The sequence below is a fragment of the Gordonia sihwensis genome, from assembly GCF_029632925.1.
Lineage (GTDB): Bacteria > Actinomycetota > Actinomycetes > Mycobacteriales > Mycobacteriaceae > Gordonia > Gordonia sihwensis.
The window spans coordinates 3,022,124-3,131,943 of record NZ_CP121248.1 but is presented as its reverse complement, the minus strand read 5'-3'; the positions used below and the strand labels follow the sequence as shown (position 1 = coordinate 3,131,943).

Genomic DNA, 109,820 nt, shown 5'->3' with positions numbered 1-109,820 from the left:
AGGCGGCGGAGCTGGTGACCCTCGACGAGTTGCCGGGAGGCGGGGTCGGCGACGTTCCGATGCCGCCGATCGGCCGGTGGATGATCGAGCACGGGCGCAGCTACTCGCGGTTCTCGCAGGCCGAAGTGTTGGCGCTGCCGCGCACCGCCGCGTTCGAGGATCTGACCGCGGCGCTCGGCGCGGTCGTCGACCATCACGACATGCTGCGTGCCCGTCTGGTGGACGCCGACGGCGTCACCTCGCTGCACGTGGCGGAGGCCGGGTCGGTCGATCCGTCCGGCATCCTGACGCAGGTGCGGTACTCGGGAGAGTTCACCGCCGCGGCGTCCGCCGCACTCGAGGCGGCCGGCACCCGGCTCGATCCATGGGCCGGCCGGATGGTCCAGGCCGTGTGGCTGGTCGGCGACGACGCCGACGGGCTCGGCCACCTGCTCGTGGTGGTCCACCACCTCGCGGTCGACGGGGTGTCGTGGCCCATCCTGGCCGCCGACCTCACGGTGGCCTGGGGGCGCATCGCGAGCGGAGAACCGGTGCAGTTGCCCGAGGTGGGAACCTCCTTCCGGCGCTGGATGCACGGACTCGCCGACCTCGCCTCGACCGACGATGCGGCCGATCGCGCCCACTTCTGGGAGTCGGTGCTCGAGGGCCCCGACCCGGATCTGGGCTCGCGCCCGCTCGACCCGGCGCTCGACCTCGTCGAGACCGTGGAGGAGTTCCGCGTGGTGGTTCCCGACGACGTCACCGACGCCGTTCTGAACCGGGTGCCCGAGGCCTTCCACGGATCGGTGGACGATTCACTGCTGACGGCGCTGGCCCTGGCGCTGGTCGCCTGGCGAGCCGAACGCGGTGTCGACGAGTCGACGGCACTGGTGACGCTGGAGGGCCACGGCCGCGAGGAGCAATTGCTCCCCGGCGCGGACCTGTCGCGGACCGTGGGCTGGTTCACCTCGCAGTATCCGGTCCGGCTCGACGTCTCCGGCATCGACCTGGACGACGCCTTCGCCGCGGGACCCGAGCTGGGTCGGGCGGTGAAGGCGGTCAAGGAGCAGTTGGCCGCCGTACCCGATCGAGGCGTCGACTACGGTCTGCTGCGCAGGATGAACCCGGAGACGGCGGCACGTCTGTCCACGCTGCGCACACCGCAGATCGGGTTCAACTACCTCGGACGGCGCGCCGGCGAGACACCGCAGGCAGCCGAGCAGCGGGGCGAGGCCGTGAATCTCGGCGGCACGCGCAACCCCGACATGGTGGTGCCTGCGCTGCTCGACGTGAACGCGGTCGCGGTCGGTTCGTCGCTGACGGCCGACTGGGCGTACGCCGGTGGCGTCCTGACCCGCGACGAGGTGGCGCGCCTGGCCGATCTGTGGGTGGCGGCGCTGACGGCTCTCGCGCGGCACACCGACCGGGCCGACGCGGGTGGGCACACCCCGTCGGACTTCGACCTGGTGTCGGTGAGCCAGCGTCAGATCGACGCCTGGGAGAGCGCCTACGGCGGCGTCGACGACGTGTGGTCGCTGTCGCCGCTGCAGGAGGGTCTCGTCTACCAGTCGCAGATCGCGACCGACGACGAGGACTTCTACCAGGTCCAGATGGTGCTGAAGCTCGGTGGCCGGGTGGACGCCGACCGGCTCCGCGCTGCGGGGCAGGCGATCCTGGACCGCTACCCGAACCTGCGCGTGGCCTTCAGCTACGACGCGGGTGTCGCGGCGCAGGTGGTGCTCGACGGAGTGGAACTGCCCTTCCGATCGGTGTCGATGACGCAGGTGCCCGAAGCCGAACGGGATGAGGCGCTGCGGCGTCTGCTCGACGACGACCGGCGGAGCGGATTCGATCTGTCCCGGCCGCCGATGCTGCGCTTCACCCTCGTCGAGATGGCCGACGGCGATCACCGGCTGGCGGTCCTGGTCCATCACGCACTGGTCGACGGCTGGTCGACGCCGCTGTTCCTGCGGGAGCTGTTCGTGCTCTACGCGACGCACGGCGACGCGACCCACCTGCCGCCCGCGCGGTCGTACCGGGACTTCCTGGTGTGGCTCTCGAAGCAGGACCGCGCACAGTCGCTGTCGGTGTGGCGGGACGTCCTCGACGGCGTCGACGAGCCGACCCTGGTGGTCGGCGACGCGGTCGACCACGGATCGTCGTCCCGTGAGCTCGCGGTGACGCTGGACGCCGAACTGTCGCAGCGACTCAACGCCCTGGGCCGCGACCGCGGGTTCACGATGAACACCGTGGTGCAGGCGGGATGGGCACTCGTGGTGTCGGCGCTGACCGGACGCGACGACGTCGTCTTCGGCGCCACCGTCTCGGGACGGCCACCGCAGCTCGACGGCGTCGAGGAGATGATCGGCCTGTTCATCAACACTCTGCCGGTGCGGGTTCGCATCCGCGGCGGGGAGCGGCTCGAGGATCTGCTCGCACGCATCCAGACCGAACAGACCGATCTGCTCGACCATCACTACGTCGGCATGCCGGAGATTCAGGCGATCGCCGGGCCGGGCGCCGGGTTCGACACCCTCGCGGTGTTCGAGTCGTACCCCGACGTCGAGGCGGGCGAGGGCGGCGACATCGACGGAATGACGGTGGAGGGTCTGACGGGCACCGACACGGTCCACTATCCGCTGGCGCTGGCCGCGGAATACACGGACTCGCTGGTGCTGCGGCTCAAGTACCTCGACGGCGCCTTCTCGCCGGAGCGGGCACAGGGCGTGATGGACGTCCTGGTGGGGGCGATCACCGCGTTCGCCGAGCAGCAGACGGCGCGAGTGGTGGAGCTGGACCTGATGGACCCGGCGCAGCGCGCCGCCCTGGTGCCGGCGACCGGACGCGCGGCCTACCCGTACGCGTCGATGGCGGACATGTTCGCCGCCGCCGCGGCGGTCGACCCGGACGCGCTCGCCGTCGTCGCGCGGGAGCGCTCGGTCACGTACCGCGAACTCGACGAGTACTCCAACCGGCTGGCCCGCGAACTGATCGCACGCGGCGTCGGTACCGAGGACGTCGTGGCGATCGCGATCGGCCGCTCGGTGGAGTCGGTGGCCGCGGTGTGGGCCGTCGTCAAGTCGGGCGCGGCGTACCTGCCGGTGGACCCGAACTATCCGACCGACCGCATCGAGCACATGCTCACCGACTCCGGATCGGTCCTCGGGCTCACCGTGACCGCGCATCGGGGCGGCCCGAGCGGCGGACTGGAGTGGATCGTCCTCGACGATCCCGCGCACCACGCGCAGATCCAGGGCCGGCCGGCCGGTCCGGTCACCGACGAGGTGCGACTGCGGCCGATCCGGCCGGAGACCGCCGCGTACATGATCTACACGTCCGGGTCGACGGGTATGCCGAAGGGCGTCGTGGTGGTCCATCGGGACGTGGCCGGATCGGCGCAGGACGCGCGGGTGCGGATGGCGATCGCTCCGGGCGACCGGATGCTGCACGTCATCTCGCCGAGCTTCGACGGTTCGGTGGGCGAGTACCTGATCGCGTTCGGCGCGGCCGCGACAATGGTCGTCGCCCCGCCGGAGGTGTTCGGCGGAGCCGAACTCGCCGACCTCCTGCGCGCCGAGCGGGTGACCCACCTGCTGATGACTCCGGGTGCGCTGGCCTCGGTGAACCCGGCCGGACTCGACGATCTCCGCGTCGTCGCGGTGGGCGGCGAGGCGTGCCCGCCGGAGCTGGTGGAGCGCTGGGCGCCGGGACGCCTGTTCGTCAACGTGTACGGCCCCACCGAGGCGCTGGTCTGGTCCAACTGGATCGCCGTGGAGGCCGGGCAGCGAGTCACGATCGGTGCGCCGCGTGCCGGTTTCGGGGCAGTGGTGCTCGACGCGAACCTGCGGCCGGTGGCCGCGGGCGTGGTCGGCGAGCTGTACCTGATGGGGCCGGGTCTGGCGCGCGGCTATCACCGGCGCCCGAGTCTGACCGCCGAGCGGTTCGTGCCGAATCCGTTCGGAGAGCCGGGTGACCGCATGTACCGCACCGGCGACGTGGTCCGTTGGATTCCGGGCGGCGAGCTGAGCGGAGACGAGTGGGTGCTCGACTACGTCGGGCGGTCCGACTTCCAGGTCAAGATCCGAGGGTTCCGCATCGAGCTCGGCGAGATCGAGTCCGCGCTGAGCGCGCACCCGAGCGTCGACTTCGCACACGTCATCGGCGTTCCCGGACCGGGCGGACAGACCGTGCTGGCCGCCTACGTCCTGCCCGTGGAGGGGGCGGCGGTGGATCCCGACGCCCTGTCCGAGTTCGTCGCCCGCACGCTGCCCGCGTACATGGTTCCGGCGGCGGTGGTCGCGATCGATCACGTGCCGCTGACCGGTGCGGGCAAGATCGACCGGAAGGCTCTGCCGGTGCCGGAGTTCGCCGAACGTGCGCCGTACGTCCCGCCGTCCACGGACGAGGAGCGGATGCTGGTGGACGCGTTCGAGCGGGTGCTGGGCACCACCGACGTCGGAATCGACGACGGCTTCTTCGATCTGGGCGGTCATTCGTTGCTCGCGACCAGGCTCGTCGGCCTGATCAGCGACGAACTCGGCGTGCGGGTGCCGATGCAGTGGATGTTCGCCGATGCGACACCGCGCCGGATCGCCGAACGGCTCTCGGAGCTCGGCGCCGAGGACACCGGTGACGATCTGCAGGTGCTGCTCCCGCTCCGGACCGAGGGCCGGGCCGCCCCGCTGTTCTGCGTCCATCCGTTCATCGGCCTGTCGTGGTCGTACGGCGGGCTGACCGGATACCTCCCCGACCGTCCGGTGTACGGCATCCAGTCGCCGGTGCTCTCCGGCGGTGAGATGCCGCAGACCGTGGAAGAGGTGGCGGCGCTGTACCTGGCGAAGATCCGCGAGGTGCAGCCGGAGGGTCCGTACCACCTGCTCGGCTGGTCGCTCGGCGGTGTCATCGCGCACGCGATGGCCGTCGCACTGCGGGCCGACGGTCAGCAGGTGGCGACCCTGGCGATGCTCGACAGTCACCTGTCGCTGTCGGAGGTCGGTGAGGCAGCCGCCGCGGACAACATGGGCGAGGTGCTCGCCGGACTCGGCTTCGATTCGTCGATGCTCGCCGGACTCGAGGGTGTCAGCACCGAGCGGTTGTTCGAACTGCTTCCGCAGATGCCGGGCCTGCCGCCCTCATTGGTCGGCAAGGACCTGCGGGCGATGCTGCCGGACACCGATCTGGTGGCGCGGCAGATCGAGTCGTACCGCCCGCAGCTCTTCGACGGCCGGGTGGACTACTTCGCGGCGCGTCAGGGCCGGCTGCGGCGGGACGATCCGAGCGAGGACTGGACCGATGCGGCCGAGGCGATCGTGGTCTTCGACGTGGACGCGAGCCACAACGACATGACCACACCGCACGCGCTGGCACAGATCGGGCCCATCCTGGCACGGCTGCTGGAGGGACGCCCGTGAGACGAGTCGGCCGGGGATCGTGACCCGATCCCCGGCGGCGCCGCTCGGATTCAGACGCGGGCGGTGTCGCTCGGGTCGTCGCTTCGGAAGATCCGGCGGAACGACATCGTCCCGGTCTTCGCGTCGTACGCGCGGGTCGGCAGCCAGGTGAACAGGTGCAGGACCCGGTTGTTCAGCACCTGCAGGCGGCTCTTGCGGGCTTCGCCGTGCAGCCCGTGGATGCGGTAGGTCTCCGGCAACTGCCGCATGTACCGGCCGTAGGAGCGCGGGCTGCTGCGGAAACGGCGTGCCGAGCTGTCGGCGGCCATGCCGACGATGAAGGCGATCCGATAGCCGGCCTCCCGGCAGCACAGCGACAGATCCAAGTCCTCGTACACGTCCGGGCGGTCGGAGACGGCGTCCCGGATCGTGGGCCACACCGCGGTGCGCAGAACGCTGTTGCCGCCGGTGGCCATGTGCAGACCGACGATTCCGCGCGGGTCGTCGGACTTGGCCCGCACCCGCGCGATGAGCCGCTGATTCGACTTCTCGAAGGTCTTCTTGAACGGAGAGTCGAACGGGGTGAGGGGGCCGGTGGCGAGCACCACGTCGTCGGGCATGTCGGCGAAGAACTCCCGGATGGAGCGGGCCCAGCCGGGGTGCGGAACCGTGTCGGCGTCCAGGCGCGCCGTCAGTTCACTCGTCGAGGCCTCGAATCCGGCGTTGCGCGCGAATATCAGTCCGGGGCGGGTCTCGCTGACCAGACGGATCCGCGGCTCCCGCGCGCTGAACTCGCTGACGATCTCGGCGGTGCGGTCGGTCGAATCGTTGTCGACCACGATGATCTCGTTGAGGTCCTCGATCTGTTCGCAGAGACGGGTCAGCGTCTGCGCGATCGAATCCTCCTCGTTGAGCGCCGGAACCATGACGGAGAGAGTTGGGTGAGTCACAGAGCCGAACCCTACCGCCCAATGCGGACAGTTCGGAGTTTGTCGGCGGACAGATCTGGGTGTGTCGGCGTTTCAGATGAATCTGCGATCAGATCCGTCGAATCGGACGCGCTACCCGCCCCAAGTCGTGTGTGATCTATATCGCAGACTCAACGCTCGCGATGTGGATCGGAAGCTGTAACAGAATGATCGGGGTCGGCCGATAGTCCGTTCAGCTGACAGATTGAAGGCGCCGCTCTTCAACGCCCGTGCCGTGGTACGCGTTGAGCCAGCGGATGGCCGAAGAGACGATGCGAAGGTCCTCATGGGGCCCGACGGTGCGGAGGCGATAGGGGAGAAGGTTCATGAGCGCGGCGAACAGCGCGGCGTTCGCCGAGTGGTCGGAGTAACCGCCGGCCTCGAGGCGGCAAGCGATCTCGTCCGCGAGTTCGGCATAGGTGACCGGCTTGCCCGCGAGGCGGACGGCGACGAGCCGCGGCATCGTGATGCTGCGGTCTTCGATGCGTTCGAGCAGATCGCTACTCATGGTGATCACCTGTACTTCTCTAGCTGCCGCTGTGGTCGTGCGTTTGAATGAGTATGTCCTGCTGACAACGGTCCGCGATAGGGGTTAGTTCCCAGAACTGCTCGCGATCGGTCCGAACGTATGTGCAGGCGGTGCGGTTTGCCGCTGTTTTTGCAGGTGAGCGCGGTGCTGCGGGGCCTCTGTGGCCAAAGTTGCAATTGTTTAACAAAGCACATCGCAGCGCGCGCCCGGCATGTTTTTGCGGAATCGGCCGCCGGGCTGCGATTATCGTCAGGTGTGACCGGTTGACTGGCCGGAGGATGAGGCCCGCCGGGCTCTGCTGTGTGGGCCGCCGCACCGGACTGCGGCGGCCGGAAGGAATGAGTGATGACCAACCCGTTCGACGATGAAGACGGCCGGTTCTACGTTCTGGTGAACGCGGAGAACCAGCATTCGCTGTGGCCGACGTTCGCGGACATCCCGGCCGGCTGGACCAAGGTGTTCGGCGAGGACAGTCGAGAAGCGTGCCTGGAGTACGTGGAGAAGAACTGGACCGACTTGCGCCCGCAGAGTCTGATCGACGCGATGGAAGCAGACCAGAAGAACGCCTGACCGGCCCGTTCGGGCGACGTTTCACGCTTGGGGAAACCGCGGTCTCGCCGGGTCGGGAGAGGGAGCGATGCCGGCTAGTCGATCGGTGCCGTCGGTGTCGGCGCGGATGCAGGCGACCGGCACCACCGTATTCGGCTTCACCTATCTCGGGATCTTCTTCCTCGCGCCCAGCGATCTCGACCGCTACTTCGCGCTCACCGGCCACTGGTGGCGGTGGCTGGGCATCGCCGTCGTCCTGGCTTCCGCGCTCGCCGTCGTCGCCGTCGGGGTCACCCGCCGGATCGATCGGCTCGAACCGGTGGCCGTCGGCTGTGCCCTCGCCTTCCTGGCGCTGATCGCCGCCTGGTTCGCCGGGTGGGACGGGCACGTGGGCCAGGTTCCGGCGAACGGGTTCGATCACGGCATCGTCTTCATCCCCCAGATCGCGAGCTGCCTGCTGGTGTTGTGCGGCAGGCTCGGCTTCGCGGTCGCGAACCTCGTGGTCGCCGGCGGGCTCAGCCTTCTCGTCGCCTCGATCGCCTCGGGGGGCGTGGCCTGGGTGGACCTCGCCGCGGGACTGTGGGTTCTGGCCCTCGCCGGAATCTATCTGGGAATCTGCTGGGCGGTGATGAGCGCAGCGCACCGGTTCGACGAACAGCGGCAGGAGGCGGCCGCGCGAGCCGTGGCACTGCTGCGGAGCAACGTCCGCGACGCCGAACGGCGCCGGATCGACGCGATGGTGCACGACCGCCTCATCGCGCTCCTGACGGCTCTGCGACCCGGGCCGCTGTCCGTGGGCTTTCGGCAGAACATCTCGGGTGTGCTCGACGAACTCGCGAACTGGTCGACCGAGGTGGAGCCGGGCGCGGAGCGGATCCGGGCGACCGAGTTCCTGCAGCGACTGCGTCTGTCCGTCGACGATCTCGGTTCCGGGGTCGAGGTGGAAGCCGTGGTCTCCGCTCCGCCGGGCACCGAGTTCCCGGCCGCGGCGGCCGACACCGTGATCGAAGCGGTCGGGGAAGCGGTACGCAACTTCCATCGGCACGCCGGCCCCGAGGCGTCCGGCGCCGTGCTCTGCGGCGTGGGGCCCGACCGGATCAGCGCGGTGGTCGTGGACGACGGAGTCGGATTCGACCCGGAGGCGATTCCTGCGCACCGCATCGGGGTGGCCCTCGGGATTCTGGAACGGATGCGCCAGCTCGACGGCGGCACCAGCCGGGTGGTCAGTGCTCCGGGCGCCGGAACTCGAGTGGAACTCGGCTGGGCCGATCCGGGCGCTGACCGGTGAGCGCCGCTGTGGAGCCCAGGAGAACGATCACCGAACCTGCGGTGCGTCGTGCGCCGATGGTGGTGGTGTTGGCCGGATACCTCGTTGCGCTGGGCATTCTGATGGCGGTCCGCGGTGCGGTGGAACCGCGGGGCTTCGCGTACTGGGTCGGCGCCGGCTGCGGGCTGGCGCTCTACACCGCGGCTTTCGCGGTGACGCTCTCTCCGCCCCCGGGGCGATTCGGCCGTCGCCCGGCACTGGTGGCCATCGGTCTGACACTGGTGGCGCAGGCGGTGGTGTGGGTGGCCGTCGCGGCCGACGGTGTCACCGACGCCCGCGCATACCTGCCGATGTTCGTCACGGCCTTCGTGGTGGAGACACTGCTGGTGTTCCGCAGCCGGGCCGTGATCGCCTGGGTGGGTGCACTGAGCGGCATCGCCCTCGGTCTGGTGCTCGGCGCGGTCACCGGCGCGACCCACTGGTGGAGCACCGTCCAGACCACGACGGCGGTGCTCCTCGCCGCAGCCACGGCGGCCACGGCGATGCTGTCTCCGCTGTTCCGGGAACTCGACGCGCTGGCCGCCAGACACGAGCGCGCCTCCGACGAGGAGGGCGCGGGGAAGGCTGCGCTCCTGGCGCGTGAGGAGCGGATCGCGCGAATCGACGGGAGGGTGCGTCCGCTGCTGGAGAACGTGCTCGACGCCGATCGGGTCACCGGAGCCGACGTCCGGACCGCACGGCTGATCGAGGCCCTCCTGCGCGACGGCATCCGAGCGCCGTCATTCGACACCTCCGAGGTCCGCAGGGCGGTGTGGCGCGCGAGAGACCGCGGCGTGTCGGTGACCCTGCTCGACGACGGTGGCCTGAGCGAGGTGGCCGTCGACGACGCCGCAGTGATCCTGGCGCAGGCCTCGACGGTCCTGTGCGCCGATCTCGACGCATTGTCCGAAGGCGAGGTGGTGGCCCGCGTGGCGCCGCCCGGCCGCTGCCCGGTGGCATCGGTGACGGTGGCGCACGGCGGCACTCGGCGGCGGGTCGAGTTCAGCGGCGGCCGCACCCGGGTGGTGGAGTCGTGAACGAACTCCGGATGCGGCGCGGCGCCGCGGTCTGCATGGCGATCACGTCGCTGTTCGTGCCGACCCTGATGCTCGCGTACTACGACCAGGTGGTGGTCCTGGTGGAGGCGTGGTGGCTCCCGGTCAGCATCTCGCTCGTCGGCGGATCGGCGATGGCCCTGCTCCTTGACGCGTCGTTCGGGAACGGGCGCCGCGTAGGTCCGCTCTCCCTGCTCCTCGGCGTCGCCAATGCGGCCGCCGTGGTGCTGTGGCTCGTCGCGTGGAAGGGCGGTGCGGCGCCGTCGACGTACGGGTCGCCGCCGATCTGGCCCGCCAACACCGTGGTCCTGCCCGCCGTGGTGATGGCGACGGTGTACCGGCCCCGGGTGACGGTGACGTATACGGCATTCGTGCTGATCCTGCTCGCGACCGCGCAGCAGTACGTGAAGCAGGGGCAACTCGGCACCATCGGCTATGCGAACTCGTTGCTGACCGCCACACTGGTCGGTGTGTTCCTCACGGTGGAGTACTCGATGATGCGTGCGCTGCGCGAGACCGATGCGCGCCGGGACCGAATCCTGGCGGCGAGTGCGAATGCCGCGAGTCGAGCCGCCCGTACGGCTGAGCGAGAGCGGCTCGACGCGGTGGTGCGCGACGGAGTGGTCGCGATGCTCAGACTGGTGTCGGAGAACCCGGTCGACGCCGAGACGAGGAGGGAGGCGGCCACGGCTCTCGCCGACCTCGACGGCCGTTCGGCCCCCTACCGGCCGCCCCTGCACGTCTCGGCTCGCGAGTCGGTCCTCCGGCTGCGAGAGGCGGTGAACGCGATCGGCGACGACACGATGATCGACCTCCGGGTCGACGATCCGGAGATCGAGTACCCGCACGTGCTCGTCGAGTCACTCGTCGACGCGGCCGCCGAAGCGGTCGCCAACGCGGTCACCCATGCCGGGCCGGGATCCTCGCACGCACTCGTCGGTGTCTTCGACGCACACCTCATCCGTCTCCGGATCGTCGACGACGGCGTCGGCTTCGATCCGGACCGCGTGCCGCCCGACCGTGCGGGCATCGAACTCGGAATCCTCCGCCGCATGCGCGAACAGCCCGGCGGCGGCGCCTGGATCGATTCCTCGGCGTCCGACGGAACGATGGTGTCGCTGGAATGGCGCAGGCCGTGACCGCGACGGTCCGCCGCGCTCCGCACCCGTCCGGCGATGCGCGGCCCGGCCGGGGACCGGAGACCATGGCGGAGATGCTCGGTCTCGGCCGCCCCGGACTGCGGGTGGCCGTGGGAGCGGTGATGGTCGCGTACGTGGTGGTGGAACTGTTCCTGCCACGGCTCGACCTCAGCTTCGCACAGCTCACTGCGATGGTCGTCGGATCGATCGGTCTGGCCGCATCGTTGTGTCTGGCGACCTGCGGTGTGGACGACCCGCTGTCGCGGCCGGCGGCGATCGTCGTGGTCTGTCTCGGCGCGGCCTCGGGCGCGGTGGTGTGGTGGTCGATTCCGGTGGGACCGGCCAACTGGGTGCGCCCCAGCGCGCCGATGATCGCGTACGCGGTCGCGATGTGTCTGCTGATCGTGCGCGGCCGGGCGAGGTGGGCGTGGTTGGGGTTCGTGCTGGTGATCGGACTGTCGTGGGTGGCGGTGGCGGCGTGGGGCTGGCGTCCGGGCACGGCGGTCCCGGTGGCGCTGCGCATGCTCGCGGCGATGGTGCCGGCCTCGCTGATGATGCTCTACGTCCGGCCGCTGCTGGCGTTCGCCCGCGTGCTCGACCGCCGCGAGGTCGCGGCCGTCCAAGCGAGCGCCGCCCACGAGGCGACGCTGATTCAGCGGCGCGCGCAGCTCGACGCCCTCAACGAGGAGGTCCGGCCCTTTCTGGAACGACTCTCCGTCGGTGACGGGTTCTCGCCCGGCGAGGTGATGCGGGCGCGACTGGTGGAGGCCGAGCTGAGGGATGAGGTCCGCGGCCGAGGCTGGATGTCGCAGCCGGTGCGGGACGCCGCGGCTGCGGCGCGGGAGCGCGGTGTCGATGTCCGGCTGTTCGACGACCGGCGGGTCGACGCGCGGGGCGGGGTCGCCGACGGCCCCCTCCACGCCGAACTCGTCGCGGTGCTCACCCGGGCGCGGCGGGGCGGGGTGACCGCCCGTCTGCTTCCCGCCGGCCGGGACGTGGTGGCGTCCATCGGCGAATCCGACGGCACCCGTACGCGGCGGCGCGTGTGCGCGGTCTCGACCGCCGGTGAACTGGCCTGGAGAGACGACACCGGCGGCGCATCCTCGGACTGAGGAGCGCCGCCGGTGCGGAGACTGAGTCGAGATCCCCGGTCAGTGCTTGGGCATCATCGAGGTCAGCGTGGTGACCGAGGCGCCGGCCAGCTTCCACTGTCCGTCCTGCTTCACCATCGCGAGCTGGATGTCGACCGGTGCCGGAGCGTGCGGCGACTTGACGGCGGTCACGGCCACCGCCTTGTTCTCACCGTCGGCCTTGACCGACTTCACGGTGTAGGCGTCGGGGGTGTAGCCGGCCGGACCGGAGGCCTTGGCGAAGGCGTTGAGCGCCTCGGCCGACCCGGGAGTCGAGGTGTCGACCACCTTGGAGAGGTCGTCGATCGAGGTGTTGCCGTCGACCGCGGTCCGGATGATCTCCTGTGCCTTGGCGTTGTCGAGGCCTTCGACACCGGCCATGGCGCTCGATTCGACGCTCGCCGACTGCGAAGCGGAGGCGGTGCTCGCGGTGTCGTCGTCGGAGTTCGAGCATGCCGCCAGCAGTGCGGTGGTGGCGGCGACGGCCGCGAGCGCGGCGGCGGGGCGACGGAGGTTTCGGATGGCGGTCATGGCTCTCCTAGTGGTCAGACGGGATTATTTAGGCAAGCCTAACAGCAGATGTCGCCGTCAGGGTGCCGGGGTGAGCACGGTCGCATCGTCGAAGGTCATCGACAGGTCGGCCACCGACGACGCCATCAGCGCGCGCCGGGACAGATCCAGGCGCCGCAGTTCGTCCGCGATCGGGTGGTCGCCCAGTGTCAGGCGCGCGCCACCCAGTCGGGTCCTGGTTCCCGAGGTGGAGGTCAGACGCCACGGGGTCCGGCGCGCGACGCCGTCGAGTTGCGAATACGCCTGCAGAACGGTGTCGCGCGCGCTGTCGGGAACCGGGACGCCACGGCTCACGGTGAGGTCGGCGATGAGCCTGCCCTCCTGGCTGACGCGTCCGTGCTTCACCGCCGAGTCGTGGTCGACCTCGAAATCGGCGAGGATCTTCGGGAAGCCCCAGATCCCGCGGCCGGCCGCCAGAGTGAACTCGCCGTCCACCGGCAGATCGTGGATCAACGCATGGGCGTCGGCCGACGCCAGGGATCGCATCGCGGACAGCGTCGAGGCCTGCCGCCCGGGCGGCTGCATGAGGAAGCAGACGCCGAACTCGTTGTACGGCCCGAGGTCGCCGTCCCGGTAGTCGACGAAGACGAGCATGCACAGTGCTCGTCCGCGGCGCACCTGCAACGGTGCCAGGTCCAGGTCGCCGCGGCGGCGGACGGCGGCGCGCACGGCTTCGGTGTCGGCGGTGAACCCGGCGACGAAGCAGCGTGCCGACCGGATCCGTACGGGCATCTCGACGTCGACGCCCAGAACGTCGTGAACTCGCATGTCAGTCATCTGTCTCACGCTACGTCGTGAGTCTGGCGTTGCGGGTGAGTTCCCTGGTGAAGGAGATGGCGCATGTCACGGACTTTGGTCCCCCGAACGAAGGAACACCGAGATTTTGTCGGAGGCGTTCGATACTTTGAAGACGTCCGAGATGTTCGTATCGGACAGGGGATGGGGAGATGACGAAGCACATGGACGACGACGGCGGTCCGGGGACGCCCGAGTCCGGGATCGTTCGCGTCGGGATGGTCGACGACCACCAGTCGCCGGTATGGGGGATCGAAAGGATTCTGGAGCGTCAGGACGACCTCGAACTCGTCGGCTCCGCACCCACCGTGGCCGAGCTCCTGGACAAGGCGACGGATCTCGACGTCGTGATCCTCGACCTGCGTCTCAATGACGGAACCACCCCGCGGGAGAACGTCAGCACGCTCGCCGACCACGGCATCGTGACGGTCGTCTACACCTCCGGTGAGCATCCGGACCTGCTTCGCTCGGCTGCGCGCGCGGGGACGCTCGCGGTGGTTCTCAAGTCCGCCTCCGAGGAGGAGATCCTCGCCGCGATCCGCGCCGCGGCCGGCGGCGAGGAAGTGCTGACCACCGAGTGGGCGGCCGCCATCGACGGTGACCCGAACCTCGATGCCGTCGACCTGAGTCCGCAGCTGCAACGAGTGCTGACGCTGTACGCGTCCGGCGGGACGTCGGTCAGCGTCGGACAGGAGTTGGGTGTCACACCGGACACGGTCAACGAGTACCTGAAGCGGATCCGGCAGAAGTACGCCGATGCGGGCCGTCCCACGCGCACCAAACTCGACCTGTTCAAACGTGCGGTCGAAGACGGCTGGCTCCCGATGCCGCTCCGGGACTCCTGAGGGGCCTTCTCCGCTGCTCACATGCCGTGCGTCACAGCGCGCGGAACGCCCGAAGATGTCCCTATTTCTGGGTCTACCGGGGCGGCGACGCCGTTCGTAACGTTGATTGTGAGCCTGGGCGATTCCTGTTCAGGTGCCAACCACAGCCGGTCGGGGATTTGACAGGAGGATCGCCTGTGAGCGTTGCCGAACTCGAGGTCGGAATCAACGATGGGCGGGTGCCCCGCATGACGGCGCCGGTGGTCGATGCAGCAGTACTGCCGCATCTGGTCGTCGCACCTCCGTCGCGACCCGCACTGTCGACACGTGAGGTCGAAGTGCTCCTCGCGTGGATGGCGGCGGAGTCGAAAGAGGACGCCGCGAACAAACTCTTCATCTCTCAGTCGACCGTGAGCACGCATATTTCGCGGATTCGTGCCAAGTACGCGGCCGTCGGCCGCCCGGCACCGACGAAAGCGCACCTTCTCGCTCGCGCATTGCAGGACGGGTATACGACACTAGAGGAGTGGTGACCCGGACTTTCATCAGAAGTCGCCGCCCGCTGTCCGGATCTCCGGACGGCGGGCGGCGACATTCGATGGGAACGGTTCTCGGCGGCGACCCCCAGCGTGACCGCGTCCGAACCTCCCTGGCCAGGTTCGTCGGAATCGGCTATCTCATCTACGCGGTGATCGCGCTGCCGCAGATGGCGTCTGAAGCCGATGGACGGCTGCCGCAGTGGTACCCGGTGGCCGCCGCCCTGCTCGCCTTCGGCCCGGGCTTCGCACTGTTGGCGGCCTCGCTGGTGAGAGCCTGGCATCGCGGCATCGCGGCCCTTGCACTCTCGTGCGCGATCGGCCTGTTCGCCGCGGCGGTGCTGTGGCTGGCGCTGTGCCGCGCCGAGACACAGAGCCCGGCGTTCTGGATCCTCGACTTCGCCGGCCTGGTGGGCATGGCAGCGGTCCTGGTGCGGCCGGTCCGCGAGGCGATCGCGCTGCTGGCCGTCGCCAAGCTTCTGGGTGCGATGGTCGCGGTCTGGTACGTCACCGGCGCCGATGTGTGGTCGGCGGTGGAGGAGGCGCTCTTCGGGATCGTGTTCACGTCGGTGTGTGTTCTGTTGGCCCATCGGGTGCTGCGGCTCGGCGCGGAACTCGACGAGTCCCGATCGAAAGCCGAATCGGCAGTCGCTCAGGGAGTGGCAGAGGTGGAGGCGGCGCGGGTCGACGCCCTCATTCACGACTATGTGCTCTCGACCTTCGTCGCGGTGGCGGCCGACCGGGACGACCCACGAGTGGCCGACCAGGCCGCCGGTGCACTCGAGGCGCTGGACCGGCTGGCCGATGAGGCGGGAACGCCCGACGACGTGGGCGCCAGGGAGGCGGTGGCCCGGCTGCGGGCGGTGATCGCGCGGATCGACGGCGATCTGCCGGTGACGGTCGAGATCGACGACCACGCGATCGCCTGTCCCGACACGGTGATCTCGGCGTTGGCCGAGGCAGCCGCCGAGGCCGTGCGTAACAGCGTCGTCCACGCCGGCGCCGCGGCTGCGACGGCGGTGTTCATCGGAATCGGGCCCGACCTGATCCAGATCGTGGTGACCGACGACGGGGTGGGCTTCGATCCCGAATCGGTGTCGGCGGACCGCCTCGGGCTGGCGCTGAGCATCCGCCATCGCGTCGGCGTGCTCCGCGGTGGAGAGGCCGTCGTCGTCAGCAGGCCGGGACAGGGCTGCACTGTCCGTCTGCGCTGGTCACCGGCGGCGGTGAGCGTCGGATGACCGCGCCGGATCGGGTTGCGGCAGACCGCGCCGCCCAGCAGGGGAGTGCCGACGTCGCGACCGTGCTCGGTCTGCGGAGCCGGGGCGCGGCGCTGGTGGTGGCCTGTGCTTGGACGGCGTTCGCCGCACTCGGTCTGAGCAGCGGCGACGTGCGGGCGCCGGCCGCGTATGTCGGCGGGTTCGTGATCCTGGGCGTCGGCTGGGTCGCCGGACTGCGCTCGCCGTCCGACCCGATGCGGCCGTGGCACGCGGTCGGCGTGGCGGCGTCCGGCGTGGCCGCGTCCGGGCTGTCCGTCTGGGCGGCCGAGGTGAGCGACCGTGCGGCAGTCTTGTCACTCGGCGGCGCCGTGGCATTGACGTCGCTGGTCCTCGCGGTGCGCGGGCAGATCGCGATCGCGTGGGCGGGCGGACTCCTGGGCGTGCTCGCCACGGCCGTGGCGGCCCAGGCTCGCGACATCGACTTCGTGACGGCGGCGCAGATCGCGGTGCCCGGGAACATCGGGATACTGGCAGCGGCCACCTTCTTCGCGATGATCATCCGGCCACGCGTCCGGCAGATCAGCGCCATGCGCAGGCTGCGAGAACGGGGCCTGCGAGAACGGGGCCTGGGGGAACGGGGCGGGGCGGACGGGGAGCCCCTGGCGGTCCGCGGCGACCGCATCCGACAGTTGCAGGACCGGGTGCGGCCGCTGCTCGAGCGCATCGCCTCGGGTGAACCGCTGACCGACCGGGAAGTGGCGATGTGTCTGCTCGTGGAGGCCGGCTTGCGCGACCGCATCCGGGCTCCGGGGCTCGATGTCCCCGAACTGGCCGAGGCCGCGTGGCAGGCGCGAGCACGCGGCGTCCGCGTGCTGCTGCTGGACGACCGGAAGGCAGCGCCGGTCCTCGACAGCACCGTGCTGCACGACGTCCGGCAGGCCGCCGTCGGGGTGCTGACGGGGGCGCGCGCCGGCGCGCAGGTCACGGTGCGGCTCCTGCCCGAGCGGCGAGACCGGTACGCCACGATCGCCGTCGCCGAGGACGGTTCCGCCCGCAGGATCGACTTTCCACCGGAGCCCGCCGAAGGCGGACGGCCGGCACGGTGAGCACTCGCAGGCGAGGTTTCCCCAGGTCCCGGCGCTGAACTGATTTGGCTGCAGCAGGGGGATCGGCCTACACTAGAGCGGTTGCCTGCGGCGTGTGCGCCGCGAGTCGAGCCGCGAACCCACTGCGGCGTCCTCCGGAATCCGGGGAACGCCCAGGCAGGCGCGGGTTTCGATGGTGACAGACCGTGTGCGTCGGGTCGGAAATCCGGCGGACATAAGTATCCAGGTCAAGGAGACTACGCAGTGATTCAGCAGGAATCGCGGCTGCGCGTGGCCGACAACACCGGTGCGAAGGAGATCCTCTGCATCCGTGTTCTCGGTGGATCGTCGCGGCGCTACGCCGGCGTGGGTGACGTCATCGTCGCCACCGTCAAGGACGCCATCCCCGGCGGAAACATCAAGAAGGGTGAGGTCGTCAAGGCCGTCATCGTGCGCACCGTCAAGGAGCGCCGTCGCCCGGACGGCTCGTACATCAAGTTCGATGAGAACGCGGCCGTCATCCTCAAGAACGAGAGCGACCCGCGCGGTACCCGCATCTTCGGCCCGGTCGGCCGCGAGCTGCGTGACAAGCGCTTCATGAAGATCGTTTCGCTCGCACCGGAGGTGATCTGACCCATGAAGATCCATAAGGGTGACACCGTCATCGTCATCGCGGGCAAGGACAAGGGCGCCAAGGGCAAGGTCATCGAGGCCTACCCGAAGCGCGAGCGCGTGCTCGTCGAGGGCGTCAACCGCATCAAGAAGCACACCAGCGCCTCGGCGAACGAGCGCGGTGCGGAGTCCGGCGGCATCGTGACGCAGGAGGCTCCGATTCACGTCTCGAACGTGATGATCGTCGACGCCGACGGCAACCCGACCCGCGTCGGTTACCGCCGCGACGAGGAGACCGGCAAGAACGTCCGCATCTCCCGCAAGACCGGGAAGGACATCTGATATGACCACTTCTGAGAAGGTCCAGCCTCGCCTGAAGCTCAAGTACCGCGAGGAGATCAAGGGCAAGCTGAACGAAGAGTTCAACTACGCCAACGTCATGCAGATCCCCGGCGTCGTCAAGGTCGTCGTGAACATGGGTGTCGGCGACGCCGCCCGTGACGCCAAGCTGATCAACGGTGCCGTCGCCGACCTGGCGCTCATCACCGGTCAGGCTCCGGAGATCCGCCGCGCCCGCAAGTCCATCGCGCAGTTCAAGCTGCGTGAGGGCATGCCGATCGGTGCGCGCGTCACCCTCCGCGGCGACCGCATGTGGGAGTTCCTCGATCGCCTCGTGTCGATCGCCCTCCCGCGTATCCGCGACTTCCGCGGTCTGAGCGACCGCCAGTTCGACGGCAACGGCAACTACACCTTCGGCCTCAACGAGCAGTCGATGTTCCACGAGATCAACATCGACTCGATCGACCGGCCGCGTGGCATGGACATCACGGTCGTCACCTCGGCCACCACGGACGACGAAGGCCGTGCGCTGCTTCGCGCTCTGGGCTTCCCGTTCAAGAGCAACGACGCAGCCGCGAACTGAGATAGGGACAACTGAGATGGCAAAGAAGGCTCTGGTCAACAAGGCCAACAAGAAGCCCAAGTTCGCAGTCCGGGGTTACACCCGCTGCAACAAGTGCGGACGCCCGCACTCGGTGTACCGCAAGTTCGGCCTGTGCCGCGTCTGCTTCCGCGACATGGCGCACGCCGGCGAGCTGCCGGGTGTGCAGAAGTCCAGCTGGTGACTTCCCGCCGATAGGCATGTGACGAGGACCCGTCTCCTTCAAGGAGGCGGGTCCTCGTCCGTTCTGCGGCGCGGCCGAGGGTGAATGTCCGCTGCCGTGCCCGCGCGAGTGGCAGGATTCGACGCATGTGCTTCAGCGCGACTGCGAGTTTCGTGGGCGCCGGTGTGATCACCGCGGTGGGCGCCACCACCCTGTGCCTGGTCCGGGATGTGCGGCAGCTGCCCTTCGCGGCGCTGCCGTTGCTCTTCGGGGTGCATCAGGCGCTGGAGGGATGGACTTGGCTGGCGCTCGGCGACCGCAGCGAGGCGCTGAACTCCGGCGCAGGCGTGCACATGTGGGTGATGTTCGCGTGGGCCGTGCTGCCTGCCTACATCCCGTGGGCCGTGTGGCTGATGAATCGGAGCCACACCGGCGCCGGTTGCAGACGGTTCCGCTGGGAGTCGGCGCGGTGCTCGCGGTGTACATGCTGTATCTCGCGATCCAGCCCGGTATCAGCGTCGCGGTGGTCGACGGCAACCTCGACTACCGGCTCGGCGTCCCGTTCAGTGCTGCCTGGCTGGCCGTTCCCTATGTGTTCGCCACCTGCGTCGCGCCGATGTCGAGCTCGCACCGCTACGTCGTCGCGATGGGAGCGGGCAATCTCGTCGCGATGAGCGTCGCCGCGGTGATGAACGCCGCGGGATACGCCTCGATCTGGTGCACCTTCGCCGCATTCCTCAGCTTGATCGTGTTCGCACACTTCGCGGTGGAACAGCGGAACCGCACGCTCGCCGCGTAGCGTCCAGACACCGATGGCCCCACCGTGTTCGGCGAGGCCATCGGGTTCGGGACGGGATGCGGCGCATCCGTGGTTCACAGGGTCCGGCGGATGTCGGATGAGTCCGATCTCGCAGCCGGTCCGGTCAGGTGCACTGACAGCGTACGGCGCGTCGGCTCCGACCGCAGGCTAATGCGATTCGGACGTGGTGCGCTTGCGCCCGGCGAGCAGGTACACGGTCGGCAGGAGCCCCGCGGAGTTCACTCCGCCGAGCACCACGGTCCAGACCAGTTTCGGGCCGTTGACCTGGTTCTTGTCGCGTGACCGCAGATCGCGGATCGCCCAGACGCGCAGGCCCGCGTCGACCGCGGCCATCGAGATGATCCCCGCACGTGCGGCGGGTGAGAGTTCGGCCCACTTCTTCCTCATGTCTCCAGTCTGCCAGGCTCCGCGGACCCGCGGAGCCGGCGACGGGGATTCCGCTGCTCACCAGGCGCGGTGCCTGCGCTAGATTCACCTCGGGCTGATCGGGCCTCGGACGCCTCACGCGTCTGCCGCATGCAGGTCGAAGACGGACTCGGAGGTGGTCGATGTCGGTGTGGCTGTCCTCGAACCTCGACAACGCCGCGTCGCTGGTCCACCACGGCGGCGAACTGGCGGGGATCGTGGCCTTCGCGGCGTCCGGTGCGCTGCTGTCCGTGCGGCGCGACCTCGACGTCGTGGGCATCGTGCTGCTGGCCGCGGCGACCGCGCTCGGCGGAGGCATCATCCGCGACGTGATCATCGGGAAGACGCCTCCGACGGCCTTCACCGACCTGCGTCTGGTGGCAGTGGCCGTCGCGACCGCGCTCGTGATCTTCGTGTGGCACCCGCCGGCCCGGCTGACCCGATGGCCGCTGGAGGTGGCCGATGCGGTGGGTCTCGGCCTGTTCGCGGTCACCGGCACCGTGACCGCCTACGAGCACGGGCTCAGCGCGCCCAGCGCGGCGATGCTCGGTCTGACGACGGCGATCGGCGGCGGCATCATCCGGGACGTGCTCTCCGGATCGGTGCCCGCGGTGCTGCGGTCCAACGAGCATCTCTACGCGATTCCGTCGCTGGTCGGCGCGGCGGTGACGGCGCTGCTGCTGCACCTCGGCGTCTATCGGCCGTGGGTGGGGTTGCTGTGCGCGGCGCTGGTGACCGTGGTCCGTCTGGCGTCGCTGCGCTACGGCTGGCACGGTCCGCGCCCCTGGTACACCAAGACGGCGCGGCGGGACGATCGATGAGCACCGGAATGAAACGGCCGTGCGGTTCACGCCGCGGCACCGGACGTGGCACGCTCGAAGGTGTGGATTCCAAGCAGAAGCGCGCGACGGTGATCACCGTCTCCGACCGGTCGTTCGCCGGCGAACGCGAGGACGTCTCCGGTCCGCTGGCGGCCGATCTCCTCGGGGAGGCGGGCTGGAGCGCCGAGGTGATCGTCGTCCCCGACGATCGCGACGCGATCTCGAGTGTGATCGTCGAAGTGGTGGAGGCCGGTTCGGGTCTGGTCGTCACGACCGGCGGCACCGGCGTCTCGCCCCGCGATGTGACGCCCGAGGCCACGGCACCGCTGCTGACGCGTGAACTGCCCGGCGTGGCAGAGGAGATCCGGCGGGTCGGCATCGCGGCGCTGCCGCACGCGATGCTCTCCAGGGGCGTCGCGGGCATGCGGCGCGGTTCCCTCGTGGTGAATCTGGCGGGGTCGACCGGCGCGGTGCGCGACGGTGTCCCCGTGATCGTGCAGATCGCCGAGCACGCCGTCGCTCAGGCCGCCGGAGGCGATCACCGATGATCGTCCTCGCCCGGATCAGTGACGTCGACCTCGACGTCGCGGCCCATGTGAACGCCGTAGCGGCACCGGATGCGGGCGCCACCGCGCTGTTCGTGGGGACGGTGCGCGACAACGATCCCGACGCGCGCGGGCAGGTAGTGGAACTGGAGTACAGCGCTCACCCCGACAGCGAGCGCATCCTGCGCGAGATCGCGGAGCGCGTCGACCGACCCGGAGTGCGGATCGCGGTCAGCCACCGGGTCGGCCGGCTGCCGGTCGGCGGCGTCGCGATCGTCGCCGCGGTCTCGTCGGTGCATCGCGGTGACGCCTTCGACCTCGATCGCGATCTGGTGGAGACGGTGAAGGCCGAACTGCCGATGTGGAAGAAGCAGATAGAGAGCGACGGCTCGCACACGTGGGTCGGCTTGGGCCGGGTCGCGACATGACCGGCCGCGAACTCGTCGATCGATTCGGCCGCGTGCACCGAGATCTCCGGATCTCCCTGACCGACCGGTGCAACCTCCGGTGCACCTACTGCATGCCCGCCGAGGGCGTGCCGTGGATCCCGCGTCCCGAACTGCTGACCACCGACGAGATCATCCGTCTGGCGTCGGTCTTCGCGTCGCTGGGGATCGTCGAGGTACGGCTGACCGGGGGCGAGCCGCTGCTGCGACCCGACCTGGCGGACGTGGTGCACCGGCTCTCGGCGATCGAGGGCGCGGACGGACCGCTGCGCGTCTCCATCACCACCAACGGGATCGGACTGGACACGCGGGCTCGGGAACTGGCCGATGCGGGTCTGGAGAGGTTCAACATCAGCCTCGACACGCTGCGTGCGGACCGGTTCGCGACGCTGACCCGCCGGGACCGGCTCGACGACGTGCTCCGCGGAGTCGCCGCGGCACAGGCCACCGGCCTCACACCGCTCAAGATCAACACCGTCGCGATGCACGGCGTCAACGACGACGAGCTGACCGACCTCGTCCGTTTCGCGCGCGAGCACGGCGCTCAATTGCGATTCATCGAGCAGATGCCGCTCGATGCCGGGCACACCTGGTCGAGGGCGCAGATGGTCACCGGTGACGACATCCTCGCGGCCCTGTCGGCGGAGTTCGCCCTCAGCGCGTGCGACGACCGCGGCTCGAATCCGGCACAGCTGTACACGGTCGACGGCGGGCCCACCACCGTCGGGGTCATCGCCTCGGTGACCGCGCCGTTCTGCGGTTCATGCGACCGGGTGCGACTCACCGCCGACGGACAGCTCCGGAACTGCCTGTTCGCACGCGGTGAATCGGATCTGCGCGCGCTGCTGCGTTCCGGGGCACCGGACGAACGGATCGAGTCGGCCATCCGCGAGTCGGTGACCGCGAAGCTCGCCGGACACGGCATCGACGATCCCGGCTTCCTGCAACCCGACCGTCCGATGTCCGCGATCGGCGGGTGAGCCGGAGCCGGTGCCGTCAGCCGCCGGCGAAGGGCGGCAGGATGTCCACGGTGGCGTCGGCCGCCGCGACCGTCTCGTCGGTGGCGCGGACCCCGTCCACCAGGATCGAACAGCAGCTCAGCACTCGCTCGAACTCGGGGCCCAGTTCTCCGGACAGCCGAGCCTTCAAGTCGTCGACCGCCGCGGAACCGTCAGCGGTCTGCTCCGAACGGCCCGCGGCCTCCGCGGCTCCCGCGAAGTAACGGATGATCATTCGGCCGATCTCTTCTCCACCAGTTCGTGCACCCGTGCGGCCGCATCCTCTGCCGACATGCCGTTCGCGACGGCGAGGCCGATCAGATAGGTCGTGATGGGGCCGGCCGGGCGCAGGATCGAGTGAGCGACATCGCGGGTCACATCCAGCAGCAGCGCGGTGGGCACCTCGGCCTCATTCAGACCCAGGGCCGGGGCGAGTTCCTGCGCCCAGCGGTCCAGTCCGGGGGGATAGGCGGTCACGATTCGTCCTCCGTATCGACGGTTCGGGTGGTCAACCGATAATCGCGCACGTCGTCCCAGGTGTCGAGGTCGATCGCGGCGCCAGCTCGGTCGACCACCGTGCGCAGCGACAGCCCCGCGGTCAGCGCCCGCATCGACGCGTCGCGCGCACTGGTCAGCGCGGCGACCGCCCGGCGAAGCGACTCCGTCCGGTACCGTCCCGCCAGCCACTGGATCCGGCCGTCGGCGTCTTCCAGGACCACCGCGTCGTCCACGGCGGCGAGAGCGACGTCCCGGAGTTGCGCGACCACCGCCTCGGCGCGGGGCAGGTCGCAGGCGAGCAGCCACACCTCGGCGCTGTCGCCGACGGCCCCGAGTGCCGCGGCCAGTCCGGCCACCGGACCGCCGAACGGGGGATCCTCCCGGATCACCTGCACACCCGGCCGGCCCACGCTCTGCGGTCCGACCGCGATCACCGGGTCGGCGCCGGCGAGTGCGTCGTACACGGCGTCGATCAGCGTGCGCCCGCCGACGTCGATACTCGCCTTGTCGGCACCGCCCATGCGGGCGGCACGACCTCCGGCGAGCACGATGGCCGCGGTCATCGCACCCAGTCGCCGCTCTTGCCGCCGGTCTTGCGCACCAGCCGGACGTTCTCGATCTCGACCGATTTGTCGAGGCCCTTCACCATGTCGACGAGCGCCAGCGCGGCGACGCTGACGGCGGTGAGCGCCTCCATCTCCACCCCCGTGCGATCGGCGGTGCGGACCGTCGCAGAGACGGTGACGCCGTCGTCGACGATCGTGAGGTCGACGGCCGCGCCGTGCACGCCGATCACATGGGCCAGCGGCAGCAGTTCCGGAGTGCGTTTGGCGGCCGAGATGCCCGCGATGCGCGCCACCGCCAGCACATCGCCCTTAGGGACCGCGCCGTCGCGGAGGGTGGCGACGATCTGCGGCGAGCACCGGACGAAGCCCTGCGCGGTCGCACTGCGGACCGTCGGATTCTTCTCGGTCACGTCGACCATGCGTGCCTGGCCCGCATCGTCCAGGTGGGTGAAGGGGCCGCCGCTCATGACAGCACCATCACGGTGACGGGATCTCCCTCGAATATCTCCACCACGTCCGCGGGCACGATCGCCAGCGCGGAGGCGTCGGCGAGCGAGGACACCAGGTGTGAGCCACTGCCGCCGCGGGAGGCCGGCCGGACGGTCTGTGCGTCGGCCACCGCGGGAAGGATCTGGACCCGGTCGGCGCGGCTGCGCCAGCCCGTCGCGGCGCGCCGGACCACGCGCGGGCGATCGAGGTCGGTGTGCCCGGCCATCTTCCGCAGGGCCGGCCGCACGAACATCTCGAACGACACCGCGACGCTGACCGGGTTGCCGGGCAGGCAGAACACCGGGATCCCGGTGCGTTCAGCGCTCGGGCCGCGCACCCCGAGCAGCCCGAAGCCCTGCGGTTTGCCGGGCTGCATCGCCACGGTGGTGAACTCGATGCCGCCCACCCCGTTCAGGACCGCTTTGACCACGTCGAACGCGCCGACGCTGGCGCCGCCGGTGAGGACGACCGCGTCCACGTCCGGATCAGCGAGAGTCCGCCGGAGGGCTTCCTCGTCGTCCTCGACAGTCGCAGTCCAGGCCACTTCGGCGCCCGCCTCCGCCACCGCGGCCGACAGCAGCGCGGAGTTGGATTCCGGGATCTGCCCGCGGCGGGGCGTCTGCGAGGGTTCGACGAGTTCGGTTCCGGTCGAGATCACCGCGACCCGGGGCCGGCGGTAGGCCAGGACCCGGTCGTGTCCGGCCGACGCGATCGCCGACACCTGCCACGGGCCGAGAACCGTGCCCGCCGAAACGGCGACGGCGCCCGCCGGTGCGTCCTCGCCGGATCGCCGGATGTGGGCGTGCGGTTTCGGTTCCACCGTGACGGTCACGCTGTCCGGAGGCGTCGCCAGGATCTCGGTGCCGAGATCCGTGTGCTCCAGGGGGACGATCGCGTCGGCGTCGGTGGGAACCGGCGCGCCGGTCATGATCCGGACGGCTTCTCCGGCGCCGATCGGCGGGTCGTCCGGACTGCCCGCGGGAACGTCGGCTACCACCTTCAGCGTCGCGCCCACCGCTGCGTCGACGCGCCGGACGGCGTAACCGTCCATCGCGGAGTTGTCGAACAGCGGGACCGGCCACCGGTTGGTGACGTCCTCGGCGAGGACGAGCCCGGCCGCACTGTGAATGGAGAGGATGGTCGCGGGCAGGCGCGACACGGTTGTCTGAATCCGGGAGCGGTGCTCGTCGACGGTGATCACTCGGGACTCCGGTCCGCACGCAAAGGCATGGCCTCAGCCTATCGGCTCGGGATCGGTCGGGTGCGCAGCCCGGGAGCGCAGGCGCCGGTCGCGGTCGGCGGAGGGCCCGGGCGATCGCGAGTCCTCAGATGCGCAGCGCAAGGCGAGCGAGCTGCCGCAGATGCGTATAGATTCAGTCGTTATGACCGTGTTTCGGATTCGGGAAGCCGCGGACCTCCTCGGCGTCAGCGACGACACCCTCCGCAGATGGATCGAACAGGGCCGGATCGCATCGGGGACCGACGACTCGGGCCGCGCGACTGTCGACGGTGCCGACCTCGCAGGCTTTCTCGCCTCCGCGGAATCGGGGCGCCACGATCCGGTGACGCGCGGCACCAGCGCTCGGAACCGCTTCGTCGGGATCGTCACACATGTTCAGTCCGACCCGGTGATGAGCCAGGTGGAGATGCGCAGCGGCCCGCACCGGGTGGTGTCGCTGATGTCGACCGAGGCGGTGAGGGAACTCGGATTGGAAGTGGGCTCCCTTGCGACCGCGACGGTCAAAGCGACGGCGGTGGTCGTGGAGACCCCGTCGGGACGGAGTGCCGTCTGATGAAGAAGTTCGTGGCCGCAGTGCTCGGACTGATGCTGCTGGTAGCCGGATGCAGCAGTCAGGAGCAGGCGTCGGCCGGTGCCTCGGCGCCGATCAGGATCTTCGCCGCGGCCTCGCTGCAGGGATCGTTCGACGAACTGGCCAAGTCCTTCACCGCGGCGCACCCAGAGTACTCGGTGGCGCCGATCGTGTACGACGGCTCGCAGGCCCTCGCGACCCAGATCGTGGAGGGCGCCGACGTCGACGTCATCGCCTTCGCGGACCAGTCGAGTCTCACGCCGGTCACCGACGCCGGTGTCACCGACGCGGGCACCGTCTTCGCGACCAATACGATGCAGATCGCCGTCGCGCCGGGCAACCCGAAGCACGTCACGAGCCTGGCCGACCTGACGAAGCCCGGCGTCACCGGCGTGCTCTGCGCTCCGGAGGTGCCCTGTGGCAAGGCCTCGCGCAAGCTGCTCGCCGCCGCGCACGTCGACGTCTCGCCGGTCAGCGAGGAGACCAACGTGACCTCGGTGGTCAACCGCGTCGAGGCGGGCGAGGCCGACGCCGGTCTGGTCTACAAGACCGATGTGGCCGCCTCGAACGGCAAGCTGATCGGCATCACTCCCGCCGACGTTCAGGTCGCGGTCAACCGTTACCCGATCGCGGTGTCGAAGAAGGCTCCGTCGCCGGCGGCCGCCGCTGCCTTCACCGCCTACGTCCTCTCGCCCGCAGGACAGAAGATCCTGGCGAAGTACGGTTTCGGCGCGCCGTGACCGGTTCCCGGCCCGAGGCCGCCACGTCGCCACCGAGGCCCCGGTGATGCTGCCGAAGGCGCTGTACGTGCCCGCGTTGGTCGCGCTGGCTCTGTTGGTCGCGCCCATCGTCGGGTTGATCTCGCGGGTGCGGTGGGAGACGCTCGGCGCCGACCTCTTCTCGTCGGCATCGCTGACGGCACTGTGGCTGTCGCTGGTCACCGCGGCCTGTGCGACCGCCGCGTGCGCTGTGATCGGCACCCCGCTGGCCGTGGTGATCGCCCGCGCGCCGCAGCGCTGGGCGTCGGTGCTGCGAGCGACGGTCCTGATCCCCCTGGTGCTGCCGCCGATGGTCGGCGGACTGGCGCTGCTGTCGTTGCTGGGCCGGTCGGGGCTGGTCGGCAAGCCGGTGTTCGAGGCGACGGGCTACAGCCTGCCGTACACGACTGCCGCGGTGGTGGTGGCGCAGACGTTCGTCGCCATGCCGTTCTACGTCATCGCGGTCGAGGGTGCGCTGCGAACCGCAGGCGACGGCTACGAGCAGATCGCCTCGACCCTCGGAGCCGGCCGTTGGCGCGTGCTGTCGCGGATCACGCTTCCGCTCGTGCTGCCGGGTCTGGCCGCCGGTGCGGCGCTCGCCTTCGCACGCGCGCTCGGCGAGTTCGGGGCGACGGCACTCTTCGCGGGGAACTCTCCGGGCGTCACCCGGACCATGCCCCTGGCCATCTACACCGCCTTCAACGGGGTGGGCGTCACGCAGGATTCGGCGGTCGCGCTCTCGTTGCTGTTGCTGGTGAGTACCGCGGTGATCGTGCTCGGGCTGCGGTCGTGGCGAACGGACGCGGTCCGGTGAGCGGGCAGCCGCTCACCGCGCGCATCGAGATCCGCCGAGCGCAGTTCACCGTCTCGGCCGCGTTCGAGGTGCCGGGCGGGGAGTGCCTGGCGGTATTGGGTCCGAACGGTGCGGGCAAGTCGACGCTCCTGGGCGCGCTGGCGGGTCTCATCCGGCCGACCGCGGGCGAGATCCGCCTGGGTGGACGAGTCCTCGACGGCCGCGTCCACGTCCCGCCCGAGCAGCGCAGAGTGACCTTGCTCGAGCAGAAGCCCCGGCTCTTCCCGCACCTGTCGGTCGTCGACAATCTGGCCTTCGGGCCGCGTGCCCAGGGCCGATCCCGGCGGCAGGCGCGCGCGATCGCGGAGGGCTGGCTCGGTCGGATCGGTCTGCCCGATGCGGGCGGGTGGAAGCCGCATCGCCTCTCGGGCGGCCAGCAGCAGCGGGTCGCGATCGCCCGCGCGCTCGCCGCCGAACCCGAGGTGCTGCTGCTCGATGAGCCCTTCGCCGCGCTCGATGCGGCCAGCGCTCCGCAGATCCGGCGGATGCTCTCCGACGAGCTCGCGCGCACGGCGACCACCAGCGTCCTGGTGACACACGAGTTGGCGGACGCGTGGCAGTGGGCGAGCCGGTGTCTGGTGATCGAGTCGGGCACCGTCGTCGAGGAGACGACGCCGGCGCAGATGGCCGCGGCGCCGGCTCATCCGTTCAGCGCAGCCCTGGCGGGATACGCGGTGGTGCACGGCGTCTGGAGTGAGGGCGCCCTGGTGACCGGGGACGATGTGCTGCCGGCGGTCGCGGTCGAGGACGTCGCGGAGGGGGCCCGGGCGTTCGGGATCGTGGTTCCGCACGAGGTCACGGTGTCCCGGACGTCGGGCGCGGTCCGGAGCCGGGTGCGTTCGGTGTCGGTGCACGCGGGCCGGGTACTCGTCGAGAGCGACGGCGGTCTGGTGGCGCAGACTCCGGTGGGTGTGGTGCCGCCGGGTGTCGGAGAACAGGCGTGGTTCACCCCGACCGGGATGCGGGTTCGGCGCTTGCGCACGCCCGATGAGATTTCGGCTCCCGGACGGGGCTGTGAGCCCCGTCCGGGAGCCGAAATCTCCGCCGGCCCGCCGAGGTCAGCGCAGGGCGACGGTCAGCAGGACCGCTGAGTCGTCGTCGGCGACCAGGCCGTGCCGGGTCGGGGGAATATCGGTGAGGGCGCCGGCGCCCCCTTCCCAGTCGCCGTCCTCGCACGTCAACCGAACGCGGCCATGGAGGACCTGGAGGGTCGCCTCGCCGGGACTCTCGTGGTCGGACAGTTCGGCGCCGGCGCGGAGCGCGATCACGGTGTGCCGCAGCCGGTGGTCGCTGTGACCGCGCACCGTGCGTCCGGCGCGGCCGGAGTGCGCTTCGCGCGCCTCGGCCAGGAGTTCCTCGACCACTTCGGGTAACGACACCGCGCTCATGCCGACGCCTCCGCCCGCTCACGTTCGGCCTCACTCTTCGGGATGCCGAAGACGGTGAACAGACACGCCGCCGCCGCGAAGGCCACCAGGAGCCCGAGGCCGATCGTGTACGAGTGCTCCACCGCGTTGTAGGTCGCGCCCATCACCAGCGGCGGGAAGAAGCCGCCGAGGCCACCCGCCGCACCGACCAGGCCGGTGACCGCGCCCACGCGTGCGGGCGGTGAGGCCAGCGACACCCAGGCGAAGACCGAACCCGATCCCATGCCCATCATCATCGCCATCAGGATGAAGTCGACCGCGGCCAGCCCGCTGCCGAGGTCGGGCTTGGTCATCATCCACACGGCCAGCACTGCGGCGCCGCCGCACGAGATCGCGGTGATGATCCGCGGCCCGAACTTGTCGGAGAGTGCACCGCCGACCGGTCGCATCACCACCGCTGCGATGGCGAATCCGGCGGTGCGGGCGCCGGCCGACTTCAGGTCGGTGATGTCGTAGACGTCGTTCAAGTACGTCGGCAGGTAGGTGGAGAAGGCGACGAATCCGCCGAACGCCGCCGCATACAGGAAGGACATCTGCCAGGTGATCGGCAGCTTGAGAGCGCCGACGAGCTTCGGCACCGCCGACTCGGTGTTCGGCTCCCACGCCGGGGCCTCACGCATGAACATCCAGCAGGCCACCGCGACCACCACCAGCGCCACCGCGATGATGATGTGCGTGGGGAAGTAGCCGAACCATTCGCGGAACCGCGGCGTGAAGAACGCCGAGAGCGCCGTCCCGCCCATCCCGGCGCCGAAGACGCCGGTCGCGAAACCGCGGCGACTGGGTTCGTACCAGCTGTTCAGGAACGGGATGCCGACGGCGAAGGTGGTGCCCGCGATGCCGAGGAAGAAGCCGATCACCAGCAACATCGGGTACGACTTCAGCTCACCGGCCACCGCCACCAGAATCACGAAGGGCGCCGAGATCAGCAGCAGCGCGGTGAACATGATGCGGCCGCCGTAGCGGGGCGTCAGCACGCCGACGACGATCCGGCCGAGGGAGCCGACGAGGATCGGCACCGCGACGAGCACGGACTTCTGCGTGGAGTCGAGATCGAGTTCGTTCGGTCCGGCGTAGAACACGCCCAGCGGAGCGATCAGGTTCCAGGCCCAGAAGCTGATCGCGAAGGCGACGGTGGCGAGAACGAGATTGCGGGTCTGGGCCGATTTGTCGATTGTCACGGGCGCGGTCATTCAGTCACGGTCCTTCACACCGATGGGAGCCCAGCCGCGGCGGCTCGGCGCGTTGCCCGGGGCCGGGCGCGTGTCCTTGCTGCGGTAGACGATGTACGGGCGGAACAGGTAGTGGATGGGAGCGGTGAAGATGTGGACCAGCCGCGTGAACGGCACCAGCATGAACATGACCATGCCGATCACGACGTGGATGTGGAAGCGCAGTGGGGCCGCCTCCATCGAGGAGATGTCGGGCTGGAAGTAGAAGACCGAGCGGAACCACGGGGAGACGGTCTCGCGGTAGTTCACGCCCTCGCCGTGGGGATCGATCATGCCGACAAGGGTGATGTAGCTGCCCGCGATCAGCGCCGCGACCAGGACCGCGTACATCAGCTTGTCGTTGCGCGTCGTCGCCATGAAGACCGGCCCGGTGGTGCGCCTGCGATAGATGAGGATGCCCACGCCGAGCAGGGTCGCGGCGGCGGCGATGATGCCGCCGACCGCCGCCACCCAGTGGTACATCGTCTCGGTGATCCCGACCGCGTCGGTCCACGACTGCGGGATCACCAGACCGATGGCGTGGCCAGCGATCACCGCGAGGATCCCGTAGTGGAACAGCGGCGAACCGAACCGCAGCAGCCGGGACTCGTAGAGCTCCGACGAGCGGGTGGTCCAGCCGAACTTGTCGTACCGGTACCGCCAGATGGTTCCGCCGATCACGCTGATCAGCGCGATGTACGGTAGGACGCCCCACAGAAAGATGTTCATCGGTATGCCTCTTCGCCGGAGTCGGTGAAACCGTTGCGGGTGAAATCGTCGATGGTGAACAGGGGAAGCAGTCGCGCGTCGTACGGCTCGAGGCCGACGGTCTCGACGGCGCGCTCGGGACCGGCCATCGCGAGTGCGGATGCACGGTCGGGCGGCGACTGTCCGGGCAGTGTCGCGCACACCGCCGCCAGAACGTCCGCGTACGGGGAGCCGACGTCGACCAGCGACAGGCGGATCAGTTCGAGGGACGGACGGTTCTCGGTCAGGACCTGAACGCCGCGTTCGGGGTCCGCGAGCGCCGCGAACTCCAGGACCACCGGCAGGTGGTCGGGCAGTTCGCCGTGCAGATCCACCACGAATCCGCTGTCGCGGTAGAGCTGTTTGAAGTCGGTGAGAACCGATCCGCGACGCCGTGTGTCGCCGGCCGACCAGTAGGACAGGTACAGCGTGTGCTTGCGCGAGAGATCGAAGACGTCGGTGTAGTGCTGCGCGAGTTGCGAGGGGTCGGCCGATGCGGCGTGATCGAGGAACCCGCGCAGGGCGTCGGCGGACTCACCCGCGGCCGTCTCGTCGAGCGCCGACCTCATCAGGTCGATGCGGCCGAAGAACTCGGCGTCGGGGTAGCCGAGACTCCACGCGGCGATCTGATGCACCACGCGGGCATCGGTGCGCGCGGCGACACGTCGGCGGGGCAGCAGCCTCATGATCCGGACCCGTGCTCGGCGGACTGCTGCGGGAACATGCCCTCCGGGACGCCGTTTCCGTCCCAGTTCAACAGGTTGGTCCGACCGCGCAGAGTCGCGTCCCCGGCGGGCATGTCCGTGGTCTGCCGCTGCTTGAGCGCCTGGAAGGTCTCCACCGACACCGGGATCGGCCGGCCGCTGGCCTCGCCGAAGGAACCGGACTCGTACATGCCGGGGCCGCCCTCCTGATCGAGGGAGCAGGCCATCTCGTCGAGCTTGACGGCCTGCTCGTGGTGGGCGGTCGGAATCACGTAGCGCTCGTCGTACTTGGCGATCGCCAGAAGCCGGTACATCTCGTAGACCGATTCCTCGGTCATGCCGACCGAGCCCGGGATGAGCGGGTTGGTCTCACGACCGAGGTTGACGTCGCGCATGTACGCGCGCATGGCGGCCAGTTTCCGGAGCACGTCCTCGACGACGCCGGTGTCGCCCGCGGTGAACAACTCCGCGAGATACTCCACGGGGATGCGCAGAGAGTCGATGGCGCCGAAGAGATTGCCGTGATCCTCGCCGTCGTGTCCCTGCTCCGACAGCAGGTCGACGATCGGCGACAGCGGCGGGATGTACCAGACCATCGGCATCGTCCGGTACTCCGGATGCAGGGGCAGTGCCACCCGGTACTTCTTCGCGAGCGCGTACACCGGCGACCGGCGCGCGGCGTCCATCCAGTCGTCGGGGATCCCCGCGGCGCGGGCCTGCGCGATCACCTCCGGATCGTCGGGGTCGAGCATCAGATCGAGTTGGGCCTCGTAGAGGTCCTTGTCGTCGGGAACCGACGCCGCCGCGGTCACGGCGTCGGCGTCGTAGAGGAAGATGCCGAGGTACCGGAGCCGTCCGACGCAGGTCTCCGAGCACACCGTGGGCTGACCCACCTCGATGCGCGGATAGCACAGCGTGCACTTCTCCGCCTTGCCCGAGCGGTGGTTGAAATAGATCTTCTTGTACGGGCAGCCGGTGATGCACTGGCGCCAGCCGCGGCAGCGGTCCTGGTCCACCAGGACGATGCCGTCCTCCTTGCGTTTGTAGATCGCACCGGACGGGCACGACGCCATGCACGCCGGATTGAGGCAGTGCTCGCAGATGCGCGGAAGATAGAACATGAAGGTCTGCTCGAAGGAGAACTGGATCTTCGCCTCCGACTCCTTGCGGATCTTCTCGACGATCGGGTCCAGATCGCCGTACTCCGCCGACCCGCCCAGGTTGTCGTCCCAGTTGGCTGACCACGTGACCTTGGTGTCCTCACCGGTGATCAGCGACTTCGGCCGTGCGACCGGGAAGTCGTCGCCCAGCGGGGCGTTCACCAGCGTCTCGTAGTCGTAGGTCCACGGCTCGTAGTAGTCGCTCAGCGTGGGCTGGACCGGGCTGTGGAAGATGGTGAAGAGCTTCTGCAGGCGCCCGCCGGTGCGGAGCCGCAGATCGCCCTTCTTATTGAGGTGCCATCCGCCCTTCCACTGCTCCTGGTCCTCGTACCGCCGCGGATATCCCTGGCCGGGGCGGGTCTCGACGTTGTTGAACCACACGTACTCGGTGCCCGCACGGTTGGTCCACGCCTGCTTGCACGTGACCGAGCACGTGTGACAGCCGATGCACTTGTCGAGATTCATCACCATCCCGACCTGAGCCATGACTCGCATCAGTAGGTCACCTCCTGGCTGCGCTTGCGGATGGTCGAGACGATGTCGCGTTGATTGCCCGTCGGCCCGAGGTAGTTGAATGCGTACGTCAGCTGCGCATAGCCGCCGATCAGATGTGAGGGCTTCACCAGCAGACGGGTCGCGGAGTTGTGGATGCCGCCGCGGCGGCCCGTGGCCTCCGACTTCGGGACGTCGATGGTCCGCTCCTGGGCGTGGTGGACGTAGCAGACCCCGACTGGCATGCGGTGGCTGACGATGGCGCGTGCGACGTAGACGCCGTTGGCATTGACGCACTCGATCCAGTCGTTGTCGTGCACATCGATCGACGCCGCGTCCTCCGGCGACAGCCACGCGGTGGGACCGCCGCGCGAGAGCGAGAGCATGAACAGGTTGTCCTGGTACTCGGAGTGGATCGACCACTTGTTGTGCGGCGTGAGGTACCGGACGGTGATCTGCTTGCTGCCGTCGGGCCCGAGCTTCGGTTCGCCGAACAACCGATGCATGTCGAGGGGCGGTCGGTAGATCGGCAGCGCCTCCCCGATGTCGAGCATCCAGTCGTGGTCGAGGTAGAAGTGCAGACGCCCGGTGAGCGTGTGGAAGGGTTTGTCGCGCTCGATGTTCACGGTGAACGGCGCGTACCGTCGTCCGCCGCTCTCCGAACCCGACCACTCGGGTGAGGTGATGACCGGCACCGGTGCCGACTGCGTGTCGGCGAAGGTGATGCGCTTCTCCTCCGAACCCTCCGCGAGATCGGCGAGGCGCTTGCCGACGCGGCGTTCGAGTTTGGTGAAGCCGTCCACGGCCAGTTCGCCGTTGGTGGTACCGGAGAAGGTCAAGATCGCTTCGGCGAGCTTGGCGTCGGTGTCGATGGCGGGACGTCCGACGCCCGGTCGGTCGAAGTCCGGCCCGCTCGCGCCGTCGCCGGGCCGGGGCGGCATCACTCCGTTGGACGCCGCCAGCTTGGGGATCTGCGAGGCGATGTCGTAGTTGACGTCCTTGACGGTGAAGCCCAGCTTGTCGGCGAGCGGCCCGACGGTGGCCAGCTTGTCGGCGATGGCCGTGTAGTCGCGTTCCACCACCTGGAACGAGGGCATGTTCGCGCCGGGCATCGCCGGTGCGCCGTCGCGCCAGTCCACCACCCGGCCGTGCGGCTGCGCGGTCTCGCCGGGGGTGTCGTGCTGGGCGGCGGTGGCGACGAGGTCGTAGCGGGTACCCAGGTGGGTCCGCGCCTGCCGGGACAACTCCGCGGCCAGCAGGTGGAACAGGTCGAAGTCGCTCTTGGCCTCCCACGGCGGATCGATCGCCGGACTGAAGGCGTGGACGAACGGGTGCATGTCGGTGGAGCTGAGGTCGTGCTTCTCGTACCAGGTCGCTGCGGGCAGCACGATGTCGCTCAACAGCGTGGTCGACGTCATGCGGAAATCAGCCGACAGCAGCAGGTCGAGCTTGCCCTCGGGCGCCTGCTCGTGCCACTTCACCTCCCGGGGCCTCGGGGCCTCGGGATTCTCGCTGCCGAGCACGTTGTGATGGGTGCCGAGCAGGTGGCGCAGGAAGTACTCGTCGCCCTTGGCCGACGAGCCGAGCAGATTCGACCGCCACAGCACCAGCGTGCGCGGCCAGTTCTCGGGTGCGTCGACGTCGCTGATCGCCGGCGTCAGCCCGCCGTCGACCAGCTTCCCGGCCACGTACGACGCGGGATCGGTCGCGTCTCCCGACTCGACCGCCGAGCGGGCGGCGTCGGCCACGTCGAGCGGGTTGTCGGAGAACTGCGGATAGAAGGGCATCCATCCCAGCCGCGCCGACTGCGCGATGGCGTCGGCGGTGTGCATTCCGTCGAGCGTGCCCGATGACAGCGGTGAGGTCAGGGCCGACGTGGAGTAGCCGTCGTTGCGCCACTGGTCGGTGTGCATGTACCAGTACGAGGTGCCCGGCTGGGTACGCGGGGGACGGGTCCAGTCGAGGGCGTTGGCCAGTGAGATCCAGCCGGTGATCGGACGGCACTTCTCCTGGCCTACGTAGTGAGCCCACCCGCCGCCGTTGCGGCCCATGCAGCCGGTGAGGATGAGCATGGCCAGGATCGCCCGGTAGGTGGCGTCACCGTGGAACCACTGGCAGATGCCCGCACCCATGATGATCATCGACCGGCCGCCGGACTCCTCGGCGTTGGTGGCGAACTCCCGGGCGATACGGATAGCGGATTCGGCTGGGACGCTGGTGATCTCGGCCTGCCACGCGGGCGTGTAGGGACTGGAGGCGTCGTCGTAGCCGGTGGGCCACTGGCCCGGGAGGCCATCGCGGCCCACCCCGTACTGGGCCAGCAGCAGATCGTAGACGGTGGTGACCAGACCCCCGCCGAATCGCCGTGCGGGCACTCCGCGGGTGATGACCGAGCCGCTGCCGTCGGGGGCGTCGAAGGAGGGGAACGAGACCTCGACGGCCTCCGCGCCGGTTTCACCGAGCAGGGTGAGCCGTGGGGTGACACCGTCCAGATCGAGGTTCCACCGGCCTTCGCCGGACGGTGAGTACCGGTCGCCCAGGGTGCCGTTCGGGACCATCGGCTCGCCCGTCGCGTCGTCGATCAGGACCGTCTTCCAGACGTCCTCGGTGGGGCCGCTGGCCGGGTCCGGTCGCAACTCCTCAGAGGTCACGAACTTGCCGGGGACCAGCGTGCCGTCGCGCTCGTCGAGATGGATGAGGAAGGGGAGGTCGGTGTACTTGCGGGTGAAGTCGGCGAAGAACGGGGTCGGTCCGCCTTCTCGGTCGACGTAGAACTCCTTGAGGATCACGTGACCCATCGCCATCGCGAGCGCCGCGTCGGTGCCGGCCTGGGCGGGCAGCCACTCGTCGGCGAACTTGGAGTTGTCGGCGTAGTCGGGCGAGACGCTGACCACCTTGGTCCCGCGATAGCGGACCTCGGTCATCCAGTGGGCGTCGGGCGTCCTGGTCACCGGGACGTTGGATCCCCACATCATCAGGTACGACGCGTCCCACCAGTCGCCCGACTCGGGCACATCGGTCTGGTCGCCGAACACCTGCGGGCTGGCCACCGGGAGGTCGGCGTACCAGTCGTAGAACGAGGTCATCACGCCGCCGATGAGCTGTATGAACCGCGTTCCCACGCAGTGGCTCACGATCGACATCGCAGGGATCGGGGAGAAGCCCGCGCAGCGGTCGGGGCCGTAGGTCTTGATGGTGTGGACATGCGCCGCGGCGGCCATCTCGATCGCCTCGTCCCACGTGACGCGGACCAGTCCGCCCTTGCCGCGAGCCTGCTGGTAGGAGCGCCGGCGCAGCGGGTCGCCGACCACGTCGGCCCACGCGAGCACGGGATCGCCGGTGCGGCGCTTGGCCTCCCGGTACATCTCCAGGAGCACTCCGCGCGCATAGGGGTGGCGGACCCGGGTGGGCGAGTAGGTGTACCAGGAGAACGAGGCGCCGCGCGGGCAGCCGCGCGGCTCGTACTCCGGCCGGTCGGGGCCCACCGACGGGTAGTCGGTCTCCTGTGTCTCCCAGGTGATGATGCCGTCTTTGACGTACACCTTCCACGAACACGAGCCCGTGCAGTTCACCCCGTGGGTGGACCGGACGATCTTGTCGTGACTCCAGCGGTCGCGGTAGAAGATGTCGCCCGCACGACCGCCGTCGCGGAAGACCGCGCGTCTGTCGTCGGTCTCATCCCATTTGGTGAAGAAGCGGCCGACGTCCAACAATGCTTGTGCTGCCGGGCCCTGAACCGAGTCAGACGCTGTCATACGGCTCACTGTAAAACGGGATGTGATGCCGCGCCGGGCGAATTCGGAGGGCGCCGAATTCTCGCGACGCACGGCCGGACGATCCGGGTACGACGGCCATGTGATATGAGGACCAAAGTCTCTAGCCGGACATGCGCGCGCCGCGGGCCAGAGATGAGCTCTCGGCCCGCCGCGGTCGATTTGGGTTCTGCCAGCGCGTTCACTACACTGTTTCAGGTTGCCTGGGTGAAGTGTGCCCCCAGGGCCCACAACTTCATACAGCTTGACGGTGCCGGTGAAAAGCCAATGGCATCTTCAGGCGTTGAACAATGCACAACTATCCACTTCGTGGAAGGCCCACCAGTGCTGATCGGCAGCGATGCCGGTGACACCGCTGTATGGGAACCGCTACGAGAAAGGTTGACGGTCAACCATGACCATGACTGACCCGATCGCAGACTTTCTGACGCGTCTGCGTAACGCCAATTCGGCGTACCACGACGAGGTTTCACTGCCTTCGTCGAAGATCAAGGTGAACATCGCCGAGATCCTCAAGCGCGAGGGCTACATCACCGACTACCGCGTCGAAGACGCCGAGGTCGGCAAGAAGCTCACCGTGACCCTGAAGTACGGCCCCAGCCGCGAGCGCAGCATCGCCGGCCTCCGCCGCGTTTCGAAGCCGGGTCTGCGTGTGTACGCAAAGTCCACCAACCTGCCCAAGGTTCTGGGCGGCCTCGGCGTGGCCATCATCTCCACGTCGTCCGGTCTGCTCACCGACCGCCAGGCAGCAAACCAGGGCGTGGGCGGCGAAGTCCTCGCTTACGTCTGGTAGGGGAGCGTAGAGAATGTCGCGTATTGGTAAGAATCCCATTGAAATCCCCGCCGGCGTCGATGTCGCGATCGACGGCCAGGACGTCAAGGTCAAGGGCCCGAAGGGCGAACTGAGCCTGACGGTCACCTCGCCGATCGCGGTGGCGAAGGAAGACAACGCCATCGTCGTCACCCGGCCGAACGACGACCGCGAGAACCGTGCCCTGCACGGTCTGAACCGTTCGCTGCTGAACAACCTCGTCGTCGGTGTGACCCAGGGTTACACCACGAAGATGGAGATCTTCGGTGTCGGTTACCGCGTCCAGGCCAAGGGCAAGGACCTCGAGTTCGCCCTCGGCTACAGCCACCCCGTGCCGATCGAGGCTCCGGAGGGCATCACCTTCGCGGTGGAGTCCCCGACCAAGTTCTCGGTCTCGGGAATCGACAAGCAGCTAGTCGGCCAGATCTCGGCGAACATCCGCCGCCTGCGTCGTCCGGACCCCTACAAGGGCAAGGGCATTCGCTACGAGGGTGAGCAGATCCGCCGCAAGGTCGGAAAGACGGGTAAGTAAGCCATGAGTGAAACAGCAACCGTTCGCAAGCCCATCGGCAAGGACGTCTCGACTCGCCGTCGCACCGCGACCAACCGTCGTCACTTCCGCCTGCGCAAGAAGATCAACGGCACCGCCGAGCGTCCGCGCATGGCCGTCAAGCGCAGCAGCCGTCACATCCACGTCCAGGTCATCGACGATCTGACCGGTCGTACCCTGGCCGCCGCCAGCAGCATCGAGGCTGACGTGCGCGCCGCCGGCGGCGACAAGTCGGCTCAGGCCGCCAAGGTCGGCGAGCTCGTCGCAGCCCGCGCCAAGGCTGCAGGCATCGAGGCCGTCGTCTTCGATCGCGGAGGCAAGGCGTACCACGGCCGCATCGCGGCTCTGGCCGACGCCGCCCGCGAGGGAGGACTGCAGTTCTGATGATGACCACCAAGATGATTAACGGAGGCGACCTCTGATGCCCGGACGTCAGCGTGATGGCGGCAACGGACCCGCCGGAAACAACAACAACGACAACCGCGGTGAGCGCCGCGGCCGCGGCGATCGTCGCGACAACCGCAACCGCGAGCGCGAGGAGAAGAACCACCTCGAGCGCGTGGTGACCATCAACCGCGTGTCGAAGGTCGTCAAGGGCGGTCGTCGCTTCAGCTTCACCGCTCTCGTGGTGGTCGGCGACGGCCAGGGCATGGTCGGTGTCGGCTACGGCAAGGCCAAGGAAGTCCCGGCGGCGATCCAGAAGGGCGTCGAAGAGGCTCGCAAGAACTTCTTCCGCGTCCCGCTGATCGCGGGCACCGTGACCCACCCGGTTCAGGGTGAGGCCGCAGCCGGTGTCGTGATGCTCCGCCCGGCCAGCTCGGGTACCGGTGTCATCGCGGGCGGCGCCGTGCGTGCCGTCCTGGAATGCGCCGGTGTCACCGACGTTCTCGCGAAGAGCCTCGGCTCGGACAACGCGATCAACGTCGTCCACGCCACGGTCGCCGCACTCAAGATGCTGCAGCAGCCTGAAGAGGTCGCTGCTCGTCGCGGGCTGACCGTCGAAGAGGTCACCCCCGCCGGCATGCTGCGCGCACGCGCGGCCGCCGCAGCGAACAAGGGAGCATAAGCCATGGCTGAGCTGAAGATCACCCAGATCAAGGGCACCATCGGTACCAAGAAGAACCAGCGTGACAGCCTGCGCACCCTTGGGCTCAAGGGCATCCGCCAGACGGTCACCCGCGAGGACACCCCGATCAACCGCGGCCTCATCAACGTGGTTCGTCACCTCGTGACAGTCGAAGAGGTTTAGTCATGACCATCAAGCTGCACCACCTTCGCCCCGCTCCGGGCGCGAAGACCGAGAAGACCCGCGTGGGTCGCGGTGAGGGCTCCAAGGGTAAGACCGCCGGTCGCGGCACCAAGGGCACCAAGGCGCGCAAGAACGTTCCGGCCCGCTTCGAGGGCGGCCAGATGCCGATTCACATGCGCCTGCCGAAGCTGAAGGGCTTCACCAACCGCAACCGCGTGGAGTACCAGGTCGTCAACGTCGGCGACATCTCGCGGCTGTTCCCGGAGGGCGGCACCATCGGCGTCGCCGATCTGGTCGCCGCGGGCGCCGTCCGCAAGAACCAGCTCGTGAAGGTTCTGGGCGACGGTGAGCTCACCGTGAAGGTCGACATCACCGCCGACAAGTTCACGGGCTCCGCCAAGGAGAAGATCGCCGCTGCCGGCGGCACCGCGACGCAGGCCTGAGCCTTCGCCGCATGCAGAACTGCCGAACCGGTCAGGTGTTGCGACGCACGACTATTGAGTCGTTGCGCCGCTCACCTGACCGGTGGCGGTTCTGGGGCTGTTAAAGTTTCACCGAGGGCGTCCGGCTGAGGACGCCCCGGTCATTTCCGAGTCGACCGCCAATGCACGATGAGGCGCACGTGCCCACCGAGTCTGCGGTGCTATAGGAGGAGTTAGTGCTTTCCCCCCTCGTGGCGACCTTCAGGACGCCCGACCTGAGGAAGAAGATCTTCTATGTCCTCGGCATCCTCATCCTGTACCGTCTCGGCACGACGCTCCCGTCGCCCGGCGTGGACTTCAAAGAGATCGAAAGCTGTGTCGATGCGGCCAGCCGCGGCGACTCGGGCCAGATCTACTCGCTGATCAACATGTTCTCCGGCGGCGCACTGCTGCAGCTGTCGGTGTTCGCGATCGGCATCATGCCGTACATCACGGCCAGCATCATCGTTCAGCTGCTCACCGTCGTCATCCCTCGGTTCGAGCAGCTGCGAAAAGAAGGCCAGTCCGGTCAGACCAAGATGACGCAGTACACCCGCTACCTCACGGTGGCGCTGGCACTGCTTCAGTCGACGGGCATCGTCGCGCTGGCGGCCACCGGCAACCTCCTGCCGTCGAACGGGGCCGACTGCAACGCAGACGCAATCCTCAACGACACCAGCGTCTTCGGCCTGTCGATCATCGTCCTGGTGATGACCGCGGGCGCCTGTCTGGTGATGTGGTTCGGCGAGCTCATCACCGAGCGCGGTGTCGGCAACGGCATGTCGCTGCTGATCTTCACCGGCATCGCCGCCCGCATCCCGGCTGAGGGCCGGACCATCCTGCAGCAGCGCGGCGGCCTGGCCTTCGGCCTCGTCTGCGTGGCGATCGTGCTCATCCTGGTGGCCGTGGTGTTCATCGAGCAGGGCACCCGCCGCGTGCCGGTTCAGTACGCCAAGCGCATGGTGGGCCGCAAGATGTACGGCGGTTCGTCGACGTACATGCCGATCAAGGTCAACACCGCGGGCGTCATCCCGGTGATCTTCGCGTCCTCGTTGCTGTACATCCCGCAGTTGATCATTCAGCTGACGAACAGCAACGACGGCGAGGCCGCCGGCTGGAAGCTGTGGCTTCAGGACAACCTGATCAACCCGTCCAGCTGGTTCCACATCGTCACGTACTTCCTGCTGATCATCTTCTTCACGTACTTCTACGTCGCCGTCACGTTCAACCCAGAAGAACGAGCCGACGACATGAAGCGGTACGGCGGCTTCATCCCGGGCATCCGCCCCGGCCAGCCGACCGCTGACTACCTGAGCTACGTGCTCAGCCGGATCACGCTGCCCGGCTCGCTGTACCTGGGCATCATCTCGATCCTCCCGAACCTGTTCATGGACATCGGCGGCGGCAGCGCCTCGAACATCCCGTTCGGCGGTACCGCGCTCCTGATCATCGTGGCCGTCGGCCTCGACACGATCAAGCAAGTGAACAGCCAGTTGATGCAACGCAAGTACGAAGGGTTCCTGAAGTGAGACTCGTCATCCTCGGACCGCCCGGAGCGGGCAAAGGCACACAGGCCGAACTGATGTCGGAGGCCCTCGGCATTCCGCACATCTCGACCGGCGACCTGTTCCGCGCGAACATCTCGCAGGGCACCCCGATCGGCGTGGAGGCCAAGAAGTACCTGGATGCGGGCAATCTGGTCCCGCCGGAGATCACCATCAACATGGTCCGCGAGCGGGTCGCGGAGCCGGATGCGGCCAAGGGCTTCATCCTCGACGGCTTCCCGCGCTCCACCGAGCAGGCGGTCGCGCTCGAGGGCATCCTCGACGATCTGTCGACCAAGCTCGACGGCGTGCTGTCGTTCAAAGTCGATACCGACGTGGTGGTGGAGCGGATGCTCGCCCGCGGTCGCGCCGACGACACCGAAGAGGTCATCCGCAACCGCATGGCCGTGTACGACGCGGAGACCGCGCCGCTGCTCGACCACTACGCCGGTCAGGTCACGGAGATCGACGCCGTGGGCTCGGTCGACGAGGTCCACCAGCGCGTGCTCGCGGCTCTCGGCAAGGCCTGATCCACCGGTGGGTTTCCGCAAGCCGAAGGCCGTTCCGTTTCGGAGCGCGGGCGAGCTGGACGCGATGGAGGCGGCGGGCGCCGTGGTCGGCGCCGCCCTCGTCGCTGTCCGGGCCGCGGCCACCGCGGGGATGAGCACCCTGGATCTGGACGAGATCGCCGAATCGGTGATCCGCGAAGCCGGTGCGGTGCCGTCCTTCAAGGGCTATCACGGCTTTCCCGGCTCCATCTGCAGCTCGGTCAACGAGGTTGTCGTGCATGGCATTCCGTCCAAGGACGTGGTGCTGGAGCAAGGTGATCTGGTATCGATCGACTGCGGCGCCATCCTCGACGGCTGGCACGGCGACTCCGCGTGGACGTTCGGCATCGGCGAACTCTCCGACGCCGACGCCGAACTGAGCGAGGCGACCCGACTCTCGATGGAGGCGGGGATCGCTGCGATGGTCCCCGGCAACCGCCTCACCGACGTCTCACACGCGATCGAGAACGGGACGTACGCGGCGGCCGCGAAATTCGGCCGCGAGTTCGGGATCGTCGCGGGATACGGGGGACACGGCATCGGTCGGGAGATGCACATGGACCCGTTCCTGCCCAATGAGGGCAAGCCGAATCGCGGGCCGCGGCTCGTGGTCGGATCGACTCTGGCGATCGAACCGATGCTCACCCTCGGCACGGCGGACACCACGGTGCTCGAGGACGATTGGACCGTCGTCACCGACGACGGCTCACGGTCGGCCCACTGGGAGCACACGGTCGCCGTCACCGAGGACGGTCCGCGAATCCTCACTCCGCGCCCCGCCTGACGCGTAGTCATCTCTGACTGTGCCGCCGACCGTCCGGGTCGGCGGCACAGTCGTCTCCTCAGTGGTTTCGACACGCTCGGCGCCAGGGCGCCTCGCGGCTCAACCAGCGGGCGGGTGGGCATTTATCGCTGGTTGAGCGAGCGGTCCTATCGCTGGTTGAGCGCGTGCAGTCTTTATCGCTGGTTGAGCGAGCGCAGCGAGTCGAAACCCCCGTCACACCCACTGCGACCGGCGTCGGCCTCGCAGACCTCCACCGATGCGGTCGACCGCCAGCGCGCCGCACCGACGGCGAGCACGACGAAGGTGAACCACACGTACGCGTCGCCGACGATGCTCTGCCACCAACTCCAGCCGAGTTCGGTGTCGTGACCGCTCGGCAGGAGCCAGTGCGGGCCCACTGCGAAGATCACCGCCGCCAGAACGGTGGCGGCCACGAGCATCCCTCCGAAGCGTCTGGTCCAGATCGCGTAGACCGCGATCAGAAGCGCCGGCGCCACCCAGGTCCAGTGATGCGACCAGCTCACCGGGGACACGAGCAGTACCGCTGCGGCGTTGACCAGCAGCGCGGTGGCCTGCTGCCCGGCCGCCAGGAGGCGGCTCATCCAGACCGCGGCGAGCACGACGGCGACGACCGACAGGACGAGCCACGCGGCGGTCGAGACACTGTCGCTCATGCCGAACCGGAACACTGCGCCCTTGATCGACTGATTACCCGCGTAATAGGCCGCGCCGATGCGTTCGGTCTCGCCGAGAGTGTGAAACCAGTACTTCGCCGAATCGGCGGGCATCACGAGCCAGGCGACGGCGACGGCGCCGACCGTCCCCGCGACCATCGTCGCCGCCCCGCGCCAGTCGCGGCGAAGGAGGAAGTAGAGCAGGAAGCCTGCCGGCGTGAGTTTGATCGACACCGCGATGCCGATGAGGAGCCCGCGGGGCCACTTCGGATTCCGGCAGAGGACGTCGAAGGCGATCAGCGCCATCAGGACGGCGTTGATCTGTCCGTAGCTCAAGGTCTGCCTGACCGGTTCGACGAACTCGGCGATCGCGGTTGCGCCGATCACCAGTGTGGCGCGGTCGATGCGGTCCAGCTTCGGTGCGAGCCGAGCCAGGACCAACCAGAGCGTCAGTGCGACCGCCGCGAGAGTCAGCGCGAACATCACGGCGTCCGCAGCGGACGTCGGCAGCATCGCGAGCGGACTGAAGACGATCGCCGCCAGCGGCGGATAGGTGAACGGCAGGGCGTGCCCGTCCACCAGAGGCGTGGGGCCGTACAACGACTGACCGTCGAGCCACAGCCGTGCGCCCATCCGGTACACGTGCAGATCCAGGTAGCTCTGCCAGCGAATGCCGATGACCGTGCTCAGCGCGAGAAGCGCCACTGCCAGGCCGAGAAGGCGACCGTGCCGGGCGGTGATCGTTCGGCTCAGCGGGTTCGGCACCGCGTCAGCGTATCAGCGCCGCGGGGGAGTGGATCGAGCCGAGGCGGCGGGCGGTGTCGCCGATCTAGACGTCGAGGATCAGCGTCACCGGGCCGTCGTTGACCAGATCGACGTGCATGTGTGCGCCGAAGCGTCCGGTCTCGACGGTCGCGCCGAGCGCGCGCAGGGCGTCGACCACCTCGTCGACCAGTGGTTCGGCGACCGGACCCGGGGCGGCCGCACTCCACGACGGTCGCCGGCCCTTGTCGGTGTTCCCGTACAGCGTGAACTGGCTGATCACCAGGATCGGGGCGTTCAGATCCGCCGCCGAGGCCTCGCGGCGGTCGTCACCTCCGTCGAGGATCCGCAGACGCCAGATCTTGTCGGCGAGCTTGGCCGCGGCGGCCCGGTCGTCGTCGTGGGTGACGCCGACCAGTGCGACCAGACCGAGTGCCCCGCCGGACAGGTCGAGGGCGCCGACGGTCTCTCCGTCGACGGTGACGGACGCGGAACTGACGCGCTGGATCACGGCCCGCATGTCAGAGCAACTCGTACACGCCGGACACCGATGCGCCGACCCGCCGTTGGCCCCCGGCGCCTGCCGAGGCTCCCATCACCGCGACACCGAGGTCGATCCGCAGTCCATGGCAGCGCGCGGACGTCTCACCGAGGCCGCAGACCGCCACGGTGCGGCGCTCACTCACAGATTCTCGACGCTGTCGCGCATCACCATGGCCGTCAGCCATCCGACCACCGAGACGACGATCGCGCCGAAGATCGCCGCCCAGAAGAAGCTGTCCACCACGAGACCGTGGTGGAAGACGTTGTGGGTCAGCCAGCTTGTGATCTCCAGCATCAACGCGTTGATGATGATGTGGATGAGGCCGAGCGTGAGGATGTACAGCGGAATCGAGAGGATCTGGATGATCGGCTTGATGAAACCGTTCACGAGTCCGAAGACCACCGCGACGAAGAAGACGATGCCGACCTTCGCCCACCACGACTCGATGTCGCCGAACTCGAAGTGGACGCCGGGAACGATGAGGGTGGCGATCCACAGGGCCACGCCGGTCAGGGCGCTGCGGATGAGGAATGCACGCATGCCTCCAGTGTGGCACGCCGTTTGGAACGAACGCCGCAACTGGCGTAGACTCGATCGTCGGTGCGTCGTGCGGTCACGCATGCCCACGCCCGGTGCCTCACAGCACCGGACCGGGGTGACCGTTCGATAACGCCACCGTAGCGGATAGACGAAGCTGGAGTCGGCGGACACGGTAAGGCCGGTCGCCGGAGAATCGCGGAGGATATGGCGAAGAAAGATGGGGCCATTGAGGTCGAGGGACGCGTAGTCGAGCCCCTGCCCAATGCGATGTTCCGCATTGAGCTGGAGAACGGACACAAGGTCCTCGCCCACATCAGTGGCAAGATGCGGCAGCATTACATCCGCATCCTGCCTGAGGATCGAGTCGTCGTGGAGCTCTCGCCCTACGACCTCGGCCGCGGACGCATCGTCTACCGGTACAAGTAACCCTCGTACGGGCGGTGCCGGAGCGATGCGTCGCTTCGTGGTGCCCGGACACCGTGCTGCCGAGTCCTACGGCGGCACGCCACAGGAGAACAAAGGGAGAAGCTGACGTGAAGGTCAAGCCGAGCGTCAAGCCGATCTGCGAGAAGTGCAAGGTGATCCGCCGTAACGGTCGGGTCATGGTGATCTGCGACAACCTGCGTCACAAGCAGCGTCAGGGCTGATCAGCTTCTTCAGGTCGCTTGAAGACACATAACTGAACATCGTTATCGAAGAACTCCCAGAACCAGCATTCGCAGACGCGCGGATGCCGACCCCCGGTGCAGAGGCCGGGGCCCGGCGCAGAGTCCGGGGCGGGCTGGGAGCAGACCTCTGAATATGTAAGGAATCGCCACATGGCACGTGTTGCAGGTGTGGATCTCCCCCGCGAGAAGCGGCTGGAGATCGCGCTCACCTACATCTACGGGGTGGGTCGCACCACCTCGAAGGAAATCCTCGCCGCCACCGGCCTCTCGGCCGATCTGCGCGCCAAGGACCTGACCGACGCAGACGTCGCGAAGCTCCGCGAGTACATCGAGTCCTCGGTCAAGGTCGAGGGTGACCTGCGCCGCGAGGTGCAGGCCGACATCCGTCGCAAGATCGAGATCGGCTGCTACCAGGGTCTGCGCCACCGTCGCGGCCTGCCGGTCCACGGTCAGCGCACCAAGACCAATGCCCGTACTCGTAAGGGCCCGAAGAAGACCATCGCCGGGAAGAAGAAGTAATGCCCCCCAAGTCACGTAGCGCAGGCCCGAAGAAGGGCACCCGTCGTCGCGACAAGAAGAACGTTCCGCTGGGCCACGCCCACATCAAGTCGACGTTCAACAACACCATCGTCTCGATCACCGACCCCGAGGGCAACGTGATCAGCTGGGCCAGCTCCGGCCACGTCGGCTTCAAGGGCTCGCGTAAGAGCACCCCGTTCGCCGCGCAGCTCGCTGCCGAGAACGCTGCCCGCAAGGCGCAGGAGAACGGTGTCAAGAAGGTCGATGTGTTCGTCAAGGGACCGGGTTCGGGTCGCGAGACCGCCATCCGGTCGCTGCAGGCCGCCGGCCTCGAGGTCGGCACCATTTCCGATGTGACCCCGCAGCCGCACAACGGCTGCCGTCCGCCCAAGCGGCGCCGGGTCTAGCGGGACCCGGAATAGAGACAGAAGGAAGTAGAACATGGCTCGCTATACCGGCCCCGCAACCAAGAAGTCCCGTCGTCTTCGCGTCGATCTGATCGGCGGAGACCAGGCGTACGAGCGTCGCCCGTACCCGCCCGGCCAGCACGGTCGCGCGCGGATCAAGGAGACCGAGTACCTGCTCCAGCTGCAGGAGAAGCAGAAGGCCCGCTTCACCTACGGCGTCATGGAGAAGCAGTTCCGGCGCTACTACGAGGAAGCCAACCGTCGCTCGGGCAAGACCGGCGACGTGCTGCTGCAGATCCTCGAGTCGCGTCTGGACAATGTCGTGTACCGCGCCGGACTGGCCCGGACTCGTCGTCAGGCCCGCCAGATGGTCAGCCACGGCCACTTCACCGTGAACGGTGTTCGCGTGGACGTGCCCAGCTACCGCGTCAGCCAGTACGACATCATCGACGTCCGTCCGAAGTCGCTGCAGACCACGCCGTTCCAGATCGCCAAGGAGACCCTGGGCGATCGTCCGACCCCGGCCTGGCTGCAGGTGGTTCCGTCGACTCTGCGCATCCTCGTGCACTCGCTGCCCGAGCGCGCACAGATCGAGGTTCCGCTCACCGAGCAGCTCATCGTCGAGTACTACTCCAAGTAGTCTCACCCGAGCTTTCGCGAAACCTACTGAGCAGCATCAGCTGCCCGGTCCACCTCGACGCCGTCAAATAGTGGGCGGCCGAAGGAGAATCCCACCACATGCTCATCTCACAGCGACCCACTCTGTCCGAAGAGGTCATCGCCGAGAACCGCTCGAAGTTCACCATCGAACCCCTCGAGCCGGGCTTCGGCTACACCTTGGGCAACTCGCTGCGGCGCACGCTGCTGTCGTCCATCCCGGGCGCGGCGGTCACCAGCATCCGCATCGACGGTGTCCTGCACGAGTTCACCACCGTTCCCGGCGTGAAGGAGGATGTCACCAACATCATCCTGAACCTCAAGGGACTGGTCGTGAGCTCCGAAGAGGACGAGCCGGTCACCATGTACGTCCGTAAGCAGGGCCCGGGCACCGTGACCGGTGCGGACATCGTTCCGCCCGCCGGCGTCACCGTGCACAACCCGGACCTGCACATCGCGACCCTCAACGACAAGGGCAAGCTCGAGATCGAGCTGGTCGTCGAGCGGGGCCGCGGTTACGTGCCGGCCGTGCAGAACAAGGCCACCGGCGCCGAGATCGGCCGCATCCCGGTCGACTCGATCTACTCGCCGGTCCTGAAGGTGACCTACAAGGTCGAGGCCACCCGTGTCGAGCAGCGCACCGACTTCGATCGGCTGGTGCTCGACGTGGAGACCAAGAACTCCATGACCGCGCGTGACGCCCTGGCGTCGGCCGGCAAGACCCTGGTCGAGCTCTTCGGCCTGGCTCGGGAGCTCAACGTCGAGGCCGAGGGCATCGAGATCGGCCCGTCGCCGCAGGAGGCGGATCACATCGCCGCGTTCAGCCTGCCGATCGAGGATCTCGAGCTGACCGTCCGTTCGTACAACTGCCTCAAGCGCGAGGGTGTCCACACCGTCGGCGAGCTGGTTGCGCGCACCGAGTCGGATCTGCTCGACATCCGCAACTTCGGCCAGAAGTCGATCGACGAGGTCAAGGTGAAGCTGCACAGCCTGGGTCTGGCCCTCAAGGACAGCCCGGCGAGCTTCGACCCGTCGCAGGTCGCCGGCTACGACCCGGCCACCGGCACCTGGTCCGATGATGCGTCGTTCGGCGACGACGGTGGCGAGGATTACGCCGAGACCGAGCAGCTGTAGGGCTCGCAAAGAACCACCTGGTTTTTCCAGACCAACGGACTTCCGGTCGCGAGATCGTGAGTCGCTCCTAGGAGAAAGACATGCCCAAGCCCACCAAGGGTGCCCGCCTCGGCGGGTCGGCCAGCCACCAGAAGGCGATCCTGGCGAACCTCGCCACGGCTCTCTTCGAGCACGGCCGAATCACCACCACCGAAGCCAAGGCGAAGCGGCTGCGTCCGTACGCCGAGAAGCTGATCACCCACGCGAAGGCCGGCCAGCTGGCCAACCGTCGCGAGGTCATGAAGGACATCCGCGACAAGGATGTCGTTCACACCCTGTTCGCCGAGATCGGCCCGCACTTCGCGGAGCGCAACGGCGGATACACCCGCATCATCAAGACGCTGCCGCGCAAGGGCGACAACGCCCCGATGGCCGTGATCGAGCTGGTGCAGGAGAAGACGGCGTCGTCGGAGGCCAACCGTGCCACCCGCGCCGCCGCGTCCAAGGCCAAGGCGGCCGAGGAGGCTGCTCCGGCAGAAGCCGCTGACGAGGCTCCGGCCGACGAGGCCGCTGCCGACGAGGCACAGGACCAGTAGCCGCTTCGCTCGCCGGTGACCTGACGGTCGCCGCCGAGCGAGAGGTGACACTCCATGACGACACAGCCCGTCCCCATCATCGATGGGGACGGGCTGTGTCGTCTTCGGCTGCTGATCGGCTACGACGGCACCGACTTCTCCGGCTGGGCCACGCAGCCCGGTCGACGGACGGTCTGCGAGAGTCTCGAGCAGACGCTGAGCACCGTGCTCCGCGCGCCGATTCGGCTGACTGTCGCGGGCCGGACCGACGCCGGTGTCCACGCCGCCGGGCAGGTGGCGCACTGCGACGTCCCCGTCGCGTCGTTGCAGACCAGGTCCATCGACGGGGACCCGTCGCGACTGGTTCGCAGGCTCGCCAAGATGCTCCCGGACGATGTGCGGGTGAAGCGGATCGAGACCGTTTCCGCAGACTTCGATGCGCGTTTCTCCGCACTGGCGCGCACGTACGAATACCGGCTCACCGACGCCGCGTGGGGCGCCGAGCCGACCCTCGCCCGCACCACCGCCGATTGGACCCGGCCCCTGGACGTCGAGGCCATGAACGCGGCCTCGGCGGCTCTGGTCGGGCTCAACGACTTCGCGGCCTTCTGCCGCTACCGGCCGGGCTCCACCACCATCCGCGATCTCCAGCGCTTCAGTTGGCGGCGAGACGGCGACGTGCTGGTCGGCACCGTGGTGGCCGACGCCTTCTGCTGGTCGATGGTCCGGTCCCTCGTGGGCGCGGTGGCCTCGGTCGGCGACGGTCGCCGCGGCGTCGACTGGTGTGCCGGGCTGTTGTCTGAGCGCGCACGCTCCGCGCAGGTGCCCGTGGCGCAGGCCCGTGGCCTGTGCCTGACGAGCGTGAGCTACCCGCCGCCCGAGGAGTGGGCGGCGCGCAACGAACGGACGCGGGACGTCCGCGACGCCGGTGATCTCGGGTGTGCGGGTCCGGTCGTGGAGTAGTCCGCCGCGCCCTCGGTCACCCGCCGGTTCCGCGCCGCGGGGGATTGGCGAAGTCGTCGGCGATGGTGGCGGCCAGTTCGACGAACGACCGGCGGGTGGACTTGCTGAGGAGTTCCAGATCGATGTCGGCGCCTTCGGCGAGGTGATCGTCGAATCCGATGGTGTGTACCGCCCGGCAGCGGGTCAGGAAGTGTTGTACGAGCTGGTCGACGTCGATGGTCGACGAACCCGGTCGGGATGAGCTGAGCACCACCACGCTGTGCGGGATGAGGTGGCCGTAGCCGTGTCCGGCCAGCCAGTCCAGCGTGGAACCGGCGCTGCGTGCTCCGTCGAGTGCGGGAGAGGAGACCAGGACCAGAGCGTCGGCGGTGTCGAGGACGCCGCGCATGGCGTCGGCGCTCATTCCGGTGCCGCAATCGGTGAGGATCACGTTGTAGAAGCGCTGGAGAATGTCGACGACGCCGCGGTACTCCCGTTCGCTGAACGCCTCGGCGGCAGCGGGGTCGCGTTCTGAGGCCAGCACTTCGAGCCGGCTGGGGGCTTGCGAGGTGTGCGCCCGGACATCGGAGTACCGGTGCACCGCGGTGTCGGCGAGCAGGTCGCGGACCGTGGAGGCGGTCTGCTGCGGAATGCGCTGCGCGAGGGTTCCGAGATCCGGATTGGCGTCCACCGCGATCACCCGGTCGCCGCGGAGCGATGCGAACGTGGAACCGAGTCCGATCGTCGTGGTGGTCTTGCCCACGCCGCCCTTCAACGACAGCACCGCGATACGGTAGTCGCCGCGAATCGGGCGCCGGAGTCGTTCCAGCAGCTGCTGGTACTCGATTTCGGCGGGCGACTCGCCAGGGTTCACCAACCCGGCGGTCACCGCGTGCACGGCGCGCCGCCATCCGCGCACCGGGGCACGCCGTGCCTTGCGCAGGATCGCGACTTGATCCAGGGCTGGACCGGCGGGCGGGAGCGGTGCGGCCGGTGCGGCCGGGACGAACCCGCTGACGGGCGGCCCGAGCGGCGCGGGTGCCGGTGGCACCGGATACGGCATCGGTGCGGGATGGACCGTCGCGTCGATCTCCGGTGCGGCGCGCAGCGGTGCAGCCTCATCGGGCTCTGCGGAGGCGTGCTCTGCGGAGACGGGCGGCGAGAGACCGATGATCGCGGACAGATCGATGTCCGGCCGCGGTTCGTGCGGCTGATGGTCGAGCCAGGGCGGAGTGTCGCTCATCTGGACTTCTGATGGTGTCATGTGTCCCCCTCGGGTCGCTCGCAGCGACGATGCTGCGGTCGGGGTGGAACGTTAGACGTCGCCGACCCAGACACGCCCGCGTTCGAATCGATGGAACCGAAAACGAGTCACGTGCGTCTAAGTCACATGGCAGAAGAGAATCGACATCAGGATTCCGACACGGAACCGGCGGGGCTGACCACTGTCGCATCGAGATCCGGGACCATCTCCGTCACGTGCACGGCCGCGGGACTGCCGGTGGGGATGACTATTTCGTCTCGGGCGATGCGGCGGTCTCCGGCGGCACTGGCGCGCGAGATCATGGCGCTGTGCACCCTCGCGAGCACGACAGCGGGAGTGCAGGCCAGGCACCGGTTGCGGGGGCGCGGTGTCGATGAGGAGGCACTCGATCTGCTCGGGCTGCCGTCGCGCAAGGAGCTGGTGAACGCCGAGGCGGCAGCGGATGCCTCGAGTGCAGGACGGAATCGGTGAACCCCGAGATGGACGCCGTCGCCGATCGGGCGCAGCGGCAGCTGGGGGCGCTGGAGGACGTGCACCGGAGACTGCAGCAACTGCGCGCGACCGGAGTCGGCGACGACGGTCGCGTGCGCGTGACGGTGAACGGCAACGGAGCCCTCATCGAGTTGGAGATCGCCGCCGGCGCCGGCGGCGGAAAGGGCGCACGACTGTCGGAGGAGATCGTGGGTGCGGCAGTGCGCGCCGCGACGGATGCCTTCGCCGAGCGCAGCGAGATCATGCAGTCGTTCTGCGGCGAGTTCGCCGCACTGACCGGAGTCGACGACTCCGGCGCGGCGGTGGAACCGAACCGGGATCCGGTGCGTCCAATTACATGAGGGCTCGATTCTTCAAGCATCAGGGGGAGACGTGAACGAGACGATGGTGCACCCGGAAGCGGTGCAGACGTTCGGCGCCACATCGGCGGCGCTGGGAACGGCGACGGCCACTGCCGGAGCGTTCGACACGGCGGCGGTGGGGGCCGCAGTGACGGCGGTATTCGGTCTGATCGGGCAGGAGTTCGCCGCCGCCTACTCGGTGGCACAGGCCAATCACCTCCGCGGAGTCGGGCTTCTCGCCGCCGCGCATGCGGCGACCGCAGCCGCGGTGTCGGCCGGAATCGCCTCGTTCTCCGACGCCGACGGCACCGGTGCCTGCGGGGTCCGAGTGTGAGCCGGCACCGAACCTCCGACGATGCGGGGCCGGCGTCCGGACCGGATGCCCACACGTGCGGGAGCCCCGAGGTGGCCACCGCGGCGGACTGCGGCGCGGGGGACGTGGGGGACGTGCTCGCGAGATTCGGGATCGCGCCGGTTCAGGCACCGTTGAACGTGCACCTGCCGGCGAGCCTTCCCGAGTTGCCGGTACTGCCCGCGATCGATCCGGCGATGTTGCTGAAGCCGATCACCGATCTGCTCGCGACATTCGGTACCGGAAGGCTCGGCGGAATCGGGAACCCCGCAGCCGCCCACAACGATCTCGCCGGCCTGCTCGACGGCGGCGTGACGCTGCTGCTCAACGCTGCCAGTTCGGTGGATGGCGGATGGGTGGGACAGGCTGCGACATCGGCGGTCACGGCTGCGTCGCGGTCGGCGTCGGAGTCCGGCATGCTGGCGACGCAGGGAGCGGCGATCTCTGCCGATCTGCAGGCCGCGGCAGCGGTGGTGGCCGCCGGTCTGACTCAACTGCAGGGAGTAGTGGTGAAGACGGCAGGGGCGCTCGCCGCCGCACTGCCGACGCTGGCGACCCCGCCCGGGCAGCTCGCAGCGCTCGGGATCGCGGCGGAGGGGCTGGCAGAGGGGCTCTCGGTGGTCGCGTCCACTCGCACTCAGCTGGCCGGTCCCACGGCGCACATGGCGGCGAACGGCAGGCCGATACCGGTCACCGCGGTGCCGGGGCCGGGCGGCGACGGATTCGCGGTGGCGGCGAAACTGCTGGAGTCGGCGCTCCCGATGGTCCAGGCGGGAACGACGCTCGCTACGAAGCTCTTGGCGGGTACGGGGTCGGACGGTGCACCGGAGGTCCCGGCTCCGAACCCGAACCACCGGGATGCGCTCGGAACCCCCGCTGCCGTGCCCGCACCCTGTCCGTCGGCCTGCGACCGCGGACCGGCGACGCCCGGGGCAGCGTCGGCCGGATCATCCGGTGCTGGCGCGCCGGCGGTCGGAGGCGCGGGTGCCGGTGGACCGGCGGTCAGACCGGCAGCCTCCGTTCCCGGCGCCGCTGTGAGTGCGATGACCGCCTCGGTCGCCGCGGAACCGGTGTCGCTGGCCGATCGGCCCATGACCACCAACGCCGCGGTGGTCGGGGCAGCGCAGGCGACTGTGTCAACGGACTCGGCGGCGGCGCCCGCCGTGCCGCTGGCACCGGTCGTGCCGGCCACGGCACGTCAGTCCGCGGACGGACCGCGGATCGTGCCCGCCGCCGTAGCGCCTGAGCCCGCTAGCAGCGAGGCGGTGGACCGGGACTGGCTCACGGCCATGACCGCGGAGTCGCTTGACTTCGACGTGGCGCTGGAGTTGGGACTGGGCGGCCAGAAGCTCGCCGGATCGGTGTGATCCGGGGATCGAGAAGAACACCAAGGAAAGGACTGCGACATGCAGGCTCTCAAACTCGACGTCGCCGCCGGACAGGCCTCGGCGGCGTCGATCAAAGGAGTGGTGGACGAGATGCAGCGCATCGTCGGCCAGATCCAGAAGTCGGCGGTGAACGGCAAGTCGGGCTGGGACGGCAAGGCGTCCACCGCGTTCGAGACCACGCATACCGATTGGCACGGGGTCGCGACCAAACTGCAGGGCGCGCTGGACGAGATCGAGTCGAAGCTGACCGCCGGCTTCCGCGGTTACGACGACGAAGACGTGACGGTGGCGGGCCAGCTCACCGGCCTGCAGGGACATCTGTCGTTGTAGCGGGGCCGCCGCGGGGGAGCGGTGGCGCGGCTCGCTCGTCGCAGACGCACGAGCTCGACGCGCACATCTTCGACTGACACATCCGATTCAACACACTCACAGGGGGATGACATGAGCAACGGACTCATTCGGTACGACTTCGCAAGTCTCGGAACGCTTTCGGGCGACTTGCGTGGACAGTTTCAGCGGTTGGAAGAGCTGTCGGGTCAGCTCAAGCGCCAGGTGACGGCGCTCGCCGCGCACTGGGACTCGGGAGGCGCCGCGTCGTACCAGCAGGCGCAGGGCAACTGGGATCGGATCTTCGCCGACGCGCGCGCTCGGCTCGACTCGCTCGGCACGGGAGTCGAGAAGGCCGCCACGCACATGCGGGAGACCGACGTCCGGGTGGGCAAGACCTTCGCGGTGTGAGACACGGTCGCCCCGGGCGGCAGTCGCATCGGCTGCCACTCGGGGCGCACACCGAGCGAGGACGGTGCCTGATCGGTCAGTCTCCGGTGTGGCCTCGCAACAGCTCGGCGAAGGGAGTCACCTCGCCGAGGTCGTTCGCCCCCGCCGATCGACGCGGCCGGGTCTCGAGGTCGGTGGGGCCGCCGAATCCGGCGACCGCGGACGCACCGACGAGCCGCTGTGCCAGCTCGCCGGCGGCGCGGCGGACTCGGTCGCCGAGCTCGCTGCTGCCGAAGTCCTCGGTGGCGGCGAAGACCGCGGTCGGCACCGTGTCGGCCCGCAGGTAGCTCATCAGCGGGCGCACGGCGTGATCGAGGACCAGACTGTGCCGCGGAGTGCCCGCCGTTGCCGCCACCAGAACCGGGACGCCGGTCATCGCGTCGGGGTCGAGCACGTCGAAGAACATCTTGAACAGTCCGCTGTAGGAGGCGGTGAAGACCGGGGTCACGGCGACGATGCCGTCGGCGGCGGCTACCTCGTCACGGGCGGCGCTGACCTCCGCTGTCGCGACACCGGTCGTCACCGTGGTGGCCAGACCGGCGGCGAGCGGCGCCAGCTCCAGAACCCGCACGTCGACGCTCTCGCCCCGGGCGGTCACTCCCGCGGTGACGGCGTCGGCGATCTGGTCGGCCAGGAGCCGCGTGGACGACGGCGTCGAGACGCCGGCGCTGATCACGAGGAGACGTCGCGCCATCTCAGTTCTCTCCCTTCGCCGCCGCGGTCGCGACGGATGCGGCCGGAGCGACCCGGCGGTGCGGTGAGCCCGGGCCGGCGGCCACCAAAGACTCGTGGGTGGGCGGATCGGAGGGCACGTGGGCGGGTCGGCGGCGGTCGAATTCCGCACGCAGGACCGGCACCACCTGAGTGCCCAGGATCTCGATCTGCTCGAGCACCTGCGGCAGGGGAAGTCCGGCGTGGTCGACGAGGAACAGCTGCCGCTGGTAGTCGCCCGCGTAGTCGGCGAATGAGAGGGTCTTGTCGATCACCATCTCCGGCGTGCCGACGGTCAGCGGGGTCATGTCGGTGAAGTCTTCGAGCGACGGACCGTGGCCGTACACGGGCGCGTTGTCGAAGTAGGGACGGAACCGGCGCTTGGCCTCGTTCTCGGTGTCCGCCATGAAGACCTGACCGCCGAGACCGACGATGGCCTGATCGGCGGAACCGTGGCCGTAGTGCTCGAAACGGCGACGGTACAGGTTCACCATCTGCTCGGTGTGCTCCTTGTTCCAGAAGATGTTGTTGTGGAAGAAGCCGTCGCCGTAGAACGCGGCCTGCTCGGCGATCTCCGGGGAGCGGGTGGAGCCGTGCCATACGAACGGCGGAGTGTCGTCGAGGGGAGCGGGTGTGGAGGTGTAGCCCTGCAGCGGCGTCCGGAACCGGCCCTCCCAGTCGATGTTCTTCTCCCGCCACAGGCGCCGGAGGAGGTGATAGTTCTCGACGGCGAGGGGGATGCCCTGCCGGATGTCCTTGCCGAACCACGGGTACACCGGACCGGTGTTGCCGCGACCGAGTGTCAGGTCCGCCCGGCCTCCGGACAGGTGCTGAAGCATCGCGAAGTCCTCGGCGATCTTGACCGGGTCGTTCGTGGTGATGAGCGTGGTCGCGGTCGACAGCCGCAGTTTCTCGGTGCGAGCCGCTATCCAGCCGAGCATGGTGGTCGGCGAACTGGGGACGAAGGGCGGGTTGTGGTGCTCACCCGTGGCGAACACGTCCAGACCGACCTCCTCGGCCTTCAGAGCGATCGCGGTCATCGCCTGAATCCGCTCGTGTTCGCTGACCGTGGTGCCGGTGGTGGGGTCGGTGGTCACGTCACCGACGCTGAAGATTCCGAACTGCATCGAACGCTTCCTTCCTGGTGGGTCCGCTCGCCGCGGCTTTCACACAGAGTAACCGGACCGTGGTCCGGTTAATTCCCGGCCCTCGTTCCGCGTGCCGCTGGACGGTCGGGCCCGCCGCCACCGATTAGTCTTCCTGTGCGGCCGCCCGGCCGACACCACGTGCACAGACGGAAGGTCCTCCATGTCCGCAGAAGGGTCGACACGCGCGATCGTCGCCGCCCTGGCCGCCAACGCGGGAATCGCCGCGGCCAAGTTCGTCGGCTTCGCGATCACCGGTTCCTCATCGATGCTCGCCGAAGGCGTCCACTCCGTCGCCGACACGTCGAACCAGGGCCTGCTTCTGCTCGGCCAGAAGAGCGCGGCGCGCAAGGCCGACGAACTGCATCCGTTCGGGTACGGCCGCAGCAGGTACTTCTACTCGTTCATCGTCGCGCTCGTGATCTTCACCCTCGGCTCGATGTTCGCGCTCTACGAAGGCGTCGAGAAGATCCGCCACGCGGGCGATCACGGGCTCGACTCACCACTGGTCGCGGTGGTGATCCTCCTGGTCGCGATCTGCCTCGAGGGCTACAGCTTCCACACCGCCCGGAAGGAGTCCAGGCCACTCAAGGGCGGGGCGTCCTGGTGGCAGTTCATCCGCACCTCGCGCAATCCCGAACTGCCGGTGGTCCTGCTCGAGGACAGCGGCGCGCTGATCGGTCTGGTGCTGGCGCTCGCGGGCGTCGGGCTGACGATGATCACCGGTGATGCGATCTGGGACGGCATCGGCACCCTCTCGATCGGCGTACTGCTCGGCCTGATCGCGATCGTCCTGATCGTCGAGATGAAGAGCCTGCTGATCGGCGAGGGCGCGACCGAGGCCGAGTCGGCGACGCTGCGTTCGGTGATCCCGGGGCAGGACGTCGATCGCGTCATCCATATGAAGACGCAGTACCTCGGACCCGAGGAACTCCTGGTGGCGGCGAAGATCGCGATCGCGCCGGGTCTGGGGGCCGTCGAGATCGCTCGGGCGATCGACGGGGCGGAGGCCCGGGTGCGGGCCGCGGTGCCGCAGGCCCGGGTGATTTACCTCGAACCGGACATCGACAGGGGTGAGAACGCTTCGTGACCAACTCCTGACCTGGATGCGGCCTACGGGAACGCGTCGATGCGCTAGCCTCTGAAACCGCAATGAATGTGGAGGGGATCACATCGATGGTGTCAGCTCGGGCGAGGCCACAGGGCTACTCGACGAGGGCGCACACCCTGGCGCAGGCACCACGCCCCGACCGTTCATCCCGCAGCGGAAACCCCGCGAATCAGCAAGGAGAACCTACGTGACCACTTTCTTCGGTCGTGTGAAATCGGTCGAGCAATCGATGGCCGACACCGACGAGCCCGAAACCAAGCTCCGGAAGGACCTGACGGCCTGGGACCTGACAGTCTTCGGCGTCGCCGTGGTCGTCGGCGCCGGCATCTTCACCCTCACCGCACGGACGGCCGGCAACGTCGCGGGCCCCTCGGTGTCTCTGGCCTTCGTCCTCGCCGCGATCGCCTGCGGTCTGGCAGCTCTCTGCTACGCGGAGTTCGCCTCCACGGTCCCGGTGGCGGGATCGGCCTACACGTTCTCCTATGCGACCTTCGGTGAATTCGTCGCCTGGATCATCGGTTGGGACCTCATCCTGGAATTCGCGCTCGCTGCCTCCGTCGTGGCGAAGGGCTGGTCGTCGTACCTCGGCAACGTGATCGGTGCGGGCAACAACGTCTTCGTCATCGGCGGGCACACCTACGACTGGGGTGCGGCGGTGCTGATCGCGGTGCTCATCACCCTGCTGGTGCTCGGTACCAAGCTGTCGTCCCGGGTCTCGGTGATCATCACCGCGATCAAGGTGGCCGTGGTGCTGCTCGTGATCATCGTGGGCGCCTTCTACATCACCGGCAAGAACTACTCCCCGTACGTGCCGCCGGCCAAGCCGGGCGAATCGACCGGGACGGGAATCCATCAGACGCTCTTCTCGTGGGCCACCGGTGCCACCGGCAGCCAGTACGGCTGGTACGGACTGCTCGCCGCGGCGTCGCTCGTGTTCTTCGCGTTCATCGGCTTCGACGTCGTCGCGACCACCGCGGAGGAGACCAAGGACCCGCAGAAGTCGCTGCCGCGCGGCATCCTGGGATCGCTGGCCATCGTCACGATCCTTTACGTCGGCGTCTCGCTGGTGCTCACCGGAATGGTTCCGTACACCGACCTCGCGGATAAGAAGCTGCCGAACGGGACGGTCGAATCGTCGACGCTCGCCACGGCCTTCGAGGCGCACGGCATCACCTGGGCGCAGTGGGCGATCAACATCGGTGCGCTGGCGGGTCTGACGACAGTCGTGATGGTGATGCTCCTCGGACAGACCCGAGTCGGTTTCGCCATGGCCCGCGACGGACTGCTCCCGCGCGGACTGGCCAAGACCGGCAGCCGCGGCACGCCGGTGCGCATCACCCTGATCGTCGGCGTGGTCTCCGGCGCGCTCGCCTTCTTCTTCCCGATGGGCACGCTCGAAGAGATGGTCAACATCGGTACCCTGTTCGCGTTCGTCCTGGTGTGCGTCGGTGTCGTGGTGCTGCGTCGCACCCGGCCGGATCTCAAGCGCGGCTTCTCCGTGCCGTTCGTACCGCTGGTGCCGATCCTGGCGGTCATCGCCTGCTTCTGGCTGATGATCAACCTGTCGATCGAGACCTGGTTGCGATTCGTCGTCTGGATGATGATCGGCATCGTCGTGTACCTGACCTACGGTGCCAAGCACTCCGTGCTCGGTATGCGTGAGCGCAAAGAACTGCCCTCCTACGACACCGTCACCACTGATTCGGCCGACCGGCCGGACGGTGGTCCGACCGGCAGTGCGTGAGCGCGATAGCGTAGAAGGACCTAGGGCACTGGTACCGGCCGCCGAATCGGCGGCCGGTACCGTCGTTCACGATCAAAGATGTCAATCGAGAGGGACCAGATGACCGCGCCTTCCAGCGCTCTGACCACCGAAACCCGCAACGGCGTCGAGTTCAGGGTCGCCGACCTCTCCGAGGCCGAGTACGGCCGCAAGGAGATCCGCCTCGCCGAGCACGAGATGCCGGGTCTGATGGAGTTGCGCCGCGAATACGCCGACGTCAAGCCCCTCAAGGGCGCTCGCATCTCGGGGTCGCTGCACATGACCGTGCAGACCGCCGTCCTGATCGAGACGCTCGTCGATCTGGGCGCCGAGGTCCGCTGGGCCTCGTGCAACATCTTCTCCACCCAGGACCACGCGGCCGCGGCCGTCGTCGTCGGCCCGTACGGAACCGTCGAGGAGCCCAAGGGTGTGCCGGTCTTCGCCTGGAAGGGCGAGACCCTGGAGGAGTACTGGTGGGCGGCCGAGCAGATGCTGACCTGGCCGGACGTCGACGGCGAGCCGCGGCGCGCCAACATGATCCTCGACGACGGCGGCGACGCGACCATGCTGGTCCTGCGTGGCGCGGAGTTCGAGAAGGCCGGCGTCGTTCCGCCCGCCGACGACAATCACCCCGCCGAGTACAAGGTGTTCCTGGAACTGCTGCGCCGCTCGCTGGCCGCAGACCCGGGCAAGTGGACGGCGATCGCCGAGTCGGTGCAGGGCGTCACCGAGGAGACCACCACCGGTGTGCTCCGTCTGTACCAGTTCGCCGCCGCCGGTGAACTCGACTTCCCGGCGATCAACGTCAACGACTCGGTCACCAAGAGCAAGTTCGACAACAAGTACGGCACCCGCCACTCGCTGATCGACGGCATCAACCGCGGCACCGACGTCCTCATCGGCGGCAAGAAGGTGCTGATCTGCGGCTACGGCGACGTCGGCAAGGGCTGCGCGGAGTCGCTGGCGGGGCAGGGCGCCCGTGTTCAGGTCACCGAGATCGACCCGATCAACGCACTGCAGGCGATGATGGACGGCTATGACGTCGTCACCGTCGATGAGGCGATCGGCAACGCGGACATCGTCGTCACGGCCACCGGCAACCTGGGCATCATCACCTTCGAGCACATGAAGAAGATGAAGAACCAGGCGGTGCTGGGCAACATCGGTCACTTCGACAACGAGATCGACATGGCCGGACTCGAGTCCGCCGAAGGAATGACGCGGATCAACATCAAGCCGCAGGTGGACCAGTGGGTGTTCCCCGACGGCCACAGCATCATCGTGCTGTCCGAAGGGCGACTGCTGAACCTGGGCAACGCCACCGGCCACCCGTCGTTCGTGATGAGCAACAGCTTCGCCAACCAGGTGATCGCCCAGATCGAGCTGTGGACCAAGGGCGACGAGTACGACAACGAGGTGTACCGCCTGCCCAAGCATCTCGACGAGAAGGTCGCGCGCATCCACGTCGAAGCGCTCGGCGGCAGCCTGACCAAGCTCACCAAGGAGCAGGCCGAGTACATCGGCGTCGACGTCGAGGGCCCCTACAAGCCCGAGCACTACCGCTACTGACGCACCGAACCGGCTGGATGCACCGCACCGCCGCCGGTCGGGGAGCCGAGCTCTCCCGACCGGCGGCGGTCGTTCGTTGCGGCCGGCTCCCTGCGGCCGGCTCCGGACTACCCGAGCTGTGCGAGAACGGCGTCGACGGCCGCGTCGCCGTCGGCCCACGACCAGGTCGACATCCACTGTGCTTGCACGAGTTCGCCGTAGACGCGGTAGACGGCGTGTTGCAGGTCGGCGTCGCGCTCGTAGGTGTCCACGGGTCGGTCGGCCTCGGCCTCCGCGCGACCGCTGGCGCGGCCCATCGCGACTTCCGGCGGAACTCCGAGGAGCAACTGGTGGTCGGGAACCGGGAGTTGAAACCGTCGGAACTCGAGGTCGGCGACCCAGTCGACGACCTCGGACGCGGCGCCCGCACCCAGGCGCGCGGCGCTGTAGGCCGCATTCGACGCGGTGTAGCGGTCGCAGATGACGAGGTCGTTCCCGGCGAGGGCGTCGTGCAGTTGACGCCGTGCCGCGGCCCGGTCGAGGGCGAAGAGCAGGGCCATCGCGTAGACGCTGTCCCGGAGATCACCGTGCCGTCCGTGCAGCGCCTCCGAGGCGATGTCCGCGGTGATCGATTCGCCGTAGCGGGGGAACGCGAGCGTCCGGACCGACGCGCCACGGTCGATCGCAGCGGCTTCGAGGCGTCCGACGATGGTGCGTTTGCCCGCACCGTCGAGACCTTCGACAGCAACCAGAATGCCCACGCGGACAGTCTAGGCAGTCGCCTGCGCCACGTGGATGCGGCGCGCCGCACGCCGTCCGGACCTGCGCGGCAAGGCGTGTCGCACCGCGCTATCCGCGGCAGAAGTGACACCATGGCAGGCATGAAGCCACGCATCCTGGTCGTTGACGATGACGCCGCTCTCGCCGAGATGCTCACGATCGTTCTGAAGAACGAAGGCTTCGAGCCGTTCGTCGTCGGAGACGGGACGCAGGCGCTGACCGCGGTGCGCGAGGTTCGACCCGACCTCGTCCTGCTCGACCTGATGCTGCCGGGAATGAACGGCATCGATGTCTGTCGGGTGCTCCGCGCCGACTCCGGTGTGCCGATCGTGATGCTGACCGCCAAATCCGACACCGTCGACGTGGTGCTCGGCCTGGAATCCGGTGCCGACGACTACATGGTGAAGCCGTTCAAGCCGAAGGAACTCGTCGCGCGCATCCGAGCCCGGCTGCGGCGCACCGAGGACGATCCGGCCGAACTCCTGGCGATCGGTCCGGTGGAGATCGACGTCCCGGCGCACAAGGTCACCCGCGACGGGGTGCCGATCTCGCTGACTCCGCTGGAGTTCGACCTTCTGGTGGCGCTGGCGCGCAAGCCCCGTCAGGTGTTCACCCGTGACGTCCTCCTCGAACAGGTGTGGGGCTACCGGCATCCCGCCGACACTCGTCTGGTGAACGTCCACGTCCAGCGGCTGCGCGCCAAGGTCGAGATCGATCCGGAGAACCCGGAGATCGTGCTCACCGTGAGAGGGGTCGGTTACAAGGCCGGTCCGCCGTGATCGGTGGCCGCCGGATTCACCGGGGGCCGATCGAACGCCTCATCACAGCGGTCCGGCGCGCCGCGGCGACCGTCGGACGGGTGGCCGGACAGATCTGGCGCCGCTCGGTTCAGACGCGAGTCATCGTCTCGACGCTGGTTCTGTCCTTCGTGGTCTTGCTGATTCTCGGTTTCGTCCTGATCAGTCAGATCACCGGGCGCCTGTTGGACGCCAAGGAGGAAGTCGCCACCGACGAGATCGCGCGGATGCGCGCGGTGGTGGAACGGGTGCTGAGCAGCGGGGAATCGAACACCGCTGTGCAGAATCGGCTGGCCCGAGCGCGATCGTTGCTCACCGACCAGGACACCGAGTCGCCGCAGACGTCGTCGGTCGCCGGCTCGTTCGACTCCGTGCTCGTGGTTCCCGGCGAGCCGAACGAGCAGGAGATCGCGGTGGGGCCGGTGCGCGACGTGCCGACCGCCCTGCGCAAGATGGTGGCCGGGGGCCAGGTCGCCTTCCAGTACACATCCATCGATCAGGCCGGGGACACCGTCCCCGCGCTGGTGATCGGTTCCCCGGTGGAGAGCCCGATCCAGGGGCTGGAGATCTACCTCGTATTCCCCCTGGGCACCGAGGAGAACACGGTGTCGCTGGTGCGCGGAACGCTGCTGACCGGTGCGGTGGTGCTGCTCGGTCTGCTCGCGGCGATCGCTTGGCTGGTGACCCGACAGGTGATCGCACCGCTGCGGTCGGCGACCCGGATCGCCGTGCGTTTCGCCGACGGCCGTCTCTCCGAGCGGATGCCGGTGCACGGCGAGGACGAGTTCGCGCGGCTGGCGGTCTCGTTCAACGACATGGCCGAGAGCCTCTCCCGTCAGATCAACCACCTCGAGGAGTTCGGCGGGCTGCAGCGGCAGTTCACCTCCGACGTCAGCCACGAACTGCGCACGCCGCTCACCACGGTCCGGATGGCCGCCGACCTTCTCTACGACAACCGCGAGGGACTCGACCCGGTGCAGCGCCGTTCGGTGGAACTGCTCGACAAGGAACTGAACCGGTTCGAGACGCTGCTGACCGAGCTCCTGGAGATCTCGCGTCACGACGCGGGGATGGCGGAGCTGGCGGCACAGAAGCTCGACATCGCGGTGCCCATCGACGCGGCCGTCTCCACGGTGGCTCCACTGGCCGCCGAGACGGGCAGCGACCTGATCATCGACATGCCGACGGAGCCGGTGATGGCCGAGATCGATCCGCGCCGGGTGGAGCGGATCCTGCGTAACCTGCTCGCCAACGCCATCGATCACGGCGAGCACAAGCCGGTCACGCTCACCATGCGCTCCGACGGCGACGCGGTGGCGATCACCGTCCGCGACCACGGGATAGGCCTGCGTCCGGGAGAGGAGAAACTCGTCTTCAACAGATTCTGGCGATCGGATCCGTCGCGTGTGCGGCGCTCGGGCGGCACGGGCCTCGGCCTGGCGATCAGCATCGAGGACGCCCGTCTGCACCAGGGCCGACTGGAGGCCTGGGGAGCGCCGGGGGAGGGCTCCTGCTTCCGCCTCACGCTGCCACTGGTTCGTGGCCACAAGCTCCTCGGCAGCCCGCTGCCGTTGAAGCCGATCGGGGAGACGCCCCGATGAGGCGGGTCGCGGTGCTGGTCGCGCTGCTGCTGTCCGCGACGATGGTTCTCACCGGATGCGTCGACATTCCGGACTCCTCGTCTCCGCAGCCCATCCAGGCGTTCGACCGCAAACGGCCGACCAACATCGTGCCCTCGCCCCGACGGGGCGACGACCCGGAGACCGTCGCGCGCAACTTCGTGAAGGCGATGTCCGACCCCACCGCCGGGCATCGGGCGGCGCGCAAGTTCCTGACCGCGGGCGCCAGCCAACGATGGGACGACCAGGGAGACATGACCGTGGTCCGCGACGTCGGCGTCACCGTCGACGAGCGCACCGACGACGCGGTCCGACTCCGGGTCACCGGCGAGAAGACGGGAGTGCTGTCGCCCGGCGGTACGCTCCGGCCCGTCACGGGCGACTGGGTGATGGCGCTGTCGCTGGAGCAGAGCGGCGGGACGTGGCGGATCAGCGGCGACCCGCCCATGGGATCGGTCACCGACTCGTCGCAGTTCCTCACGGCGTATCGGCAGGCCGACCTGTTCTTCCCCGATCGCACGCTGAGCCGGCTGGTGGCCGACCCGCGCTGGCTGTTCGGTCCCGAACTCGATGCGAGCGTCCTGGTCAACCGGCTGCTGGCGGGTCCGGCGCCCGAACTCGCCGGTGCGGTGAGCCAGGGGGCGGCGCGCGGCAGCGCCGCCGCCGGGCCGGTCACCACCAAGGGCGACGTCGTGACGGTTCCGCTCGGCAACGTCGCCGACGGCGACCAGAGGGCGCGAACCACTCTCGCGGCGCAGATCGTCTGGACCCTCGATTACGCCGGGTTCTCGGGCACATACCGGATCACCGCAGACGGCGCTCCGCTGGTTCCCGGCCGCGACGAGGGCTGGCACACCGCCGATGTCAGCACGTTCGAACCCGAGCCGGAGAAGCGCGCCGTCGACCCGGTGCACCTGGTGCGCGACGGGGGCCTGGCCAGGCTCACCGGGAACCGGGCGGTACCCGTCGACGGCGCACTCGGCGCCGCCCACGACCTCCAGTCGGCGGCCATCTCCGCGGATATGAGCCGAAGTGCCGCCGTCGCCGACCGCGGCGGTCGCCGGGTGCTGCTGGTGGGGCCGTACGGCGGCGATGCCGTGGAGGTGGCCGCGGGCGCCTCGGTGACGACGCCGTCCTTCGGGCCGGATCCCGCCACCGGATACGCGGTGGTCGACGGCCGTCCGATCCATTGGATGTCGGACGGCGACGGCACGCGGATCGAGTCCATCGACACCGCGGAGGTCCGCGCGGTGGCGCCGGGGCCGATCACCGGTCTGCAGGTCTCACCGGACGGCGTGCGCGTGGCCCTGGTGGTCGGCGGCCGGCTCCTGCTCGCCGTGCTGTCCGTGAACGATGTCGGCGTGCCGGCACTGACCGGCGTCTACCTGCTGGCGCCGGAGGTGGCGGGCACCGGCATCGGTATCGCCTGGTCGTCGTCGAAGACGATGTACTTCGCGGTGAACGGCGGCGACAGCCCGGTGTGGAAGACGTCGATCGTCGGCACGCAGCCGGTCGCGATGGTCAGCGGCAACCTCAAGCCGCCGCTGGTGGACGTCGCGGCATCGTCGACCACGGTGTACGTCTCGGACAATCGCGGTATCCAGCAGATCGGCACCGGCCAGATCCGGCCGGATCAGTACTGGACCGCGCTGGGCCCCGATGCCGGACCGGGAACGAGGCCGGTGATCCCCGGCGGCTGACCGGCGGTCGCTGTGGAACAACCGGGTGACAGTCCGGCATCGCAGGAGGACAATGCTCGGGCATGGCGGGTGATCGGGCACGCTCCCGAGCCGTGTTGGCGGCCTTGGCGGACCTCGCGGTGCCGCGGGAGTGCGGCGGGTGCGGGCGCCCGGGAACGCCGTGGTGCGACGCTTGCCGGGCTCGACTCGACGATGTGCCGCGGCAGCTGTCTCCGCGTGTGGATCCGGGTGTGCCTGTATGGGCGATGGCCCGGTACGGCGGACCGATGGCGTCGGCCGTCGTGAACCTCAAGGAGCATCGCCGACGCGATCTCGCGCCCGTTCTGGGCCGCGTGCTGGCCGACGGGATCCTCTCGCTCGCACAGTGGGGTGAGTTGCCCGCCTCCGATCGACTCGCACTCGTCCCCGCACCCACGCGGGCGTGGGCGGCCCGGAGCAGGGGAGGCGACACCGTGACCGCGCTCGCCCGCGAGGCCGCGGACGTCCTCGGCGGCCGCGTCCGAGTGGTGCCGGCGCTGGTGACCGCGGCCTGGACGCGAGACTCGGCGGGGCTGGGGGCCGGGGCGCGCGGCGCGAACCTCGCGGGAGCGGTGCGATTGCGCCGCCCACTGCCGTCTGCGCTGGTCGGCGCCGGTGCCGGGCCCGCCGTACCGGTGGTGGTGGTCGACGACGTCCTCACCACCGGTGCGACCGTCGCGCAGGCGGTGAGACGCCTTCGGCGTTCCGGTGCCGCTGTGACCGGAGCGGTGGTTCTGGCGGGTGCATGATCGGCAAAACGTGGCCGGAACCGGAGTTTGCGGATACCTTCGGAAGTGGCAGTGATGAACATCGAGTGCCGGGAGGTGAGGAAGCCTTTTCCACCGCGCCGATGTGTTCACGAGCGCGGTAGATCCTCCGCTTCAGCTCAGCGGGTCACTGCCCATCGCGCCAAACCGCTACCTGAATGTGGTTGCGCGACTAGCGAATTGGTACCCCGATCCGGTCTCGATTCCGGACGGGAGCAACCTGAGGAGGATGTCGATATGACGGTCGTTCACCGCAAGGGACAGCGCGAGTCGAAAGCCGCACCCGCTGAACGCGTCGACCTCAAAGCCGCTTTCGAGCTGCCGTCCACCGTCGACACGTCGGACGCGGGCGAGTTGAAGGCGGAGCTCGTCATGAGTGGCCGGAACGTGGAGATACCGGATCACTTCCGGGTCTACATGAGCAGCAAGCTCTCCCGGCTCGAGCACTTCGACCCCACGATCTTCCGCTTCGAAGTGGTCCTGTACCACGAACCGAATCCACGGCAGTCCAAGAGCGCCGAGATCGTCGAGATCACCGGCCGTGGCCGCGGTCCGGTGATCCGCGCACAGGCCGCCGGCGAGAACTTCTACGCCGCCAGTGAGTTGGCCTTCGACAAGCTGCACAAGCGGCTGCGCCGCGCCAAGAGCCGGAAGCGGATCCGCAAGGACGGGATGCACCGTCCCACCTCGCTCGCCGAGGCAGCGGCCGACGCGCCGCACCTGCTTCCCGAGACGCCTGCGCCGTCCCCGGATCCGTTCGAGGACAGTGTCGAGGACCACTCGCCCGGTCAGGTGGTGCGCGTGAAGGATCACCCGTCGTCGCCGATGTCGGTGGACGAGGCGCTCTACGAGATGGAACTCGTCGGTCACGACTTCTACCTGTTCCATGACTGCGAGACCGACAAGCCGTCGGTGGTCTATCGCCGTCACGCATTCGACTACGGACTCATCAGGCTCGCCTGAGGTCTCGTCGCAGCAGCGGTGGCCGTCGCCCTGACCGGGCGGCGGCCACCGTCGCGTTCACCACGCGTCGCCGAGCGCGTCAACAATCGTTGACGTCAGGTGCGATGCAGTGCCGGTCGGACATGCCTGCATACGGCGTCGTCGACGACGGACCCGTACCATGGACCGAGGTCTGTCCGCCACGTCGACGGTTCGGCGGGGCGCGACGGTGAATCGAAACGTGAACCCAGAGGATTGCCGGTGCTCAACAAGCTGCTCAGACTGGGCGAAGGCCGCATGGTCAAGCGCCTGGACGCTATCGCGACGAGCGTCGAGGCGCTCTCCGACGAGATGGAAGCGCTCTCAGACGACGAACTGCGGGGCAAGACCGTCGAGTTCCGCGAGCGGCTCGAGGGCGATGAGACACTCGACGATCTGCTGCTCGAGGCCTTCGCGGTGGCTCGTGAGGCCGCGTGGCGCGTCCTCGACCAGAAGCACTTCCACGTGCAGATCATGGGTGGCGCGGCGCTGCACTTCGGCAACATCGCGGAGATGAAGACCGGTGAGGGCAAGACGCTGACCTGTGTTCTCCCGGCGTACCTGAACGCGCTGAACGGCAAGGGCGTGCACGTCGTCACCGTGAACGACTACCTCGCCAAGCGCGACGCGGAGTGGATGGGCCGCGTGCATCGCTTCCTCGGTCTCGAGACCGCGGTGATCCTGACCGGCATGTCGCCCGATCAGCGTCGTGAGGCGTACGCGGCCGACATCACCTACGGCACCAACAACGAGTTCGGCTTCGACTACCTGCGCGACAACATGGCGCATTCACTCGAAGACCTGGTGCAGCGGGAACACGCCTACGCCATCGTCGACGAGGTCGACTCGATTCTCATCGACGAGGCCCGCACCCCGCTGATCATCTCGGGCCCGGCCGACTCGTCGAGCAAGTGGTATGCCGAGTTCGCGCGCATCGCGCCGCTGCTGGAGAAGGACGTCCACTACGAGGTCGACATCAAGAAGAAGACCGTCGGCGTCCACGAGGCCGGCGTCTCCTTCGTCGAGGACCGGCTCGGCATCGACAACCTCTACGAGCCGGAGAACTCACAGCTCGTCGGCTACTTGAACAACGCGATCAAGGTCAAGGAGCTCTTCCACAAGGACAAGGACTACATCGTCCGCAAGGGCGAGGTGATGATCGTCGACGAGTTCACCGGGCGTGTGCTCGACGGCCGGCGCTTCAACGAGGGCCTGCACCAGGCGATCGAGGCCAAGGAAGGCGTCGAGATCAAGGCCGAGAACCAGACTCTCGCCACGATCACCCTCCAGAACTACTTCCGCCTGTACAAGAAGCTCGCAGGCATGACCGGTACGGCCGAGACCGAGGCCGCCGAGTTCCAGCAGATCTACAAGCTGGGCGTGGTGCCGATCCCGACCAACCGTCCGCTGATCCGCAAGGACCAGACCGACCTGATCTACAAGACCGAAGAGGCCAAGTTCTACGCGGTGGTCGACGACATCGCCGAGCGCAACGCCAAGGGCCAGCCGGTCCTGATCGGTACCACGAGCGTCGAGCGCTCGGAGTACCTGTCGCGGCTGCTGACCGAGCGGGAGATCAAGCACACCGTCCTCAACGCGAAGTACCACGAGCAGGAGGCACAGATCGTCGCCGAGGCCGGTCGGCTCGGGGCGGTCACGGTGGCCACCAACATGGCCGGCCGAGGCACCGACGTCGTGTTGGGCGGCAACCCGGACGTCATCGCCGACACCCGGCTGCGCAAGGCGGGACTCGACCCGGTCAACACTCCCGAGGAGTACGAGGCGGCGTGGGACGAGGCGATCGAGATCGCCCGCACCGAGGCCGCCAAGGAGGCCGACGACGTCCGTGAGGTGGGCGGACTCTACGTCCTCGGCACCGAGCGTCACGAATCGCGCCGCATCGACAATCAGCTGCGTGGCCGGTCCGGCCGCCAGGGCGACCCCGGCGAGTCCCGGTTCTACCTCTCCCTGGGCGACGAACTGATGCGGCGGTTCAACGGCGCCGCGCTCGAGACCATCATGGCCCGCCTCAACCTGCCCGACGACGTCCCGATCGACGCCAAGATGGTCACCCGCGCCATCCGCAGTGCGCAGACGCAGGTGGAGGAGCAGAACTTCGAGATCCGCAAGAACGTCCTCAAGTACGACGAGGTGATGAACGAGCAGCGCAAGGTCATCTACGGCGAGCGCCGCGAGATCCTCGAGGGCGAGGATCACCGGGATCAGGTGCGCGAGATGGTCCGCGACGTGGTCGGTGCCTACGTCGACGGTGCCACGGAGGTCGGATACGCCGAGGACTGGGACCTCGAGACGCTGTGGGAGGCGTTGTCGAAGCTGTACCCGATCGCGCTCGATCCCAAGCGGGTCGTCGGCGAGAACGAGTACGGCGAACGTGACGACATCTCCCGCGAGCAACTGCGCGAGGTACTGGTCGACGACGCGCTCGGCGCCTACGATCGCCGAGAGAAGGAACTGGCGGAGATCGCCGGCGACGGCGCGATGCGTCAACTGGAACGGTCGATCCTGCTCACGGTCATGGACCGCAAGTGGCGCGATCATCTCTACGAGATGGACTACCTCCGCGAGGGCATCCACCTGCGGTCGGTCGCTCAGCGCGACCCGGTGGTGGAGTACCAGCGCGAGGGCTACGACATGTTCCAGGGCATGTTGGAGGGCATGAAGGAAGAGGCCGTCACCTACATCTTCAACGCACAGGTGGAGACGCAGGCCCCGGCTCCGGCGCTGGGCACGTCGGTCAGCGACATGCTGGCCGGAGCGGCCTTCGGCGGCGACGAGGCCGCCGACGGCGCCGAACCGGCGATGACCTACAGCGGGCCGTCGGAGACCGGCGACGCGGAGGTGCTCTCCGAGGTCGAGGAGCACGCCTCGGGAACTCCGTCGGAGGTGCTCGGCAGCCGTCGCGAACGGCGCGCCGCCGCCCGTTCGGGCGCCAAGCCGTCGAACAAGCCTCCGAAGTCGCGCAAGAAGCGCTGACGGTCACACTCCCGCGCCGGACGGCGAGACCAGGATCTTCACGGCGGTCTCGTTGCGGTGCAGCAGGGTGTCGTAGCCTTCGGTGACCAGATCGGCGAGGTCGATCTTGCCCGTGATGAACGGGGCGAGATCGATCTCGCCGCTCTCCACCAGCGCGATCGTCTCGGGATGAGAGTTCACGTAGGCGATGGTGCCGCGCAGGTCGATCTCCTTCAGCACCAGCTTCTGCATGTCCAGTCCGGCAGGGCTGCCCCAGATCGACACCACCACGACGACCCCGGTCGGCTTCACGGCATCGAGCAGGGTGTCGAACGCGGGCTGAACCGACGTGCATTCGAAACCGACGTCCGCGCCGCGTCCGGAGGTGAGCTCCGATACCCGAGCGACCACGTCCTGCGCCGCGGGATCCAGCACGTGATCGGCGACTCCGGTGTCCGCGGCCTTGGCTCGGCGCAGCGGGCTCGGCTCGCTGATGATCACCGAGATGCCTCGCGCCCGGCAGATGGCCGCGGTGAGCAGGCCGATCGGTCCGGCGCCGGTGATGAGCGCGATCGCACCCGACTGCGCGCCGCTGCGCTGTACGGCGTGGAAACCGACCGCCAGCGGCTCGATCAGCGCGGCCTGGTCGAGCGGTACCGATGCGTCGATCCGATGCACCCACCTCCGTTTCACCGCGATCTTCTCTGCGAGTCCGCCACCGCAGCCGCCCAGTCCGATGAAGTTCATGTCTCGCGACAGGTGGTAGTCGTGGCTGTGCGGACCGGTATCGACGTCGTCGGCGAGGATGTAGGGCTCCACGACCACGTGATCGCCGACCGCCAGATCGGTCACGCCGTCGCCCACCTCCGAGACGACGCCCGACATCTCGTGTCCGATCGTGACCGGAGCGCTCTCGCCGCTGATCGGCTGCGGATGTCCGGCCGGCGGGATGAAGATCGGGCCGTCGGCGTACTCGTGCAGGTCGGTGCCGCAGATGCCGCACCAGGCGATGTCGATGCCGACCATGCCGGGCCCGACCTCCGGCGGGTCGATCTCTTCGATGCGGACGTCTCCGCGGTCGTAGTAGCGTGCGGCTCTCATCGGTGCTCCTTCTGAGCGTCGGAACGGGAAGTGTGGACTGTGATGTGAATCACCCGCCCGGAAACGAGCGTGCGCCCACCGCCGGCGGGGCGCAACGGTTGCAGGGGGTTGCAGCGGACGGGGGTCGGCCGTGCTCTCGGCGCGTCGCGGAACCGAACCCGCCCCGGGTGCGTCCGATAGATATGACGGTGAACACACTCGGGGGTAATGGGATCGTCGACCGGCCGGCGCCGCCGGTTCGGAACGGCGCTGAGCGGACGGATGCGGACCGTGCCGGTGCAGCGCGGTCGGCGACGGTGTACGCGTTGCAGCAGATGCTGGAGGTGCTCGACGGTCGCCGACCGGTGGACCATCTGCTGCGCACGGTCTCGGCCGAGGTGCAATCGCAGGTGGGCTCACTGCTCCAGCATCGGGCCGGGCCGTCGGGGAGTGCTGAGACGGCGCGGCTGCTGCGAGTCCACCTGCAGATCGGTGGACCGCGCCAGGCCGCCTACTTCGGCACCTTCGTGCGGGGACGCCGAGTGCGTGCGGTGGCCGGCCGCATCGAGATCCGGTCGGTGCCGTTGCCGTCGCGGGGCGGACCGCGCCGGATCGCGGAACGCTGGGTGATCGTCGAGTTCGCGATCGTCTGAGGCCGTGGTGTGAGGCCGCGCCGGCGATGATTCCGCGGACGCCCGCGATCGGCATAAACTCGACGCATCATGGTGAATCGGCTGTCGCCGGACGAGGCGATGTTCTACTTCCTGGACGGGGCGGGGACGACCGCCCACCTCGGAGCGCTGTTGATCCTCGACCCGAGCAAGCTTCGGAAGGACGACGCGACCGGGATCGACTACCACTCGCTCGTCTCGCTGGTGGAGAACCGACTGCAGGCGGCACCCCGGTACCGCCAGGTGATCACCGAGGTGACGCTCGGGCTGGCGCGTCCGGTGTGGGTGGACGACCGTGAGTTCGACATCAACTACCACATCAGATTGTCCGCGCTGCCGCAGCCGGGTGACTCCGAACAACTGCAGGAGTTGGTCTCGCGGCTCATGTCGCGCCCACTCGACCGGACCCGGCCGCTGTGGGAGATGTACCTGATCGAGGGACTCAGCCGCGGCCGGTCAGTGATCCTGACCAAGACGCACCGCTGTCTGCTGGGCGGCACCGGCAACCCGGAACTGAGCGAGGTGATCTGCGACGACGTCGCGGACGCCGCCCCGATGGCGGAGGATCTGTGGATGCCGCGGCGGCCGCCCGGTGCGGCCTCGTTGACCGTCGGAGCGCTGGCCGAGGCGATGGCCCGGCCCGGTGAGATGGTCGACACCCTGCTGCGCGGCAACGGCCCGGTCGCCGATCTCTGGTCGGTGGCCGACAAATCGGTCCGTCTGGTCGGCGACGCCGTCTCTCAGATGGTCAACTCCGCCCCCGACAGCCCGCTGAACGCGGTCACCACGTCGTCGCGGCTGTTCGCCTTCTCGTCGGTGTCCCGCCGCGATCTCGAGGCGGTGGCGAACCGTTTCGAGTGCTCGTTCAACGACGTGGTGCTGGCCATCATCACCGGCGTGCTGCGCCGGTGGTCGCTGTCGATCAAGGACACCGTCGGCCACGGCGAGACGATGCGGGCCACCATGCCGCTCGCGGCTCGCGATCCGGACACCGTCGAAGGAGAGCCGAGCGGCTCGTGGATCGTGGTCGGCGGGACGGAGTTCGTCACCGACCTGCCGGTGGGGGAGGACGCACCCGCGGTCCGGCTGATGCAGGTGGCCGGTCTCGCGAATCGCTACTCCCAGTCCACACGGCGGATGTCGCAGGGGCTGCGCCCCCTGCTTCCGGAGTTCGGGCTGGTGCCCTTCGCCGACCGGTCCACGCGGGCGTTCGCGGGCCTGTTCCAGCGGTCGTACAACGTACCGATCTCGATGAGTGCCAAGCGGATCGGCCGCAAGTTCGTCGGCGGGATCCCCATCACCGGGATCTTCACCATTCCGACGCTCGCCGCGCAGAGAGCTCTGGGCATCAGTGTCAACGAGTACGCGAACCAGGTGCAGTTCGCCTTCATCGCCGACCGGGCCGTGGTGGTCGACCTCCCCGCCATGGCCGAATACGTCACCGAGTCGCTGGACGAACTGCTTGCGAGCGGACAGTCGTACGACGGTTCCCCGGACCCCGGCAACCGGTGACGACCGGGCCCGCCGACCCTCCCGACCCCGATCGAAAGGCATCTCATGCGCGTCTATCTGCCGGCCACCCTGGCGATGATCGAACGGCTGGTGGCCGAACCCGGCCGGGCCTTCGAACCGGTCGGAGGCACCGGTTTCGCGCTGACACCGGCGCTGCGCGAGGCGTATGTGGCCGGTGACGACGAGGAACTGTCGGAGGTGGCGCTCCGGGAGGCCGCCCGGGCGTCGCTGCGACTGCTGGCCGTCGACGACTCGGAGCTTCCGGTGCGCCGGGTGGTGGTGGTCGCGGACGCCGAGGCGACGCCGCGTCCGGATCTCGACGACGCGGTGGTCAGGGTCGCCGGAACGATCCCGCACGGCGACATCGTCGCCGTCCACGTCGACGGTTCAGACGCCGAGAACGCAGTGCGGGCGGCGGTCGAGGTGATCGACCGCGCCGACCTCGGCGATGAGGACGGCGAGCTGGCGGTCGGAGACGTGGAGGACCACGACCTCGGCTGGTACGCCACGCAGGAACTGCCGTTCCTCCTGGAACTTCTCTGAAGTCCCCGAAGACTTCTCCAGAGAACTTTTCAGTACCGGACGAGAACTGTCCGGAATGCTTGTGAGTCTGAATGGGCGAGGAACACCGACCCCAGGAGGACACCATGTACGCACCGGCCCGAGACGACGAACTCACCGGCCTCATCAACTACGCCGATCAACAGCTCGGAGCGCTGCGGGCCGCGGCGTTCGGACTCACGGAGGCTCAGGCCCGACAGACGCCGTGTCGCAGCGTGCTCTCGATCGGCGGACTCATCAAACACATCGAACGCGGTCTACGCGGGGCCGCAGCGCAGTTGAACGGCACCGCCGGCGAACTGGTGCTCGACGAGGCGGCGTTGGCCGAGTACATGGGGAGCTTCGCGCTCACCGACGACGAGACTGCGGCCGGGATCATCGAGCGGTTCGACGCCGCGCGCGCCGAGTTCCTCGAAGCGATGCGGAGCAGCGATCCCGACGGGGAGGCGATGGCGCCGCCCGCGCCGTGGGCGGGTGTCTACGAGTCGCGGCCGATGAAGAATCGGTACTACATGTGCCACCAGGTGGAGGAGTACGCCCGGCATGCCGGGCACGCCGACATCATCCGCGAGCAGATCGACGGAATGTCGGTGGCCGCGCTGGAGATGACGCTGGCCGGTGCGCCGGCCAATCAGTTCTTCACGCCGTACACACCGGCCCCGGGGACGCTGCTGGCCTGATCCGCGACGCGACTGACGTGCGCTCCATTCGCCCTCGGCGCCCCGAAACGCTAACCTACGGAATCGTAAGTTAGGTGTTCCGGGGCGGCCCGGAACCGGGCGGAGGAGGCGCGCGATGGCGTGGCGTGAACGATTCGAGGCACCGGCGGCCGACGTGGCGGCCAGGCACAAGCGTGCCCGGCTGCTTCGAGCGGCCTTCGCTCGCGTGACCACCCCGCTGTTGCCGGACGACTACCTGCACCTGGCCAATCCGCTGTGGTCGGCGCGGGAATTGCGCGGCAAGGTGGTCTCGGTGACCGAGGAGACCGCGGACAGCGCGACCATCGTCATCCGGCCGGGCTGGGGCTTCTCGTTCGACTACCACCCGGGCCAGTACATCGGCATCGGCGTCCTGGTCGACGGACGCTGGACGTGGCGTTCCTACTCACTGACCTCCGAGCCGGAGTCGTCGCGCGCGCAGCGGACGGTATCGATCGCGGTGAAGGCGATGCCGGAGGGATTCCTCTCGTCGCATCTGGTGAAGGGGCTGGCACCCGGCACCGTGGTGCGCCTGGCGGCGCCCGCCGGTGAATTCGTCCTGCCCGACCCGCTGCCGGAGAAGATCCTGTTCGCGACCGCGGGCAGCGGTCTGACGCCCATCATCTCGATGCTGCGCACGATGCGCCGACGCGCTCAGCGCGCCGACGTCCGGCTGATCCACTCGGTTCCCACGGAGGACGATCTGCTCTTCGGCGACGAACTCCGGCGGATGGCCGACGAGGGCCTGATCGACCTGCACCTGCAGTTCACCCGCACCGACGGCAAGGTGACGCCGGCGCAGCTGCGAGCGCTGTGTCCGGATTGGGCCGAGCGCGCCACCTGGGCCTGTGGTCCGGGCGGGTTCCTGGACATGCTCAGCGAACAGTTCGACGAAGCGGGTATTCAGGAGAATCTGCACATCGAGCGGTTCGCGCTGGAACGCGGTGCTCACGGTGCCGAGGGCGGCGTCGTCACGTTCGGCACGCCGGATCGGCAGATCGAGGTCGACGGTGCCACGACGCTTCTCGAGGCCGGCGAACAGGCGGGCGTGCTGATGCCCTTCGGCTGCCGCATGGGGATCTGCCAGAGCTGCGTCGTGATGCTCGACAAGGGGTGCGTGCGTGATCTGCGGACGGGCGTGGAGCACGTGGAGGGTGAGCGCATCCAGACCTGCGTGAGCGCCGCGGCGGGAGACTGCACGCTCGACGTGTGAATCGGTGCCTATGACGTGGACCACGTCGTCGCGGGGTGGACAGCCTACGGAACCGTAACCTACGCTTACGTAAGTTACGAAGCCGTAGGCAACGAGGAGTGGCATGGCGATCTCCGACATCCCCGAATACGCCCATCTGACCGACGCGGACGTCGAAGAACTGGGTGCGAAGCTCGACCAGATCCGCGCGGACATCGAAGCCGATCGCGGTGAACGCGACGCGCGGTACATCCGCAACACGATCGCATTCCAGCGGACGCTCGAGGCCGCCGGTCGCGCGCTGACCTTCGGTGCGCGCAATCGGGCTCTGTGGTGGGCCGGGGCGTCGGCTCTCGGAGTCGCGAAGATCGTCGAGAACATGGAGCTCGGGCACAACGTGATGCACGGGCAGTGGGATTGGATGAACGATCCCGAGGTGCATTCCACTTCGTGGGAATGGGACAACACCGGACCCAGTGCTCACTGGAAGCACACGCACAACTTCATCCATCACAAGTACACCAACGTGCTCGGCATGGACGACGATGTGGGCTACGGCCTGCTCCGCGTGACGCGCGACCAGCGCTGGCGGCCGTTCAACCTCGGCAACATCGCCTACAACACGGTCCTGGCGCTCGCTTTCCAGTACGGTGTCGCCGCGCAACATCTCGAGTTGGGACGCAAGCGCCGGACGCAGGAGGAGAAGGACCAGTTCCGGAAGGACCTGCGCGACGTGGGCGTCAAGATCGGGCGCCAGGCGGGTAAGGACTACGTGGTGTACCCGGCGCTCGTCGGGGCCGTCACCCGCTCGCGCTCCGGGGCCCGCAAGGCCTTCACCGCGAATGTGATGGCCAACGTGATCCGCAATGTGTGGTCGAACGCGGTCATCTTCTGCGGGCACTTCCCGGACGGTGCGGAGAAGTTCACCAAGCAGGACGTCGACAGCGAGACTCGCGGTGAGTGGTACCTGCGCCAGATGCTCGGAAGCGCCAACTTCCGGTCGGGCCCGGTCCTGGCCTTCATGAGCGGGAACCTCTCGTACCAGATCGAGCACCACATCTTCCCCGATCTGCCCAGCAATCGGCTCGCGGAGATCGCGGTGCGGGTGCAGGCGCTGTGCGCGGAGTACGACCTGCCGTACACGACGGGTTCGTTCCCCGTGCAGTACGCGAAGTCGTGGCGCACCATCGCCAAGCTGTCGTTGCCGAACAAGTACCTCTCGGGCACGGTGGACGACGCTCCGGAGACCGCCTCGGAGAGGCGGTTCAAGGAGTCCGAACAGGTGCGTCTGGTGTCGACGGTCGATCCCGCGACCGGACGTCGCCGGGGCCTCAAGACTGCGATCGTGAGCCTGAATGAGCGCCGGAGGAGCCGCCGCGCACCCGCGCGGGCATAATGTGATCGATGGCGATTTCAGATATCAATGAGTACGCGCACCTGACGGACGCCGATGTCGAGGCACTGGGTGCGGAACTCGATATGCTGCGCCGCGAGATCGAGTCGAGTCTGGGCGAGCAGGACCGCCGCTACCTGCGGCGGACCATCTACGCCCAGCGCGGACTCGAGGTCCTGGGCCGGCTCGCACTGCTCGGCAGCCACCGCCGGTCGCTGTGGCTGCTCGGCACCGGCGCACTGTCGGTCGCCAAGATCATCGAGAACATGGAACTCGGCCACAATGTGATGCACGGCCAGTGGGACTGGATGAACGATCCCGAGGTGCACTCCACGACGTGGGAGTGGGACATGGTCTGCGCCTCACCTCACTGGAAGCACTCCCACAACTACATCCATCACAAGTACACCAACGTGATCGGCATGGATCACGATGTGGGTTACAAGATCCTCCGGGTGACGCGCGACGAGCCGTGGGAACCCCGCCGCGCGTTCCAGCCGCTGTTCAATCTCATGCTCGCCGCCACCTTCGAGTGGGGCATCGGCCTGCACGACCTCGACCTCAAAGAGGTCATCGCCGGCCGCAAACCGATGGAGCAGGCGCGTCCGGAGATCGAATTGTTCGCGCGCAAGATCGTCCGGCAGATCGGCAAGGACTACGTCCTGTTCCCGGCGCTGTCGGGCCCCAACTTCACGCGCACGCTGACAGCGAATCTGACGGCCAATCTCATCCGGAATCTCTGGGCCTACGTGGTCATCTTCTGCGGGCACTTCCCGGACGGTGCGGAGAAGTTCACCGTCGAGACACTCGAGGACGAGACGTCCGGCCAGTGGTACCTGCGCCAGATGCTGGGTACGGCCAACTTCGAGGCCGGGCCCGCGCTGGCCTTCCTCAGCGGCAACCTCTGCTACCAGATCGAGCATCATCTGTACCCCGATCTGCCGAGCAACCGGATGGCCGAGATCTCGGTGCGGGTGCGCGAACTGTGCGAGAAGTACGACCTGCCGTACAACACCGGTTCGCTCACCATGCAGTACCTCCGTACGCTGCGGACCATCAACAAACTCGCGCTGCCGGATCGCTTCCTCATCGCGACCAGCGACGACGCGCCGGAGACCGCCTCTGAGCGCCGGTTCGACGGACTGCCGAAGCTCGGCGGCGGGCTCAAGACCGCGCTGGCGCAAGTGCGCGCCAGGCGACGGAGCCGCCGGCGCACCGAACGGCGCCGCTGATGCCGCACGGCTGGCCGCCGTCCGCGGTCAGCCCTCCGGCTGCTGAACCGGTGTCTCGTCCGCAGCGGTGGACGTCGCGGACCTGAGCAGTTCCCGCACGGCCATCGCCCGCCGATGGGAGCTGCCGGTGAGTGCGTCGAGCGCACATTCGGGATCGGCCGGCGGGCCGAGGTGGGTGCAGCCGCGCGGGCAGTCGTCGATCGCGTCGCGCAGATCGTCGAAAGCGTCGACGATCTGATCCGGCGTCACGTGCGCGAGGCCGAACGAGCGGATGCCCGGGGTGTCGACCACCCAGCCGCGCGGCGGCGCCCCGGGGGATTCTCCGGGCAGCGGCAGTGCCACCGATTGTGTCGACGTGTGACGGCCCTTGCCGACGCCGGACACTTCGCCGGTGGCCCGGTCCGCATCGGGGACGAGCCGGTTGACGAGAGTCGACTTGCCGACGCCGGAGTGTCCGATGAGGGCGGTGAGGTGACCGTCGAGGGTGTCCCACAGCGGACCGAGGTCGTCGTCGCGACCCGCCGTCACCACCGGCAGTTCGAGGTCGGCGAAGTGTGCGGCGAACTCCTCTGGCCCGGCGAGATCTGACTTGGTCAGACACAGGATCGGCGACAGTCCGCCGGCGTACGCCGCGGCCAGGGCGCGTTCGACGAAACCGGTCCGGGGCGGCGGGTCGGCCAGCGCGGTGACGATCAGCAATCGGTCGGCGTTGGCGACCACGATCCGCTCGTACGGATCGTTGTCGTCCGCGGTGCGGCGGAGCACCGTGCTGCGGTCGTCGACCCGGACGATGCGGGCGAGCGTGTCGGGGCGGCCGGAGAGGTCGCCGACGACACCCACGCGGTCGCCGACCACGATCGGCGTCCGGCCGAGTTCGCGGGCGCGCATGGTGACGAGCGGGCGGGAGGGATCGCCGTCCAGAACGCAACCCCAGCGGCCGCGATCCACCGAGACCACCATGGCCGTCTCGGCGTCGTCGTGCGCCGGACGGTTCTTGGTGCGCGGCCGACTGCCCTTGCCGGGCCGGATCCGTACGTCGGACTCGTCGTAGGTGCGGCCGCGAACCGTTCCCGCCCGGGTGCTCACGATGCGGTCCCCGCCATCGCCTCCCACATCTTCACGAAATCGGGCAGGGTCTTCGCGGTGGTCTCGACGTTCTCGACGGTGAGACCGTCGACGCGGAGGCCGATGAGGGCGCCCGCCGTGGCCATGCGGTGGTCGGCGTAACTGTGCCAGAGTGCGGGTTCCAGGTCGGCTGCCTCGCGCCCGGTGATGACGAGGCCGTCGTCGGTCTCCCGGCACTGCCCGCCGATGCGGTTGATCTCGGTGCTCAACGCGGAGAGCCGATCGGTCTCGTGGCCTCGGAGGTGGGCGATGCCGCGCAGTACGGAGGTGCCGTCGGCGAGCGCGCACAGGGCGGCGACCGTCGGAGTCAACTCGCCCACCTCGTGCAGATCCACCTCGATCGCCCTCGGGCGGCCGTTGCCGCGGACCGTGAGGAGGCCGTCGGGCGCGTGGACGACCGAAGCGCCCATCCGTTCCAGAATGCCGACGATCGCGGACCCCGGCTGGGTGGTGGTGGCGGGCCAGCGCGGCACGCTGACCCGCCCGCCGGTGGCCGGTGCGGCCGCGAGGAAGGCGGCAGCGTTCGACAGGTCCGGCTCCACTGTCCAGTCGACGGCTGTGACGGCCGTCGGCGCCACCTGCCAGCGGGTGGTCGTCGCATCGAACTCCACTCGGACGCCGGCCTTTTCGAGCATTTCCACGGTCATGTCGATGTGCGGCATGGACGGCACCGGTGCCCCGGAGTGAGTGATCGAGATGCCGGATTCGAAACGGGCGGCCGACAGCAGAAGACCGGAGACGAACTGGGACGAGGCCGATGCGTCGATGGTGACCGGTCCGCCCGGCACCCCGCCCCGGCCGTGAACGGTGAACGGCAGCCCGTCGCCGTCGATCTCGGCGCCGAGCGCACGGAGCGCGTCGAGGACGGTGCCGAGCGGTCGGCTGCGCGCCTGTTCGTCGCCGTCGAAGGTCACGTCGCCGGTCGCGAGCGCCGCCACCGCGGGCAGGAAGCGCATCACGGTCCCGGCCAGGCCGCAGTCGATGGAGCCGGCATGCAGGGGACGCGGAGTGATGTCGACGGTGGTCGGGTCGTCCGGGTGGCAGTCGACGCCGACCCCGATGGCGGCGAGTCCATCGAGCATGAGGTCGGTGTCGCGGGATCGCAGGGTGCCGGTGATGCGGGACGGGCCGGTGGCGAGCGCGGCCAGGATGAGTGCGCGATTGGTGATGGACTTGGAGCCGGGGAGGTCGACCACGGAGTCGACGGGGCGGTCAAGGAAGGGCGCGACCCAATTGCTCATGGGTTTCAGTCTCTCACGTCGTCAACCGCGCACGTCCCGGCGCAGCGGATGGTCCGCGGGGATCTCGACCACGATCAGGCGGCGCCCATCGGGATCGGCCACGGTCATCTCGATCAGGCCCCACGGTTTGGTCTCCGGTTCGGCGACGATCGGGACCTGTTCGGCGGCGAGGGCCTCCCGGGTGGCGGCGATGTCGCGGACTTGCAGCCACAGCACGTCACCGGTCTCGCCGGCGGCGGTGGCGGCCATGTGCGCGGGAATCTCGATCAGACCCGTGCCCGCGTGGAAGACGGTGCCGCCCGGGTACTCGCGGGCCACCGCCAGTCCCAGCCGGTCGCGGTAGAAGGCGGTCAGCGCCTCGGGGTCGGGTGAGATCAGCAGGGTCCGGCTCGAAAGGATCTCCATGGCTCCACCGTAGTCGTGGAGCCTACCCTGGTCGCATGCCCAAGGCCCAGTTCAGCGCCGGAATCCTGCTCTACCGCCGTCGGCCGGCGGGATTCGAGGTGCTGCTGGTGCATCCGGGCGGCCCGTTCTTCGCACGCAGGGACGACGGTGCGTGGTCGATCCCGAAGGGGCTGATCGACGAGGGCGAGGAGCCGCTCGCGGCCGCCCGCCGCGAGTTCGCCGAAGAGACCGGTCGGCCTGCGCCCGACGGCCCGGCAATCGACCTCGGCGAGACCCGACTGCGCAGCGGCAAACGCGTCGTCGGCTTCGCACTCGAGGGCGATCTCGACGCCGGCGCCATCGTGAGCAACACCTTCGAGACGGTGTGGCCGCCCAAGTCGGGCCGGGTGCAGGAGTTCCCTGAGATCGACCGTGGGGAGTGGTTCGGGGCCGACGCGGCGCGGGTCAAGCTCAACGCCGCCCAGGCGGTGTTCGTGGAGCGGTTGGCCGAGGCGCTGAGCGTATGACGTCCGCGGCGCCGGTGACGTCGATCCCGCCGTCGGTGAGACCCGGCAGCCACGGGAGCCGAATCGGTGCGCGGATCTGGCGTCCGGTCCGCAGGTCGTACTCGCCGTAGGCGGGTTCGTCTCGCCCGGATACCACGAGCACCTTGGCTCCGCTCACGAACATCCTGGTCGTCGAGTGGGCGCCGGGGAGTTGCCAGACCTTGTCCGGCGCCGCGGGTTCTCCGGACACCGGTGACCGGTACACCCCGTTGTCCGAGCCGATGAGGTACACATCGTGGTCGAGACGGGTGAAGGCCTGAACATGGCCGCGCAACGGATGATCCGGCCCGGCCAATTCGCGAGACACCGTTCGCCCGGTTTCGGGATCGATGGACACCAGTAGCGGGCCGGTGTCGTCGTCGATCGGTTTCAGCAGCGTGATGAGGTCGCGACCGTTCGGGGCGCAGACCGCCGGCAGTCGGGTGAAGACATCCGCAGGCAGGTCGACCGCGACGCTCGCGCCAGGTTCGCCGAGGCGCCGGAGCTGGACGCGTGACGAGGGGCGTCCGGTCTCGGTGGTGGCCGCGTACCAGCCGTGTTCACAGTGCGCGACCATGGCGAGCCGGCCCGGGATCTCGGATCCGAACGGCTTGCGGTGGGGATCGACGAGCACGTACCGGGTGGTGTCGAAGGTGTTCCACATGACGGCGTGCCCGGTGTCGGGGTCGGTTGCGGAGCCGACGATGCGTCGGCGGCCTCCGGGGCCGGTCACGGTCTTCTCCCCGGGCCGCAGCACCACGGCACCGCTTCCGGCGATGCCGAAGATCCCGTCGCCGAGCCGCGCCACGGTCGAGTCGTACTCGCTGCCGCCGGTGATCCGGCCGACCTCGTCGCCTTTCGCGTCGAACGCGACGATCACATTCGCGGCCGAGGTCGGGTTCGGCAGAACCACCTGACCGACGGAGATCGCCGCGATCGCGGTCGGCGGGAGTTCGCCCATGTCGGGCGGTGCCGCGGTGCACGAGGCTACGCCCGAGACCGTCGCGATCGCGACCGCGGCGAACAGGGACCGTCGTCGAAGGCGCATGCGACATTCTTAGCCTGTCGGGCAGAACGCCGCGATCAGATCCGGTTCATCAGGTCGCCCAGTCGGTCGATCGCCAGGGCGAGATCCTCTTCGGACGCCGCGTAGCTGAGCCGGACGAAGCGCTCCGCTCCGGCGTCGCCGAAGTCCTTGCCGGGGGTCAGCGCCACGTGGGCCTGCGCGAGGGCGGTCTCGCAGAACTCGCTGGACGTGAGCCCGGTGCCCGACACGTCGAGGTAGACGTAGAAGGCGCCGTCGGGCCGGACCGGCACATCGAGACCGATGCGCTCCAGCCCGTCGAGAACCAGTCGGCGACGTGCCCGGAACTGAGCGCGACGGTCCTCGGCCACTGCGAGGGTCTCGGGCTCGAAGCACGTGAGCGCGGCGACTTGAGACGGTGTCGGCGGGCAGATGTAGTAGTTCTGGGCGAGCCGCTCGGCGACGGGGATCATCGCCTCCGGCACGATGGCCCATCCGAGCCGCCAGCCCGTCATACCGAAGTACTTCGAGAAGCTGTTGATCACGATGGCGCCCGGGTCGTCGGCCGCGACACTGCGGGGCGGCCCGTCCGGCCCGTCATCGGCCAGGCCGAGGTAGATCTCGTCGACGATGCGCCACCCTCCGCGTTCGGAGACCGTTCCGCACAACTCGACCAGCTCGGTGTGCGGCAGTGACGTACCGGTGGGATTCGACGGAGTCGCCACCATCACCCCGTGCGTCTCGGGGCGCCATCGGTCTGCCACCGTTTGCGCGTCGAGCTGGAAACGCGTCGCCGGCGAGGTCTCCAGCAACCGCACTCGGCCGCCGAAGCTCTCGGCGAACCGCCGGTTGCACGGGTACGAGGGGTCGGCCACCAGCACCTCGTCACCGGGATCGATCAGGGCCGCGCAGGACAGGAGCAGCGCCGCCGAGGCACCGGTGGTGACCACGACGCGTTCCGGCGCCACTCGTGCACCGAAGTGCTCGGTGGTGAATCCGGCGATCGCCCGCCGCAGGTCGTCGAGGCCGAGAGCACCGGTGTAGGGGAGGGGCCGCCCGTCGCTGATGCGCCGGACCTCACGCAGAAACGCCGGAGGCGCTCCGAAATCGGGTTCACCGAGATTGAGCTTCACGACGTGATGCCCCTGTGCCTCGAGCGCCGCGGCGTGCTTGCCGAATTCCATCGCGTAGAACGGGGTGACGGCTTCGGCGCGGCGGGAGAACTTCATACCGTCGATGCTATGCGGCGCGGTCGGCACACCAGAATCCCCGCGCACCGGTCGGCGTCGTGCGCGCGCCGGTGCGCGGGGAGTCCGGATCGATCCTCGGGCTATCGGGGTGCGGCGCTCACTCGGGAATCCAGTTGAACTCGTCCGGGTTCGGGCCGCGGCGACGGTCGGCGTTGAGCGAATCGATGCGGGACATCTGCTCGTCGGTCAGTTCGAAGTCGAAGATGTCGCGGTTCTCGACGATCCGTGACGGGGTGGTCGACTTCGGAAAGACGATGTTGCCGAGCTGGACATGCCACCGCAGCACCACCTGCGCGACCGTCCGGCCCGTCTGCGTCGCAATCGCCTTCAACTCCGGGTCGTCGAGAACGTCGCCCTGGGCGATGGGCGACCACGCTTCGGTCTCGATGCCCTTGGACGCGTTGTACTCGCGCAGTTCGGTCTGAGAGAGGTACGGGTGGACCTCGATCTGATTCACCGCGGGCACCACCTCGGTCTCGGCGAGCAGTCGCTCGAGGTGTCCGATCTGGAAGTTCGAGACGCCGATCGCACGCGTCTGTCCGTCCTCGTAGAAGCGCTCCATGGCACGCCAGGTATCGGTGAAGTCGCCGACCGCGGGCATCGGCCAGTGGACCAGATACAGATCCATCGGGCCGATGCCCAGTGCGTCGATGCTGTGCGCGGTGGCGTCGCGAGCCGCCTCCGGATCATGCGCGTTGTTGTTGAGCTTGCTGGTCACGAAGATCTCGCCGCGGTCGAGCCCGGACTCTCGGACGGCCTCGCCCACCTCGCGCTCGTTGCCGTACATCTGGGCGGTGTCGATGTGGCGATAACCGGCTTCCAGGGCCGTCAGGACGGCCTCCTTGGTGTCGGCGGGTGCGATCTGGAAGACGCCGAACCCGAGTTGCGGAATGCGGACGTCGTTGTTGAGGGTGATCTCCGGAATCGTGTTCTCTGCCATTCAACGACCAACGCCCGCGGGCCCTCTCGGTATTCCACCGGTCCGGGAGGACCCTGAACTTTCCCTGGTATCGGCGGTCGAGGGGTGACATATCGGCCGGGAGCGACCACCGTGGAGTCATGAGTACAAACCTGGAACCCCGGAAGTCCAACAGCACGTCGGTCTGGAAGATCGTGCTGATCGTCATCGCCGTGCTGATCGCCCTGTCGATCATCGGCCCGCTGCTGAAGGCCGCGTTCTGGGTGGTCCTCATCGGGCTGGCGATCGTCGGCGCGGGAGCGCTCTTCTTCGGCGGCCGCAAGTCCTGACGCCGCCCCGTACGAACGCCCGCTACTTCGGCTCGAAGACGTACTTCCCGCGAGGGTGCGCACCGAGCAGTTCGTCGAAGGCCTCGGCCGCATCGTCGAACCCGAAGGTGCGGGCGATCTCGACAGTGATCCGTCCGGAAGCGGCGTCCTCGAGGAGCGGCTCGACTGCCGCACGGCGATGGTGGCGACTCTGCTCGCTGCTTCCGTCGACGACGACGATGCCGTCGTCGACTCTGCCCCACGCGGCCACGCTCACGATCCGGTGCGGCGCGACGAGGTCGAGGGAGACGTCGATCGCCTCGTCGGTGCCGACGGTGTCGATCACCCCGGTGACGCGCTTGCCGTCCCGAGCCTCGGTGATGGCCTCGGCCAGTCCCTCTCCGTACGCCACCGGGACCGCGCCCGACTCGCGCAGATGATCGTGGTTGCGGTCGGAGGCCGTGGCGATGACCGTGGCTCCGGCGGCCACCGCCTCGCTCACGACGATCGACCCGACCGCACCGGCGCCACCGTGAACCAACAGGACGTCGTCTCCGGTGACACCGAGGGTGGCGAGCGTGTCGACCGCGGTGACGCCGGCCAGGAGCAACGACGACGCCTCGGCGAAGCCCAGATCGGCCGGCTTGCGGTGGACGCGATCGGCGTCGGCGAGGACGTACTCGGCGAGTGCGGCCGCCGCCGGGTAGACGACCACCTCGTCGCCGGCTCGGTATCCGGACTCCGCGCCCGCGGCATGGACGACGCCCGCGACCTCGGCGCCGAGCGACAGCGGGAGCTTCTCGGGTTTGGTGCCCATGAGGCCGCGCACGAGCTTCACGTCGTACGGGTTGAGACCGGCGGCGCGCACGGCGACGACCACGTCGGCGGGGCCGGGGGAGGGGACGTCGACGTCGGTCACCGCGAGGACGTCGGCCGGGTCGCCGTAACCGGTGGCAATGATCTTCTTGGCCATGTCTGCTCCAACTCTCTTGTGTGTCAATCGGATTCGGCCCTGATCGTGCGGCCGGCCCGCCCTTCGCGCGCTTGGTGGGCGAAGGGCTCGTGCATGCGGGCCCTCGAACCCATCATGCCAACCGTGCCCCGGCCCGCAAACGATGCTCGCGGCGATCGCGGAACCTGTTCATCGGCGGCCTCGCGAGTTAACGTGTACTGCACGTCACACTAAAGAGGTTCGTGGATCGGAGACGGTGATGAGTCAGCGACGGGTCGACCACGAGGTGGTGATCGTCGGAGCGGGCTTCGGCGGCATGGGCGCGGGAATCGAGTTCAAACGGCTCGGCGTCGACGACATCGCGATTCTCGAACGGGAGGACGACCTCGGCGGCACCTGGCACGTGAACCACTATCCGGGACTGGCCGTCGACATCGCATCGGTCACCTACTCGTACTCCTTCGAACCCAACCCCTACTGGTCGCGGCTGTTCGCGCCCGGAGCCGAACTCAAGAGGTACGCCGAACACGTCGCCGACAAGTACGACCTCCGGCGCCATATGGAGTTCGGGGCGGTCGTCGAGCGCGCCGACTGGGACGAGGCGAAGGAGTGCTGGGCCGTGCGCACCGCCGACGGTACAGTCCGCACGGCCCGGTACCTGGTGACCGCGACCGGGTTCCTCTCGCAGCCGCACACCCCCGACTTCCCGGGGATCGACACCTTCGCGGGCGACATCATTCACACCACGGCGTGGCCCGACGGATACGACTTCGGCGGCAAGCGCGCCGCGGTGATCGGGACCGGTGCCACCGCGGTGCAGTTGATTCCCGAGATCGCCCGCACGGCGCGCGAACTCACTGTTTTCCAACGGACGCCCATCTGGGTGGTGCCGAAGATCGACTTTCCGATCCCGCGTCCCGTGCAGCATCTCTTCGCCCGGATCCCGTTGGCGCAGAAGGCGGCCCGCGCGGTCAACACCTCGCTGCTCGAGGCGTTGATGGTATTCGGGGTGCTGCACTACCGGCAGGCCAAGCCGGGCAATCGGCTCGCGGCGCTGCTCGCGAAGACCCACATGCGGCTGCAGGTGCGCGACGAGGCGATCAGGAGAGCGTTGACGCCGCATTACGACTTCGGTTGCAAGCGGCCGACGTTCTCCAACACGTACTTCCGCGTGTTCAACCAGCCGACCGTCCATCTCGAGACGGCCACGATCGATTCCGTCGTGCCCGGCGGAATCGTCCTGGCCGACGGACGGCGGGTCGACGTCGACACCCTGGTCCTGGCGACTGGGTTCAACCTGTGGGATGTGAACTTTCCCGCGTTCACGATCGTCGGCCGTGACGGCCGCGATCTCGGGAAGTGGTGGCGCGAGGGCAGGTTTCAGGCGTACGAGGGGATCAGTGTTCCGAAGTGCCCGAACTTCCTGACGCTGAACAGCCCGTACTCGTACAGCGGATTGTCGTACTTCACCACCATCGAAGGCCAGATGAAGCACATCGCGAGGCTGTTCGGGGAGATGCGCCGCCGCGGTGCGACTCGCTTCGAGGTCACGGAGCGGGCCAATGCCGAGTTCCTCGACCGCGCGACCCGAAACCTCGCATCGTCGGTGTTCTACGCCGGTGATTGCTCCACGTCGCGCAGCTACTACTTCAACCAGCACGGTGAGGCGACGCTCCTGCGGCCCAACGCGACCCTGACGACGCTGTACGAGCAGGCCAACTTCCCGGTCAGTGATTACGTGTACTCGTGATCTCGCGGCACCGGTGGGGGAGGGGTATCGCCTACGTCCGTCAGACCTGACCCGGCGATCATAGGGCGTCCAGAACGCTCGATGACCAAGTGGCGGCGATCGAGCAGGCCATGACCCGGGCTGAGGCCTCCGAGACACAGCCGGTGGTCGTCGTGGCGCACAGCGGAGCCAATTCTCCGGTGAGCCTTGTGCTCGATCGCCATCCCGGACTCATCGGCCGGGTGGTGTGGGTCGACAGTGGGCCGGTCGCCTCCGGCAGCGTCTTCGCACCGGATGCGTCCGACGACTCGGACGAGCTCCCCCTGCCGCCCTTCGACGTGCTCGGGCAGCAGGCCAATCTCGAGGGCCTGAGCCCCGACGCTCTCGACCGTTTTCGAGTCAGGGCAGTGCCGGAGCCCCGGTCCGGTGCTGCGCGGGCGCGTGGAACTCACCGACGACGCGCGTCTGGCGGTCCCGGCCACTCTGGTGTGCTGCTCGATTCCGGCAGCGCGGATCATGGAGTCGGCCGAAGCGGGTCACCCGATGTTCGCCGAGGTGTTGAACCTCGAGAACGTCGACTTCGTCGACCTGCCGACCGGACACTGGCCGATGTGGAGTCGTCCCGGCTACCTCGCGCGCATCCTCGCCGCGGCGGCTGCCCGACTACCGCTCAGCGCCCGTACCGCTCGCGGTACTCGTCGTGAATCGAATCGGCGCGCTGGATCCTGACCTTGTCGAGCAGCGCCGGGTCGAGGCCGTTGTTGACCAGCAGATGTCGGCGGTAGACGCGGCTGAGCGCCACCTGGAAGTACAGGAACGGGATCAGTAGCAGAACCACCATTCCCAGCTTCACCCACAGCATCCCCGGAATGAACATGAAGGCGACGAACAGGGGGATCACCGGCAGCAGCCCGCGGATCACGTAGCGACGGATATGTCCCGGACCGGTGAGGTCCTCGACGATCCAGTCCCGCATCGATCGGGGCAGCGGTCGGCCCAGCAGATAGCCGATCTTCTGCAGGAATCCGGGACGTTCAGGGCTCATGGCCACCGACTATCCCACGGTTCCGACGGGTTCGAGAAGTTCGGGACCGTCGTTTGCGACACGGTTCACCAGGCTCGACACCTCGCGGATCTCGATCGCCTCGGCCAACTCGGCGGCCGGCGGCGCCAACAGATCGGGATCCGCGCGGTGATCGGGATCGAGCCAGGCGTCCCAGAACTCCACCGGCATGATCAGCGGCATTCGGTCATGGACTTCGCGCAACGGCCCCACCGAGTCGGTGGTGATGATCGTCGTACTCGAGATCCACTGCGAATCGTCGCCGGCGGCGCGGGCCTGCGCCGGCCGCCACGCCGCCCACAGACCGCCCATGAACAGGCGGGTGCCGTCGGCGGGCGTCATGTAGAACGGGACCTTGGTCGGTTTGCCGTTCGCTCCCGGCGGACCGGGCTTCCACTCGTACCAGCCGTCCATCGGCACCAGGCACCGCTTGCCTCCCAGCGACCCGCGGAAGGCCGGTTTGTCGGCGAGGGTCTCGGCGCGTGCGTTGAACAGCAGCGGCCCCTTGCCCAGTTCCTTCGTCCACGACGGCACCAGGCCCCACCGCATCGCCCGCACGCGCCGCGCGGGGATGTCGTCGGGCCGACCGTGCTCGTGGCGTTGCACCACCGTCATCACCGTCGTGGTCGGCGCGACGTTGTACGACTCCCGTACCGTGTCCGCAGGCACCTCGTTCACCGCGTCGATCTCGGCGGCGAGTCTGGCCGGGTCGGTGGTCACTGCATAGCGTCCGCACATCCTTCAATGCTGGCACGCCGGAACAAACTGCGCGGACGGGTTGTTGACCGAGTCGATGAGCGAACGACCCGACTCGGGTGGACGGACTGAAGGAGGTGGCGCAGGCGTGGCTGCAGCAACCCTGGACCGTGGTGCGACCGTGCGTGGACGGCCGGAGGGCGCCCGCGCGGCGCGTGGATCGCTAGACTTGGTGGAGCACATTTCCGGCGAAGGGAAGTTCGTGTCATCTGACAGTCCAGCACCGGCCGAGACGCCCGAGCAGCTCACCGAGCGGTTCGAGCGGGACGCGTTGCCCCTCCTCGACCAGATGTACGGTGCCGCGCTGCGCATGACGCGCAACCCGGCCGACGCCGAAGACCTGGTGCAGGAGACCTACATCAAGGCGTTCTCGGCGTTCGCGTCGTTCCGCGAGGGCACCAATCTCAAGGCCTGGTTGTACCGGATCCTGACGAACACCTACATCAACTCCTACCGCAAGAAGCAGCGCCAGCCGGCGCAGTATCCGACCGACGAGATCACCGACTGGCAGCTCGCGGCCAACGCGGAGCACACGTCCACGGGTCTGCGTTCGGCGGAGATCGAGGCGCTCGACGCGTTGCCGGACGACGAGATCAAAGAGGCGTTGAGCAAGCTGCCGGAGGACTTCCGGATGGCCGTGTATTACGCCGACGTCGAAGGGCTCCCGTACAAGGAGATCGCCGAGATCATGGACACCCCGATCGGCACCGTCATGTCGCGTCTGCACCGCGGCCGCCGCCAGTTGCGCGATCTGCTGGCCGACGTCGCTCGGGAGCGTGGTTTCGGACGGACCAGCGAGGTGGCGAAATGAGTGGCGCCGGCGAGAGTGAATTCGAGAACCTGGACTGCTCCGCGGTCCTGGCAGACATCTGGCTTCTCCTCGACAACGAGTGCGACGCCGGTGCGCGCGAGCGACTGGAGGGCCACGTGAACGCGTGCCCGTCCTGCCTCGAGCACTACGGGGTGCAGCAGCAGCTGAAGGAGCTGATCAGCCGCAAGTGCGGCGGGGACCACGCCCCGGACGGTCTGCGCGAACGGCTCCGCGTCGAGATCCGCCGATCGGTGAGCATCCGGCAGACGACGTACCGCGTCGAGTCCGACTGACACCGCGCCAGAACAGACGAAGCGGCCCGGATCCCCTCGGGGAGCCGGGCCGCTTCGTCGTCGCTGAGTGCGACGACTCAGGCGTTGGGACGCTTGCCGTGGTTGGCTGCGTTCTTCTTACGACTGCGCTTCTTACGTCCGCGCTTACCCATGACGGACCTCCTTAGATCGTGCGGGCCGGTATGCGACGACGATTATTTCACGTCGCCGGGCGCGGACGTTAATCACGACGACAAGCGAACGCGCCGAACGGCCGCTCGGTTACCATGTCATCCATGGCGGAAGACGTGGTCAATGAAATCGTTGCGACTGTCCTCGAGGTCTCGGCGCAAGCCGGTCAGCGGGTCGACGTGGGCGACACCCTCGTGCTGCTCGAGTCGATGAAGATGGAGATCCCGGTGCTGGCCGAGGACGCCGGCGTGCTCTCCGAGGTCAAGGTCAACGTCGGCGACGTGATCCAGGCCGGCGACATCATCGCCACCTACGAGAAGGACTGACCACCGTTACGGGCCGCCGCACCGACTCGCTCTGAACCGCGCCCATGGCGACACTCACTGATCTCCTCGCCGAGCACACGACGCTTTCCGCGGCGGCCGCCGAGCACCTCCAGCGGCTGGTGGCCGAATGGCAGTTGCTGGCCGACCTCTCCTTCGCCGACTACCTCCTCGCGGTCCCCGATGAGGACGGTCGTGCGGGCGGAGAGCCCCCGAGCCTGGTCTATGTGGCTCAGGTGCGGCCGAACACGGCGTCGACGGTGTTCCCCCGGGACGAGGTGGGGCATCGGGTGGACCGGCCGGCGAGTGCCCAGGGCGCCAACCCGCTGATGGCCGCGGCGCTGCGGTCGGGGGTCATCGAGCGCGAGGGCATCGCCACCCGTTTCGGGAACGTGCTCATCGAACGCACCGCCATCCCCGTCGGTTTCGACGGCGAGGTGATCGCGGTGCTCGGCCGCGCCGGCGACGCCTCTGATCCGCGTCCGCCGTCACCGCTCGAATCCGCGTACCGCGACGCCGCCGAGGCGCTCTGCCGGATGGTCGTCGAGGGTGCCTTTCCGCTCGACGAGGCCAATACGCTCGGACTGTCGACGCCACGGGCGGGTGACGGGTTCATCCGCATCGAGGTCGACGGCTCGGTCACGTACGCCAGCCCCAATGCACTGTCGGCCGTGCACCGGATGGGCTGGACCACCGACCTCGGCGGCTCGCGCATCGCTGAGGTTCTCGCCGCCCTGCTGACGGATCCCTTCGAGTCTGCCGATGCCGAGGCGATGATCGCCGCGGCCGCCGGAACCCCCGACGGCGCCTGCCTGCCCTCACCGGATATCGCGCTGCGGATGGAACTCGACGCGCGCCGTGCCACCGTGCTGCTGCGGGCGGTGCCGCTCCGATCGGCGGGGCAGTCGCGGGGAGCGGTCCTGCTGATCCGCGACGTGACCGAAGTGCGCAGGCGCGATCTCGCGCTCATCAGCAAGGACGCGACGATCCGCGAGATCCATCATCGCGTCAAGAACAACTTGCAGAGTGTGTCGGCGCTGCTGCGCCTGCAGGCGCGCCGTTCGGGCAACCCGGAGACCACCGCGGCCCTCGGAGAAGCGGTACGGCGCGTCTCGTCGATCGCGCTGGTGCACGAGATGCTCTCCGGCAGCGTCGACGAAGAGGTGGACCTCGACACCGTGGTCGACCGACTGGGGTCGTCGCTGGTGGACGTGTGGCTGCCCGACGGCGGTACGCGCGTGACGGTGCGGCGGGAGAACCGACTCGGAGTCCTGCCCGCCGATCTGGCCATGCCCTTGGTCATGGTGCTCACCGAGGTGATCCAGAATTCGATCGAGCACGGCTTCGCTCCGGGCCAGGACGGTGCGGAGATCGTGGTCGGCGCGATCCGCGACGTGCGCGACCTGCAGGTGACGGTCACCGACAACGGGTGCGGTCTGCCGGAGGGGTTCGATCTGGCGGCTTCGGACCGGCTGGGACTGCAGATCGTCCGGACTCTGGTGTCCAACGACCTCGGCGGGCAGATCGAGATCGCACCGGTGCCGGAGACCGGCGGTACCCGGGTGCGGCTCGACATTCCCCTGCACTGAGGAGCCCCACTGAGGACCGACCTCCACTGAGAACATGGACGCGTGCAACGAAGCACGAAGGGAGCCCCCGGTCTCGGACCGGGGGCTCCCTTCGTGAACTGGGTCGCGTCAGACGGCGCTGCGGGCGCGGGTACGCGCGTTGCGGCGCTTGAGCGCGCGACGCTCGTCCTCGCTCATGCCGCCCCAGACGCCGGCGTCCTGACCGGTCTCAAGGGCCCATGCCAGGCACTCAGCGGTCACCGGGCAGCGCTGGCAGACCAGCTTCGCGTCAGCAACCTGGGCGATCGCCGGGCCCGACGTGCCGACCGGAAAGAACAGCTCCGGATCCTCGTCACGACAAATAGCCTTGTGGCGCCAGTCCATTACGTACTCCTTCTAAACCTGCGGCGTTGTCGCGCACGCATGCGTGATCGTCAAAATTCGACTTGGGCTGCAATACCGAATTCACCTGGCTTGGGGCGCAGGACGTCGCTTGGCAGGGGGTGGGTGATTGCGTCAACAACTGTTGTACTACTGTGCATCGCCGCTTGGCTATAGCTGCGCGGCGAATGCCGGATAGATCACAACAGGTTGGCAAGCGGCCCAACACGTGCTTACCGGCCAGTAGCGCAGGGGTTAACCGGCCTTCTGCGCCGCCACCACATCCAGTACTGCGCGACGGTAGCCGAACTCCATCTTGTCGTAAACGCCCAGGTAGTCGCCGTCCATCTGGACGTCGGCCGGCTCGGGTGAAGTGAATCGGACCCATTCCACATCGTCGTCGCGATACAGATGGTGAGCCCTGGGTTCGGTGCCGGCCAGGAGACGAGCGCCGAGCACCACATTCCGTGCCACGGAGACCGACGTGGCGGCGAAGATGCCGAGCCCGTGGTCGAAGTCGGTGTGTGGATTCGTCCGGATCTCCCGAGTGCCGAAGTAGGTCCACGGGCCGGTATTGCTGACGAAGCCGAACCGCACGCCGTCGATCGCGGGGCGTCCGGGGACTTCGACGGTGAACGTCGGGGGAGTGATGGAGGGTTTCACGAACGAACTGACCGTGGTCCGGAAGTAGCGACCCGCGGTCGCCTTCTTGCCCTTGTGTCGCAGTTCCTCCATCCGGCGGACGACGATCGCGTCCATGCCCATACCGGCGTTGAAGAGGAACCAGCGGTTGAGTGTGTGGCCGAGGCTGATCGAGCGGCGTTCGCCGCGGTCGAGTATCGCCATGAGTTGCGCGGTCGCGGTCAAGGGGTCACGGTCGATCCCGAGGGCCCGCGCGAAGACGTTGGCGCTTCCTCCGGGAACGACGCCCAGAGCCGGCAGGCTCGAAGGAGGGCGGGGCAAGGAGTCCGGGGAGCCGAGGATGCCGTTGGCCGCCTCGTTCACCGAGCCGTCGCCGCCGTGCACCACCACCGCGTCGTAGCCCTCGGCGGCCGCGCGCGCCCCGAGTTCTCCGGCGTGGCCGCGATGTGTGGTGTGTTCCACATCGACGTGATATCGGGAATCGAGAGTGTTGGCCAGCGCGTCACGTCCCTCAGCAGTCGTGAAGGTGGCGAACGGATTGGTGATGAGCATGACGCGCACGAGGCATCACACTATCGGGCACGAGCCCGATTCACGAGTCGGGGGTGCTCGGCCATACCCTGGAGTAGTGAGCAGTTCTGATCCCATCCGCCGAGTTTCCGGCGTCCCGAGCACCCTCCGCTGGGCGGGCTACGTGACGGCGGTCCAGGGTGCACTGGGTCTCATCGTCGCGGTGGTCCTTGTGATTCGCGAGATGGCAGGGCACCACGAGGCCGCGATCAGCGGGTACGGCACCGCCGCGTGGTTCGCGGCGATCGGCGGCGGCGTCTTCGCGGGAGGCCTCGCCCTGACTCGCGGACGGCGCTGGGGTCGCGGGGTCTCGTTGATGGCGCAGATTCTGCTGTTGCCGGTGGCCTACACCCTCATCACCGGCAGCGGACTTCCCCTCATCGGGGTGCCGGTCGCGATCGTCGCGCTGGCGGTCCTCGTGCTGCTCTTCGCGCCGGCGTCGCTCACCTGGCTGAATGCGGACGATCTGCCGCCGGACGCGTGAGCCGGACGTGTGACCCGGACGCCTGATCCCGGTGGTATGAGGGACGCCACCGTATGGTGGTGGCCATGACGCGCACCCTTGCCATCGCGAATCAGAAAGGTGGAGTGGCGAAGACCACCACCACCGCGTCGATCGGCGCCGCCCTGGCCGACGAGGACGTCTCGGTTCTCGTCGTCGATCTCGATCCCCAGGGCTGCCTCACTTTCTCGCTGGGGCACGACCCGGATCAGCTGACCAAGTCGGTGCACGACGTGCTGATCGGCGCCGAGGACATCGCCGACGTTCTGCTCGATACCGACGACAATGTGACCTTGTTGCCCGCCACCATCGACCTCGCCGGTGCCGAAGCGCTGCTGTTGATGCGGCCGGGCCGCGAATACGCGCTGAAACGGGCCTTGGCGGAGGTGGCGCAGGATTACGACGTGGTGCTCATCGACTGCCCGCCGTCGCTGGGGGTTCTGACGCTCAACGGACTCACCGCTGCCGACGAGGTGGTGGTCCCGCTGCAATGTGAGACGCTCGCGCACCGCGGCGTCGGACAGTTGCTGCGTACCGTCACTGAAGTTCAGCAGATCACCAATCCGGACCTCAAGATGCTCGGTGCGGTCGCGACCCTGTTCGATGCCCGGACCACCCACAGTCGCGACGTGCTGTCGGATGTCTCGGACCGCTATGCGCTGCCTGTGCTGGACCCGCCGATCCCGCGGACGGTCCGCTTCGCCGAGGCCTCGGCCTCCGGTGCGTCAGTGATGCGCGGGCGGAAGAACAAGGGCGCCACCGCGTACCGCGACCTCGCCGACAACCTTTGGCAGTCGTGGAATGGTGCCGACGTCCGGACGTATGAGTTGGAGATCTAGCGAGGCGCGCTGTCGGACGATCGGACCGGGAGTTCTGTCAGACCCCCTTGGTAGTGTTCGGATAGGTCAAGCAAATATGCTTTGACCAGCTGAAACGCTCGGGGGAGGTGGCGGCGATGACTGATCCGATGACCGATTCGGTCGCCACTGTCGTTGCCACCGGTGCACTGCCGGACCGGCCTGCAGAGTTGTTGGCATTGATCGATGCAGCGGCGGTCAAACTCGCCGAGACCTCCCTGTCGCCGGAGACCGAACCGGAACTGCTGGCCCACACACAGACCGCCGAACGGATCCGGCGCCGCTGGGACGGCATCTCCGCTGCGCTGCTGGTGGAGGTCTCCGACCGCAACGCTCACCGAACCGCCGGCTATCTGAATCCGCACCAATACCTCTCTCAAGGGCTGCGGCTCGGAACCCGCGAGGCGAGTCGACGGCTCCGGATGGCCGAGGCGATCGGCGAGTTCTCCAACTTCCAAGGGCAGACGCTGCCTCCCCGGAAGCCGGCGACCGCTGCTGCGGTGGCGGCCGGGACTGTCGGCGCCGAACACGCGTTAGTGATCTCCGCGGTGCTGGCGAAAGTACCGGGCTGCATCTCGCCGGAGGTCAAGGCCCGTGCGGAGGCCGAACTCGCTCAGGCTGCGGCTGGGTTGAATCCGGATGATCTGGGCAAGGTCGGTGACCGCCTGCTCGCTCACCTGGACCCGGACGGGCAGGAGAGCGATCACGTCGACCGGCAACGCCAACGCGGAATCACCATCCTCCCGCAAGACCGACAACTCATGAGCAAGGTCCGCGGCGCGATGACTCCGGAGTTGCGGGCGAAGTTCGAGGTGATCTTGACCGCCTGGGCCGCACCCGGGATGAACAATCCCGCCGACCCGGATTCGCCCACTGGAACCATTGACGCCGACGGCATTGACGCCGAGGCTTTGGCGGCGGCGCGGGGCCGGGATCTACGTAGTGCCGCTCAGCGCACGCATGATGCGTTGCTGGCGTTGTGTGATTACGTTCTCGCCCACGGTGGACTCGGTGCACCGAACCGGATACCGACCGAACTCGTCATCACCGTCACCGACCAGGAACTCGCCGCCCACGCCGGAATCGCCCTGACCGCCACCGGCACCCGCATCCCGATCGGCGAACTCGTGCGGCTGGCTGCCGACGCCGTCCCGCACTTGGCCGTCTTCCGGAATCACACCAGCGAAGTGCTCTACCAGGGCCGTGGGGCTCGGTTTGCTAGTAGAGCGCAGCGGTTGGCGTTGTTCGCCCGCGACCGCGGCTGCACCGCTCCCGGCTGCGATCGCCCCTTCGCGCAGACTCAGGCCCATCACGCACCGGACTGGATCACCCCGGGAGGGCGCACCGACGTCGACGCCCTCGGCGCCGCGTGCGGACGCCACAACCGCGCCGTCGGCACCAAACGCGGCCAATGGGAAACCACCATCCTCACCGACGGACCCCACACCGGACGGATGGCCTGGCGACCGGCCACCACCGATCACCCCTGGCGACTCAACCCCATCCACCACGCCGGACAACCGAAGAATCTGCACCCGCCGGACTCAAATGGGAGACGGTCGTCGCGCCCCGCAATTCGCAGTGCAGAGGACAGCGGCCCTGTCACACTCAGCGCAATGCGACGACCTGCGTGCCCCGCTGCTCGAGGATCGTATCGCCGAGCACGCGCAGCGCCACCGGTCCGACCACCTGACCGCGATCCACCGGAATGCTGAACTCCTCGTGGCCGTCGAACACGCGGCGCACGCTGATGGCCCCGGGCATCGGCACCAGCAGTTGCCCCGCCATCACCGCCCCGGGTCCGATGGCATCTGTCACCTGGAACATCGGGTTTCCATTCGAGGCGTCCAGTACCACGGTGGCCTTGCCGGTCCAGAACGAGACGACACCCTGATCGATGATCGGATCGCTCCGCTCGGGAACCTGGGCGTCACCGGCCACCGGGTGTTCGCTTCGGCTCTCGGCTTGCGGTGTGAACAGGCGCAGACGCGGTCCCTGCGGGGCGCCGACGGAACCGGACGGGTCGGCGCCGCCGTCGTAGACCACGATCGTGGAATCGGTCGCCGCCACCACTCGGGGAGCGGGACCCGCAGCCGATGTGGTGATCAGGGTCGAACCCCACTGGCGGATCTTCTCGTCGCTGGTCAGATTCGAACTGAGCACCGTCAGCCGGTAGCCGGGATCGTCATCGCATCGCTCCACGATCGCCACCCGATCCGCACCGGAGACCGCAGAGTACAGCCGGCAATGGGTGCGGTCGGGCGCCACGTCGGGGTTCACCGGTGCCGTGACACGCCCGTACTCGATGCCGCGCACCAGATTCGAACCCCACGTCTCGAGGCGCGTCGGGCCGTACAGGAGGGCGTAGCCGGTATCGATGGAGAGGTGGACGGTGTCGTCGGCGTCACTGGTGCGGGCGGCGTGACGAGCACCGTCGGAACCTCGCAACGATGTGACCTCGCTGCAACCCCGGCTGTTCCGGTACACCGCGAGCACGTCGTTGTCGCCGCCGGTCCATCCCGTGGCCGCCGCGCACAGCGGCAGATTCCGCCGGTAGCTCCAGAGGTCGCTTCCGTCGCTCAGCCGATGCGCGACCACCGTGCCGCCGGACGCGGTCACCAGGGAGTCGCGGGTGATCTGCGGGACAGTGGTGACGTCCGACTGCGCGGACCAACGGACCGAGACCTCGCGCGGAACGTTCTCAGCCGGCAGCTGGACCGGAGCGGGTGTCGTCGCGGTCACCGACTCGGTATGGCGGGCGGGGCTGGTCCACCAGACGGCGACACCCGCCGCGACCACGATCGCCGCGATCAACGCGGTCACGATGAGGTCGGTGCGGGTGCGCCGTTCGGGTTTGATCCGTCCCATTCTCGCGAGGGTATGCGAAAAGCGTCCGGGCGGAGCTACTCGGCCGCTGCCGCGGGCGCTGCGTCGCGTGAAGCGCCGTCACTGCCCTCACCGGATTTCGCACCACCGCTGCGACGACGACGGCGGCGGCGCGGCCGCTTGGCCTCACCATCGGCCTCCGGCTGCTCGGTCGAGGCGGCGGAACTCTTCTCCGCCTGCTCGGCGTCGTCCGACGATGATGCGGTCGTGGCGCCCTCGGCGCCGGCGGGCTTGCCGCCCCTGGTGCGGCGCCGCTCACGCTTGGGACGATCGGCGCGCGGCGCGCGCGGCTCCCGCCGTTCGTCGGACGAACGCTCCGGGGCGCCGATACGGCCGTTGGCGTCCGCGGGGATGCCCAGATCCTCGCGCAGATGCTCGGAGGTGGAGTAGGTCTCCGCCGGGTCGGGCATGCCGAGGCCGAGCGCCTTGTCGATCAGCTCCCAGCGATGCAGTTCGTCCCAGTCCACAAGGGTGATCGCGATGCCGGTGCGCCCGGCGCGCCCGGTGCGTCCGATGCGATGCACGTAGGTCTTGTCGTCGTCCGGGCACTGGTAGTTGATGACGTGGGTGACGTCATCGACGTCGATGCCGCGCGCCGCGACATCGGTGGCCACCAGTACGTCGATCTTGCCGTCACGGAACTTGTTCAGCGCCTTCTCACGGGCAACCTGGCCGAGGTCGCCGTGCACCGCGCCCACCGAGAAGCCACGCTCGGCGAGGTCGTCGGCCACCTTCTGCGCGGTGCGCTTGGTGCGGGTGAAGATCATCGTCGCGCCACGGCCCTCCGCCTGCAGCACACGGGCCACCAGTTCGGCCTTGTCCATTGCGTGGGCGCGGTAGACGTACTGGGTGGTCCGCTCATGCACCGCGGAGTCGTTCGCGTGCTCGGCGCGGATGTGCGTCGGGCGGTTCAGGAAGGTCCGCGCCAGGGTGACGATCGGACCCGGCATGGTGGCCGAGAACAGCATCGTCTGCCGGTCGGTGGGCAGGGCTCCCATGATCCGCTCGATGTCCGGAAGGAAGCCGAGGTCGAGCATCTCGTCGGCCTCGTCGAGCACGAGCACTCCGACCTTGCCGAGGACGAGGTGTCCCTGCTGCGCGAGGTCGAGGAGGCGTCCCGGCGTGCCCACGACGACGTCGACGCCGGCCTGGAGTTCGGCGATCTGCTGCTCGTAGGGGCGGCCGCCGTAGATCGACGTGATCTTCATCGGGCGAACGGTGCCGTTCGAGAGCGTGACGTCGACGCCCTTGGCGGCGGTCTCGAGGTCTTCGGTGACCTGGACGCAGAGTTCGCGGGTCGGCACGATGACGAGGGCGCGCGGAGTGTTGTCGAGTGCGCGCAGGCCGGTCGCCTCGGCGTTGGCGAGCCGGTGCATCAGCGGGATGCCGAATCCGTAGGTCTTGCCCATGCCGGTGCGCGCCTGACCGATCAGATCGGAGCCGGCCAGCGCCAGCGGCAGGGTGAGTTCCTGGATCGCGAAGGTACGGGTCTTGCCGTCGGCCTCGAGGGCGGCGACGATCGCGGGGTCGACGCCGAGTTCGGCGAAGGTCGGGGCGGTGTGCTCCTCGTCGACGATCGTCGTCTGGACGTCGTCGGTGGCTTCGCCCACCGTGGGATCAATGGTCATATGCAGTTCAAGCCTCTCGCGGGTGTTCGCGCACGCACACAAGAGAGGCCACGGGGTCCTGATCGTTAGTCCGGACCCTCGGCGGCCGGGCCCGGAGGCCCTTCGCAGGTGCGCGCTCAATGTCCGACGGGCCGCTCGAAGTGGCCGCGCGGTGCCCATGAACGTGCATTCGGCGAGCGGAACGGCGACTCGTCTGTCTCCGAGTGTACCGCCTTGCATACTCTGACTTGCATGTCGAACAACGCAGCGGCCATTCGCAAGCTCTACGAAGTCCTTCTCGCGGGCGAGTTCGCCGCGTGCTATCGCCTGATCGAAGAGTCCGCGATGGCGCCGACGACTGCCGACCGCATCGCAATCGCGCGACTGATCGCGGCCGAGATGGGCCACTTCGAGGTGTTGGCCGAGCAGATCCGCTCGGACGGCGGCGCACCCGAGGAAGCAGTGGCCGCGCACGCCCGGGTGTTCGACGAGTATCACCGCGTGACGACACCGACGTCGTGGCTCGAGGTGCTGGTCAAGATGCACGTCGGTGACGGTCTGGCCGCCGACTTCTACGCCGAGATGGCCGATGTGATGCCCGAAGAGGTGCGTCCGACGATGAAATCGGTGATGGCCGAGACCGGTTCGTCGCAGTTCGCCGTCGACCAGGTGCGGGCGGCGGTCGCCGCCGATCCGGCCGTGGCGTCGCCGCTGGCGCTGTGGGGCCGTCGATTGCTGGGTGAGGCGATCACGCACATGCAGTGGGTTCTCGCCGAGGAGGAAGACGTGATGGCGCTGCTCTTCGAAGGTGATGCGACGCTTGCCAACGCCGCCGCATTCTTCGACAACATGGCGGCTCGCCACGGGCAGCGCATGGCCGAGCTGTCGCTGGCGTGACGAGTAGGATTCCGAAGTTATGAGCGTTGAAGTCAAGATCGGTATCGAGAACAGCCCGCGCGAGTTGGCATTCACCTGCCCGGACAAGGCCGATGACGTGTACGCGGCCGCCGACCGCGCGCTGAGCGGAACCGACGCCGTGCTGTCGCTGACCGATGACAAGGGATCGCGCGTGCTGGTCCCGGCAGCCAAGATCGCCTACGTGGAGGTCGGCAGCGCCGAGAACCGACGGGTCGGCTTCGGGGCGGCCTGAGCTCGATGAGCGGAGTCGACTCCGACCGACTCAGGGCGTTGCTCGACGATGCGGTGACCGGTCCGGACTCCGACCGGGTGCCGGGCGTCGTCGCCTCGGTGACCGACGCGAGGGAGACGGTCTTCACCGGCGCGGCGGGGAGCACGAGCGTCGCCGAGGGCCGCCCGATGACGGCCGACACGGTCGTCGCCCTGTACTCGGCTAGCAAGCCGCTGACCGGCACGGCCGTGCTGCAGTGCGTCGAGGAGGGGCTGATCGACCTCGACGCGCCGGCTGCGCAGTACGTGCCGGAGATCGCCGAGATCGGCGTGCTGGACGGTTTCGAGCCCGACGGGAGTCCGCGGATCCGTTCGGCAGCGACGCCGGTTACCACTCGGATGCTGCTGCTCCACACGGCCGGATTCGCCTATCCGTTCTTCGACGAGAACTACCGCTCCCTGGTGCGGCAGGGCCATTACCCGGATGTGGTGACGGCGACGCGTGCGTCACTGATGACGCCGCTGCTGTTCGACCCGGGTACGCGCTGGAACTACGGATCGAACATGGACTGGGCCGGGCTCGTGGTCGAAGCAGTACGCGGCGCACGGCTGGGGGAGGTTCTCGCTGAGCGGGTCTTCGCCCCGCTGGGCATGGACGATTCGGGATTCCTGCTCACCGATGCCATGCAGGAGCGCCGCGCCGCCGTGCATCTGCGCAGGCCGGACGGTTCGCTCAAAGCCACCGGCATCGTCATGCCGCAGAACCCCGAGGTCCAGATGGGTGGTCAGGGCCTGTACTCCACAGTTCCGGACTACATCCGATTCCTCCGCATGTGGCTGCGCGGCGGGGCGGGCGACGGTGGGCGCGTGCTCCGCAGCGACACTGTCGAGTGGGCGGCTCGCAACGGTCTCGCCGAGGGGCAGCGGGTCACGGCGTTGCGGGGCGTCGACCCGGTGATCACGCACGACGCCGAGTTCTTCCCGGGTCTGCCGAAGTCGTGGGCCTACACGTTCATGGTGAACGACGACGCTGCGCCGACGGGCCGGAGTGCGGGTTCACTCGCCTGGGCCGGCCTGGCCAACCTGTACTTCTGGATCGATCGGTCCGCGGACATCGCCGGGATGTGGGCCTGTCAGGTACTGCCGTTCGCAGACCCCGCCGCCCTGCGCCACGCTCTCGACTTCGAGAGCGCCGTCTACCGGTCCGTGTAGACGGACCGGTTCTCGGAAGTTCTCAGTCGTCGCCCGGAGTCTGGCGGGGAATGCCGGCCAGACCGCCCCAGAGCAGCGCCGCGGTGATCTCCACCGCGCTGGCCTTGTCGATGGGGCGGCTCGCGTCCACCCAGTACCGAGCGTTCACGACACTCGCACCGACCAGTCCCGCGGCGAGCATCCGGGACCGGTACGGATCCATCCCCGAATCCTGCATGACGAGACCGTGGACGGCGTCGACGCAGGCCTCGGTGGCGCCTTCCACACGCCGGATCACGGCCGGGTCCATGGCGTCGGAGGCGAAGATGAGGCGGTATCCGGAGTTGTCGTCGTCGATGAAGTCGAAGAAGGCCTCGACAGCCGCGAGGACACGACGGCGGTTGTCGACGGTGGTCAGCAGCGCCCGGTTCACGTCGGCGACGAGCTTCTCCGCGTGCGAATCGACCACGGCGATGTAGAGGTCGAGCTTCGACGGGAAGTGCTGGTACAGGACCGGCTTGCTCACACCGGCGTGAATCGCGATCTCATCCATTCCGGCGGAGTGATAGCCGCGCTCGACGAAGATCTCACTGGCGGCGTCGAGAAGCTGGCGGCGGCGTGCACTTCGCGGAAGGCGCGTGCTCGAGCGCCCGGCTGCGGCCGGAGCCGACGTCTGGGAACTGGGAGACGACATCCCCAAAGGATACTCGGAGCGCTTCAGATCACACTCATCCGGATCGCGGCCGAGGGTGGATGCGAGGTGAGAGGGGGCATCTATGAGAAAGTTGTGGCGTGACCGGTACACCAGACAACGGGGCGCAGCGTCCCCGCCGCCCGCGGCCCGACCAGCCGCTGCGTGCCCGCTGGGATCCGATCTCCGACAGCGGACGGTCGCGCTCCGAGCGGGTGGAGCGGCGCAAGCGCAGCACCCTGGGGCGGTTCGTCAGCACATACGGCTGGCGCGCCTACGCCATTCCGGTGCTGGCCGTACTCACCGTGGTGCTGCTTGTGATGACCGTCCGCAACGACGGCGACACCGCGGTCGACAAGACCGCCGCTACCGGTGACGACGTACGCAACACCCACGTGCAGGACGAGACGACGCCGATCGGCGCCCCGACCGGGCAGATCCAGGAGGCGGCGCTGCCCGCCGGCGCCCTGCCCGGAGGCGGTCCGTTCACGCGCAAGGGAGACGAGGTCTACCGCGTGGTGCGCGGCACCGGCGACAAGCTGGGCACGGCCAAGCAGGTCTACACGTACACGGTCGAGGCGGAGAAGGGACTGTCGCCGCAGGACTACGGCGGCGACCAGGCCTTCGCGAAACTCGTCGACACGACGCTGGCGAACAAGAAGAGCTGGATCGGTGACGGCCGCGTCTCCTTCCGCCGCATCGACACCGGCGAGCCGGACCTACGGATCTCGCTCACGTCGACCGACACCGCCCGCGAACTGTGTGGATATCAGATCAAGCTGGAGACCTCATGCTTCTATCCGCCCGACAAGCGCGTGGTGATCAACGAGGCGCGGTGGGTGCGCGGCGCGCAGGCCTTCCAGGGCGACGATCTGACGTACCGCCAGTACCTCATCAACCACGAGACCGGTCACGGCATCGGATATGAGAAGCACCAGCCGTGCAAGGAGAACGGTGCGCTCGCGCCGATCATGATGCAGCAGACCTTCGGTACCGCGAATGCGCAGATCATGGCGCTCGACCCGGACATGGAGGCCGACCGTACGCTGGTCTGCAAACCGAACGCCTGGCCCTTCCCCGCGAACTGACCACCGCCCGCTGACGGGATGGCTGGGACGTATTCGGGATCGGAGACGGAGGTCTGAAGAATGTCGCCCTTGCCGCCACTGGTGGAACCGGCAGCCGAACTGAGCCGGGACGAGGTCGCGCGCTACAGCAGGCACCTCATCATCCCGGACGTCGGCGTCACCGGGCAGAAGCGGCTGAAGAACGCCAAGGTGCTGGTGATGGGCGCGGGCGGGCTGGGGTCTCCGACTCTGCTCTACCTCGCGGCGGCCGGAGTCGGCACCATCGGCATCGTCGACTTCGACGTGGTCGACACGTCCAATCTGCAGCGCCAGATCATTCACGGGCTGGGAGACGTCGGCCGACTCAAGACCGAGAGCGCGCGCGACTCGATCGCCGAACTGAACCCGTTCGTCGACGTCCGGCTGCACAACCGGCGGCTGGAGGCGAAGGACGCGGTCGACCTGTTCTCGGAGTACGACCTGATCCTCGACGGCACCGACAACTTCGCGACGCGATATCTGGTGAACGACGCCGCGCTGCTGGCCGGGAAGCCCTACGTGTGGGGATCGATCTACCGGTTCCAGGGGCAGGTGTCGGTGTTCTGGGAGAACGCTCCCGACGGTCGCGGCGTCAACTATCGCGACCTCTATCCGCAGGCGCCGCCCCCGGGCTCGGTACCGTCCTGCGCCGAAGGCGGCGTCCTCGGAGTGCTGTGCGCGTCGATCGGCTCGATCATGGCGACCGAGGCGGTGAAACTGATCTGCGGCATCGGTGAACCGCTGCTCGGCAGGCTGATGGTGTACGACGCGCTCGAGATGACCTACCGGACCGTGCGCCTCCGCAAGGATCCGCAGGGACGGCCGGTGACCGCACTGATCGACTACGACGAGTTCTGCGGCGTGGTGACCGACGAGGCCGCTGCGGCGGCCGCCGGGTCCACCCTCACCCCGGCGCAGGTCGACGCGGCGCTGCGTTCGGAGGCGCCGCCCGCGCTGATCGACGTCCGCGAGCCGGTGGAGTTCGAGATCAATCGCATCGCGGGCGCACAGCTGATCCCGAAGGGAGAGATCCTGTCGGGACGTGCAATTGGAGACCTGCCGCACGATCGGCCGATCGTGCTGTATTGCAAGACCGGAATCCGATCGGCGGAGGCGCTCGCCGCACTCAAGAGATCCGGGTTCGACGACGCCGCACACCTGCAGGGCGGCATCGTGGCGTGGGCCGCGCAGATCGATCCGACCATGCCGGTCTACTGAGCGCGGCTGTCACAATCGGCGACATGACCAGGCGACCGAGAGCACTGCTGCCCGCCGCGTTCAACACGGCGGCGGTGGCTGCGGCCGTGGTGGCGACGGGCCTGATGGCTGCCGTCCCGCTGTGGTTCCTCATCCCGGTGCTCGTGCCCGGCCTCGACCCGCTGTGGACGTACATCGGGGCGTGCGTGCTGGCCGTGGCCGGGTCGGCGGCGGCGATCGCCGTTCGGCTGACCGGTACCGCGCGCATGCTGGCACTGGTCTTTCCGCTCGGCTTCGCTCTGGCGTGTGCGGTGCCGCCGGTGGTGAGCGAACTGGTGCAGAGCCTCTGACTGGACCGGTGTCGCTGCCCGGGAACGTCAGGCGTCCTGGGTAATCTGACGGACGTGACCATGATTGTCGAGCCGCCCGAACAGGTGTTGACCACGTTCGGCCTCACCGCGCATCCGCCCATCGCGATGGACGGCACCGGATGGCGCGTCGGCGAGGTGGTCCTGACGCTGGTTCCCGATCACGCGCGCGCCGCATGGTCGGCCACTGCGCGAGAGAACCTGTATGTCGAGGGAATGCGGATCGCGCGGCCCATCCGCGCCACCGACGGCCGTTACGTGGTGTCCGGCTGGCGGGCCGACACCTATGTCGCGGGCAGTCCCGAACCCCGGTACGACGAGGTCGTGGCGCTCGCTGACCGGCTGCACGCGGCGACGGCCAAACTCGAACGACCCCGCTTCATGCTGCAGCCGCCCGCGCCGCCGTTCAACGACGTCGACGTCTTCGTCGCGGCAGACAGGGCCGCCTGGGAGGACGTTCCGCTGCGGACGGCGCGCGCCGCGGGAATGCCGGAGCCGACGAGCGAGGACGGGGAGCGCAGTCTCGCCGAACTGAAGATCCTCGGGAGTCTCCGCCGACCCGTCGACCTGCCGTCCCAAGTGGTGCACGGCGACCTTTTCGGCACGGTGTTGTTCGCGGGTGCCGCAGCTCCGGCGATCACGGACATCGTTCCGTACTGGCGTCCCGCGTCGTGGGCCGCGGCCGTGGTGGTCGTCGACGCGCTCGCATGGGGCGGTGCCGGCGAGGACCTGGTGGAGCGGTGGTCGAATCACCCGGAGTGGCCGCAGATGCTGCTGCGCGCGGTCATGTTCCGGCTCGCCGTCCACGGCATGCATCCGCGGTCGACCGCCGGTGCGCTGCCCGGACTTCTCAGGGTCGTCGACCTCGTCCGGATGATGGTTTAGTCCGGAACTCCCGTCGGTCCCGGACCGTCGGGGCGCATCCGGTGCGACTTCAGATCGATGCGGTCGTCGACGATTCGGACGCCTTCTTCGCGCAGTCGAGTCAATTGCCGCGCACGCAGGCCCGGCGCGGGACGGCCGGAGGCCGGAACCACCCGATGCCACGGCAGGTCTGCCGAGTCGGTCCGCATGATCCACCCGACGATGCGCGGGCTGGACAGTCCCGCGGCGGCGGCGAGGTCGCCGTAGGTGCTCACCGCTCCCGGTGGGATGGCGGCGACCAGGGCCCGTACCGCCTCCACCTGATCCTCGGTGACCGCGGCCACGGCTACAGCAGGTCGCGCACCAGCGCGGCGCAGAAGTCGGGGACGAGGAACGGGATCATGTGCTCGGTGTCGACGCGGTGCACCGTCACCGTGTCCGCGCGCTCGGCGGCGCAGGCGGCGAGGAACTCCTGCCGGACGAAGGGCGGCTGCACCCGCTCGGCGACCACGACGTGCGTCGGGATGCCGGCGGGCGGGAGACGGAAGGCGCCGCTCATCTCGCTCCACGCGGTCGCGGCGGCCGGGGCCGACACTCGCCAGGCCACGCGTCCGCCGGCCGCCGGAACCAGGTGTTCGGCGATCTCGGCGTCGAGCACGTCGGCGGGCACCGCACTCCAGCCCTCCATCCGCTTGGCGGCTCTGGCGTCGTCGGCGTCCTGGTAGCCCCAGTTCGCCATCGACGTCTCGGCGATGAACCGGGCCCGTTCGGGGTCGAGACCTTGGGCCGGATCGAGCAGGACGAGGCCGCGAAACGCATCCGGCCGGCGCTCGGCGAGGGCCAGGGTCACCGCGCATCCGAAGGAGTGGGCCACCGCGACGACTGCCTGCCCGACGGGGACATGAGCGTCGAGGGCCGCGCCGAGCGCATCGGCGTGTTCGATGATGCTCCACGGCGGCTCCCAAGGGCTGCGGCCGTGACCGAGCAGGTCGGGCGCCACCACCCGTGTGCCGGGCAGGTGGTCGGCGGCCATCTGCTCCCAGCGGCGCCCGTGCCCGGTGAGGCCGTGAACCGCCAGTACCGCAGGCGCGCCGGGATCGTCGGTACCGAACAGGTGCGTGTGCAGCGTGCGCGTCGGCGAGGCGGGTCCGGGCATGCCTCGACTCTAATGGGGACTTCCGCCACCGGGACTGTCGGAGGCGCGTGCTTCCATAGGTTCATGACCCGTCCCAGCACCCGACTCGTCGCCGCGCCCGCCCCGGCGGACGGCGTGCGGTCGTGGCCGGCGTCGGCGTCGGCGGTGATCGGGGGACGGCACCGCGCCGATCCCTCGCGGCCCTGGCGGCCCTGGCGCGTGCACGGCGGTCCGGGAACGGGCAAGACGTCGCTGATCGTCGACGCGGCGGTGGCGCGGCTGCTCGACCCGGAGGTACACCCGGAGTCGGTGCTGGTGCTGGCGGCGAATCGTCGGGCCGCCGGTGAGCTGCGGTCGGAGATCACCCGGCGTGTGCTCTCGGCGGGCGGGAGTCTGGGCGGGGCCCTGCGGGAGCCGCTGGTGCGGACGGTTCACTCGTACGCCTTCGCGGTGCTGCGGCTGCAGGCGTCGGCGCACGGCAATCCGCCGCCGCGGCTGATCACCGGATCGGAGCAGGACGTCATCTTGCGCGAACTGCTCGCCGGCGATGTGGAGGACGGTGCCGAGTACTGGCCGGAATGGCTGCGACCGGCGCTGACGACCGACGGGTTCGCGCAGGCACTGCGCGACCTGATGATGCGGGCCGCCGAACGCGGGTTGGGACCGGACGATCTCGCCGAGCTCGGACGCCGGCACAACCGGCCGG

General features: G+C 68.5%; 121 protein-coding genes and 2 pseudogenes (2 of these 123 running past the window's edge). 81 read left to right on the top strand and 42 right to left on the bottom strand.

All coding sequences use genetic code 11. From position 1 onward, the window contains the following. On the top strand, positions 1–5,390 hold the end of the coding sequence (locus P5P27_RS15135) for a non-ribosomal peptide synthase/polyketide synthase (RefSeq protein WP_278124798.1). It extends 37,894 nt beyond the left edge of the window; 5,390 of the gene's 43,284 nt are visible here — the last part of the coding sequence; the start codon falls outside the window, past its left edge; it ends in the stop codon at positions 5,388–5,390. A 50-nt stretch (positions 5,391–5,440) separates the two neighbouring features. Here the strand turns inward: P5P27_RS15135 and P5P27_RS15130 are convergent, their stop codons facing one another. Continuing rightward, the gene (locus P5P27_RS15130) at positions 5,441–6,319 is read right to left on the bottom strand and encodes a glycosyltransferase family 2 protein (protein WP_278124796.1); all 879 of its coding nucleotides are present in this window, start codon (positions 6,317–6,319) and stop codon (positions 5,441–5,443) included. A gap of 211 nt (positions 6,320–6,530) precedes the next feature. Then, the gene (locus P5P27_RS15125; protein ID WP_156150513.1) at positions 6,531–6,845 is read right to left on the bottom strand and encodes a hypothetical protein; all 315 of its coding nucleotides are present in this window, start codon (positions 6,843–6,845) and stop codon (positions 6,531–6,533) included. Positions 6,846–7,211: 366 nt separating this feature from the next. On the opposite strand from P5P27_RS15125, the gene P5P27_RS15120 reads away from it, so the two are divergent. The 5 genes from P5P27_RS15120 to P5P27_RS15100 all read left to right on the top strand — a co-directional run bounded on the left by P5P27_RS15120 (position 7,212) and on the right by P5P27_RS15100 (position 12,027). After that, positions 7,212–7,436, top strand: a complete 225-nt coding sequence (locus P5P27_RS15120) for an MbtH family protein (RefSeq protein WP_006895631.1) — start codon at positions 7,212–7,214, stop codon at positions 7,434–7,436. Between the two features lie 67 nt (positions 7,437–7,503). After that, complete coding sequence (locus P5P27_RS15115; protein WP_278124791.1) at positions 7,504–8,703, top strand: sensor histidine kinase; 1,200 nt, start codon at positions 7,504–7,506, stop codon at positions 8,701–8,703. Continuing rightward, a complete protein-coding gene (locus tag P5P27_RS15110) occupies positions 8,700–9,758 on the top strand; it encodes a hypothetical protein (protein WP_278124790.1) in 1,059 nt (352 codons plus the stop codon). The genes P5P27_RS15115 and P5P27_RS15110 overlap by 4 nt, the downstream gene beginning before the upstream one ends. Beyond that, positions 9,755–10,915, top strand: coding sequence for an ATP-binding protein (locus tag P5P27_RS15105; RefSeq protein ID WP_278124788.1), 1,161 nt, complete (start codon positions 9,755–9,757; stop codon positions 10,913–10,915). Before P5P27_RS15110 ends, P5P27_RS15105 begins: the two co-directional genes overlap by 4 nt. Then, the gene (locus P5P27_RS15100; RefSeq protein WP_278124786.1) at positions 10,900–12,027 is read left to right on the top strand and encodes a hypothetical protein; all 1,128 of its coding nucleotides are present in this window, start codon (positions 10,900–10,902) and stop codon (positions 12,025–12,027) included. Before P5P27_RS15105 ends, P5P27_RS15100 begins: the two co-directional genes overlap by 16 nt. A 39-nt stretch (positions 12,028–12,066) precedes the next feature. Here the strand turns inward: P5P27_RS15100 and P5P27_RS15095 are convergent, their stop codons facing one another. Both P5P27_RS15095 and P5P27_RS15090 read right to left on the bottom strand, forming a co-directional pair. Then, positions 12,067–12,576 carry an MTB12 C-terminal domain-containing protein gene (locus tag P5P27_RS15095; protein WP_006895626.1) on the bottom strand — a complete coding sequence of 170 codons (510 nt, stop codon included), beginning with the start codon at positions 12,574–12,576 and terminating at the stop codon, positions 12,067–12,069. 57 nt (positions 12,577–12,633) lie between these two features. Next, a complete protein-coding gene (locus P5P27_RS15090; protein WP_278124784.1) occupies positions 12,634–13,392 on the bottom strand; it encodes an acetoacetate decarboxylase family protein in 759 nt (252 codons plus the stop codon). Positions 13,393–13,562: 170 nt separating this feature from the next. Here P5P27_RS15090 and P5P27_RS15085 point away from each other — a divergent pair, with 170 nt between their 5' ends. From P5P27_RS15085 to P5P27_RS20825, 9 genes and pseudogenes are all read left to right on the top strand, one after another. Continuing rightward, entirely contained in the window at positions 13,563–14,255 is a 693-nt protein-coding gene (locus P5P27_RS15085; RefSeq protein WP_411815631.1) for a response regulator, read from the top strand. Between the two features lie 227 nt (positions 14,256–14,482). Beyond that, entirely contained in the window at positions 14,483–14,767 is a 285-nt protein-coding gene (locus P5P27_RS15080) for a LuxR C-terminal-related transcriptional regulator (RefSeq protein ID WP_085950743.1), read from the top strand. 65 nt (positions 14,768–14,832) lie between these two features. After that, positions 14,833–16,011 carry a sensor histidine kinase gene (locus P5P27_RS15075; protein WP_278124781.1) on the top strand — a complete coding sequence of 393 codons (1,179 nt, stop codon included), beginning with the start codon at positions 14,833–14,835 and terminating at the stop codon, positions 16,009–16,011. Further along, the gene (locus P5P27_RS15070; protein WP_278124779.1) at positions 16,008–17,096 is read left to right on the top strand and encodes a hypothetical protein; all 1,089 of its coding nucleotides are present in this window, start codon (positions 16,008–16,010) and stop codon (positions 17,094–17,096) included. The genes P5P27_RS15075 and P5P27_RS15070 overlap by 4 nt, the downstream gene beginning before the upstream one ends. 243 nt (positions 17,097–17,339) lie before the next feature. Next, positions 17,340–17,708, top strand: coding sequence for a 50S ribosomal protein L14 (gene rplN, locus P5P27_RS15065; RefSeq protein WP_006895620.1), 369 nt, complete (start codon positions 17,340–17,342; stop codon positions 17,706–17,708). A gap of 3 nt (positions 17,709–17,711) precedes the next feature. Next, positions 17,712–18,029 (top strand): 50S ribosomal protein L24, encoded by a 318-nt coding sequence (rplX, locus tag P5P27_RS15060; protein WP_006895619.1) that lies wholly within the window; start codon positions 17,712–17,714, stop codon positions 18,027–18,029. 1 nt (position 18,030) lies between these two features. Further along, complete coding sequence (gene rplE, locus P5P27_RS15055; RefSeq protein ID WP_006895618.1) at positions 18,031–18,609, top strand: 50S ribosomal protein L5; 579 nt, start codon at positions 18,031–18,033, stop codon at positions 18,607–18,609. Between the two features lie 16 nt (positions 18,610–18,625). Next, positions 18,626–18,811, top strand: a complete 186-nt coding sequence (locus tag P5P27_RS15050; protein ID WP_006895617.1) for a type Z 30S ribosomal protein S14 — start codon at positions 18,626–18,628, stop codon at positions 18,809–18,811. A 125-nt stretch (positions 18,812–18,936) separates the two neighbouring features. After that, positions 18,937–19,589 (top strand): annotated as a pseudogene (locus tag P5P27_RS20825) (DUF6629 family protein). 168 nt (positions 19,590–19,757) lie between these two features. Here P5P27_RS20825 and P5P27_RS15040 read toward each other — a convergent pair. Beyond that, on the bottom strand, positions 19,758–19,997 hold the full coding sequence (locus P5P27_RS15040; protein WP_222111235.1) for a hypothetical protein: 240 nt from the start codon (positions 19,995–19,997) through the stop codon (positions 19,758–19,760). 161 nt (positions 19,998–20,158) lie between these two features. Between P5P27_RS15040 and P5P27_RS15035 the strand changes: the two genes are divergently transcribed. Genes P5P27_RS15035 through moaA form a run of 4 tightly spaced genes read left to right on the top strand, consistent with a single transcriptional unit; the run spans position 20,159 to position 22,807 of the window. Continuing rightward, positions 20,159–20,836, top strand: a complete 678-nt coding sequence (locus P5P27_RS15035) for a trimeric intracellular cation channel family protein (protein ID WP_006895613.1) — start codon at positions 20,159–20,161, stop codon at positions 20,834–20,836. Then, positions 20,833–21,384, top strand: coding sequence for a MogA/MoaB family molybdenum cofactor biosynthesis protein (locus P5P27_RS15030; protein ID WP_278124770.1), 552 nt, complete (start codon positions 20,833–20,835; stop codon positions 21,382–21,384). Before P5P27_RS15035 ends, P5P27_RS15030 begins: the two co-directional genes overlap by 4 nt. Beyond that, positions 21,381–21,809 (top strand): molybdenum cofactor biosynthesis protein MoaE, encoded by a 429-nt coding sequence (locus P5P27_RS15025; RefSeq protein ID WP_045537144.1) that lies wholly within the window; start codon positions 21,381–21,383, stop codon positions 21,807–21,809. The genes P5P27_RS15030 and P5P27_RS15025 overlap by 4 nt, the downstream gene beginning before the upstream one ends. Further along, positions 21,806–22,807, top strand: coding sequence for a GTP 3',8-cyclase MoaA (moaA, locus tag P5P27_RS15020; RefSeq protein WP_222111236.1), 1,002 nt, complete (start codon positions 21,806–21,808; stop codon positions 22,805–22,807). The genes P5P27_RS15025 and moaA overlap by 4 nt, the downstream gene beginning before the upstream one ends. A 16-nt stretch (positions 22,808–22,823) precedes the next feature. Here the strand turns inward: moaA and P5P27_RS15015 are convergent, their stop codons facing one another. From P5P27_RS15015 to P5P27_RS14995, 5 genes are read right to left on the bottom strand one after another with little or no spacing between them, the layout of a single operon-like run. Next, positions 22,824–23,060, bottom strand: a complete 237-nt coding sequence (locus tag P5P27_RS15015) for a MoaD/ThiS family protein (RefSeq protein WP_278124766.1) — start codon at positions 23,058–23,060, stop codon at positions 22,824–22,826. Beyond that, positions 23,057–23,302, bottom strand: a complete 246-nt coding sequence (locus P5P27_RS15010) for a DUF6457 domain-containing protein (protein ID WP_222111238.1) — start codon at positions 23,300–23,302, stop codon at positions 23,057–23,059. The genes P5P27_RS15015 and P5P27_RS15010 overlap by 4 nt, the downstream gene beginning before the upstream one ends. Beyond that, entirely contained in the window at positions 23,299–23,886 is a 588-nt protein-coding gene (gene mobA, locus P5P27_RS15005; RefSeq protein WP_222111239.1) for a molybdenum cofactor guanylyltransferase, read from the bottom strand. The genes P5P27_RS15010 and mobA overlap by 4 nt, the downstream gene beginning before the upstream one ends. Further along, a complete protein-coding gene (gene moaC / locus P5P27_RS15000; protein ID WP_278124763.1) occupies positions 23,883–24,356 on the bottom strand; it encodes a cyclic pyranopterin monophosphate synthase MoaC in 474 nt (157 codons plus the stop codon). Before moaC ends, mobA begins: the two co-directional genes overlap by 4 nt. Then, positions 24,353–25,579 (bottom strand): molybdopterin molybdotransferase MoeA, encoded by a 1,227-nt coding sequence (locus tag P5P27_RS14995; RefSeq protein ID WP_222111241.1) that lies wholly within the window; start codon positions 25,577–25,579, stop codon positions 24,353–24,355. Before P5P27_RS14995 ends, moaC begins: the two co-directional genes overlap by 4 nt. A 181-nt stretch (positions 25,580–25,760) precedes the next feature. Here P5P27_RS14995 and P5P27_RS14990 point away from each other — a divergent pair, with 181 nt between their 5' ends. Genes P5P27_RS14990 through P5P27_RS14975 form a run of 4 tightly spaced genes read left to right on the top strand, consistent with a single transcriptional unit; the run spans position 25,761 to position 28,891 of the window. Further along, positions 25,761–26,171, top strand: coding sequence for a TOBE domain-containing protein (locus P5P27_RS14990; protein WP_062365884.1), 411 nt, complete (start codon positions 25,761–25,763; stop codon positions 26,169–26,171). Further along, positions 26,171–26,929: a molybdate ABC transporter substrate-binding protein gene (gene modA, locus P5P27_RS14985; RefSeq protein WP_278124759.1), complete on the top strand. Its 759-nt coding sequence runs from the start codon at positions 26,171–26,173 to the stop codon at positions 26,927–26,929. Before P5P27_RS14990 ends, modA begins: the two co-directional genes overlap by 1 nt. A gap of 46 nt (positions 26,930–26,975) precedes the next feature. After that, positions 26,976–27,761 (top strand): ABC transporter permease, encoded by a 786-nt coding sequence (locus tag P5P27_RS14980; RefSeq protein WP_045537156.1) that lies wholly within the window; start codon positions 26,976–26,978, stop codon positions 27,759–27,761. Then, entirely contained in the window at positions 27,758–28,891 is a 1,134-nt protein-coding gene (locus tag P5P27_RS14975; protein ID WP_278124757.1) for a sulfate/molybdate ABC transporter ATP-binding protein, read from the top strand. The genes P5P27_RS14980 and P5P27_RS14975 overlap by 4 nt, the downstream gene beginning before the upstream one ends. Here the strand turns inward: P5P27_RS14975 and P5P27_RS14970 are convergent. The 6 genes from P5P27_RS14970 to P5P27_RS14945 are packed head-to-tail and all read right to left on the bottom strand — an operon-like array spanning position 28,859 to position 37,296. Further along, positions 28,859–29,188: a cupin domain-containing protein gene (locus P5P27_RS14970; protein ID WP_045537160.1), complete on the bottom strand. Its 330-nt coding sequence runs from the start codon at positions 29,186–29,188 to the stop codon at positions 28,859–28,861. The genes P5P27_RS14975 and P5P27_RS14970 overlap by 33 nt on opposite strands. Further along, positions 29,185–30,420, bottom strand: a complete 1,236-nt coding sequence (locus P5P27_RS14965; protein ID WP_006895599.1) for an MFS transporter — start codon at positions 30,418–30,420, stop codon at positions 29,185–29,187. The genes P5P27_RS14970 and P5P27_RS14965 overlap by 4 nt, the downstream gene beginning before the upstream one ends. Then, positions 30,421–31,167: a respiratory nitrate reductase subunit gamma gene (gene narI, locus P5P27_RS14960; RefSeq protein WP_045537162.1), complete on the bottom strand. Its 747-nt coding sequence runs from the start codon at positions 31,165–31,167 to the stop codon at positions 30,421–30,423. Then, on the bottom strand, positions 31,164–31,871 hold the full coding sequence (gene narJ, locus P5P27_RS14955) for a nitrate reductase molybdenum cofactor assembly chaperone (RefSeq protein WP_222111244.1): 708 nt from the start codon (positions 31,869–31,871) through the stop codon (positions 31,164–31,166). Before narJ ends, narI begins: the two co-directional genes overlap by 4 nt. After that, positions 31,868–33,544 (bottom strand): nitrate reductase subunit beta, encoded by a 1,677-nt coding sequence (gene narH / locus P5P27_RS14950; protein WP_278124752.1) that lies wholly within the window; start codon positions 33,542–33,544, stop codon positions 31,868–31,870. The genes narJ and narH overlap by 4 nt, the downstream gene beginning before the upstream one ends. Next, on the bottom strand, positions 33,544–37,296 hold the full coding sequence (locus tag P5P27_RS14945; protein ID WP_222111246.1) for a nitrate reductase subunit alpha: 3,753 nt from the start codon (positions 37,294–37,296) through the stop codon (positions 33,544–33,546). The genes narH and P5P27_RS14945 overlap by 1 nt, the downstream gene beginning before the upstream one ends. 412 nt (positions 37,297–37,708) lie before the next feature. On the opposite strand from P5P27_RS14945, the gene rpsH reads away from it, so the two are divergent. From rpsH to map, 9 genes are all read left to right on the top strand, one after another. After that, positions 37,709–38,107, top strand: coding sequence for a 30S ribosomal protein S8 (gene rpsH, locus P5P27_RS14940; protein WP_006895594.1), 399 nt, complete (start codon positions 37,709–37,711; stop codon positions 38,105–38,107). A gap of 13 nt (positions 38,108–38,120) precedes the next feature. Continuing rightward, the gene (rplF, locus tag P5P27_RS14935; protein ID WP_045537169.1) at positions 38,121–38,657 is read left to right on the top strand and encodes a 50S ribosomal protein L6; all 537 of its coding nucleotides are present in this window, start codon (positions 38,121–38,123) and stop codon (positions 38,655–38,657) included. A gap of 3 nt (positions 38,658–38,660) precedes the next feature. Continuing rightward, the gene (gene rplR, locus P5P27_RS14930; RefSeq protein ID WP_006895592.1) at positions 38,661–39,059 is read left to right on the top strand and encodes a 50S ribosomal protein L18; all 399 of its coding nucleotides are present in this window, start codon (positions 38,661–38,663) and stop codon (positions 39,057–39,059) included. A 37-nt stretch (positions 39,060–39,096) separates the two neighbouring features. Next, positions 39,097–39,741, top strand: coding sequence for a 30S ribosomal protein S5 (rpsE, locus tag P5P27_RS14925; protein ID WP_006895591.1), 645 nt, complete (start codon positions 39,097–39,099; stop codon positions 39,739–39,741). A 3-nt stretch (positions 39,742–39,744) separates the two neighbouring features. After that, the gene (gene rpmD / locus P5P27_RS14920; protein ID WP_006895590.1) at positions 39,745–39,924 is read left to right on the top strand and encodes a 50S ribosomal protein L30; all 180 of its coding nucleotides are present in this window, start codon (positions 39,745–39,747) and stop codon (positions 39,922–39,924) included. Between the two features lie 2 nt (positions 39,925–39,926). Continuing rightward, positions 39,927–40,367, top strand: a complete 441-nt coding sequence (gene rplO / locus P5P27_RS14915) for a 50S ribosomal protein L15 (RefSeq protein ID WP_006895589.1) — start codon at positions 39,927–39,929, stop codon at positions 40,365–40,367. Positions 40,368–40,582: 215 nt separating this feature from the next. Then, the gene (secY, locus tag P5P27_RS14910) at positions 40,583–41,914 is read left to right on the top strand and encodes a preprotein translocase subunit SecY (protein ID WP_006895588.1); all 1,332 of its coding nucleotides are present in this window, start codon (positions 40,583–40,585) and stop codon (positions 41,912–41,914) included. Then, positions 41,911–42,459: an adenylate kinase gene (locus P5P27_RS14905; protein ID WP_006895587.1), complete on the top strand. Its 549-nt coding sequence runs from the start codon at positions 41,911–41,913 to the stop codon at positions 42,457–42,459. Before secY ends, P5P27_RS14905 begins: the two co-directional genes overlap by 4 nt. 7 nt (positions 42,460–42,466) lie before the next feature. Beyond that, a complete protein-coding gene (map, locus tag P5P27_RS14900) occupies positions 42,467–43,261 on the top strand; it encodes a type I methionyl aminopeptidase (protein ID WP_222111247.1) in 795 nt (264 codons plus the stop codon). Positions 43,262–43,434: 173 nt separating this feature from the next. Here the strand turns inward: map and P5P27_RS14895 are convergent, their stop codons facing one another. From P5P27_RS14895 to P5P27_RS14880, 4 genes are all read right to left on the bottom strand, one after another. Further along, entirely contained in the window at positions 43,435–44,700 is a 1,266-nt protein-coding gene (locus P5P27_RS14895) for a glycosyltransferase 87 family protein (RefSeq protein ID WP_222111248.1), read from the bottom strand. Positions 44,701–44,764: 64 nt separating this feature from the next. Next, positions 44,765–45,217: a D-aminoacyl-tRNA deacylase gene (gene dtd / locus P5P27_RS14890; protein ID WP_006895584.1), complete on the bottom strand. Its 453-nt coding sequence runs from the start codon at positions 45,215–45,217 to the stop codon at positions 44,765–44,767. Position 45,218: 1 nt separating this feature from the next. Then, a complete protein-coding gene (locus P5P27_RS14885) occupies positions 45,219–45,383 on the bottom strand; it encodes a hypothetical protein (protein WP_222111249.1) in 165 nt (54 codons plus the stop codon). Beyond that, positions 45,380–45,781: a phage holin family protein gene (locus P5P27_RS14880; RefSeq protein WP_045537174.1), complete on the bottom strand. Its 402-nt coding sequence runs from the start codon at positions 45,779–45,781 to the stop codon at positions 45,380–45,382. The genes P5P27_RS14885 and P5P27_RS14880 overlap by 4 nt, the downstream gene beginning before the upstream one ends. Positions 45,782–45,985: 204 nt before the next feature. Here P5P27_RS14880 and infA point away from each other — a divergent pair, with 204 nt between their 5' ends. The 8 genes and pseudogenes from infA to truA all read left to right on the top strand — a co-directional run bounded on the left by infA (position 45,986) and on the right by truA (position 50,683). After that, on the top strand, positions 45,986–46,207 hold the full coding sequence (gene infA, locus P5P27_RS14875) for a translation initiation factor IF-1 (protein WP_005187701.1): 222 nt from the start codon (positions 45,986–45,988) through the stop codon (positions 46,205–46,207). Positions 46,208–46,314: 107 nt separating this feature from the next. Beyond that, entirely contained in the window at positions 46,315–46,428 is a 114-nt protein-coding gene (gene rpmJ, locus P5P27_RS14870; protein ID WP_009679193.1) for a 50S ribosomal protein L36, read from the top strand. Positions 46,429–46,599: 171 nt separating this feature from the next. Further along, a complete protein-coding gene (rpsM, locus tag P5P27_RS14865) occupies positions 46,600–46,968 on the top strand; it encodes a 30S ribosomal protein S13 (RefSeq protein ID WP_006895582.1) in 369 nt (122 codons plus the stop codon). Continuing rightward, positions 46,968–47,375 (top strand): 30S ribosomal protein S11, encoded by a 408-nt coding sequence (rpsK, locus tag P5P27_RS14860; RefSeq protein ID WP_006895581.1) that lies wholly within the window; start codon positions 46,968–46,970, stop codon positions 47,373–47,375. Before rpsM ends, rpsK begins: the two co-directional genes overlap by 1 nt. Positions 47,376–47,409: 34 nt before the next feature. Beyond that, a complete protein-coding gene (gene rpsD, locus P5P27_RS14855; RefSeq protein WP_006895580.1) occupies positions 47,410–48,015 on the top strand; it encodes a 30S ribosomal protein S4 in 606 nt (201 codons plus the stop codon). A gap of 98 nt (positions 48,016–48,113) precedes the next feature. Next, complete coding sequence (locus P5P27_RS14850) at positions 48,114–49,166, top strand: DNA-directed RNA polymerase subunit alpha (RefSeq protein ID WP_006895579.1); 1,053 nt, start codon at positions 48,114–48,116, stop codon at positions 49,164–49,166. An 80-nt stretch (positions 49,167–49,246) separates the two neighbouring features. Next, a pseudogene (gene rplQ / locus P5P27_RS14845) lies at positions 49,247–49,735 on the top strand (50S ribosomal protein L17); the annotation flags it as partial. A gap of 60 nt (positions 49,736–49,795) precedes the next feature. Beyond that, positions 49,796–50,683, top strand: a complete 888-nt coding sequence (gene truA, locus P5P27_RS14840) for a tRNA pseudouridine(38-40) synthase TruA (protein WP_278124729.1) — start codon at positions 49,796–49,798, stop codon at positions 50,681–50,683. Positions 50,684–50,699: 16 nt separating this feature from the next. On the opposite strand, the gene P5P27_RS14835 is transcribed toward truA, so the two are convergent. Then, on the bottom strand, positions 50,700–51,926 hold the full coding sequence (locus P5P27_RS14835) for a MinD/ParA family ATP-binding protein (protein WP_278124727.1): 1,227 nt from the start codon (positions 51,924–51,926) through the stop codon (positions 50,700–50,702). Between the two features lie 243 nt (positions 51,927–52,169). Between P5P27_RS14835 and P5P27_RS14830 the strand changes: the two genes are divergently transcribed. The 6 genes from P5P27_RS14830 (at position 52,170) to P5P27_RS14805 (ending at position 55,237) form a co-directional block, all read left to right on the top strand. Continuing rightward, positions 52,170–52,397, top strand: a complete 228-nt coding sequence (locus P5P27_RS14830) for a hypothetical protein (protein ID WP_231650027.1) — start codon at positions 52,170–52,172, stop codon at positions 52,395–52,397. Then, positions 52,394–52,759 carry a YbaB/EbfC family nucleoid-associated protein gene (locus P5P27_RS14825; protein WP_006895574.1) on the top strand — a complete coding sequence of 122 codons (366 nt, stop codon included), beginning with the start codon at positions 52,394–52,396 and terminating at the stop codon, positions 52,757–52,759. Before P5P27_RS14830 ends, P5P27_RS14825 begins: the two co-directional genes overlap by 4 nt. A gap of 31 nt (positions 52,760–52,790) precedes the next feature. Then, positions 52,791–53,093, top strand: a complete 303-nt coding sequence (locus P5P27_RS14820) for a hypothetical protein (protein WP_278124724.1) — start codon at positions 52,791–52,793, stop codon at positions 53,091–53,093. Next, complete coding sequence (locus tag P5P27_RS14815) at positions 53,090–54,478, top strand: hypothetical protein (RefSeq protein ID WP_278124722.1); 1,389 nt, start codon at positions 53,090–53,092, stop codon at positions 54,476–54,478. Before P5P27_RS14820 ends, P5P27_RS14815 begins: the two co-directional genes overlap by 4 nt. 39 nt (positions 54,479–54,517) lie before the next feature. Beyond that, positions 54,518–54,829 (top strand): WXG100 family type VII secretion target, encoded by a 312-nt coding sequence (locus P5P27_RS14810; RefSeq protein WP_006895571.1) that lies wholly within the window; start codon positions 54,518–54,520, stop codon positions 54,827–54,829. Between the two features lie 111 nt (positions 54,830–54,940). Beyond that, positions 54,941–55,237: a WXG100 family type VII secretion target gene (locus P5P27_RS14805; protein ID WP_278124718.1), complete on the top strand. Its 297-nt coding sequence runs from the start codon at positions 54,941–54,943 to the stop codon at positions 55,235–55,237. A 76-nt stretch (positions 55,238–55,313) separates the two neighbouring features. Here the strand turns inward: P5P27_RS14805 and P5P27_RS14800 are convergent, their stop codons facing one another. Beyond that, a complete protein-coding gene (locus tag P5P27_RS14800) occupies positions 55,314–55,970 on the bottom strand; it encodes a CE1759 family FMN reductase (RefSeq protein ID WP_278124715.1) in 657 nt (218 codons plus the stop codon). A gap of 1 nt (position 55,971) precedes the next feature. Then, entirely contained in the window at positions 55,972–57,114 is a 1,143-nt protein-coding gene (locus P5P27_RS14795; protein WP_278124713.1) for an LLM class flavin-dependent oxidoreductase, read from the bottom strand. A gap of 181 nt (positions 57,115–57,295) precedes the next feature. Between P5P27_RS14795 and P5P27_RS14790 the strand changes: the two genes are divergently transcribed. From P5P27_RS14790 to ahcY, 3 genes are all read left to right on the top strand, one after another. Next, positions 57,296–58,222 carry a cation diffusion facilitator family transporter gene (locus tag P5P27_RS14790; RefSeq protein ID WP_278124711.1) on the top strand — a complete coding sequence of 309 codons (927 nt, stop codon included), beginning with the start codon at positions 57,296–57,298 and terminating at the stop codon, positions 58,220–58,222. 250 nt (positions 58,223–58,472) lie between these two features. Continuing rightward, on the top strand, positions 58,473–59,987 hold the full coding sequence (locus P5P27_RS14785) for an APC family permease (RefSeq protein WP_375004089.1): 1,515 nt from the start codon (positions 58,473–58,475) through the stop codon (positions 59,985–59,987). 99 nt (positions 59,988–60,086) lie between these two features. Continuing rightward, the gene (gene ahcY, locus P5P27_RS14780) at positions 60,087–61,574 is read left to right on the top strand and encodes an adenosylhomocysteinase (RefSeq protein ID WP_006895565.1); all 1,488 of its coding nucleotides are present in this window, start codon (positions 60,087–60,089) and stop codon (positions 61,572–61,574) included. Positions 61,575–61,681: 107 nt separating this feature from the next. Here the strand turns inward: ahcY and P5P27_RS14775 are convergent, their stop codons facing one another. Continuing rightward, entirely contained in the window at positions 61,682–62,314 is a 633-nt protein-coding gene (locus tag P5P27_RS14775) for a dTMP kinase (RefSeq protein ID WP_156479379.1), read from the bottom strand. A gap of 111 nt (positions 62,315–62,425) precedes the next feature. Here P5P27_RS14775 and mtrA point away from each other — a divergent pair, with 111 nt between their 5' ends. The 6 genes from mtrA (at position 62,426) to secA (ending at position 71,209) form a co-directional block, all read left to right on the top strand. After that, positions 62,426–63,112, top strand: a complete 687-nt coding sequence (mtrA, locus tag P5P27_RS14770) for an MtrAB system response regulator MtrA (protein ID WP_006895563.1) — start codon at positions 62,426–62,428, stop codon at positions 63,110–63,112. Further along, positions 63,109–64,731: an MtrAB system histidine kinase MtrB gene (mtrB, locus tag P5P27_RS14765; protein WP_006895562.1), complete on the top strand. Its 1,623-nt coding sequence runs from the start codon at positions 63,109–63,111 to the stop codon at positions 64,729–64,731. The genes mtrA and mtrB overlap by 4 nt, the downstream gene beginning before the upstream one ends. Then, complete coding sequence (locus P5P27_RS14760) at positions 64,728–66,449, top strand: LpqB family beta-propeller domain-containing protein (protein WP_278124705.1); 1,722 nt, start codon at positions 64,728–64,730, stop codon at positions 66,447–66,449. The genes mtrB and P5P27_RS14760 overlap by 4 nt, the downstream gene beginning before the upstream one ends. Before the next feature lie 62 nt (positions 66,450–66,511). Next, on the top strand, positions 66,512–67,216 hold the full coding sequence (locus P5P27_RS14755) for a ComF family protein (RefSeq protein ID WP_278124703.1): 705 nt from the start codon (positions 66,512–66,514) through the stop codon (positions 67,214–67,216). A 255-nt stretch (positions 67,217–67,471) separates the two neighbouring features. Beyond that, the gene (gene hpf / locus P5P27_RS14750) at positions 67,472–68,197 is read left to right on the top strand and encodes a ribosome hibernation-promoting factor, HPF/YfiA family (RefSeq protein WP_006895559.1); all 726 of its coding nucleotides are present in this window, start codon (positions 67,472–67,474) and stop codon (positions 68,195–68,197) included. Between the two features lie 240 nt (positions 68,198–68,437). Continuing rightward, positions 68,438–71,209, top strand: coding sequence for a preprotein translocase subunit SecA (gene secA, locus P5P27_RS14745; RefSeq protein WP_278124700.1), 2,772 nt, complete (start codon positions 68,438–68,440; stop codon positions 71,207–71,209). 3 nt (positions 71,210–71,212) lie between these two features. On the opposite strand, the gene P5P27_RS14740 is transcribed toward secA, so the two are convergent. Then, the gene (locus P5P27_RS14740; RefSeq protein ID WP_006895557.1) at positions 71,213–72,289 is read right to left on the bottom strand and encodes a 2,3-butanediol dehydrogenase; all 1,077 of its coding nucleotides are present in this window, start codon (positions 72,287–72,289) and stop codon (positions 71,213–71,215) included. Positions 72,290–72,471: 182 nt separating this feature from the next. Between P5P27_RS14740 and P5P27_RS14735 the strand changes: the two genes are divergently transcribed. From P5P27_RS14735 to P5P27_RS14705, 7 genes are all read left to right on the top strand, one after another. Further along, positions 72,472–72,921, top strand: a complete 450-nt coding sequence (locus P5P27_RS14735; protein WP_260868579.1) for an Rv3235 family protein — start codon at positions 72,472–72,474, stop codon at positions 72,919–72,921. A 69-nt stretch (positions 72,922–72,990) separates the two neighbouring features. Beyond that, positions 72,991–74,451: a wax ester/triacylglycerol synthase family O-acyltransferase gene (locus P5P27_RS14730; protein WP_006895555.1), complete on the top strand. Its 1,461-nt coding sequence runs from the start codon at positions 72,991–72,993 to the stop codon at positions 74,449–74,451. Between the two features lie 45 nt (positions 74,452–74,496). Next, on the top strand, positions 74,497–74,994 hold the full coding sequence (locus P5P27_RS14725; RefSeq protein ID WP_006895554.1) for a DUF6912 family protein: 498 nt from the start codon (positions 74,497–74,499) through the stop codon (positions 74,992–74,994). Between the two features lie 104 nt (positions 74,995–75,098). Continuing rightward, on the top strand, positions 75,099–75,692 hold the full coding sequence (locus tag P5P27_RS14720; protein ID WP_039867081.1) for a mycothiol transferase: 594 nt from the start codon (positions 75,099–75,101) through the stop codon (positions 75,690–75,692). A 115-nt stretch (positions 75,693–75,807) separates the two neighbouring features. Further along, positions 75,808–76,923: a ferredoxin reductase gene (locus tag P5P27_RS14715; protein ID WP_278124693.1), complete on the top strand. Its 1,116-nt coding sequence runs from the start codon at positions 75,808–75,810 to the stop codon at positions 76,921–76,923. A gap of 103 nt (positions 76,924–77,026) precedes the next feature. Then, entirely contained in the window at positions 77,027–78,298 is a 1,272-nt protein-coding gene (locus tag P5P27_RS14710) for a fatty acid desaturase family protein (protein WP_006895551.1), read from the top strand. A gap of 8 nt (positions 78,299–78,306) precedes the next feature. Next, positions 78,307–79,527, top strand: a complete 1,221-nt coding sequence (locus tag P5P27_RS14705) for a fatty acid desaturase family protein (protein WP_006895550.1) — start codon at positions 78,307–78,309, stop codon at positions 79,525–79,527. A gap of 27 nt (positions 79,528–79,554) precedes the next feature. Here the strand turns inward: P5P27_RS14705 and rsgA are convergent, their stop codons facing one another. From rsgA to P5P27_RS14690, 3 genes are read right to left on the bottom strand one after another with little or no spacing between them, the layout of a single operon-like run. Then, positions 79,555–80,613: a ribosome small subunit-dependent GTPase A gene (gene rsgA / locus P5P27_RS14700; protein WP_278124689.1), complete on the bottom strand. Its 1,059-nt coding sequence runs from the start codon at positions 80,611–80,613 to the stop codon at positions 79,555–79,557. Continuing rightward, positions 80,610–81,893: a 3-phosphoshikimate 1-carboxyvinyltransferase gene (gene aroA, locus P5P27_RS14695; RefSeq protein ID WP_278124687.1), complete on the bottom strand. Its 1,284-nt coding sequence runs from the start codon at positions 81,891–81,893 to the stop codon at positions 80,610–80,612. The genes rsgA and aroA overlap by 4 nt, the downstream gene beginning before the upstream one ends. 21 nt (positions 81,894–81,914) lie before the next feature. Beyond that, positions 81,915–82,298: a VOC family protein gene (locus P5P27_RS14690; RefSeq protein WP_278124685.1), complete on the bottom strand. Its 384-nt coding sequence runs from the start codon at positions 82,296–82,298 to the stop codon at positions 81,915–81,917. A 35-nt stretch (positions 82,299–82,333) separates the two neighbouring features. Here P5P27_RS14690 and P5P27_RS14685 point away from each other — a divergent pair, with 35 nt between their 5' ends. Beyond that, on the top strand, positions 82,334–82,804 hold the full coding sequence (locus tag P5P27_RS14685) for an NUDIX hydrolase (RefSeq protein ID WP_278124683.1): 471 nt from the start codon (positions 82,334–82,336) through the stop codon (positions 82,802–82,804). Here P5P27_RS14685 and P5P27_RS14680 read toward each other — a convergent pair. The 3 genes from P5P27_RS14680 to P5P27_RS14670 form a co-directional block, all read right to left on the bottom strand. Continuing rightward, complete coding sequence (locus P5P27_RS14680) at positions 82,749–83,870, bottom strand: hypothetical protein (RefSeq protein ID WP_278124681.1); 1,122 nt, start codon at positions 83,868–83,870, stop codon at positions 82,749–82,751. The genes P5P27_RS14685 and P5P27_RS14680 overlap by 56 nt on opposite strands. Before the next feature lie 35 nt (positions 83,871–83,905). Next, entirely contained in the window at positions 83,906–85,075 is a 1,170-nt protein-coding gene (locus P5P27_RS14675; RefSeq protein WP_278124679.1) for an aminotransferase class I/II-fold pyridoxal phosphate-dependent enzyme, read from the bottom strand. 118 nt (positions 85,076–85,193) lie between these two features. Further along, positions 85,194–86,036, bottom strand: a complete 843-nt coding sequence (locus P5P27_RS14670) for an aldo/keto reductase (RefSeq protein ID WP_278124677.1) — start codon at positions 86,034–86,036, stop codon at positions 85,194–85,196. 119 nt (positions 86,037–86,155) lie between these two features. Here P5P27_RS14670 and P5P27_RS14665 point away from each other — a divergent pair, with 119 nt between their 5' ends. Beyond that, positions 86,156–86,344, top strand: a complete 189-nt coding sequence (locus P5P27_RS14665; RefSeq protein ID WP_039867048.1) for a hypothetical protein — start codon at positions 86,156–86,158, stop codon at positions 86,342–86,344. A gap of 22 nt (positions 86,345–86,366) precedes the next feature. Here the strand turns inward: P5P27_RS14665 and P5P27_RS14660 are convergent, their stop codons facing one another. Further along, entirely contained in the window at positions 86,367–87,296 is a 930-nt protein-coding gene (locus P5P27_RS14660; protein ID WP_278124674.1) for a quinone oxidoreductase family protein, read from the bottom strand. 238 nt (positions 87,297–87,534) lie between these two features. Between P5P27_RS14660 and P5P27_RS14655 the strand changes: the two genes are divergently transcribed. Next, positions 87,535–89,025 (top strand): flavin-containing monooxygenase, encoded by a 1,491-nt coding sequence (locus tag P5P27_RS14655; protein WP_278124671.1) that lies wholly within the window; start codon positions 87,535–87,537, stop codon positions 89,023–89,025. 405 nt (positions 89,026–89,430) lie between these two features. After that, a complete protein-coding gene (locus P5P27_RS14650) occupies positions 89,431–89,733 on the top strand; it encodes a hypothetical protein (protein WP_006895540.1) in 303 nt (100 codons plus the stop codon). On the opposite strand, the gene P5P27_RS14645 is transcribed toward P5P27_RS14650, so the two are convergent. Both P5P27_RS14645 and P5P27_RS14640 read right to left on the bottom strand, forming a co-directional pair. Further along, entirely contained in the window at positions 89,675–90,049 is a 375-nt protein-coding gene (locus P5P27_RS14645) for a DUF5313 family protein (RefSeq protein ID WP_006895539.1), read from the bottom strand. The two genes, P5P27_RS14650 and P5P27_RS14645, sit on opposite strands and share 59 nt — an antisense overlap. A 9-nt stretch (positions 90,050–90,058) precedes the next feature. Further along, complete coding sequence (locus P5P27_RS14640) at positions 90,059–90,805, bottom strand: SOS response-associated peptidase (protein WP_006895538.1); 747 nt, start codon at positions 90,803–90,805, stop codon at positions 90,059–90,061. Between the two features lie 55 nt (positions 90,806–90,860). Between P5P27_RS14640 and P5P27_RS14635 the strand changes: the two genes are divergently transcribed. After that, complete coding sequence (locus P5P27_RS14635; protein WP_411815630.1) at positions 90,861–91,634, top strand: sigma-70 family RNA polymerase sigma factor; 774 nt, start codon at positions 90,861–90,863, stop codon at positions 91,632–91,634. Further along, positions 91,631–91,927, top strand: coding sequence for a mycothiol system anti-sigma-R factor (gene rsrA, locus P5P27_RS14630; RefSeq protein ID WP_045537950.1), 297 nt, complete (start codon positions 91,631–91,633; stop codon positions 91,925–91,927). Before P5P27_RS14635 ends, rsrA begins: the two co-directional genes overlap by 4 nt. Positions 91,928–92,004: 77 nt before the next feature. Here rsrA and P5P27_RS20820 read toward each other — a convergent pair whose 3' ends face one another. Beyond that, positions 92,005–92,079, bottom strand: a complete 75-nt coding sequence (locus P5P27_RS20820; protein ID WP_371865352.1) for a 50S ribosomal protein bL37 — start codon at positions 92,077–92,079, stop codon at positions 92,005–92,007. Between the two features lie 123 nt (positions 92,080–92,202). Here P5P27_RS20820 and P5P27_RS14625 point away from each other — a divergent pair, with 123 nt between their 5' ends. Then, positions 92,203–92,424, top strand: coding sequence for a biotin/lipoyl-binding carrier protein (locus P5P27_RS14625; RefSeq protein ID WP_006895535.1), 222 nt, complete (start codon positions 92,203–92,205; stop codon positions 92,422–92,424). Positions 92,425–92,468: 44 nt separating this feature from the next. Continuing rightward, positions 92,469–94,010 (top strand): sensor histidine kinase, encoded by a 1,542-nt coding sequence (locus P5P27_RS14620; protein ID WP_006895534.1) that lies wholly within the window; start codon positions 92,469–92,471, stop codon positions 94,008–94,010. A 108-nt stretch (positions 94,011–94,118) separates the two neighbouring features. Here P5P27_RS14620 and P5P27_RS14615 read toward each other — a convergent pair whose 3' ends face one another. After that, positions 94,119–94,373 (bottom strand): WhiB family transcriptional regulator, encoded by a 255-nt coding sequence (locus P5P27_RS14615; protein WP_006895533.1) that lies wholly within the window; start codon positions 94,371–94,373, stop codon positions 94,119–94,121. Between the two features lie 252 nt (positions 94,374–94,625). Then, complete coding sequence (locus tag P5P27_RS14610; RefSeq protein ID WP_278124664.1) at positions 94,626–95,573, bottom strand: diacylglycerol/lipid kinase family protein; 948 nt, start codon at positions 95,571–95,573, stop codon at positions 94,626–94,628. A 67-nt stretch (positions 95,574–95,640) separates the two neighbouring features. Here P5P27_RS14610 and P5P27_RS14605 point away from each other — a divergent pair, with 67 nt between their 5' ends. From P5P27_RS14605 to P5P27_RS14595, 3 genes are all read left to right on the top strand, one after another. Continuing rightward, complete coding sequence (locus tag P5P27_RS14605) at positions 95,641–96,066, top strand: hypothetical protein (RefSeq protein WP_278124662.1); 426 nt, start codon at positions 95,641–95,643, stop codon at positions 96,064–96,066. Between the two features lie 65 nt (positions 96,067–96,131). Then, a complete protein-coding gene (locus P5P27_RS14600) occupies positions 96,132–96,923 on the top strand; it encodes a ParA family protein (RefSeq protein ID WP_039867080.1) in 792 nt (263 codons plus the stop codon). Positions 96,924–97,039: 116 nt separating this feature from the next. Next, positions 97,040–98,656 carry an HNH endonuclease signature motif containing protein gene (locus P5P27_RS14595; RefSeq protein WP_278124658.1) on the top strand — a complete coding sequence of 539 codons (1,617 nt, stop codon included), beginning with the start codon at positions 97,040–97,042 and terminating at the stop codon, positions 98,654–98,656. Here P5P27_RS14595 and P5P27_RS14590 read toward each other — a convergent pair. Together P5P27_RS14590 and P5P27_RS14585 are read right to left on the bottom strand one after the other, a co-directional pair. Further along, positions 98,550–99,809, bottom strand: coding sequence for an Rv3212 family protein (locus tag P5P27_RS14590; RefSeq protein ID WP_278124657.1), 1,260 nt, complete (start codon positions 99,807–99,809; stop codon positions 98,550–98,552). The genes P5P27_RS14595 and P5P27_RS14590 overlap by 107 nt on opposite strands. 35 nt (positions 99,810–99,844) lie before the next feature. Beyond that, positions 99,845–101,455, bottom strand: a complete 1,611-nt coding sequence (locus tag P5P27_RS14585; RefSeq protein WP_278124656.1) for a DEAD/DEAH box helicase — start codon at positions 101,453–101,455, stop codon at positions 99,845–99,847. A 231-nt stretch (positions 101,456–101,686) separates the two neighbouring features. Here P5P27_RS14585 and P5P27_RS14580 point away from each other — a divergent pair, with 231 nt between their 5' ends. Genes P5P27_RS14580 through acmB form a run of 3 tightly spaced genes read left to right on the top strand, consistent with a single transcriptional unit; the run spans position 101,687 to position 103,774 of the window. After that, positions 101,687–102,331 (top strand): ferritin-like fold-containing protein, encoded by a 645-nt coding sequence (locus P5P27_RS14580; protein ID WP_006895521.1) that lies wholly within the window; start codon positions 101,687–101,689, stop codon positions 102,329–102,331. Between the two features lie 19 nt (positions 102,332–102,350). Next, positions 102,351–102,584: a DUF3107 domain-containing protein gene (locus P5P27_RS14575; protein WP_045539973.1), complete on the top strand. Its 234-nt coding sequence runs from the start codon at positions 102,351–102,353 to the stop codon at positions 102,582–102,584. 5 nt (positions 102,585–102,589) lie between these two features. After that, a complete protein-coding gene (gene acmB, locus P5P27_RS14570) occupies positions 102,590–103,774 on the top strand; it encodes a methyl acetate hydrolase AcmB (protein WP_278124653.1) in 1,185 nt (394 codons plus the stop codon). Between the two features lie 22 nt (positions 103,775–103,796). On the opposite strand, the gene fasR is transcribed toward acmB, so the two are convergent. Next, positions 103,797–104,447: an HTH-type transcriptional activator FasR gene (gene fasR, locus P5P27_RS14565; protein ID WP_006895518.1), complete on the bottom strand. Its 651-nt coding sequence runs from the start codon at positions 104,445–104,447 to the stop codon at positions 103,797–103,799. 98 nt (positions 104,448–104,545) lie between these two features. On the opposite strand from fasR, the gene P5P27_RS14560 reads away from it, so the two are divergent. From P5P27_RS14560 to P5P27_RS14545, 4 genes are read left to right on the top strand one after another with little or no spacing between them, the layout of a single operon-like run. Then, complete coding sequence (locus P5P27_RS14560) at positions 104,546–105,532, top strand: DUF3152 domain-containing protein (protein ID WP_045539968.1); 987 nt, start codon at positions 104,546–104,548, stop codon at positions 105,530–105,532. A gap of 60 nt (positions 105,533–105,592) precedes the next feature. Beyond that, complete coding sequence (gene moeZ, locus P5P27_RS14555; RefSeq protein ID WP_278124650.1) at positions 105,593–106,768, top strand: adenylyltransferase/sulfurtransferase MoeZ; 1,176 nt, start codon at positions 105,593–105,595, stop codon at positions 106,766–106,768. A gap of 23 nt (positions 106,769–106,791) precedes the next feature. After that, complete coding sequence (locus P5P27_RS14550; protein ID WP_278124648.1) at positions 106,792–107,097, top strand: hypothetical protein; 306 nt, start codon at positions 106,792–106,794, stop codon at positions 107,095–107,097. 60 nt (positions 107,098–107,157) lie between these two features. Beyond that, on the top strand, positions 107,158–108,000 hold the full coding sequence (locus P5P27_RS14545) for a TIGR02569 family protein (RefSeq protein ID WP_006895514.1): 843 nt from the start codon (positions 107,158–107,160) through the stop codon (positions 107,998–108,000). Here P5P27_RS14545 and P5P27_RS14540 read toward each other — a convergent pair. Both P5P27_RS14540 and P5P27_RS14535 read right to left on the bottom strand, forming a co-directional pair. Then, positions 107,997–108,323 carry an MGMT family protein gene (locus P5P27_RS14540; protein WP_222111177.1) on the bottom strand — a complete coding sequence of 109 codons (327 nt, stop codon included), beginning with the start codon at positions 108,321–108,323 and terminating at the stop codon, positions 107,997–107,999. The genes P5P27_RS14545 and P5P27_RS14540 overlap by 4 nt on opposite strands. A gap of 2 nt (positions 108,324–108,325) precedes the next feature. Beyond that, complete coding sequence (locus tag P5P27_RS14535; protein ID WP_006895512.1) at positions 108,326–109,135, bottom strand: alpha/beta hydrolase; 810 nt, start codon at positions 109,133–109,135, stop codon at positions 108,326–108,328. A gap of 63 nt (positions 109,136–109,198) precedes the next feature. Here P5P27_RS14535 and P5P27_RS14530 point away from each other — a divergent pair, with 63 nt between their 5' ends. Continuing rightward, a protein-coding gene (locus tag P5P27_RS14530) for an ATP-dependent helicase (RefSeq protein ID WP_222111176.1) crosses the window boundary here: on the top strand, positions 109,199–109,820 show its 5' portion. Its footprint extends 2,762 nt past the window's final position; only the first 622 of its 3,384 coding nucleotides appear in the window; it begins with the start codon at positions 109,199–109,201; the stop codon falls past the right edge of the window.

Excerpts from the sequence above, each read along its gene's own strand:
- P5P27_RS14685 (WP_278124683.1), top strand. The coding sequence starts at position 82,334 with ATGCCCAAGGCCCAGTTCAGCGCCGGAATCCTGCTCTACCGCCGTCGG.
- P5P27_RS14970 (WP_045537160.1), bottom strand. The coding sequence starts at position 29,188 with ATGAGCGCGGTGTCGTTACCCGAAGTGGTCGAGGAACTCCTGGCCGAG.
- P5P27_RS15095 (WP_006895626.1), bottom strand. The coding sequence starts at position 12,576 with ATGACCGCCATCCGAAACCTCCGTCGCCCCGCCGCCGCGCTCGCGGCC.
- P5P27_RS14545 (WP_006895514.1), top strand. The coding sequence starts at position 107,158 with ATGATTGTCGAGCCGCCCGAACAGGTGTTGACCACGTTCGGCCTCACC.
- P5P27_RS14645 (WP_006895539.1), bottom strand. The coding sequence starts at position 90,049 with ATGAGCCCTGAACGTCCCGGATTCCTGCAGAAGATCGGCTATCTGCTG.
- P5P27_RS14945 (WP_222111246.1), bottom strand. The coding sequence starts at position 37,296 with ATGACAGCGTCTGACTCGGTTCAGGGCCCGGCAGCACAAGCATTGTTG.
- P5P27_RS15015 (WP_278124766.1), bottom strand. The coding sequence starts at position 23,060 with ATGATCATCCGTTACTTCGCGGGAGCCGCGGAGGCCGCGGGCCGTTCG.
- P5P27_RS14735 (WP_260868579.1), top strand. The coding sequence starts at position 72,472 with ATGACGGTGAACACACTCGGGGGTAATGGGATCGTCGACCGGCCGGCG.
- rpsK (WP_006895581.1), top strand. The coding sequence starts at position 46,968 with ATGCCCCCCAAGTCACGTAGCGCAGGCCCGAAGAAGGGCACCCGTCGT.
- P5P27_RS14740 (WP_006895557.1), bottom strand. The coding sequence starts at position 72,289 with ATGAGAGCCGCACGCTACTACGACCGCGGAGACGTCCGCATCGAAGAG.
- P5P27_RS15040 (WP_222111235.1), bottom strand. The coding sequence starts at position 19,997 with ATGAGGAAGAAGTGGGCCGAACTCTCACCCGCCGCACGTGCGGGGATC.
- P5P27_RS15030 (WP_278124770.1), top strand. The coding sequence starts at position 20,833 with ATGAGCACCGGAATGAAACGGCCGTGCGGTTCACGCCGCGGCACCGGA.
- moaC (WP_278124763.1), bottom strand. The coding sequence starts at position 24,356 with ATGAGCGGCGGCCCCTTCACCCACCTGGACGATGCGGGCCAGGCACGC.
- rplR (WP_006895592.1), top strand. The coding sequence starts at position 38,661 with ATGAGTGAAACAGCAACCGTTCGCAAGCCCATCGGCAAGGACGTCTCG.
- P5P27_RS14600 (WP_039867080.1), top strand. The coding sequence starts at position 96,132 with ATGACGCGCACCCTTGCCATCGCGAATCAGAAAGGTGGAGTGGCGAAG.
- moeZ (WP_278124650.1), top strand. The coding sequence starts at position 105,593 with ATGTCGCCCTTGCCGCCACTGGTGGAACCGGCAGCCGAACTGAGCCGG.
- P5P27_RS14590 (WP_278124657.1), bottom strand. The coding sequence starts at position 99,809 with ATGGGACGGATCAAACCCGAACGGCGCACCCGCACCGACCTCATCGTG.
- P5P27_RS14615 (WP_006895533.1), bottom strand. The coding sequence starts at position 94,373 with ATGGACTGGCGCCACAAGGCTATTTGTCGTGACGAGGATCCGGAGCTG.
- P5P27_RS14850 (WP_006895579.1), top strand. The coding sequence starts at position 48,114 with ATGCTCATCTCACAGCGACCCACTCTGTCCGAAGAGGTCATCGCCGAG.
- P5P27_RS14810 (WP_006895571.1), top strand. The coding sequence starts at position 54,518 with ATGCAGGCTCTCAAACTCGACGTCGCCGCCGGACAGGCCTCGGCGGCG.
- P5P27_RS14550 (WP_278124648.1), top strand. The coding sequence starts at position 106,792 with ATGACCAGGCGACCGAGAGCACTGCTGCCCGCCGCGTTCAACACGGCG.
- P5P27_RS15125 (WP_156150513.1), bottom strand. The coding sequence starts at position 6,845 with ATGAGTAGCGATCTGCTCGAACGCATCGAAGACCGCAGCATCACGATG.
- rplO (WP_006895589.1), top strand. The coding sequence starts at position 39,927 with ATGACCATCAAGCTGCACCACCTTCGCCCCGCTCCGGGCGCGAAGACC.
- P5P27_RS14805 (WP_278124718.1), top strand. The coding sequence starts at position 54,941 with ATGAGCAACGGACTCATTCGGTACGACTTCGCAAGTCTCGGAACGCTT.
- P5P27_RS14830 (WP_231650027.1), top strand. The coding sequence starts at position 52,170 with ATGACTATTTCGTCTCGGGCGATGCGGCGGTCTCCGGCGGCACTGGCG.
- P5P27_RS15035 (WP_006895613.1), top strand. The coding sequence starts at position 20,159 with ATGTCGGTGTGGCTGTCCTCGAACCTCGACAACGCCGCGTCGCTGGTC.
- P5P27_RS14790 (WP_278124711.1), top strand. The coding sequence starts at position 57,296 with ATGTCCGCAGAAGGGTCGACACGCGCGATCGTCGCCGCCCTGGCCGCC.
- moaA (WP_222111236.1), top strand. The coding sequence starts at position 21,806 with ATGACCGGCCGCGAACTCGTCGATCGATTCGGCCGCGTGCACCGAGAT.
- P5P27_RS14535 (WP_006895512.1), bottom strand. The coding sequence starts at position 109,135 with ATGCCCGGACCCGCCTCGCCGACGCGCACGCTGCACACGCACCTGTTC.
- rpmD (WP_006895590.1), top strand. The coding sequence starts at position 39,745 with ATGGCTGAGCTGAAGATCACCCAGATCAAGGGCACCATCGGTACCAAG.
- P5P27_RS14660 (WP_278124674.1), bottom strand. The coding sequence starts at position 87,296 with ATGGCCAAGAAGATCATTGCCACCGGTTACGGCGACCCGGCCGACGTC.
- P5P27_RS14625 (WP_006895535.1), top strand. The coding sequence starts at position 92,203 with ATGGCGGAAGACGTGGTCAATGAAATCGTTGCGACTGTCCTCGAGGTC.
- narI (WP_045537162.1), bottom strand. The coding sequence starts at position 31,167 with ATGAACATCTTTCTGTGGGGCGTCCTACCGTACATCGCGCTGATCAGC.
- P5P27_RS14585 (WP_278124656.1), bottom strand. The coding sequence starts at position 101,455 with ATGACCATTGATCCCACGGTGGGCGAAGCCACCGACGACGTCCAGACG.
- truA (WP_278124729.1), top strand. The coding sequence starts at position 49,796 with ATGACGACACAGCCCGTCCCCATCATCGATGGGGACGGGCTGTGTCGT.
- infA (WP_005187701.1), top strand. The coding sequence starts at position 45,986 with ATGGCGAAGAAAGATGGGGCCATTGAGGTCGAGGGACGCGTAGTCGAG.
- mobA (WP_222111239.1), bottom strand. The coding sequence starts at position 23,886 with ATGACCGCGGCCATCGTGCTCGCCGGAGGTCGTGCCGCCCGCATGGGC.
- aroA (WP_278124687.1), bottom strand. The coding sequence starts at position 81,893 with ATGAGCAATTGGGTCGCGCCCTTCCTTGACCGCCCCGTCGACTCCGTG.
- P5P27_RS14690 (WP_278124685.1), bottom strand. The coding sequence starts at position 82,298 with ATGGAGATCCTTTCGAGCCGGACCCTGCTGATCTCACCCGACCCCGAG.
- P5P27_RS15085 (WP_411815631.1), top strand. The coding sequence starts at position 13,563 with ATGACGAAGCACATGGACGACGACGGCGGTCCGGGGACGCCCGAGTCC.
- dtd (WP_006895584.1), bottom strand. The coding sequence starts at position 45,217 with ATGCGGGCCGTGATCCAGCGCGTCAGTTCCGCGTCCGTCACCGTCGAC.
- fasR (WP_006895518.1), bottom strand. The coding sequence starts at position 104,447 with ATGTCGTCTCCCAGTTCCCAGACGTCGGCTCCGGCCGCAGCCGGGCGC.
- P5P27_RS14665 (WP_039867048.1), top strand. The coding sequence starts at position 86,156 with ATGAGTACAAACCTGGAACCCCGGAAGTCCAACAGCACGTCGGTCTGG.
- P5P27_RS14635 (WP_411815630.1), top strand. The coding sequence starts at position 90,861 with ATGAGCGAACGACCCGACTCGGGTGGACGGACTGAAGGAGGTGGCGCA.
- P5P27_RS15050 (WP_006895617.1), top strand. The coding sequence starts at position 18,626 with ATGGCAAAGAAGGCTCTGGTCAACAAGGCCAACAAGAAGCCCAAGTTC.
- P5P27_RS15070 (WP_278124779.1), top strand. The coding sequence starts at position 16,008 with ATGACCGCGCCGGATCGGGTTGCGGCAGACCGCGCCGCCCAGCAGGGG.
- P5P27_RS14655 (WP_278124671.1), top strand. The coding sequence starts at position 87,535 with ATGAGTCAGCGACGGGTCGACCACGAGGTGGTGATCGTCGGAGCGGGC.
- P5P27_RS14725 (WP_006895554.1), top strand. The coding sequence starts at position 74,497 with ATGCGCGTCTATCTGCCGGCCACCCTGGCGATGATCGAACGGCTGGTG.
- P5P27_RS14990 (WP_062365884.1), top strand. The coding sequence starts at position 25,761 with ATGACCGTGTTTCGGATTCGGGAAGCCGCGGACCTCCTCGGCGTCAGC.
- narH (WP_278124752.1), bottom strand. The coding sequence starts at position 33,544 with ATGCGAGTCATGGCTCAGGTCGGGATGGTGATGAATCTCGACAAGTGC.
- acmB (WP_278124653.1), top strand. The coding sequence starts at position 102,590 with ATGAGCGGAGTCGACTCCGACCGACTCAGGGCGTTGCTCGACGATGCG.
- P5P27_RS14760 (WP_278124705.1), top strand. The coding sequence starts at position 64,728 with ATGAGGCGGGTCGCGGTGCTGGTCGCGCTGCTGCTGTCCGCGACGATG.
- P5P27_RS14785 (WP_375004089.1), top strand. The coding sequence starts at position 58,473 with ATGGCCGACACCGACGAGCCCGAAACCAAGCTCCGGAAGGACCTGACG.
- P5P27_RS14675 (WP_278124679.1), bottom strand. The coding sequence starts at position 85,075 with ATGAAGTTCTCCCGCCGCGCCGAAGCCGTCACCCCGTTCTACGCGATG.
- P5P27_RS15075 (WP_278124781.1), top strand. The coding sequence starts at position 14,833 with ATGGGAACGGTTCTCGGCGGCGACCCCCAGCGTGACCGCGTCCGAACC.
- P5P27_RS14755 (WP_278124703.1), top strand. The coding sequence starts at position 66,512 with ATGGCGGGTGATCGGGCACGCTCCCGAGCCGTGTTGGCGGCCTTGGCG.
- rplX (WP_006895619.1), top strand. The coding sequence starts at position 17,712 with ATGAAGATCCATAAGGGTGACACCGTCATCGTCATCGCGGGCAAGGAC.
- P5P27_RS14880 (WP_045537174.1), bottom strand. The coding sequence starts at position 45,781 with ATGCGTGCATTCCTCATCCGCAGCGCCCTGACCGGCGTGGCCCTGTGG.
- P5P27_RS15080 (WP_085950743.1), top strand. The coding sequence starts at position 14,483 with ATGACGGCGCCGGTGGTCGATGCAGCAGTACTGCCGCATCTGGTCGTC.
- P5P27_RS14705 (WP_006895550.1), top strand. The coding sequence starts at position 78,307 with ATGGCGATTTCAGATATCAATGAGTACGCGCACCTGACGGACGCCGAT.
- rsrA (WP_045537950.1), top strand. The coding sequence starts at position 91,631 with ATGAGTGGCGCCGGCGAGAGTGAATTCGAGAACCTGGACTGCTCCGCG.
- rpsH (WP_006895594.1), top strand. The coding sequence starts at position 37,709 with ATGACCATGACTGACCCGATCGCAGACTTTCTGACGCGTCTGCGTAAC.
- P5P27_RS14795 (WP_278124713.1), bottom strand. The coding sequence starts at position 57,114 with ATGCAGTTCGGAATCTTCAGCGTCGGTGACGTGACCACCGACCCCACC.
- modA (WP_278124759.1), top strand. The coding sequence starts at position 26,171 with ATGAAGAAGTTCGTGGCCGCAGTGCTCGGACTGATGCTGCTGGTAGCC.
- P5P27_RS15025 (WP_045537144.1), top strand. The coding sequence starts at position 21,381 with ATGATCGTCCTCGCCCGGATCAGTGACGTCGACCTCGACGTCGCGGCC.
- P5P27_RS14680 (WP_278124681.1), bottom strand. The coding sequence starts at position 83,870 with ATGCGCCTTCGACGACGGTCCCTGTTCGCCGCGGTCGCGATCGCGACG.
- P5P27_RS14580 (WP_006895521.1), top strand. The coding sequence starts at position 101,687 with ATGTCGAACAACGCAGCGGCCATTCGCAAGCTCTACGAAGTCCTTCTC.
- hpf (WP_006895559.1), top strand. The coding sequence starts at position 67,472 with ATGACGGTCGTTCACCGCAAGGGACAGCGCGAGTCGAAAGCCGCACCC.
- P5P27_RS14730 (WP_006895555.1), top strand. The coding sequence starts at position 72,991 with ATGGTGAATCGGCTGTCGCCGGACGAGGCGATGTTCTACTTCCTGGAC.
- P5P27_RS14595 (WP_278124658.1), top strand. The coding sequence starts at position 97,040 with ATGACTGATCCGATGACCGATTCGGTCGCCACTGTCGTTGCCACCGGT.
- rpsM (WP_006895582.1), top strand. The coding sequence starts at position 46,600 with ATGGCACGTGTTGCAGGTGTGGATCTCCCCCGCGAGAAGCGGCTGGAG.
- mtrA (WP_006895563.1), top strand. The coding sequence starts at position 62,426 with ATGGCAGGCATGAAGCCACGCATCCTGGTCGTTGACGATGACGCCGCT.
- P5P27_RS14835 (WP_278124727.1), bottom strand. The coding sequence starts at position 51,926 with ATGACACCATCAGAAGTCCAGATGAGCGACACTCCGCCCTGGCTCGAC.
- P5P27_RS14980 (WP_045537156.1), top strand. The coding sequence starts at position 26,976 with ATGCTGCCGAAGGCGCTGTACGTGCCCGCGTTGGTCGCGCTGGCTCTG.
- P5P27_RS14620 (WP_006895534.1), top strand. The coding sequence starts at position 92,469 with ATGGCGACACTCACTGATCTCCTCGCCGAGCACACGACGCTTTCCGCG.
- P5P27_RS15120 (WP_006895631.1), top strand. The coding sequence starts at position 7,212 with ATGACCAACCCGTTCGACGATGAAGACGGCCGGTTCTACGTTCTGGTG.
- rplF (WP_045537169.1), top strand. The coding sequence starts at position 38,121 with ATGTCGCGTATTGGTAAGAATCCCATTGAAATCCCCGCCGGCGTCGAT.
- P5P27_RS15100 (WP_278124786.1), top strand. The coding sequence starts at position 10,900 with ATGGCGCAGGCCGTGACCGCGACGGTCCGCCGCGCTCCGCACCCGTCC.
- narJ (WP_222111244.1), bottom strand. The coding sequence starts at position 31,871 with ATGAGGCTGCTGCCCCGCCGACGTGTCGCCGCGCGCACCGATGCCCGC.
- P5P27_RS14575 (WP_045539973.1), top strand. The coding sequence starts at position 102,351 with ATGAGCGTTGAAGTCAAGATCGGTATCGAGAACAGCCCGCGCGAGTTG.
- rpsE (WP_006895591.1), top strand. The coding sequence starts at position 39,097 with ATGCCCGGACGTCAGCGTGATGGCGGCAACGGACCCGCCGGAAACAAC.
- P5P27_RS14710 (WP_006895551.1), top strand. The coding sequence starts at position 77,027 with ATGGCGATCTCCGACATCCCCGAATACGCCCATCTGACCGACGCGGAC.
- P5P27_RS14715 (WP_278124693.1), top strand. The coding sequence starts at position 75,808 with ATGGCGTGGCGTGAACGATTCGAGGCACCGGCGGCCGACGTGGCGGCC.
- P5P27_RS14640 (WP_006895538.1), bottom strand. The coding sequence starts at position 90,805 with ATGTGCGGACGCTATGCAGTGACCACCGACCCGGCCAGACTCGCCGCC.
- P5P27_RS14965 (WP_006895599.1), bottom strand. The coding sequence starts at position 30,420 with ATGACCGCGCCCGTGACAATCGACAAATCGGCCCAGACCCGCAATCTC.
- P5P27_RS14670 (WP_278124677.1), bottom strand. The coding sequence starts at position 86,036 with ATGGCAGAGAACACGATTCCGGAGATCACCCTCAACAACGACGTCCGC.
- P5P27_RS14800 (WP_278124715.1), bottom strand. The coding sequence starts at position 55,970 with ATGGCGCGACGTCTCCTCGTGATCAGCGCCGGCGTCTCGACGCCGTCG.
- P5P27_RS14720 (WP_039867081.1), top strand. The coding sequence starts at position 75,099 with ATGTACGCACCGGCCCGAGACGACGAACTCACCGGCCTCATCAACTAC.
- rplE (WP_006895618.1), top strand. The coding sequence starts at position 18,031 with ATGACCACTTCTGAGAAGGTCCAGCCTCGCCTGAAGCTCAAGTACCGC.
- rpsD (WP_006895580.1), top strand. The coding sequence starts at position 47,410 with ATGGCTCGCTATACCGGCCCCGCAACCAAGAAGTCCCGTCGTCTTCGC.
- P5P27_RS15090 (WP_278124784.1), bottom strand. The coding sequence starts at position 13,392 with ATGACTGACATGCGAGTTCACGACGTTCTGGGCGTCGACGTCGAGATG.
- ahcY (WP_006895565.1), top strand. The coding sequence starts at position 60,087 with ATGACCGCGCCTTCCAGCGCTCTGACCACCGAAACCCGCAACGGCGTC.
- P5P27_RS15115 (WP_278124791.1), top strand. The coding sequence starts at position 7,504 with ATGCCGGCTAGTCGATCGGTGCCGTCGGTGTCGGCGCGGATGCAGGCG.